The organism is Streptomyces sp. NBC_01669, from assembly GCF_026339735.1.
Lineage (GTDB): Bacteria > Actinomycetota > Actinomycetes > Streptomycetales > Streptomycetaceae > Streptomyces > Streptomyces yanii.
Window position 1 is genome coordinate 3,681,028 of sequence record NZ_JAPEQG010000001.1, and the last position, 114,021, is coordinate 3,795,048.

Here is a 114,021-nt window from a genome sequence, read left to right on the forward strand (position 1 = left end):
GCCGGGACCGGTGTGTTCACCGGCTGGACCGCTCTTCCCCGTCGTCGTGTTCCTCCCCATTGTGCGGGACGTCGTCGTCGTCCTCGTCGCCGTATCCCTCGCCCTCGTCCTCGTGGTCCAGGTCCCAGGCGTCCGGCTCCTCGGGGTCGTAGTCGACGATCTCGCTGGTCCAGGAGGCCTGGGCCAGCTCGACCCCCGGCACCTCGGCAACCAGATCGAACGGGTCGATGAGGGAGGCGAGGGCCTCCGCACCGTCTTCCCGTACCGCGGACTCGGCATGCATGCGTTCCTCGGCCGACTCGCCGCCGGGCTCGCCGTACTCGGCGGCGATGCTCTCCAGCGCCGTACCGCTGAGGGCGTCCGCGTCGGTGATCTCCAACACCATCTCCACGCGAAGACGAACAAACCGTGATGTCTCTGAAGTGCTCATACGGCGGAGCGTAGGGCCAAGGGCTCTCCCGGCTTTCCCGCGACCCGCTGCTTTCATTAGCATCGGCGCAGCCGGCTAACTCACTGCTGTCACAAGGGGGATCGATTCCGTGGCCATGGCCCACCGTCCGCTCCTGACCGCCACCGCGGCGGCCACGCTGCTGTGCGCCCTGTGGTTCGTCCCGTCGGCCAACGCGACGGACGATGCCGACGGTGTGGCCGGTGCGCCGAGCAGACCGGCGGTCACGAGCACCGGGGACGAGGGGTCCGGGCCGGCGCTCGCCGAGACCGGGGCCGGGGTCGACACCACTCCGTATCTGATCGGTGGCACAGCGTTCCTGGTCGTCGGCGCAGCGTTCGTCGCCCACTCGGGGCGCCGCGCAGGCGCGTTGTCCTCGATCGCCGGACGGGTTTGAGGGACGGGTCCGGCCGGCAGATACGCCGGAGGCCCCGGGAGGCGTCCGCGAAATATCGCCGTCCGCCCGAAGGCAGGGGCCCGCGGCGTCCGGTGCATGGGATCGCAAGGCGCCCTGATGCCCAAGTAGCGGAGCCACTTGGGCATCAGGGCAACGCCGCGGGCCGGGCGAGACCTTGTGTACGCACACCAGCCGCTCCACGGCGGGCCGTTCCCTGATCCGGCCTGATCCGAACGAGAGGCCCTAGAAGACTGCTGAAAATCTTTTGCGTTCTGGCCCCGGACCGGCAGGTCCGGGGCCAGTCTTGTGAGCATGCAGGGGGAATGGGCCGGGGAGATGGTCGGGCCGGATGTGTGGGAGACCTGCCGGGAGTTGATCCCGGCAGGGAGTGTGTTCGCTTTCCTGGCCGAGCATCGTGAGGTGCTGTTCCCGCCGGAGTTCTTCGCGGACATGTATCCGTCGGCCAACGGACGGCCGTCGTTGCCGCCGCAGGTGCTGGCCGCGACGGTGGTACTGCAGAGCCTGCAGGGGCTGTCGGACTTCGAGACAGTCCAGGAACTGCGATGTGACCTGCGCTGGAAGGCCGCCTGCGGGCTGGGCCTGTACGACACCGCCTTCGATCCCTCGCTGCTGACCTATTTCCGGCGCCGGCTCGCCCGCTCGGCCGACCCGACGCGGATTTTCACCAAGGTCAAAGAGGTGGTGACTGCCACCGGTGTCCTCAGAGGAAAGCAGCGCCGGGCGCTGGACTCCACCGTCCTGGACGATGCGGTGGCCACTCAGGACACCGTCACCCAGATCGTGGCCGCGATCCGCCGCGTGATCCGTGAGGTCCCCGGCGCCGGCGAGGTCGCCGGCCGGTGGTGTACTGCTCACGACTACACCGACCCCGGCAAACCCAGGATCGCCTGGAATGACGAAGCCGCCCGCGAGGCGCTGGTCGACGCCCTGGTGACCGACGCGCTCAACATGCTCGGCCGTCTGCCCGAGCGTGAGCTGGGCGAGCGGGCCGCGAACGCGGTGGGCCTTCTCGCTCTCGTCGCAGGCCAGGACGTGGAGCCGGCCGAGGACTCCGACGGCCGCGACGGACGCTGGCGTATCGCCAGGCGCACCGTGCCCGACCGGACGGTGTCCACCGTCGACCCCGATGCCCGGCACATCCACAAGAACCGAACCCGCCACCAGGAGGGCTTCAAAGGACACGTGTCCTTCGAGCCAGAGGCCGGACTGTTCACTGCCGTCGCGTTAACCAGCGGCTACGGGCCGGACAACCACGAGGCCGCCGTCGCGCTGGACCTGCTGGCCGACAAAGACCACAGCGAGGGCGAGACGCTGACCGTGCTCGGCGATTCCGCCTACGGCACCGGCGACCTGCGTGAACAACTGACCGCCCAGGGCCACGTCCTGGTGGTCAAGCCGCCGCCGTTGCGGCAGGCCGTCCCAGGAGGCTTCACCATCGACGACTTCCACGTCGACACCGACGCCGCCACCGTGACCTGCCCGGCCGGACAGACCGCGAACCTGGGCTGCACCAAGGCCGACGGGGGCCGCACCGCCCAGTTCAAACGGCTGTGCACCGGCTGCCCACTGCGGGAACGCTGCACAACCTCCAAGACCGGACGGGTTATCAACGTCCACCCTCAGCACGAACTGCTGACCGCAGCCCGCGTCCAGGCCGCCACCGACACCGCCTGGCAGGACGAATACCGCCGATGGCGGCCCCCGGTCGAACGCGCCATCGCCTGGCTCGTCGCCCACGGCAACCGCAGAGTCCGCTACCGAGGCGTCATCGCCAACAACATCGCACTCCACCACCGCGCCGCCGCCCTCAACCTCCGCCGACTGATCAACCTCGGACTCACCCGCACCAACACCACCTGGCACCTCGCCCCGGCCACCCCATGACGAAGAAGGGGCCGCCCGGCCTACGGCCGAACAGCCCCTCAACAAGATTTTCAGCAGTCTTCTAGGCCAGTGCGCCGGTGACGGGCTCCACCGCAGCCACCAGCTTCCCGCTCCGCACGAACGCGTCCGCGGCAGCCAGATCCGGCGACAGGAACCGGTCCGGGCCGGGCCCCTCGACGCCGGCCGCCCGCAGCGCCTCGATCGCGGCGAGGGACGCGGGCGCCGGGGCGAGGCCCTGGGCGGAGCGCAGTTCGATGGCGCGAGTCGCCGCGTACAGCTCGACGGCGACGATCCGGCCGAGGTTCTCCACCGCGGTACGGAGCTTGCGCGCCGCCGACCAGCCCATGGAGACGTGGTCCTCCTGCATCGCGGAGGACGGGATCGAGTCCGCCGACGCCGGGACCGCGAGCCGCTTCATCTCACTGACCAGGGCGGCCTGCGTGTACTGGGCGATCATCAGACCCGAGTCGACACCGGCGTCGTCGGCGAGGAACGGCGGGAGCCCGTGCGAACGGTTCTTGTCCAGCAGCCGGTCCGTGCGGCGCTCGGTGATCGAGCCGAGGTCTGCGGCGACGATCGCCAGGAAGTCCAGCACGTACGCCACCGGGGCGCCGTGGAAGTTGCCGTTGGACTCGACGCGGCCGTCCGGCAGGACGACGGGGTTGTCGACGGCGGAGGCCAGCTCGCGGTCGGCGACGATCCCGGCGTACGCAAGGGTGTCCCGCCCGGCGCCGTTGACCTGGGGCGCGCACCGCACGGAGTAGGCGTCCTGGACACGCGGGGCGTCGTCCTGGTGGTGGCCGGTGAGGCCGGACCCGGCGAGCACCCGCAGCATGTTGTCGGCGCTGACGCCCTGGCCGGGGTGCGGGCGGATGGCGTGCAGCTCCGGGGCGAGGACCTTCTCCGTGCCGAGCAGCGCCTCCAGGCTGAGCGCGGCGGTGATGTCGGCGGAGGTGTAGAGGTTCTTCAGGTCGGCGAGGGCCATCACCAGCATCCCGAGCATGCCGTCGGTGCCGTTGAGGAGGGCGAGGCCCTCCTTCTCGCGCAGTTCGACAGGGGCGATGCCGTGCGCGGCGAGGAGCTCACCGGCCGGGCGCACGACACCGTCGGGGCCCTCCGCGTCACCCTCGCCCATCAGCGTCAGGGCGCAGTGCGAGAGCGGTGCCAGGTCGCCGGAGCAGCCGAGCGAGCCGTACTCGTGCACGACGGGGGTGATGCCCGCGTTCAGTACGTCGGCCATGGTCTGGGCGACCTCGGGGCGGACGCCGGTGTGGCCGGAGCAGACCGTCTTCAGGCGCAGGAACATCAGCGCCCGCACGACCTCGCGCTCGACGCGCGGGCCCATCCCGGCCGCGTGCGAGCGGACGATGTTGCGCTGGAGCTGGGCCCGCAGGTCGGGGCTGATGTGCCGGCTGGCGAGCGCGCCGAAGCCGGTGGAGACGCCGTAGACCGGCTCGGGCTTGGCGGCCAGCGCGTCCACGATCTCGCGGGCGGCGGCGAGCGCGCTGACTGCGGCTGCGGAGAGCTCGACGCGGGCTCCCGCGCGAGCCACGGCGATGACGTCCTCTGCGGTGGTACCGGACGTCCCCACCACGACTGTGTGCATATCCATATTCAGAAGCGTACGGACTGAAACTCTCCATGTCACTAGTGGTCGTGCGGTTGACCCCTTACCGATCCCGATCGCGGTTGCGCACGAGCGCTACGGACGGCTGCCGCGCAGCCGGCGGCGATCATGGGCGGACTTCGGCGGCGAGTCGGCCAGCCGGATGACCTCGCCGTCCCGCCCCGCCACCACCGGTTTCGTCGAGCGGGCCGCCTTCGCCCGGTACTGGGCGGCGTCCGCCAGCCGGAAGAGCCGCCGGGCCGAGACCACCGGACCGATCGGGTCACCGGTCGATGCGATCCCGCAGGCGACCCCGTCACCATGCTCCAACTCCGATGCGCGGTCGCAGAGTTCGGTGGCCACCCGGATCACCTCGTCCGCCTCGGGGCCCACGGCGAGCAGACAGAACTCGTCACCGCCGAGCCGGGCCGCGAGCGCGCCCGGCAGCATCGCGCCACACCGTGACAGCACCGAGCCGAAACGTTCCAGCAGTCGGTCGCCGACCGCGTGGCCGAGCGTGTCGTTGACCCCCTTCAGGCCGTTCAGGTCGCAGACGACCAGGCTGACCACCGAGCCGTCGGCATGGTGCCGTTCCACCGCCTCGTCGAGCCGCGTATCGACGAGGCGGCGGTTGGCCAGCCCCGTCAGCGGGTCGGTGAAGGCGAGTTTGCGGACCTCTTCGAGGCGCTCGGTCTGGGAGATCCCGGCGGCGACGACGGCGGCCAGCACGGTCGCGAAGTCCGCGTCCTCCCGCCCGAACATCGGCTCCCCCACCGGTCGCGCCACATAGAGCTCACCCCAGGCCCGCCCGTGCAGCACGATCGGCGCGACCACACAGCAGCCGCGCCGGCGGCGCCGCAGAGCCGCCACGCGCTGATGGTAGTAACCGCTCCCGTGTCCGCCCGCACCCGCCGACTTCGCGTCGGACGCGGCACCGTCCTCGCCGACCGGCCCGTCGGCCGTCTCCACCCAGGCGTCCGGTTCACCACCCCCCGCCCACCGCTCGTGCAGGAACTCGGTGATCTCCGGGAACTCGTGCACCGGGTACGTCTCCTCGTCGGGGAACTCCTCCTCCCCCTCGGCCCGTTCACCCGCGTTCACCAGTACCCGGAGCCGACCCGGCCCGCGCTCCCACACGGAGAGCGCGGCGAAACTGCCGCCCAACGCCTCGCACGCCCCCAGCGCGGCCGCCCGCCAGGACTCGCGCGGGGTATGCGCCGCAGCCATCGACTGCGCAAGCGATACGACGGCCCGCAGCCGCACATCCTCACCACCCATCGTTACATCGTATGTAGATCTGTGGTGATTTGATCAACTTGGAGCCGTGAATCGCCTGCTCTGCGCGTCGGAACCATGACGTACCGTTACTCGCCGGGCCAGTTCGGCTTCCGCTTCTCGTTGAACGCGGCCACGCCCTCGGCCCGGTCCCCGGAGAAGGCCACCGAGCGCCAGGCCGCGTCCTCCACTTCCAGTCCGGCCCGCAGATCGAGCCCGTGGCCGAGCCGCAGCGCACGCTTCGCAGCGCGCAGACCCACCGGCGAGTTGGCCGCGATCCGCCCGGCGAGCGCGAGCGCCCGCGTCCGGTCCTCCCCGGCCTCCACCAGCTCGTCGACGAGCCCCAACTCCCTTGCCTCAGCGGCCTCCACCCGCCGGGCGGTGAAGACCAGCTCGGCGGCGCGCGCCGCCCCGACCCGGCGCGGCAGCAACTGGGTACCGCCGCCCCCCGGGATGACACCGACCGACACCTCCGGCAGCCCCACCACGGCGGTCCGGTCGGCGACGATCAGATCGCAGGAGAGAGCCAGCTCGAATCCGCCGCCGAGGGCGAACCCGTGCACGGCGGCCACCGTCGGCATCGGCAGGTCGAGGACGCCGGTGTAGGCGGCGCGGGCGGTGGGCCGCTGCCGCACCAGCTCGGCGTCGGTGAAGGAGTTCCGCTCCTTGAGGTCCGCGCCCACGCAGAAGGCGCGCTCGTGGCTGGAGGTGAGGACGGTGACCCGCACGGCGGGGTCGGCGGCGAGCGCCGCACAGGCGGCACCGATCGAGCGGGCCATGTCCGTGGACACGGCATTCATGGCCTTGGGCCGGTCAAGAACCAGTTCGGCGACATGGTCCTGGCCCTCATGGACCCGTACGACGACGAACTCCCCGAACCGCTGCTCGGACGTGACGGTCATGACTGCACCCCTCCGGTTAACGAGCGTTACCGGAGGGATCCTAGGGGGTGTACGCGATCGCGCCCCGGGGCGCGGTCAGGACATACCGCGCCGGGCCAGCAGCCACGGCTCCACCACGCCGAGCCCACGCACCGGCCGCTGCCACATCGGCTGCAGCCCGTACCGGTACTTCGGCACGGCCAGCGGCTCCACGCCGTTCTCGCGCTCCTTCTCGGCCGCCGCGGCCTCCTCCGCCGCCTGCGCCTCGGAGGCCGGGGCGTCGCCCGTACGCGTCAGCTCCTCCGCGAACGCGCCGTCCACCAGCACGGCGTCCTTGGGCGCTATCGAGGTGAGCCGGCTGGCGAGGTTCACCGTCGTGCCGAAGACATCGCCCATCCGGGTCGTGACGGTGCCGAAGGCGATGCCGACGCGGAGCGCGGGCATCGTCTCGTCCTGGGCCATCGCCTCTATCAGGCGCAGCGCGATCTCGGCCGCCGTGCCCGCGTCGTCGGCGGCGAAGAGGACCTCGTCACCGAGAGTCTTGATGAGCCGGCCGCCGTGCGCGGCGACCAGGTCGGCGCAGGTCGTCTCGAACGACTCGACGAGCTCGCCGAGCTCCTCCTCCTCCAGCCGCCGGGTCAGCCGGGTGAAGCCGACCAGGTCCGCGAAGCCGACGGCGAGCCTGCGGTCCACCATCTCGTCGTCGTCGGCCGCCTGCACCACCCGGCCGGTCGCGGCGGCGAGCTGGCGCCGCCAGACATAGATGAGGAACTCCTCCAGCTCCGGCAGGAGCAGCTCCACCAGGGGATACGTGACCTCGGTGCGGGTCATGCCGGGCTCGGGCGGCTCGGTCAGCCCCTCCAGGAAGGAATCGATCTGCCATTCCGCCAGCCGGGCGGTGGTCTGCCCGGTGGACCGGGCGACCTGCACCGCCATGGGCTCGCTGAGCAGTCCCGCCTCCACGAGTCCCGCGAGCCGCCGCAGCGCGAGCACGTCCGCCTCGGTCAGCGCCTTCGCCTGCCCGATGTCGGCGAACCCCATGGCACGCCAGAACCGCGACGCCAGGTCCATCGAGACACCGGCGGTACGGGCCGCCTGGAACGGGGTGTAGCGGCGGTCCGCCCCCAGGATCAGCTGTTCCAGCCGGATCGCGAGGGGATCGTCGGTCGGTTCCGCCGTGTGGTCGACTTCGTGATGCGGCGTCGCGTGGACCGAGGGTTCCGATGGGGGCTCCGCGCCCGCGCCGGAGCTCGTGTCGTCGACGGTCACCAGCCGCCTCCTGCCCGTTCCCTGCGCACTGCCCTGCCGATCTGTCGGTGGATCGCCTCAACGATACGGCAGGTGTGCGCTACCTCACTAAGTGAGGGCGCCCTGGTACGGGACCGGCCCGGGGCCGGGGGCGTGGGGGTTCGCTCCCCGGCGGGTGGTTCCCACCGGGACGGCCGGACCGGGCACCCCCGTACGGGGCCGGGCCGGAAGCTCGTGGTGGCTGCGGGTGGTGGGCCACGGCGCCCCCCGTACGTGGCGGGGGCGCCATGGGACCGGGCCGTCCACGCGGCGCGCGGGTGCCGCCGGTGGGCGCTCCGGCAAGGTCCAGTGCCGTGACCGGCCATGTTTGCCCCATGAGGAGCGTCGTCCGGTGCGTGCGGTCGCAAGGCGGCCGGAAGTCCTCGAGCTTGCCGGGAGGGGCACTAGGTGAGACCGCCCTCCGCGCCCCTCAGGTGGACGATGTCGCCCGCCGACACCGGTTCCTGGAGGCCTTCGTCGGTGGACAGGATCAGGCGGCCGTCGCCGTCGATCGCCACCGCCTCACCGGTGAGGGAACGGTCGCCGGGGAGCTGGGCGCGTACCGTCCGCCCCAGCGTCGCGCAGCCCGCCGCGTACGCCGCCTGGAGGCCGCTCTCCGCCGCGTCGCCGTCGGCCGCGCGCCATTCCTCGTACCAGTGCTCCAGCGAGCGCAGCACGCCCCGCAGCAGCGTCTCCCGGTCGGTGGAGACCGCTCCGGCCAGGGCGAGGGAGGCGGCGTTGGGGGCGGGGAGCTCGTCCGCGTGCAGGGAGACGTTGACGCCGATACCGACCACGACGCCGTTCGCGGCGCGCTCGGCCAGGATGCCGCCCGCCTTCCGCTCCTCGCCCGCCACCGTGACCAGCAGGTCGTTCGGCCATTTCAGCGCCATGTCGACGCCCGCCGCCTTGGCCAGGCCGGTCGCCGCCGCGACACCGGCGAGCAACGGCAGCCAGCCCCAGCGATGGACCGGTACGCCGTCGCCGGGCGTCAGGTAGACGGAGAAGAACAGGCCGGAGCGGGCGGGCGCCGTCCAGGTCCGGTCGAGGCGGCCTCGGCCCGCGGTCTGTTCCTCGGCGATCAGGACCGTGCCCTCGGTGAGTTCCGCGGCCCGTCCCGCGAGGTCGGAGTTGGTGGAACCGGTCGTGTCCACGACGTCGAGTGAGGTCCACAGTCCGCCGGGCCGCAGCAGTCCGCGGCGCAGCGCGGGGACGTTCAGGGGCGGCCGGTCCAGGTCCGACCAGCGGTTCTGTGACGCATCCGGAGGTGTCATGCAAGCCACCCTAGGTGTGGCAAACGACGCACTGCCGAACGGTATCCGCGCCGATACGCTACGGATCAGTAGCCATTCAGTACCTTCGGCAGCTGCCCGGCCGGCCGTCCCCACGCACACATCGCGCACCCGGCCGCGCACGCAGCCGTAGAACCCACCAGTCAGTCGTCCCCGTGACCAGGCAGGGAGCCGCCACCCGATGTCCGAGCCGGAAGAGATCGACATCCACACCACCGCGGGCAAGATCGCGGACCTGCAGCGCCGTATCGACGAGGCGACACACGCCGGTTCCGCACGCGCGGTCGAAAAGCAGCACGCCAAGGGCAAGTTGACCGCCCGCGAGCGGGTCGATCTCCTGCTCGACGAGGGCTCCTTCGTGGAGCTCGACGAATTCGCCCGGCACCGCTCCACCAACTTCGGCATCGAGAAGAACCGCCCGTACGGAGACGGTGTCGTCACCGGCTACGGCACGGTCGACGGCCGCCCCGTCTGCGTGTATTCGCAGGACTTCACCATCTTCGGCGGCTCGCTCGGCGAGGTCTACGGTGAGAAAATCGTCAAGGTGATGGACTTCGCGCTGAAGACCGGCTGCCCGGTCATCGGCATCAACGACGGCGGCGGCGCACGGATCCAGGAGGGTGTGGCCGCGCTCGGTCTGTTCGCCGAGATCTTCCGCCGCAATGTGCTCGCCTCGGGTGTCGTCCCGCAGATCTCGCTGATCGTCGGACCGTGCGCCGGTGGCGCGGTCTACTCCCCCGCGATCACCGACTTCACCGTCATGGTCGACCAGACCTCGCACATGTTCATCACGGGTCCCGACGTCATCAAGACGGTGACCGGTGAGGACGTCGGCTTCGAGGAGCTGGGCGGCGCCCGTACGCACAACACCACCTCGGGTGTGGCGCATCACATGGCGGGGGACGAGAAGGACGCCATCGAGTACGTCAAGTCGCTGCTGTCCTACCTCCCGTCGAACAACCTCTCCGAGGCGCCCGCCTTCCCGGAGGAGGCGGATCTCACGGTGACCGACGAGGACCGTGAGCTCGACACCCTCATCCCGGACTCGGCGAACCAGCCGTACGACATGCACACCGCCATCGAGCATGTGCTGGACGACGGCGAGTTCCTGGAGACGCAGGCCCTGTTCGCGCCGAACATCATCACCGGTTTCGGGCGTGTCGAGGGCTACCCCGTCGGCATCGTCGCCAACCAGCCGATGCAGTTCGCGGGCTGTCTGGACATCAACGCGAGCGAGAAGGCCGCACGCTTCGTCCGTACCTGCGACGCGTTCAACGTGCCCGTGCTGACCTTCGTCGACGTCCCCGGCTTCCTGCCCGGCGTCGACCAGGAGTACGGCGGCATCATCCGGCGCGGCGCCAAGCTGATCTACGCGTACGCGGAGGCGACCGTCCCGCTGATCACGGTGATCACCCGCAAGGCGTTCGGCGGCGCGTACGACGTCATGGGCTCCAAGCACCTGGGCGCCGACATCAACCTCGCCTGGCCGACCGCACAGATCGCGGTGATGGGCGCGCAGGGTGCTGTGAACATCCTGCACCGCCGCACGATCGCGGCCGCCGAGGATCAGGAGGCGACCCGCGCCGAGCTGATCGCCGACTACGAGGACGCGCTGCTCAACCCGTACGTGGCGGCCGAACGCGGCTACGTGGACGCGGTGATCATGCCGTCCGACACCCGGGCACACGTGGTGAAGGGGCTGCGCCAGCTGCGCACGAAGCGGGAATCCCTGCCCCCGAAGAAGCACGGCAACATCCCCCTCTAGAAAGGGTCCTGACCATGATCAAGGTCGTACGGGGCAACCCGACCCCGGAGGAGCTGGCCGCCGCACTGGCAGTGGTCCAGGCGCGCGCCGCGGCGACGGCCGCTGTGTCGTCCGGCGCGCCCGCGCTGCCCGAACAGTGGTCCGACCCGGGCCGCATCGCCCGCCGGGAGCGCCACCGGCCCGGCCCGCGGGCCTGGGCGCGCACGTACTGGCCGGGGTAGCCGTCCGGCCGCACGGTGTCCTCGGAGGCCCGAAACCCGCCACGGGGGTTCGGGCCTCCGCCGTGCGGCCGCGGAACGATCTGGTCCGTACGCACCAGGGCGGCTGAGTACCCGTACTCAGGCGCCGCGGGGGCGGCCGCAGCAGGATCGGGACCATGCTGTGGTCCGACCCCGAGAACAAGCCCCCGAAAGAGCTGCGCGACGCCCAGGACATGATGCGGCGCGTCTGGCTGGTGCTTGCGCTCGCCATGGTCGTCGCGATGCTGGCGCTCGGCACGCGCTGACGCCGTGGGCGCTCGGTGCCGCGGCGCGCTTCATGGCGACGGATGCCCGGTGGTGCGGCGCGTGCCGCAGTCGTGGGCGCTCGGCGCCGTGGCGTGCGCCGAGGCCGTGGATGCGTGGTACTGCGCCGCGCCGGGCCCTTCTACGATGGCCGGTATGACTGATCAGCGCCGTCTCGTGCTCGCCTCCGCCTCCCCCGCCCGTCTCGGCCTGCTGCGCCAGGCCGGCTTCGCACCCGAGGTGATCGTCAGCGGTGTGGACGAGGACGCGCTGACCGCCCCGACGCCGGGCGAGCTGGCGCTCGTCCTCGCCGAGGCGAAGGCCGCCGCCGTGGCCGGCCGTCCGGAGGCCGCGGGGGCCCTGGTCGTCGGGTGCGACTCGGTCCTCGAACTCGACGGCGAGGCGCTCGGGAAGCCGGTCGACAGCGAGGACGCCACCGCCCGCTGGAAGTCCATGCGCGGCCGGTCCGGGATCCTGCAGACGGGCCACAGCGTGATCGACACGGCGACCGGGCGTACGGCGTCCGCGACGGCGTCCACCGTCGTCCGGTTCGGTGAGCCCACGGATGCCGAGATCGCCGCCTACGTCGCCTCGGGCGAGCCGCTCCATGTCGCGGGCGCCTTCACACTGGACGGGCGCTCGGCACCGTTCGTCGACTCCATCGAGGGCGACCACGGCAATGTCATCGGGCTCTCGCTGCCGCTGCTGCGCCGGCTCCTGGGCGAACTGGGTTTCTCCGTCACCGACTTGTGGGTCTGACGCGCGCGGGCGGGTCACGCGGGCGCCGGAGCGCCCTCTTCGGCGTCGCCGCCGTTCCCGTCCGCCTCGCCGTCACGCTTCTCGCGCACGGTCCCGTACGCCACCAGAGTCAGCACGATCAGTCCGAGCACGACCATCATGAAGGCGAACGCGGCCCAGCCGACCAGCCCCACGGTCAGCGCGCCCAGCACCCCGTGCACCACGGCGCAGCTGATCAGGGCGAACCGGCCGACCCGGCCGAGGGCCCGGTCACGGATGCCGGTCAGCAGCAGGACGAGACCGCACAGCAGCAGATAGAGGCCGGCGACGCCGCCCATCGCCCATGCTCCGGCGGACATGGCGGCGGGATCGAGTCCGGCCAGCGACATCTCCTGGTTGTCGACGACCGTCGCCAGGATGCCGTTGACGAGCACCATGCCCGCGGCTTCCACGAACAGCACGATCGCGGCCACGAAAGCCACCGGTCTGCGCACCACGGCGCTCACCCCCTGTTACCTGCAGTACGTGCGATAGCGCGGACCCTACTAACGGGTAATCCTTCGGACAAGAGTTCAGACCGCCCTGCCTGCCTCTTTCCGCACCCGGACATGGATCACACTCGGCACACGGACTCCGCGTTGTCGCGCCCCTCGTGCGTCGCGCAAAGAAAACCCCGCCCGTTAGTAGGTATTCCACAAAGAAACGCCAGGAGCTGTCGTTCCTGCGAACAGAGACCTGGACCACACCTCGTGGCTACTGTGCGGTCATGAAACCCGGCGTACCGTGGTGCCACAAGGGATTTCGCGCTTCGAGCAGGCCTCGAATCACGCTCCGTGTGGGCAAGCTCACCAATGGGGACGGGTCGTAAGGCCGTGTCGGTAGTCCCTAAACTCAGCTTGTTTCAAGGAGGGAGCCATCGTGCGCAAGGTGCTCATCGCCAATCGTGGCGAAATTGCTGTCCGTGTTGCTCGGGCATGCCGGGATGCCGGGATCGGGAGCGTGGCCGTCTACGCCGACCCGGACCGGGACGCTCTGCATGTGCGTGCGGCCGACGAGGCATTCGCTCTGGGCGGTGACACCCCGGCCGCCAGCTATCTGGACATGGCCAAGGTGCTGCAGGCTGCCAAGGACTCGGGGGCGGACGCGATCCACCCGGGCTACGGCTTCCTGTCGGAGAACGCCGAGTTCGCCCAGGCCGTGCTGGACGCCGGGCTGACCTGGATCGGTCCGCCGCCGCAGGCGATCCGCGACCTGGGCGACAAGGTCGCCGCCCGGCACATCGCGCAGCGTGCCGGTGCGCCGCTGGTCGCCGGCACCCCGGACCCGGTGTCGGGTTCCGCGGAGGTTGTGGAGTTCGCCGAGCAGCACGGGCTGCCGATCGCGATCAAGGCGGCGTTCGGCGGTGGCGGTCGCGGGCTGAAGGTGGCCCGGACGTTGGAGGAGATCCCGGAGCTGTACGACTCCGCGGTCCGTGAGGCGGTCGCGGCGTTCGGGCGCGGGGAGTGCTTCGTGGAGCGCTACCTCGACAAGCCGCGGCATGTGGAGACGCAGTGCCTGGCCGACTCCCACGGCAACGTCGTCGTCGTGTCGACGCGTGACTGCTCGCTGCAGCGCCGTCACCAGAAGCTGGTGGAGGAGGCTCCCGCGCCGTTCCTGTCCCAGGCGCAGAACGCGGAGCTGTACGCGGCGTCGAAGGCGATCCTGAAGGAGGCCGGGTACGTCGGTGCGGGGACCGTGGAGTTCCTGGTCGGTGTGGACGGCACGATCTCGTTCCTGGAGGTCAACACCCGTCTGCAGGTCGAGCACCCGGTGACCGAGGAGGTCAGCGGTATCGACCTGGTCCGGGAGATGTTCCGGATCGCGGACGGCGAGAAGCTCGGTTACGACGACCCGGCGGTGCGCGGGCACTCGTTCGAGTTCCGGATCAACGGTGAGGACCCGGGCCGCGGCTTCCTGCCCGCCCCGGGCACGGTGACGGTGTTCGCCCCGCCGACCGGTCCGGGTGTCCGCCTGGACGCGGGCGTCGAGTCCGGCTCGGTGATCGGTCCGGCGTGGGACTCGCTGCTGGCCAAACTCATCGTGACCGGTGCCACGCGTGAGCAGGCGCTGCAGCGGGCGGCGCGCGCGCTGGCCGAGTTCAACGTCGAGGGCATGGCCACCGCGATCCCGTTCCACCGCGCGGTCGTCACCGACCCGGCGTTCACCAGCGACCCGTTCCGCGTCCACACCCGCTGGATCGAGACCGAGTTCGTCAACGAGATCAAGCCCTTCGCCGCTCCCGCCGACGCGGAGGCGGAGGAGGACACGGGCCGCGAGACGGTCGTCGTCGAGGTCGGCGGCAAGCGTCTCGAGGTCTCCCTGCCCTCCTCGCTGGGCATGAGCCTGGCCCGCACCGGACTCGCCGCGGGCGCCAAGCCCAAGCGCCGCGCGGCGAAGAAGACCGGCTCCGCGGTCTCCGGCGACACCCTCGCCTCACCCATGCAGGGCACCATCGTCAAGATCGCCGTCGAGGAGGGCCAGCAGGTCCAGGAAGGCGACCTGATCGTCGTCCTCGAAGCCATGAAGATGGAACAGCCCCTCAACGCCCACCGCGCCGGAACGATCAAGGGTCTGACCGCCGAGGTCGGCGGCTCGGTCTCGTCCGGCGCCGTGATCTGCGAGATCAAGGACTGATCCGCCGATCCGTGCCGGGGCCCCTGCGGAGTCGTACGAACGACTCCGCAGGGGCCCTTGTCGTCTGCCGGCTCCGTCCCGGTGTCGCGGCGGGTTCCGGTCCGGCCCCGACCATGGGAGGAGGCCTACGTCTACGCAATGGCATCCTGGACCCCGGGGGCGGAAGAAGGGAGGACTGCGCAATGGCGATGAGCACGGCACAGACGCCGGGCCGGCCCATGCGCGCCGACGCGCGGCGCAACTACGACCGGTTGCTGTGCGAGGCCCGTACGGCGTTCGCGGAGCACGGCACCGATGCCTCGCTGGAGGACATCGCGCGCCGGGCGGGCGTGGGGATCGGCACGCTGTACCGGCACTTCCCGAACCGGCACGCGCTGATGAGCGCAGTGTTCCAGGAAGCAGTCGCCTCACTGCTCGCCCGCTCCCACGACCTGGCGAAGGCCGATCCGTGCGGGGGCCTGGTGGACTGGCTCGGCGCGATCATCACCCATGCGGGTGAGTACCGCGGGCTCGCGCAGGCACTCATGTCGACGTCGCGGGACGAGACTTCGGCCCTGTCCGACTGCAACGTGCCGCTGCGCGAGGCGGGGGCACGGCTGCTCGCACGGGCGCAGGCGACTGGGACGGTACGGGCGGACGTGTCGATCGGCGACCTGATGCAGCTGACGAATGCGATCGCGCTGGCGGCGGAGCAGGCGCCGGAGGATCCGGCGCTGGCCGGGCGACTGCTGACGCTGACGTTGCAGGGGCTGAAGGGGCCGCGGGCGGCGACGGGCTGAGACTGCTCCTCAATCGCCTGAGGGGCCGGGTTCCGTCGGCCCCATCAAGCCCGTCCGGCACTTGAGCGCTGGGGTTCGGGGCAGCGCCCCGACAGGCTCTCAGAGTGCCCGGCAGTAGGCAGCGCGGGCGACGCCGCGAAGCCTACTGCCGGGCACTCTCAGCGGCGCCGGAGGTCCGCCACGCGAGCCCGGTCGCCCGGGGACTGGTCCGTCAGGGCCGAAGCCGCGCTGCGCAGTTGTGGCCCCGGACCGCCATGCGTGCGCCGCTGACCGGGCAGGGGCATGTCGCGGCGCGCCTGGCGCCCCGACGAGTGGGAGTCGGCCCCGACCGGCCCCATCCCCGCCCCGGCCACCACGATCTGTACGCCCTGGTCGGCCAGCGCCTGCAACTCGGTGGCGGACCGCTCGTCGTGGGCCTGAGGTTCGTCCGTCACCAGACGGGTGATCAGGTCCGTGGGCACCGTCTGGAACATCGTGTCGGAGCCGAGCTTGGTGTGGTCCGCCAGGACCACCACCTCCGCGGCGGCCTGCACCAACGCCCGGTCGACGCTCGCCGAGAGCATGTTGGACGTGGACAGCCCCCGTTCCGCGGTGAGTCCGCTCCCGGACAGGAACGCGCGCGACACCCGCAGCCCCTGGAGCGACTGCTCCGCACCGCTGCCCACCAGGGCGTAGTTGGAACCGCGCAGGGTGCCTCCGGTCATCACCACCTCCACCCGGTTGGCGTGGGCCAACGCCTGGGCGACCAGCAGTGAGTTGGTGACGACGGTCAGGCCGGGGATCCGCGCGAGCCGGCGGGCCAGCTCCTGCGTGGTCGTGCCTGCTCCGACCACAATGGCCTCGCCCTCTTCGACGAGACCGGCGGCCAGGTCGGCGATGGCCGTCTTCTCCGCGGTGGCGAGATGGGATTTCTGCGGAAAGCCGGACTCCCGCGTAAAACCGCCCGGCAAAACCGCACCGCCGTGCCGGCGGTCGAGGAGTCCTTCTGCCTCCAGTGCCCGCACGTCCCGCCGTACGGTCACTTCGGAGGTCTGGACGACGCGGGCGAGCTCACGGAGCGATACCGCCCCGTTGGCGCGCACCATTTCGAGGATCAACTGACGACGTTCTGCAGCGAACACGAAACTGACAGTAACGTGACCACCCGAGAGTTTTCAGCAGTTTGCGCCGAATAACAGAAGTTGTACACACAAGGGGCCGCCAAGTGATATAGGCGGCCCCGATGTTGTTCCCTGCTGATCGTCCGACGGCCTCCCGCTCGCCTGAGTTGCCAGGGGTTGCCGGGGAATGCCGGGTTCCTACGCCTCGCCGGCCCGCTTCCGGGTGTGCAACTGCCGTGCCACTTCTGCGATCGATCCCGACAGGGACGGGTACACAGTGAAAGCGTTTGCGATCTGTTCCACCGTCAGATTGTTGTCCACCGCGATCGAGATGGGGTGGATCAGCTCGCTGGCCCGCGGCGCGACGACACAGCCGCCGACCACGATGCCGGTGCCGGGCCGGCAGAGGATCTTGACGAAGCCGTCCCGGATGCCCTGCATCTTGGCGCGCGGGTTGCGCAGCAGCGGCAGCTTCACCACACGTGCGTCGATCGCGCCGGAGTCGACGTCCGCCTGCGTGTAGCCGACGGTGGCGATCTCCGGGTCGGTGAAGACGTTCGAGGAGACGGTCTTCAGATTCAGCGGGGCCACCGCGTCACCGAGGAAGTGGTACATCGCGATCCGGCCCTGCATCGCGGCGACCGAGGCCAGGGCGAAGATGCCGGTGACGTCGCCGGCCGCGTACACGCCGGGGGCGCTGGTGCGGGAGACCTTGTCGGTCCAGATGTGGCCGGAATCCTTGAGCCGGACCCCGGCCTCCTCCAGTCCCATGCCCGCGCTGTTCGGGATCGCGCCGACCGCCATCAGACAGTGCGAACCGGTGATCACGCGGCCGTCGGCGAGGGTGACCTCGACCCGGTCGCCGACCCGCTTCGCCGCCTGGGCGCGCGAGCGCGCCATGACGTTCATGCCGCGGCGCCGGAAGACGTCCTCCAGCACGGCGGCTGCGTCCGGGTCCTCGCCCGGCAGCACCCGGTCGCGGGACGAGACGAGCGTGACGCGGGAGCCGAGTGCCTGGTAGGCGCCGGCGAACTCGGCACCGGTGACACCGGAGCCGACCACGATGAGCTCCTCGGGGAGCTCGTCGAGGTCGTAGACCTGGGTCCAGTTCAGAATGCGCTCGCCGTCGGGGAGCGCGTCCGGGATCTCCCGGGGGTGGCCGCCGGTCGCGATCAGCACGGCGTCGGCGGTGAGCCTCTCCTCCGTACCGTCGGCCGCGGTCACGACGACCGTGCGGGAGCCGTCGGCGGCCTGGAGGCCCTCCAGACGCCCGCGGCCACGCATCACCCGGGCCCCCGCACGGGTGACGGAGGCGGTGATGTCGTGGGACTGGGCGAGCGCCAGGCGCTTCACCCGTCGGTTGACCTTGCCGAGGTCGACGCCGACCACTCGCGCCGCCTGCTCGATGTGCGGCGTGTCGTCGGCGACGATGATGCCCAACTCCTCGTACGAAGAGTCGAAGGTGGTCATCACCTCTGCCGTCGCGATCAGGGTCTTGGAGGGCACGCAGTCGGTGAGTACCGACGCGCCGCCGAGGCCGTCGCAGTCGACGACGGTCACCTCCGCGCCGAGCTGGGCGCCCACCAGTGCCGCCTCGTAGCCGCCGGGTCCGCCGCCGATGATCACGATCCGGGTCACAAAAAGTCCGCCTCGCGTATGTCATCCCGCGGCCGTCTGCCGCCCCGGCCGGGGGTCCGGGGGATCACCCCGGGGGTATGCAGTACGTACTCCATTGTCCCGCACGCGCCAACATGCTTCGCCCCGGGGCCCTCCATACGGGAGCCAGGACGGCGAAAGGGGCGCGGCGAGGACCCCTCACCGAGGCCTCCACGGGTTCTCCTCGGAGGCGCCGCCGGGGTCTTCCTCACAGGAATCGCCGCTCCTGGGGTCACCTCCCGTACCCTCGACCCCATGTCGCTCTACGCCGCGTACGCCGGCAACCTCGACGCGCGGCTGATGACGCGCCGCGCACCGCATTCCCCGCTGCGCGGCACGGGCTGGCTCAACGGCTGGCGGCTGACCTTCGGCGGGGAGCAGATGGGCTGGGAAGGCGCGCTGGCCACAGTGGTGGAGGCGCCGCGCTCGCAGGTCTTCGTGGCGCTGTACGACATCGCACCGATGGACGAGGACTCCATGGACCGCTGGGAGGGTGTCGGCCTCGACATCTACCGGCGGATGCGGGTCCGGGTGCACACCCTGGACGGCGAGGAGCCGGCCTGGATGTACGTGCTGAACGGGTACGAGGGCGGGCTGCCGTCCGCCCGCTACCTGGGCGAGATCGCGGACGCCGCCGAGTCGGCGGGCGCACCGCACGACTATGTGATGGAGCTGCGCAAACACCCCTGCTGAGGCCGCGCCGCTGCCCGGTTCTGTGTGAAAGTACAAAGAGTCGCGTGGAGACTCTACGCAGGGGCATCTACGCGCGTAGGGAATCACCGGCTACCCTCATCCGCGTGAACGCATCTGTTATTCCGGACAACATCCAGGGCGACCCGCACGCCGCCGCTGCCGACGCCGCTGCCCGCCTGCGCGAGCTGACCGGTGCCGAGACCCACGACGTCGCCCTCGTGATGGGTTCCGGCTGGGCACCTGCGGGCGACGCGCTCGGCACTCCGGAGGCCGAGTTCCCGGTGACCGAACTTCCCGGCTTCCCGGCACCCGCCGTCCAGGGCCACGGCGGCACGATCCGCTCGTACCGGCTCGGCGAGAAGCGCGCCCTGGTCTTCCTCGGCCGCACGCACTTCTACGAGGGCCGCGGCGTCGCCGCCGTCGCGCACGGGGTCCGTACCGCTGTCGCCGCGGGCTGCAAGACCGTCGTCCTGACGAACGGCTGCGGCGGTCTGCGCGAGGGCATGCGCCCCGGGCAGCCGGTCCTGATCAGCGACCACATCAACCTGACCGCGGCGTCCCCGATCGTCGGCGCCAACTTCGTCGACCTGACCGACCTGTACTCGCCGCGGCTGCGCGCGCTGTGCAAGGAGGTCGACGACACCCTCGAAGAGGGCGTGTACGTGCAGTTCCCCGGCCCGCACTACGAGACCCCGGCCGAGATCAACATGGTCCGGGTGATGGGCGGCGACCTGGTCGGCATGTCCACGGTGCTCGAAGCCATTGCCGCGCGGGAGGCGGGGGCGGAGGTGCTGGGCATCTCGCTCGTCACGAATCTGGCTGCCGGGCTGAGCGGGGAGCCGCTGAACCACGAAGAGGTACTGCAGGCAGGACGGGACTCGGCGACCCGGATGGGGTCGTTGCTCGCGCGGGTGCTCGAGCGCATCTGACCGGGCGTCGCCCTGCGGCGGGCGGTTTCTGCCGCCCGGGACGGCCCCGCGCGGCGTGCCACCCACCCGCACCCGGAAAACACCTCACCCCGCAGAAAGGCGGACACCGTGCAGCAGGACCTCATCACGCAGGCCAGGACCTGGCTCGCCGAGGACCCCGACCCCGAGACCCGCGACGAGCTCGCCAAGCTCATCGACGCCGAGGACCTCGACGCGCTCGCCGCACGGTTCGCCGGCACGCTGCAGTTCGGTACCGCCGGGCTCCGCGGTGAGCTGGGGGCCGGTCCGATGCGGATGAACCGGTCCGTCGTCATCCGCGCCGCCGCCGGGCTCGCCGCCTATCTGAAGGCGAAGGGGCAGACCGACGGCACGGTCGTCATCGGGTACGACGCCCGGTACAAGTCCGCCGACTTCGCCCGCGACACCGCGGCCGTGATGACGGGTGCGGGTCTGCGCGCGGCGGTCCTCCCCCGCCCGCTCCCGACCCCCGTCCTGGCGTATGCGATACGTCACCTGGGCGCCGTCGCGGGCGTCGAGGTGACCGCGAGCCACAATCCGCCGCGCGACAACGGCTACAAGGTCTATCTGGGCGACGGCTCGCAGATCGTGCCCCCGGCGGACGGGGAGATCGCCGACGCGATCGCCGCGGTCGGCCCGCTGGCCGGCGTGGACCGGCCGGAGAGCGGCTGGGAGATCCTCGGCGACGAGGTCCTGGACGCCTATCTGGCCCGCACGGACGCGGTGCTCGACGCCGGGTCCCCGCGTACCGCCCAGGTCGTGTACACCGCCATGCACGGTGTCGGCACGTCCGTCCTGACCGCAGCCTTCGCCCGCGCCGGGTTCCCGGAGCCGGTACTCGTCGCCGAGCAGGCCGAGCCCGACCCGGCGTTCCCCACCGTCGCGTTCCCGAACCCGGAGGAGCCGGGGGCGATGGATCTCGCGTTCGCCACCGCCCGGCGCGCGCACCCGGACATCGTCATCGCCAATGACCCGGACGCGGACCGCTGCGCCGTCGCCGTCCCGGACCCGTCCGCGGACGGCGGCTGGCGGATGCTGCGCGGCGACGAGGTCGGCGCGCTGCTCGCCGCCCATCTGGTCGCCCGCGGTGCCACCGGTGTCTTCGCCGAGTCGATCGTGTCGTCGTCGCTGCTCGGCCGGATCGCCGAGAAGGCGGGGAACGGGTACGAGGAGACGCTGACCGGCTTCAAGTGGATCGCCCGCGTCGACGGCCTGCGGTACGGGTACGAGGAGGCGCTCGGCTACTGCGTCGACCCCGACGGCGTACGTGACAAGGACGGCATCACGGCCGCACTGCTCGTCGCCGAGCTGGCCTCCGTGCTCAAGGAGCAGGGGCGCACGCTCCTCGATCTCCTCGACGACATCGCGGTCGAGCACGGGCTGCACGCCACCGACCAGCTCTCGGTCCGGGTGGAGGACCTGTCGGTCATCGCGGACGCCATGCGGCGGCTGCGCGAGGCCCCGCCGACCGCGCTCGCGGGGCTCGCCGTCACCTCGGCCGAGGATCTGTCGGAGGGCACGGAACAGTTGCCGCCCACCGACGGACTCCGCTACCACCTGGAGGGTGCCCGGGTGATCGTCCGGCCGAGCGGCACCGAGCCGAAGCTCAAGTGCTACCTGGAGGTCGTGGTGCCGGTCGGTTCGGCGGACGACCTGCCCACCGCGCGGGCCAAGGGCGCCGAACTCCTCGCGGGGATCACGAGGGATCTGTCGGCGGCCGCCGGCATCTGAGCACAAGCGCCCCTTCGTACGTGCGGAGGAATCGGGTACGTCAGTTGCCGCAGCCTTCCGCCGCCTTCCCGGTCATCGGCTCTGGCCGGGAAAGGGTTGGCCCGGTGTCCCCGCACCGAGCCGTCCCCGCTGTCCCGATTGTCCCCACCTCCCGTGCCGCGCAGCCGCCGGCCACGGGAGGCGGTGGCGCAGAGGGCCGGGCCCTGCGGTCCCGGACGCCGCGCCCGCCCTGGCCGACTGCGCCGCCGTACGCCTGCTCGGGCGGCTGGTGCTCACCCGGTGGTCCGTCTCAAGGGCAACTGTCGTCGTGCGCCCGCCGGCGATGAGCAGGACAGCCCTCAGAGCCTGTCGGGTGACCTTCGATCGGATAGCGGACGCGGTCTGGTGCGTGCGATTCCAAGGCGGCGGGATGTCCTCGGATGGGGTCTCCCCTGCTCGAACGAAGCTGAGAGCTCGGGGAAGGAGCTACGAGGATATTTCGGCAACGCGGGAAGCGCGCGTGCCAGGGCGTGGCCGCCCGATCAGAGGTCACCCGACAGGCTCTCAGCCCAGCGCCAGCAGTACCACCAGCAGCACAGCCCCTGCGACCGACGGCGCAATCACCTCGTACGCCCACCGCACGACGACCGCCTCGGCGCCACCGGCGCCACCCGCGCCGCCCCCACCCTGCTCAGCCATCTCGCGCAGATCCGCCACTGCCTGGTCCGCCCCAGCAATCCGCGCCTTCGTGTCCCGCACATCCGCATGCACCGACGTGCGCCGGTACGGATCGTCCTGCGACTGGCGCGACTGCTGCCGTGCCGCCTTCTTGCGCTGCCGCAGCGACACCGGCACCGCCCACAGCTGGTACTTCGCGCCGTCCTGGGTGAACAGCTCGGTGGAGTACCCGGCCCGCACGTCCGCGACCGCCGGCCACGGCGCCGTGATCGTCCGGAACGGGTTACGGATCCGGATCCGCTCCTTGTTCACCGACACGACCGGTCGCAGCGTGAACGCGACGATCAGTGGCACGGCCGTCAGCAGTCCGGCCAGGGCGAGCCACGGCGTCCGCCCGTCACCCCTGATCAGGGCATCCACGCCGAGCCAGCCGACCAGCAGGATCAGCAGGGCGCCGCCCACCATCCCGGCGGGCGACCGGAAGGTCCGGTCGGCGTAGGTCGGCTCGGTGGGAGGTGTGGGACTCGTCATGAGGCCGATTCTGCCTGACGTGCGGGAGCCCTGCCGGAGCGGCCACCCCGCACCCGCACGGGCACTGCGCTCCACGCCGGTAACCCCTCCCCCCTGTACAGGCCGCTACGCGCGTAGATATGCTCATCTGGTGACCATGCCCACCACTGCACCCGCATTCTCCGACGCCACCGCGTCCGACGGTGCGCTGCGCCGCTTCCTGCACGGGCTGCCCGGCGTCGACGCCGTCGGCCTCGAAGCGCGCGCCGCGTCCCTCGGAACCCGTTCGATCAAGACGACGGCCAAGGCGTACGCCATCGACCTCGCCATCTCGATGATCGACCTGACGACGCTGGAAGGCGCGGACACCCCGGGCAAGGTCCGGGCTCTCGCCGCCAAGGCCGTCAATCCCGACCCGACCGACCGCACGACCCCGCACACCGCCGCGGTCTGCGTCTATCCCGACATGGCGGCGACGGCCGCTGCCGCGCTGGCCGGTTCCGGCGTGAAGGTGGCGTCCGTCGCGACGGCCTTCCCCGCCGGGCGCGCCGCGCTCGACGTGAAGCTCGCGGACGTCCGCGACGCCGTGGCCGCCGGGGCCGACGAGATCGACATGGTGATCGACCGGGGCGCCTTCCTCTCCGGCCACTACCTCAAGGTGTACGAGGAGATCCTCGCCGTAAAGGCCGAGTGCGCCCGTGCCGACGGCACCGACGCCCGCCTCAAGGTCATCTTCGAGACCGGCGAGCTGTCCACCTACGACAACATCCGCCGCGCCTCCTGGCTCGGCATGCTGGCGGGCGCGGACTTCATCAAGACGTCGACCGGCAAGGTCGGGACCAACGCCACGCCCGCGAACACCCTGCTGATGCTGGAGGCCGTGCGCGACTTCCGGGAGCAGACCGGGGTGCAGATCGGCGTGAAGCCCGCCGGCGGCATCCGCACTTCCAAGGACGCGATCAAGTTCCTCGTCCTGGTCAACGAGACCGTCGGCGAGGACTGGCTGGACAACCACTGGTTCCGCTTCGGCGCCTCCAGCCTGCTGAACGACCTGCTGATGCAGCGTCAGAAGCTCAGCACCGGCCGTTACTCCGGCCCCGATTACGTGACGGTGGACTGATCCCCATGGCATCTGCATTCGAGTACGCACCCGCCCCCGAGTCGCGGTCGGTCGTCGACATCGCACCGTCGTACGGCCTGTTCATCGACGGCGAGTTCACCGACGCGGCCGACGGCAAGGTCTTCAAGACGGTCTCCCCGTCGTCCGAGGAGGTCCTCTCCGAGGTCGCGCAGGCCGGCGCCGCGGACGTCGACCGGGCCGTGAAGGCGGCCCGCAAGGCGTTCGAGAAGTGGTCGGCGCTGCCGGGCTCCGAGCGTGCCAAGTACCTGTTCCGGATCGCCCGGATCATTCAGGAGCGCTCCCGCGAGCTCGCCGTCCTCGAAACCCTCGACAACGGCAAGCCGATCAAGGAGACCCGCGACGCGGACCTCCCGCTGGTCGCGGCGCACTTCTTCTACTACGCGGGCTGGGCCGACAAGCTCGACCACGCGGGCTACGGCGCGAACCCCCGCCCGCTCGGCGTCGCGGGCCAGGTCATCCCGTGGAACTTCCCGCTGCTGATGCTGGCCTGGAAGATCGCCCCGGCGCTCGCCACCGGCAACACCGTGGTCCTGAAGCCCGCCGAGACGACCCCGCTCTCCGCGCTCTTCTTCGCGGACATCTGCCGCCAGGCGGGCCTGCCGAAGGGTGTCGTGAACATCCTCACCGGGTACGGGGACGCGGGCGCGGCCCTCGTCCAGCACCCGGACGTCGACAAGGTCGCCTTCACCGGCTCGACGGCGGTCGGCAAGGCGATCGCCCGCCAGGTCGCCGGTACGGACAAGAAGGTCACCCTGGAGCTGGGCGGCAAGGGCGCGAACATCGTCTTCGACGACGCCCCGATCGACCAGGCCGTCGAAGGCATCGTCACCGGCATCTTCTTCAACCAGGGCCAGGTCTGCTGCGCGGGCTCGCGCCTCCTCGTCCAGGAGTCGATCCAGGACGAGTTGCTGGACTCCTTGAAGCGCCGGCTGTCCACGCTGCGCCTCGGCGACCCGCTGGACAAGAACACCGACATCGGCGCGATCAACTCCCAGGAGCAGCTCTCCCGGATCACGGCGCTGGTCGAGACGGGCGAGGCGGAGGGCGCCGAACGCTGGTCGGCCCCCTGCGATCTCCCGTCGTCCGGCTACTGGTTCGCCCCGACGCTGTTCACGAACGTCACCCAGGCGCACACCATCGCCCGCGACGAGATCTTCGGCCCGGTGCTGTCCGTCCTGTCGTTCCGTACACCGGACGAGGCGGTCGCCAAGGCCAACAACAGCCAGTACGGCCTGTCGGCCGGCATCTGGACGGAGAAGGGCTCCCGCATCCTCGCGGTGGCGAACAAGCTCCGGGCGGGCGTCGTCTGGGCCAACACGTTCAACAAGTTCGACCCGACCTCGCCGTTCGGCGGTTACAAGGAGTCGGGCTTCGGCCGCGAAGGCGGCCGTCACGGCCTGGAGGCGTACCTCGATGTCCGATAACCGTCTGAGTGTCTTCAAGACCTACAAGCTGTACGTCGGGGGCAAGTTCCCCCGCTCCGAGAGCGGCCGGGTGTACGAGGTGACGGCGAAGACATCTGCCGCTGACGCGGCGGGCAAGGGCACGTGGCTGGCGAACGCCCCGCAGGCCTCCCGCAAGGACGCACGGGACGCGGTCGTGGCTGCCCGCAAGGCGTTCGGCGGCTGGTCGGGCGCGACGGCGTACAACCGCGGCCAGATCCTCTACCGCATCGCGGAGATGCTGGAGGGCCGCAAGCACCAGTTCGTACGGGAAGTGGCGGACGCGGAAGGGCTGTCGAAGTCCAAGGCGGCGGCCGTCGTGGACGCGGCGATCGACCGCTGGGTCTGGTACGCGGGCTGGACCGACAAGATCGGCCAGATCGTGGGCGGGGCGAACCCGGTCGCGGGCCCGTTCTTCAACCTGTCCACGCCCGAGCCGACGGGCGTGGTCGCGGTCGTCGCGCCGCAGAAGTCGTCGTTCCTGGGCCTGGTCTCCGTCGTCGCGCCGGTGATCGCGACCGGCAACACGGCGGTCGTCATCGCGTCCGCCGACGCCCCGCTCCCGGCGCTGTCCCTGGGCGAGGTGCTGGCCACCTCCGACCTGCCGGGCGGTGTGGTGAACATCCTGTCCGGGAAGACGGCGGAGCTCGCGGCCCCGCTCGCGTCCCACCAGGACGTGAACGCGATCGATCTCACGGGCGCCGACGCCGATCTGGCGAAGGAGCTGGAGATCGCGGCAGCGGACAACCTGAAGCGAGTTCTCCGCCCACCCGTCTCCCGCCACCACCCCGAGAAGGAAGCGCAGAGCTCCGATCGTCCACAGGCTGTGGACGGAGACGACTGGTCGGCCGACCCGGGCACGCACCGCCTGACGGCCTTCCTGGAGACCAAGACGGTCTGGCACCCCACGGGCGCGCTCGGCGTCTCGGGTTCCTCCTACTGACCGACGCGACTGCGGCCCGCCCCTCCGGCAACACTGCGGAGGGGCGGGCCGCAGCCCTGTGTGCGGGGATCAGCCGTGCGCCGGCCCCGTCACCTGCCCCACCAACGGCAGGTCGTTCAGCGCACCACCGCCGCTCAGCGGTTCGGTGACGATGCCCGTGGTGACCGGCTTGAAGTCGCCGATCTGTGTCCCCACCCCGTTGGCCAGCGGGTCCACACCCGTCTTGGCCAGCGGGTCGAGCTGAAGGTTCGTGACCGGAGAGACCCCGTGCCCGAGCGCCCCGGTCACCGCGCCCCCAGTCGCCTCACCGACCGCGTCGAGACTGCTGTCGGCGCCCGAGGCCGGAGCGATGGGCAGCGGCGCCGCGTGGGCCGCCGCACCCCCCGCACCGAGCGCGGCGCCCATCGCGGTGACGGTCAGACCTGCGCGCAGCAGCGCGCGGCGCCGGGACCTGGAAAGTGCATGACGTGCCATGGAATTCCCACCTGATCGATACCGATCGAGTAATCATCTGTACGCGTAGAGTAGTTGAGGTGTGATGCTGGATACCAACACGGGCACCGGGGGATCCCCTGCGCGGGACGATGCCTCACACTCGTGTCCTGTGAGTTCCCAACCGATCCCGACCCGCGTCGTGCTGCTCGCGGGCCCCTCCGGCTCCGGCAAGTCCTCCCTGGCCGCCCGCACCGACCTCCCGGTGCTGCGCCTGGACGACTTCTACAAGGAGGGCGACGACCCCACACTGCCGCTGGTCCCGGGCAGTTCGGACATCGACTGGGACTCCGCACAGTCCTGGGACGCGGACGCGGCGGTCGCCGCCATCACGGAGCTGTGCCGCACGGGGCGTACGAACGTCCCGGTGTACGACATCGCCACCAGCTCCCGGATCGACCGCGAGGCGCTCCACATCGAGCGGACGCCGCTTTTCGTGGCCGAGGGCGTCTTCGCGGCGGACATAGTCGAGCGATGCCAGGAACTGGGTGTCCTGGCGGACGCGCTGTGCCTGCGCGGCCGCCCGACGACGACGTTCCGGCGCCGGCTGCTGCGGGATCTGCGCGAGGGCCGCAAGTCCGTGCCGTTCCTGCTGCGACGGGGGTGGCGGCTGATGCGCGCGGAGCGGCGGATCGTGGCACGGCAGACGGCGCTGGGCGCTCACCCCTGCGGGAAGCAGGAGGCGCTCGGGCGCCTGGCGGCGGCTGCGGCAGGGCGGTGCCGCCGGGCACCGGTGGCGCGCGAGGTGGCGTAGCCGGTCCGGCGCCGGGGGCTCACACGTCCCGAAGCCTCAGGACCAGTCCCCCTCCCAGGAGCGCGGCCACGGCCCATCCCGCGAGCACTCCCAGCCCTGCCCACGGCCCGATGGGCAGGCTGTCGGCACCGGTCGTCGACTGAATGGCGAGCCCCGCCGTCATCGGGGCGATCTGCTGCAGGTGACGGTGCCAGTCCGGGTCGGTGACCAGCTGCGTGAGGATCGGGAGGACGAAGAGCAGGCCGAGTACGACGCCGACCGCCGCCGCCGGGTCCCGGACCGCGGTGGCGGTGCCGAGGGCCAGCAGGGCGATCAGCACCAGGTACAGCACCGACCCGGCCGCCGCGCGCAGCGTCGGACCGTCGGCCGGGGCCGGCATCGCCTGGCCCTGCGCCGTCGTGAAACCGTTGCCCGGCAGGATCAGCCCCGCCGCCAGCAGGCATCCGAACACCGCGACCGCCCCGGCGACCAGCACCACCCCTGTGAGGACGACCGACTTCGCGGCCAGGACCGTGGACCGGCGCGGTGTCGCCATCAGCGTCGTGCGCATCATCCCCGTGCTGTACTCGCCGCTGATCACCAGCACGGCCAGGACGGCGACGACCGTCTGCCCCACATGGATCCCGGCCAGACTGAGCCTGGCGACGTCCTGGTGACAGCCCGTCGACGGGCACTCGGCGGCGGCAGCCGTCGCGGCACTGACCGCCACCGTGAGCACGACAAGGGCAAGGAGCAGCCACCCCGGGGCCGTCACGGTGCGCAGCTTCGTCCACTCCGCGTGCAGGGTCTGCTTCATGCGTCCCTCCGGCGCATCATGAACACCGCCGCGCCCAGCGCGACAGCCGTCCACCCGCACAGCACCGCGAATCCGCCCCAGGGCGGCAGCGGGAAGTAGCCGAAGGCCGGTGTGTAGTCGCTGTCCACCTGCGCGTACTGCGGCATGTTCTGCTGAATGGCGAAGCCCGCTGCCGGGGTGACACGCAGGAGCCACTGCGAGGGCCCCGCGGGCAGGATCGAGGCGGTCGCGAGGATGTACGGCAGGACGATCGCCGCGAACACCAGGGTGACCGCCCCGGCGCTGCGCCGCAGTACGGTGCCGACGGCCATGGCGAGCACCGCGGTGACCGCGAGCAGGGCCGCCGTACCGGCGACCACCCGCAGCTCCGTGAGCGAGCCGACCGGGAAGTCGAAGCCGCCGGGGCGCACCAGCCATTCACCGAGCAGCACCGCCGCCGCCGCGGCGGGCAGCCCGGCCGCAAAGGTCACGGCGGCGAGGACGACGGCTTTCGCGGCCGGCGCCCTGCCCCGCCGCGGGCTCGCCATGAGGGTGGTGCGGATCAGTCCGCGCCGGTACTCCGCGGTGATGAACGTCACCCCGACGACGATCACCAGGATCAGCCCGACGAACGTGCCGGCCAGGCTGCGCTCGATGGTCTGACCGCCCGCGGTCATGGGGCCGCCCACGGCCGGTGCGATGTCGCCGGACCCGGTGACGGTGAACGTGTCGTCCGCCCGGCGGAACGTGCCGTCCGACGCGAAGTCATCGGCGGGTCCGCCCATCTGCTCGCCGTGCCACGCCGCGTCCCCGGACTCCGTGCCGCTGAGAGCGACGTGGTCGAAGACCCCGGTGGCCCGGGTGGGCGCCCCGCGGTTGCTCAGCCCGCCGAACTTCTGGCTCGTCGACTCCGTGGCGGGTGGCGAGGCGGCGAACATCCCGGCCTGCACCTGCGACGGCAGTCCGGTCAGGCGTGCGGTGCCGACCGCGGTCCAGCGCGCCCCGTCGGCCGACCGGTAGCCGGTCACCGTGTCCCCGGTCCGGGTCAGCCGCAGCCAGTGCGGGGACGCGGCGGAGACGGTGCCGGGCGCACCGGCTGTGTCGTGCGTGTAGTTGTGCTGCATCCGCACGCCGTGCCCCGCGGTGGCCATGACGGCCGCGTATGCCGACCCCGCCCGGTCGCCCGCCTTCAGGACGATCCCCGCCTTCGCCCACGGCGGCAGCCCGCCCTTCGCACCCTCCGGGGCCAGCGACGTGATCCGTACGGTGATGCTGCCGTCCCCGGTCAGCGGCTGGTGCACGAAGTAGAACCGGTCCGTCACGGCCTCGCCGCCCGGACCCCTGGCACCGGTGCAGGGCTGGTTCGGATCCTCGCAGGTGGGCCGCTCGGTGTGGGCGCCGATCAGCCCGATCAGTACGATCACCAGCGCCGCGGCCGCGAGTCCGGCGACCCAGCCCCGTACCGTACGGAACTTGGTCCACTCGGCCCGCAGTTGCTGAGCGAACCCGGCGTGCACAGCCGGCGTCCCGGAGCGGTACGACGTCGTGGTCAGGGTCATCGGGCCGGCTCCTCGGCCGCCGCGGCGCGGAACTCGACCGCGTCCCGGGTGAGTTCCATGTACGCCTCCTCCAGTGTCGCGCGGTGCGCGGACACTTCGGAGAACGGCACCCCGCTCTCACCGAGCAGCGTCACGACGTGCTCCGCCGCCAGCCCGGAGACGGTGAGGGTGTCGCGGTCGGTGGCCGCCACGGTGGCTCCGGCGTACGCAAGCGCCGTCATCGCCTCCGACCGTGCCGAGGTCCGCAGCGTGACCCGGTCGCCGGACGCGGTCCCGATCAGCTCGCGCACGCTGGTGTCGGCGATGACCCTGCCGCGTCCGACCACCACCAGATGGTCGGCGGTGTCCTGCAGTTCGCTCATCAGGTGGCTGGACAGCAGCACCGCCCGGCCCTGTGCGGCCAGCGCACGCTGGAAGTCGCGCATCCACACGATGCCTTCCGGGTCCAGGCCGTTGAACGGCTCGTCCAGCATGATCACCGGCGGGTCGCCGAGCAGTGCGGCGGCGATCCCGAGGCGCTGCCGCATGCCGAGCGAGAAGCCCGCCGTCCGGCGCCCGGCGACCGGCCCCAGACCGGCCTGCTCGATGACGTCGTCGACCCGCCGCGCGCCGAGGCCCTGCGAGTGGGCCAGCCACAGCAGATGGTTGCGGGCGGTCCGGCCCGGCTGCAGTGCGGCGGCGTCCAGCAGCGCCCCGATGTGGTTCAGCGGGTTCCGCAGGTTCCGGTACGGCTGACCTCCGATCAGCGCTGTGCCCTCGTCGGCCGTGTCCAGACCGAGGATGACCCGCATCGTGGTGGACTTGCCGGCGCCGTTGGGGCCGACGAAACCGGTGACCTGTCCGGGCCTGACGGTGAACGTCATCCCGTCCAGTGCGGTGGTCGGCCCGTAGCGCTTGCGCAGGCCGGTGACTTCCACGGTTGCTTCCATGTCCGGCAGGCTAGGCAGCCCGGTGCCCCGCGGTCGTCACGCCGGACAGCGACTTCTGCCCTCCCTGACACGAGGGATGTCCGGTGCCACGGGTCCCTCATGAGAGGGATGCCGGGGTGCGTCACCTGCGGCAAGAATGACGGACGTGGACGAGCACCGGTGGAACGGACGGGCCGAGCGGGGGCGGCGCATCGGCGCCGGCCCCCGTACGCCTGCCGTGGCCGGGGCGGTCCTGGCGCTGCTCGCGGTGACCCAGTCGTTCGCGCGGACGGCGGACAGCGGCGTGACGGTCCGGTTCGGCCTGCTCATCGGCCTGCTCGCGCTGGCCACCACGCTGCCCTCGGCGTTTTTGAGTCCTGCCGCGGCCGCCGCGTCGGTCACTGCGGCAACCGTGCTGTCGCTGGCCCCGTTCCGCTCGCTGACCGTCGCGGGGCTCTGCGCCCAGCTGATCGTCCTGCACCGGCTGGGCCGTGCGGGCTCACCGCGGTCGGCGGCGCTCCTCGCCATGCCGTTCCTGCCGCTCGCCCTCGCCCGGATCGCCCCGGCGCACTCCGAAACCGGCGTCCTCACCGTGCTGCTGGCCTCGCTCGCCCCGGTCGCGGCGTGGGCGGGCATCGCCCGCCGGGCTCGCGACGAGGCACTCACCCACAGCGCCGCGCACCGGGCGATGACCAGCACCCTGCTCGAACACACGGCACGCGGCGAACGCGCCCGGATCGCCCGCGAGTTGCACGACGTCGTCGCCCATCACATATCCATGATCGCCGTCCAGGCGGAGACGGCCCGGCTGACCACCCCCGGGATGCCCGCCGCCGGTGCGCAGCGGCTGTCGTCGATCGGCGACACCGCGCGGGCGGCGCTGACCGAGATGCGCCGGCTGCTCGGCGTCCTGCGCGAGGACACCGGGTCCGATACGGCCGACCGGCAGCCGCAGCCGGGCCTGCGACAACTGGTCGACCTGCTCGACGAGGCCCGGGACGCGTCCGGGACGGGCACCCGCCTCATCGTCCGCGGCCGGCAGGCGGCGCTCGACCCGGGCGTCGAGCTCGCCGCATACCGCATCGTCCAGGAAGCCCTCACCAACGCCCGGCGGCACGCACCGGGCGCCGCCGTCGACGTGGAACTGCACTACACCGCCGGCACCCTCGCCCTGCGCATCCGCGACAACGGCCCGGGCCCGCCGCCCGCGCCGCCCGCGGGCGGCCACGGACTGTCCGGCATGCGCGAGCGTGCCGCCGCGGTCGGCGGCGAACTGCGCACCGGCCCCGCGCCCGGCGGCGGCTTCCTCGTCGAGACCGTACTGCCGACCCACGCGGAGACCACCGGATGAGCACCGAGCCACAGCCCGCCGTACGGATCGTCGTCGCCGACGACCACCAGGTCGTCCGCACGGGCTTCGCCGCCCTGCTGGACACGCAGCCGGACTTCACCGTCGTCGGCACGGCGTGCGACGGCGCCGAGGCGGTACGGACGTGCGCCGGTCTCCGGCCCGACGTGGTCCTCATGGACGTACGGATGCCGGGCACGAACGGCATCGAAGCGACGAGACAACTGGCCGCGTCGGGCCCGGACGGCCCCCGCATCCTCATCCTGACCACGTTCGACCTGGACGAGTACGTGTACGACGCGCTGCGCGCCGGAGCCAGCGGCTTCCTGCTCAAGGACGTCACCGCGGAGCGGCTCTTCGACGCGGTGCGCGTCATCGCGGCCGGCCAGGCCCTGCTGGCTCCGACGGTCACCCGCCGCCTGATCAGCGAATTCGCCACCCAGCACCGCACGCCGGACCCCGTACCCGCGGCGGTGCTCGCAGCACTCACCCGCCGGGAGACCGAGGTCCTGCGCCTGGTGGCGGAGGGCCTGTCCAACCCGGAGGTCGCGACGCGCCTGCTGATCACGGAGGAGACGGTGAAAACACACGTCAGCCGAATCCTGGCCAAACTGGCCCTGCGCGACCGCACCCAGGCGGTGGTGACGGCCTACGAATCGGGCCTGGTCGTCCCGGGCTCCCGGGGCAGAACCCCGGATCCGAGGCCGTCGCGCGATTGAGGAGCGGGGTCCGGGGCAGAGCCCCGCGAGACCCCCTGCCTCCCCGCACCCGCACTGTCCCGGACGCACCGCAGGGCCGGACAGGACCCCCCGGCCCATCCGACCCCGCTGCGTGCCCCCGTAAGCCCGCCGCTTCCCCCGAAGCAGCAGCCCCCGGATCCCCCGCTGCCTTCAGGCCACCAGCTCGCCGAAGGACTCCTCCTCGTCACGGCCGAAGCTCAGCACCTCGTCCTCGCGCAGCCGCCGCAGCGACCGCCAGATGCTCGACTTCACCGTGCCGACACTGATGTCGAGTATCGACGCGATCTCCGGGTCCGTGCGCCCCTCGTAGTACCGCAGGACCAGCATCGTGCGCTGGAGTTCCGGCAGCCGCGCCAGCGCCTGCCAGAGCACGGCACGCAGTTCCGTACCGCGCATCGCGTCCGTGTCGCCCACCGTCTCCGGCAGTTCCTCGGTCGGGTATTCGTTCAACTTGCGTCGGCGCCACGCACTGATGTGCAGATTGGTCATGGTGCGGCGCAAGTATCCGCCGACCGCCGCCTTGTCACTGATCCGGTCCCACGCCCGGTAGGTGGAGAAGAGGGCGCTCTGCAGCAGGTCCTCGGCCTCGAACCGGTCACCGGTCAGGTGGTAGGCGGTTGCGTACAGGGAGGCGCGGCGCTCCTGGACGTAGGCCGTGAACGCCGCTTCGGCGTCCGAGCTCTCCGTCCGGGACGTCCGCTCCCCCGTGACCTCCCCGTACGCGGCTCCCCCGCCGGCTCCCCCGGTTGCGTCGACCACCGTCATACAGGACGTGTGCTGACGCCCGACGCCACGAACGCACCCCCGCCCTGCCCCGAGCTCTCGGCTCCGCTCGAGCAGGGAGGCGCCCCCTCCTGCGCCGGACTTCTCGGTGCCCCTGCCGACGTCGTGGAGACGCGTGACAACTGCGCTTGTGGTCGCGCTGTGCAGTGCGTTCATCTCGCGCCCCCCCGTCGGTGGAATCCGTCCGTTCCTTGTGCCAATGAGCTTGCCCGGGCTGTTTCATGACGCTGTCCGCCGACTGTCACAGACCTGTCACAGGGCCCTCCCATCGGTGCGCCGGATGTATGAGAGCGCTTCAAGTGTCGAACTGAAGCTCCACCATGGGCCAGAATGACCTCCGTGCCTTTCCTGTTGCTGATCGAGGACGACGACGCCATCCGCACGGCCCTCGAACTCTCGCTGTCGCGCCAGGGCCACCGTGTGGCCACCGCGGCGACGGGAGAGGACGGCCTGAAACTGCTGCGCGAGCAGCGGCCGGACCTGATCGTGCTGGATGTGATGCTGCCCGGCATCGACGGTTTCGAGGTGTGCCGCCGTATCCGGCGCACCGACCAGCTGCCGATCATTCTGCTGACCGCGCGCAGCGACGACATCGACGTCGTGGTCGGACTGGAGTCCGGCGCCGACGACTATGTGGTGAAACCCGTGCAGGGCCGGGTGCTCGACGCCCGGATCCGCGCGGTGCTGCGCCGCGGCGAGCGCGAGTCCACGGACTCGGCGACGTTCGGGAGCGTCGTCATCGACCGTTCCGCGATGACTGTGACGAAGAACGGGGAGGACCTGCAGCTCACGCCGACCGAGCTGCGGCTCCTGCTCGAACTGAGCCGTCGTCCCGGGCAGGCCCTGTCGCGCCAGCAGTTGCTGCGGCTGGTCTGGGAGCACGACTATCTCGGTGATTCCCGGCTGGTCGACGCCTGTGTGCAGCGGTTGCGGGCCAAGGTCGAGGACGTGCCGTCCTCGCCGACCCTGATCCGTACCGTGCGCGGCGTGGGCTACCGGCTGGACTCGCCTCAGTGAGTGCTGCCGCCAAACGCAGTCTGCTCGCCGGACTTCGCTGGACCAGTCTGCGGCTGCGGCTCGTCGTCGTGTTCGCACTGGTGGCGCTGACCGCCGCGGTGTCGGCCTCGGGAATCGCGTACTGGCTCAACCGCGAGGCCGTCCTGACGCGGACGCAGGATGCGGCGCTCGGGGACTTCCGGCAGGAGATGCAGAACCGGGCGGCTTCGCTGCCGCTGCGGCCGACCAAGGACGACCTGCAGAACACCGCCGTGCAGATGGCGAGCAGCAGCCCCGGCTACAGCGTGCTGCTCGTCGACAAGCGTGACGGCGGCAAGCCGATCGTGGGCAACTCCGATCTGGACACGTTCACGCTCGACAACGTACCGCTCTCGCTGCAGCGGCAGGTCAACCGGAAGCAGCCGGTGGAGGCGGGCAACAAGTACGCGTACCACCTGTTCTGGCAGCGGACCTCGATCCGCGGTACGCCGTACCTGGTGGCCGGCACGAAGATCATCGGTGGTGGTCCGACCGGCTACATGCTGAAGTCGCTCGACCAGGAACGGCAGGACCTCAACTCCCTTGCGTGGTCGCTGGGGATCGCCACGGCTCTCGCCCTGGTCGGCTCCGCGCTGCTGGCGCAGGCCGCCGCGACGACGGTGCTGCGGCCGGTGCAGCGGCTCGGTGACGCGGCGCGCAAGCTGGGCGAGGGGAAACTCGACACCCGCCTGGTGGTGTCCGGCACCGATGAACTCGCCGATCTCTCCCGCACGTTCAACAAGGCCGCGAGTTCGCTGGAGAAGAAGGTCGCGGACATGAGCGCGCGGGAGGAGTCCAGCCGCCGGTTCGTCGCCGACATGTCGCACGAACTGCGGACCCCGCTCACCGCGATCACCGCGGTCGCCGAGGTGCTGGAGGACGAGGCCGACAGCCTCGACCCGATGATCGCGCCCGCCGTGCACCTGGTGGTCAGCGAGACCCGGCGGCTCAACGACCTGGTGGAGAACCTGATGGAGGTCACCCGCTTCGACGCGGGTACCGCCCGGCTCGTCCTCGACACGGTCGATGTCGCCGACCAGGTCACCGCCTGTATCGACGCCCGGGCCTGGCTGGACGCGGTGGATCTGGACGCCGAGCGCGGCATGATGGTCCGCCTCGATCCGCGCCGGCTCGATGTGATCCTGGCCAATCTGATCGGCAACGCGCTGAAGCACGGCGGTTCGCCGGTACGGGTCGCGGTACGGACCGATGGCGACGAACTCGTCATCGAGGTGCGCGACCACGGCCCCGGCATTCCCGAGGACGTCCTGCCCCACGTGTTCGACCGTTTCTACAAGGCCAGTGCGTCCAGGCCGCGTTCGGAGGGCAGCGGGCTGGGTCTGTCGATCGCCATGGAGAACGCGCACATCCACGGCGGTGACATCACCGCGGCGAACTCGCCGGACGGCGACGGCGCGGTGTTCGTCCTGCGGCTGCCACGCGATGCCGAACAGCTCACCCGCACCGCGCAGGATCACGACGCGGAGGTCCAGGACGAGGAGGGCGGCGCGACGTGATGCGCAGCAACCGTGGTACGCACCGGGCGCGTCGCTCGGCCGGGGCGCTGGCCGGCGCCGTCGTCTGTGCCGTGCTGGCCGCCGGGTGCGGGATCAGGACCACCTCGGTGCCGGTCGACGCCGGGGCCGCGCCGTCGCGGGTGCCGTGTTCGATGTCCGCGGAGGACGTCAGCACAGAGGCGTTGAAGGGCATCCCGGTCCAGGTCTATTTGGTCTGCGCCTCGCAACTGGTCACGGTGGACCGCGCGGTGCAGGTCCACGACGCGAAGTCGGACCGGGTCCGGGTGGCGCAGGCGCTCCTCGACGAGCTGCAGCGGGAACCGGCCGACGACGAGCGCCAGGCCGGCTTCTCCACAACCGTGCCGACGACGCTCCGGATCAGCGAGGCGCGTCGGGGCGATCCGGCGACCGCGCTGCGGCTCAGCGAGCAGCCGGAGGACCTGCCGTCGCAGGCGCTGGCGCAGATCGTGTGCACCTACGCGGAGAGCGAGTCGCTCGCCACGGACGGCACGGTGATGCTCGGCGGCCCCGGGAACTACGCACCGCGCGGCTATCTGTGCACCTCGGAGACGAAGGCCCGGCCGGAGTCCGTGCCGACGCTCGGCGCGCTCGAGCTGCCCTGACGGCCTCCCCCGCCTGTCGCGCCACCCCCGCCCGGGTTTCCGGGGCGGGGGCGGAACCGATCCCGCCGGTGGGGGCGTCCTGGGAGGCGTGGGTCAAGGTTCGGACGGCCAGGCCGTCATCCGCTTCCGCGCGGCCGGGGGGTTCCTCCTCCTCGCGCATCTGCTGCTGGTCGGGTGGCTGACTCTGCGCCCGCTGGACGTCCCGTGGGTGACAGCGGCGAATCTTCAACCGCTCGCCGGCATCAGGGCGGACCTGTCCCTCGGCCCGGCCGCGGCGGCGCACCGGATCGGTGGGGGACTGTTGTTGCTGGCACCGCTGGGGGTGCTGCTGCCGATGGCCGGGGGCCGGCTCTTCGTCTCCCCGTGGGCCTCGCTGGCGCGTACGGTCGCCGCCGGGTCGCTGATCTCGCTGACCATCGAGCTGGCGCAGACCGGGGTGCCGGGGCAGGTCGTCGATGTCGACTCGCTGCTGCTGAACACGGTCGGGGTGGCGCTGGCCCATCTGCTGGTGGTGCCGGTGTTCCGGAAGCGGCTGCGCCGCCGGAAGCAGGAGCAGCGGGTGCGGGGGGCGATTCCCCGCCCCAGGGAGGAGACCTCTCAGGGGTCGACCCCGACGATTTCCAGGGTCGGTATCGCACCGTAGAGCGACGCTTTGCCCCCGTTCGCGGAGCCACTATGGAGACATCGGGAGCACGACGGAGCTGCTCCCCAGCAGACGGTTCGCGAAGGAGCCCACCATGGCCGCACTTGCCCGCCCCCGTGACGGACGCATGATCGGCGGAGTGTGCGCAGCGCTGGCACGGCGCTTCGGCACGTCCGCCGGGACCATGCGCGTGATCTTCCTGGTCTCTTGCCTGCTGCCCGGCCCGCAGTTCCTGCTCTACCTGGCGCTGTGGCTGCTGCTGCCGGCCGAGAAGTCGTCGGCGGCGACCGCCTGGTAGGGGGGCCGTCCGGCGGATCATGGCCGGACATCCCCCTGGACGCGCACGTGGGGCGGACACCCGGACCGGGTGTCCGCCCCACGTGCGTGGGTGCGGGGGGTCAGCCGCCGAGCGGGAGACCGTTGGTCGACAGACCGTTGGCCTTCACGCCGCCGGCGGGCAGTCCGCCGAGCAGGCCCCCCAGCGGTGAGGTGGCGTCGTGGACGACTTTCGTCTGACCGCTGCCGAGGAGCTTGGTGGCCGTGTCCTGGACCGGCAGGCTCTGGGTCGCGGTACCCAGCGCGGAGCCGGCGACGGGCAGGGCGGACGCGGCGTCGACGGGCAGCGCGGACGCCGAGGCGGTACCGGCGGCGGCAGCGGCGAAAGCGGCGCCGAGAGCGGCGACACCGAGAGTCCTGGCAGCAGACTGCTTCATGTGGAATTCATCCTTGGGGAAGGGGATGTGAGCGGCTCTGCAAACTAGTCAGCCCACGACCGGTCCCGCAAACATGCCGGACACGCCGAACGGCCGGGATTTGATCGTCCCGGCCACTCGGCACAGAGCGTGAATCAGCCCGCGGGGGACGAAGAGCCGCTGGTCGCAGCGGTCTGCTCGAAGAGCCACTCGGACTTCAGCTCGGCATATCCGGGCTTGATCACGTCATTGATCATCGCAAGACGTTCATCGAAAGGAATGAACGCTGATTTCATCGCATTGACTGTGAACCACTGCATGTCGTCGAGCGTGTATCCGAAGGTCTCGGTCAGCCGCTCGAATTCCCGGCTCATGCTCGTACCGCTCATCAGCCGGTTGTCCGTATTCACGGTGAGGCGGAAATGGAGCCTCCGCAGCAGCCCGATGGGGTGGTCGGCGTATGAGGCGGCGGCACCGGTCTGAAGGTTGGATGTCGGGCACATCTCCAGGGGGATGCGCTTGTCCCGTACGTACGAGGCGAGTCGGCCGAGCGTCACGCTGCCGTCCTCGGCGACCTCGATGTCGTCGATGATGCGGACGCCGTGGCCGAGGCGGTCGGCGCCGCACCACTGGAGCGCCTGCCAGATCGACGGCAGACCGAAGGCCTCGCCCGCGTGGATGGTGAAGTGGTTGTTCTCGCGCTTGAGGTACTCGAAGGCGTCGAGGTGGCGGGTGGGCGGGTAGCCCGCCTCGGCGCCCGCGATGTCGAAGCCGACGACACCCAGGTCCCGGTAGCGGTTGGCGAGTTCGGCGATCTCCAGGGCGCGGGCGGCGTGCCGCATCGCGGTGAGCAGGGCGCCCACCCTGATCCGGTTGCCGTCCTGACGGGCCCGGCGCTCACCCTCGCGGAAGCCCTCGTTGACCGCCTCGACGACCTCTTCGAGGGTCAGCCCGGATTCCAGGTGCTGCTCGGGGGCGTACCGCACCTCCGCGTACACGACACCGTCCGCGGCCAGGTCCTCGGCGCACTCGGCGGCCACCCGGAACAGGGCGTCCCGGGTCTGCATGACGGCACAGGTGTGGGCGAACGTCTCCAGGTAACGCTCCAGCGAGCCGGAGTCGGCCGCCTCGCGGAACCAGATGCCGAGCTTGTCCGGCTCGGTCTCGGGAAGGGCTTCGTAGCCCGCGTCACGGGCCAGGTCGACGATCGTGCCGGGGCGCAGACCGCCGTCGAGGTGGTCGTGGAGCAGCACCTTGGGGGCGCGTCGGATCTGGTCGGTGCCGGGCACGTGCAGGGTCGGGCTCATCATCTGGGCACTCTAGCGCCTACGCGCGTAGAGCGCCGCGCGCCGATGCGTAACAGTGACCGCGAATACGGGTGGAGTACACCTCTCCTTCTGACACTGTTCTGTCATGGGACAGCGCGCACTTCCCCTGCCTGCTCCGAGGCTGGGACGGGCCGTGAAGACGGCCGGAGCACAACCTGCGGTCAGCGGAGTGGTCCTGCTGCTCCCGGACGGCGAGGCCCACTCGCACCGCCGCCCTTCCTCCCTGTCGTACGCACTGCAGCTGCCGCTCGCACGGACCCTGGCCCGTGCCGGCCAGGACGACGGGCTGGCCGCGCATGTCGTGCACTACCGCTGCCGGGGCTGGAACGCCACGGACGCGCAGCTCGCGGCGGACGCGGAGTGGGCGGTGGGAGAGGTCGTACGACGCTACGGCGACATCCCCGTCTGTCTGGCCGGGCACGGCATGGGCGGCCGGGCGGCGCTGCGCGCGGGTGGCCACGCGGCGGTCAACTCCGTTCTGGCGATGGCTCCTTGGCTGCCCGGGGAGGCCTCGGCTGAACCGGAACCGGTGAAGCACCTGCTGGGCCGCCAGGTGTTGCTCGTCCACGGCACGAACGACGCCCGGTCCGACCCGGAGTTGTCGTTCCGGCTGGCCGAGCGGGCCAAGAAGGCCAACCGGGACACCTGCCGCTTCGAGGTCCACTCGGACGGTCACGCGCTGCGCCAGCACCGGTCCGAAGTGGTGGCGCTGGCCACGGACTTCGTACGGGGTTCGCTGTTCGGCCGGGCCTACGCACGACCGGTCGCCGACGCGCTGGCGGCGCCGCCGCCACTGGGGCTGCGGATGCCGCTGGCTGCGGGGTTCGGGCGGTCGCTGGGGTCTTAGAGTGCCCGGCAGATGGAGGGCGGCTCGCGATGTGTGCGGACACGCCTCGGCCTCGCATCCCCGTCCGCGGGTCAGTCGGGCAGCAGGTGCCCTCTGCGCGACAGCAGGAACTGCTTGAACGCCGCCACCGGGGGTGTGTCCGGGTGGCCGTCCAGCCAGGCCACGCCGATCTCGCGGGCCGCGCGGGGGGCCGTGACCGTCAGTTCGACCACGCCCGGGCGGGCCACCGCCGGGGGCGGCAGCAGGGCGACACCCAGGCCCGCCGCGACCAGGCCGCGCAGGGTCTCCGCCTCCTCTCCCTCGAACGCCACGCGCGGGGTGAAGCCCGCCTCGGCGCACAGGTCGTCGGTGATCCGCCGCAGGCCGTAACCGGGCTCCAGGGTCACGAACGCCTCGTCCGCCGCCTCCGCCAGGCGGATCCGCCTGCGGGAGGCGAGGCGGTGGTCCTCCGGGACGACCAGACGCAGCCGCTGCTCGTCGAGGCGGCGGGCAACCAGGTCGGGGGCGTCCGGGACGGGGGAGGTGAGGCAGAGGTCGAGGCCGCCGGCCCGGAGGCGTTCGATCATCGCCTCGCCGTAGTTCTGCACCAGCTGGAAGCGGACCCGGGGATGGTCGGCACGGAAGGCGCGGAGCAGGGCGGGGACGGTCTCGGAGCCCATGGTGTGCAGGAAGCCGAAGGCGACCTTGCCCGCCGTCGGATCGGCATCCGCCCGTACCGAGTCCGCGGCCCGCTCCACCTCGGTGAGGGCCCGCTCGGCGGAGCCCAGGAAGGTGCGACCCGCGGGGGTGAGCGAGACGGTACGGCCCTTACGGGCGAACAGGGCGACGCCCAGGTCCTGTTCCAGCCTGACCATGGCCCGCGACAGTGTGGACTGCGGGACGCCGAGCTCGTGCGCGGCGCGCGTCACATGCTCGTGGCGGGCCACCGCCTCGAAGTACGCGAGCCGCGGCGCGAGCACTGCGCGAATGTCTTCTTCGTAACTACTCGGTGACAGTCGAGGCTGTGAGCTGTGTTCATGCACCATAGGATTAATTATCGCAAGTTCGTGCATTGGACGCATGAATCAGAGAGATCTACTTTCGATGTATGTCTCCTGCCAGTACCAAGGCGTCCACCCTCACGCTGGACGCCGCAGCCCCGTCATCGCCCGTCGCGCCCGTTTCCTCCCCTGACCGGCTGGAGCCCGGCCGGCCCGGCTACCGCCGGATGAGCTTCGCGCTCTTCGCCGCCGGTGTCGCGACGTTCGCACTCCTCTACTCCACCCAGGCACTGCTGCCCGCCGTCTCCGCGGGATTCGGCGCCACGGCCGGACAGGCCAGCTGGACGGTCTCGGCGGCGACGGGTGCGCTGGCGCTGTGTGTGCTGCCGATGAGCGCGCTCTCCGAGCGGTTCGGGCGGCGGCAGATGATGACCGCCTCGCTGACGGTCGCGGTACTGGTCGGGCTTCTCGTCCCCTTCGCCCCCTCGCTGGGCTGGCTGATCGCCCTGCGCGCCGTCCAGGGCGCGGCCCTCGCCGGCCTTCCCGCCTCCGCGATGGCGTACCTCGCCGAGGAGGTGCGGCCGAAGGCGTTGGTCGCCGCGATCGGACTGTTCGTGGCGGGCAACAGCATCGGCGGCATGAGCGGGCGCATCCTCACCGGCTGGATCGCCCAGCTGTGGGGCTGGCGGGCGGCGCTCGGCGCGGTCGGGCTGCTGGCCGTGGCCTGCGCGGTCGTCTTCCACTTCATGATCCCGAGGGCCCGTCACTTCACGCCCGGTTCGCTGAACCCGAAGGCCCTGGCGAAGACGGTGGGCGGACACCTCGCCGACCCGTTGCTGCGCAGGCTGTACGCGATCGGCGCCCTGTTCATGACGGTGTTCGGGGCGGTCTACACGGTGATCGGCTACCGGCTGGTCGGGGAGCCGTTCCACCTCCCGCAGGGTGTCATCGGCTCGATCTTCCTCGTCTACCTCGTCGGTACGGTGTCGTCGGCCGCGGCCGGCAGGCTCGTCGCCCGGCTCGGCCGCCGGGGCGCGCTCTACCTGGCCGTCTCCACCACCGCCGCCGGTCTGCTGCTCTCCCTCGCCGACCAGCTGATCGCCGTACTTCTCGGTCTGGTCCTGATCACGGCGGGCTTCTTCGCCGGGCACGCGGTCGCCTCGTCGTCCGTGAGCCGGACCGCGACGACCGGCCGGGCACAGGCATCGGCGCTCTACCAGTCCGCGTACTACCTGGGCTCCAGCGCGGGCGGCACGCTCGGCGCGATCGCCTTCCACGCCGGCGGCTGGGCAGGCACGGTGACGCTGGGTCTGCTCGCGGTCCTCGGAGTCGTCTCGATCACGCTGTACGGGTCGCGGGTCGCCCGCGCCGAGCGGCGGTACCTCGCCCCGGTGGCGTCAGTACAGAACTGAGACATACATACGCACAACCACCGACTCCCCTTCGCGCGTCTATGAGGCGTAATCAACGCACTGCGACGCGAAGGGGAGTTGGCGTACATGGCAGTCGTAGGGAACATGCGGGGAGTCCGGACGCGGCGCGCGGTCGCGCTGTCCGTCGCCGGGCTGATGGCGGCGCCGGCGCTCGTCCTGGGCGGTGGCACGGCGGCGCAGGCGGCGTCCTGCACCACATCCACCGGGCCGTACCAGAAGCAGGTCGAGAATTATCTGAACCGGCCGGTCGACGGCAAGCAGTCGGCCGCCGACTGCAAGGCGATCCAGTCCTTCCAGCGCGCCTACGGGGTCACCCCTGACATCGGGTACGCGGGACCGGTCACCTGGCGGACGATGAAGACGCTCACGGCCCAGAAGGCGGCCGGCAAGAACCCCAACAAGGACAGGAAGTGCCCCACGAACAAGGGGCGCATCGCGTGTGTGGACCTGACCCGGCAGCTGAGCTGGATCCAGGACGGATCGAAGCTGAAGTTCGGTCCGGTGCCGATCCGCAGCGGGCGGAACGGCTACGAGACGCGCACCGGTTCGAAGAAGATCTACCTGCGGCACATCAAGCACTGGTCGTCGCTGTACCACGTGTGGATGCCGTACTCCCAGTTCTTCGACGGCGGGCAGGCGTTCCACTCGGTGAATCTGAAGATGTGGAACCCGCCCGGCTCGCACGGCTGCGTCAACATGCGGGACGCGGACGCGAGGACATACTGGAACCTGCTGAAGAACGGCGACGACGTGTACGTGTACGGGCGCAAGCCCGGAACGTGACCGGAATCGGGAACGTGACCGGAGACCGGGCGGCTTCGGCACTTCCCACCCCCGTTGTCAGTGGCCTGCGGTAGCTTCCGAAGTGCCGAAGTGAGCGGCGTCACAGCACAACAAGGGTGGAGCGATGAGTGATCTGACGGCACCAGCGGATATCGACAGCCGTCTGGAGGGACACCGGGTCGAACTCACCGGTTACTGCTATCGCATGCTCGGCTCGGCCTTCGAGGCGGAGGACGCGGTACAGGACACGCTGGTGCGCGCCTGGCGGAACTTCGACAAGTTCGAGGGCCGCTCCTCACTGCGCTCCTGGCTCTACCGGATCGCCACCAACGTCTGCCTGGACATGCTGAACGCGGGGAAGAAGCGGGCCCGCCCGGTCGACCTGACGGGCCCGACACCGCTCGCCCAGGCCGCGCTCAACCCGCTCCCGGAGAACACCTGGCTGGAGCCGATGCCGGACGGGCGGATCCTGCCGTCGGTGGCCGACCCGGCGGAGGCCGCGGTGGCCCGGGAGTCGGTGCGTCTGGCGTTCGTCGCCGCGCTGCAGCATCTTCCGCCCAAGCAGCGTGCCGTGCTGATCCTGCGCGAGGTGCTGGCGTGGAAGGCGAGCGAGGTCGCCGAACTGCTCGACACGTCGGTCGCCTCGGTCAACAGCGCCCTGCAGCGGGCGCGGGCCACGCTCACGGACAGTCGGAGCGCGGCCGCCGACACCGCTGATCCGCTCGACGAGAAGCAGCGCAAGCTCCTTGAGCGGTACGTCGCGGCGTTCGAGGGCTACGACATGGCGGCGCTGACCGCGCTGCTCCACGAGGACGCCGTGATGACCATGCCGCCGTTCGACCTCTGGCTCCAGGGGCACGACGACATCACGGGCTTCATGGTCTCCATAGGTGCGGGCTGCGAGGGTTCCCGCCTGGTGGCGACCGTGGCCAACGGCACCCCGGCATTCGCACAGTACAAGCCGAATCCGGACGGTCCGGGATTCGTGCCGTGGGCGGTGCAGGTCATCGACATCTCGGACGGTGCGATCACCGGCATGCACTGCTTCCTGGACACGCCCCGCTGGTTCCCGCTCTTCGGCCTGCCCGACCACCTCGAGGCCGGGGCGGCGTGACGCGGCGGCCGCGGCAGCGGCACGTGTGGGTGGCCGGCTGGGTGGTGCTGGCGCTCGGCGGCTGGGGGGTCACGCAGTGGCTGGGCGAGCCCGTCGCCACCGAGGGGCCCCGCCCGACCCGTCCCCCTGCCTCCGGCGCCGAACCGGGACCGCAGCCGGAGCACTCACACGACGCCTGCGACGGCCACGTGGTAGCGAGAGCGATGCCGACACCGCACTCCACGGCCTCCGCAGCCCCGCTGCTGGCGGTGGACTGCGCGCGGGCCGACTGACGCCGGGGAGCGGGGCCGGGCACCTCAGAGCCTGTCGGGTGACCTCTGATCGGGCGGCCACGCCCGATCAGAGGTCACCCGACAGGCTCTCAGCCCTGCTCCCCCAGGTCCACCACATCGGCCAGCCCCACCAGGTCCAGCAGATGCTGCAGGTCGGGCGGCACATTGCGCAGCCGGAGCCGTCTGCCGCCCGCCCGGCGCGCGATGAGCCCCAACCGCGCTATCGCCTCGACCAGGGCCAGATCCGCCTGGACGACCCCGCCCACATCGCAGTCCACACCCGCGTCCGCGTCGCGGACGGCGCCCTCGGGTTCGAAGAGCAGCGCCTCCAGCTCGGCGCAGAGTCCCGGCACGGCCGCACGGGTGACGCGGCCGGTGACGACGAGAACGATCGGGGTCTTGGATTCCACATCAGACAGACCGGTCCGGCGGCCGAAACTCATCGCTGCGCCGCCGGGCTCCTCCTCTCCGGCGCCGACCTGCTGTCCGCCACATCCGTACGTCGGGACCAAGGGCTGTCCCGTCATCCCTGGCGGGGCACCCACCCCGAATCGATGCATTTCCGTCAACTGTGTTCAGCAGCAGCACGCGTGTGAACCCGCGCGGTCAATTCCCCCTCTAGGTACGTGAACCGGCGAGCACCGGTGCCACACCGGGGCGCGCGGACCAACGGTTCCGAGAGACCACCTCATTCTCCAGGGGGAGAGTTGCGCAGACACGTGAGAAACGCGTGGGTTTCGACCATCGCCACGGCAGCCGCCGTGGCGCTCGCAGCCGGGATGACCACCCCGGCCATGGCGCAGCCGGAGCCGGCCCGTCCGGCCGCCGGAACCAAGTCCGTGCCCCGGCATCAGTTGACGCTGATCACCGGCGACCGGGTCTCGGTGGACGCGAAGGGCCGGGTCGTGGGCTTCCGGCCCGCCGAGGGACGCGGGCGGATACCCGTGCAGCGGCAGATACGTGACGGGCACACCCTGCTCATACCGGCCGACGCCCACCGGCTGATCAGCTCCGGAAAGCTGGACCGCCGGCTGTTCGACGTCACCGAGCTGAACCGACCGGAGAACCGCAGGGCCCAGCGCGAGGGCCTGAAGCTGATCGTCGGCTACCGGGGCGCACAGGCCGCCGCCGCGAAGGCGGACGTCCGGGACGCAGGCTCCACCCGGGTCGTCCGGACTCTGAAGTCGCTGAACGCCCAGTCGGTGACCACTCCGAAGAGCGATGCCACGGACATCTGGCAGGCGCTCACCAGCAAGACCTCCCAGGGCGCCCAGCGCATCACCGCGGCCGGCATCGACCGGGTCTGGCTGGACGGGGTGCGCCGGGCGAGCCTCGACAGGAGCGTGCCGCAGATCGGTGCGCCGACCGCCTGGAAGGCCGGTTACACCGGCAAGGGCGTCAAGATCGCCGTACTGGACACCGGCGTGGACGCCACCCACCCCGACCTCCAGGGCCAGATCCTCGAGTCGAAGAACTTCTCCCCGTCGCCCGACACCAAGGACCGGGTCGGGCACGGCACCCATGTGTCCTCGATCGCGGCCGGTACGGGCGCCAAGTCGGGCGGCAGGTTCAAGGGGGTCGCACCGGACGCCAAGCTGCTCGAGGGCAAGGTCCTCGACGACGAGGGCTTCGGAGACGACTCCGGCATCCTGGCCGGCATGGAGTGGGCGGTCGCGCAGGGCGCCGACATCGTCAACCTGAGCCTCGGCGGTCTCGACACCCCCGACATCGACCCGCTCGAAGCAGCGGTCAACAAGCTGTCGGCCGACAAGGGAGTCCTGTTCGCCATCGCGGCAGGCAACGAGGGCGACGGCCCGGGCACGGTCGGTTCCCCGGGCAGCGCGGACGCCGCACTGACCGTCGGCGCCGTCGACGACAACGACAAGCTGGCGGACTTCTCCAGTCGCGGACCGCGCATCGGCGACGGCGGCATCAAGCCCGATGTCACCGCACCCGGCGTGGACATCACGGCGGCCGCCGCACCCGGTTCGGAGATCGACCAGGAGGTCGGCCAGAACCCGCCCGGCTATCTGACGATCTCCGGCACGTCGATGGCGACCCCGCATGTCGCGGGCGCCGCGGCACTGCTCAAGCAGGAGCACCCGGAGTGGAAGTACGCCGAGCTGAAGGGCGCGCTGACGGCCTCCACCAAGCCGGGCGCGTACACGCCGTTCGAGCAGGGCACGGGCAGGATCGCCGTCGACAGGGCGATCACCCAGACCGTCATCGCCGACCCGGCCTCGGTCGGCTTCGGGGTGCAGCAGTGGCCGCACACCGATGACGCGCCGGTCACCAGGAAGGTGACGTACCGCAACCTCGGGACGACCGACGTCACCCTCGGCCTCGCGGTGACGGCCACCGGCCCGAAGGGCAAGCCGGCCCCGGCCGGCTTCTTCACCCTCGGCGCCGAGCAGGTCACCGTCCCCGCGGGCGGCACGGCCGACGTACCGCTCACCGTGAACACGAAGCTCGGCGGCACGGCGGACGGCACCTACTCCGCGTATGTCGTCGCCACCGGCGGCGGCCAGAGCGTCCGCACCGCGGCCGCGGTCGAGCGCGAGATCGAGTCGTACGACCTCACGATCAAGACCATCGGGCGTGACGGCAAGCCCGCCACGTACTACGACAACAACCTCTACGGCGTCTCCGGCACCGCGGCCGGCGTCTGGCTGAACCCGGCGGGCACCGACGGGACGGCCAAGGTCCGTGTCCCCAAGGGCGGCTACGTGCTGAACTCGGCCGTCTACGTCGACCCGGAGAATGCCGCCAAGGGCATCGACTGGATCACTCAGCCGAAGCTGGACGCCACCAAGAACCTCACCGTGACGCTCGACGCCCGCAAGGCGAAGCCGGTGACCTTCACGCTTCCCGCCACCGGCACAAAGTCCCTGCTGGCCGCCCCCGACCTCCAGTTCGACGGCAAGGACGGCGGCTTCAGCTACGGCTGGTGGCTGGATTCCTACAAGGGCTTCCGCAGCGCGCACGTCGGCCCGAAGGTCACCGACGGCTCGCTCTCCCAGCACTGGCTGGGCACCTGGACCAAGGGATCCTCGACCCGCTACGACGTGGCGGTCGGCGGTCCGGTGACGCAGGCGGCGACCGGCTACACCCGGAAGTTCACCAGCGGTCAGCTGGCGAAGGTCACGATCGGTCTCGGCGCGCCCGCCAGGGGCAAGACCGGATCGATCGCCGCCTGGGGCACGTTGCCCGGCATGTACGACGGCATCACCGCGTGGACGAACCAGCCGGCCCCCGGGACCCACACCGTCTATGTCTCCACCGCCGACAAGGTGAAGTGGAACTTCGACTTCGAACAGGAGGGCGGCCTCGACCAGGACGGCTTCCCGCTGTCCGAGGCGGATTACTCGCTCGGTGACCCGCAGACCCTCAAGGCGGGCAAGACATACCCGAAGCGGGTCAACACCGCGGTGTTCGGCCCCGCGCTCACCGAGGGGTACGGGTTCTTCCGCAACGGCAACGAGATCCTCGGCGCCCTGCCGCTCGTGGCCGACGGCAACGGGAACATCGGCCGGTCCGCGTACAGCTCGGTGAAGACCGTCCTGTACCGCAACGGCACCAAGCTCGCCGAGAACAAGGACCCGCTGGGGGGCGAGGTCCCCTTCACCGTGCCGTCCGGCGCCGCCGACTACAAGGTGACGACCTCGGTGCAGCGCAACGTCAGGCTCTCCGCCGTCTCCACCCGGATCGACGCGAGCTGGACGTTCCGGTCGAAGAAGACCAGCGACTTCACCGAACTTCCCGCCTCCACGGTGCGGTTCACGCCCCATGTCACCCTGGACAGCAGGGTCACGGCCGGCCGGACCGCTTCGGTGCCGGTGAAGGTGCAGGGTGCGGCCGCGGGCAAGAACCTCAAGTCTCTTGTGGTGTACGTCAGTTATGACGCCGGCAAGAACTGGAAGAAGGTCACGGTCACGTCCGGCAAGATCTCCGTGAAGAACCCGGCCAAGGGGAAGTCGATCTCCTTCAAGGCCAAGGTCACGGACAAGAAGGGCAACACGTCGTCGGTGTCGATCTACCACGCCTACTTCGGCAAGTAAGCGCCCCGATCGCATGGCGGCGGCCCGCCGGGACGGATCTCTCCGTTCCGGCGGGCCGTTCGCGTGCTCGGGCGGTGTTACGCGATGCGCTCGCGCACCACCGGCGTCGGCGTGAACTCCGTGCCGGCCGGGGCGATGTCGAACGAACCGGGCAGGGCCTTCAGCGCGTACTCGAACTTCTCCGGGGTGTCCGTGTGCAGCGTCAGCAGTCGCTGGCCCTCGGTCACCGTGTCGCCCGGCTTGGCGTGCATCTCGATGCCCGCGCCCGCCTGCACCGGGTCCTCCTTGCGGGCCCGGCCCGCGCCGAGACGCCAGGCGGCGACGCCGATGTCGTATGCGTCGAGGCGGGTCAGCACGCCGGAGGCCTGGGCCGTCACCACGTGCTGCTCGCGGGCGACCGGGAGCGCGGCGTCCGGGTCGCCGCCCTGGGCGGAGATCATCCGGCGCCAGACGTCCATCGCGGAGCCGTCCGCCAGGGCCTTCTCCGGGTCCGCGTCCTTGAGCCCGGCCGCGTCCAGCATCTCGCGGGCCAGGGCGAGGGTGAGGTCGATGACGTCCTTCGGGCCGCCGCCGGCCAGGACCTCGACCGACTCGCGCACCTCCAGGGCGTTGCCCGCGGTCAGGCCGAGCGGGGTGGCCATGTCGGTGAGGAGTGCGACCGTCCGCACACCGCTGTCGCTGCCCAGCGCGACCATGGTGGAGGCCAGTTCGCGGGCGTCCTCGATGGTCTTCATGAAGGCGCCGGAGCCGACCTTGACGTCCAGGACGAGCGCCCCGGTGCCCTCAGCGATCTTCTTGGACATGATCGAGCTGGCGATCAGCGGGATGGCCTCGACGGTGCCGGTGACGTCGCGGAGCGCGTACAGCTTCTTGTCGGCGGGGGCCAGCCCGTCACCGGCGGCGCAGATCACGGCTCCGGTGGTGTCCAGGACGTTCAGCATCTCGGCACCTGAGAGGTGGGCGCGCCAGCCGGGGATGGACTCCAGCTTGTCGAGCGTGCCTCCGGTGTGGCCGAGACCGCGGCCGCTGAGCTGCGGCACGGCGGCGCCGCAGGCGGCGACCAGCGGGGCGAGCGGCAGGGTGATCTTGTCGCCGACGCCGCCGGTGGAGTGCTTGTCGGTGGTGGGGCGGGAGAGCGCGTCGAAGTTCATCCGCTCGCCGGAGGCGATCATGGCGGCGGTCCAGCGGGCGATCTCCGTACGGTTCATGCCGTTCAGCAGGATCGCCATGGCCAGCGCGGACATCTGCTCGTCGGCGACCTCACCTCGGGTGTATGCGTCGATGACCCAGTCGATCTGCTCGGGGCTCAGCTCGCCGCGGTCCCGCTTGGTGCGGATGACGGAGATGGCGTCCATGTCCTGGGTGTCCTTCCGGCCGGTACGTACGCAAGAGTCCCGAATGACTCTACGCGCATAGAGGGTGGAGACGGGTGTGGCCCTCCCGAAGTTTCAGGAGGGCCACGGGAGTTCTGGGCCTGTCTTTCGGATCAGGCCGGGCTCGCGGGCCCTGGCACGCAGCCCGATCCGGCCTGATCCGAAAGAGAAGCTCTACCTGAGATGGTCCGGCCCGAATGCCTGCGGCAGCATCTCGTCGAGCGTACGGAGGCCGTCCGGGGTCTCCAGGACGAGCTCCGGGCCGCCGAACTCGTACAGCAGCTGACGGCACCTGCCGCAGGGGACCAGGATCTCGCCCGCCCCGTCCACACAGGTGAAGTGGGTCAGCCGGCCGCCGCCGGTGGCGTTCAGCTGCGAGACCAGGCCGCACTCGGCGCACAGGCCGAGTCCGTACGAGGCGTTCTCGACGTTGCAGCCGACCACCGTGCGGCCGTCGTCGACGCGCGCCGCGACGCCGACCGGGTAACCCGAGTAGGGGGCGTACGCCCGGGACATGGCGTCCCGGGCGGCGACGCGCAGTGCGTCCCAGTCGACGTCGGCAGCCGCGGTCACTTGCCCTGGCCCTTCCGGTACCGCATGCCGTCCGCCTTCGGCATCCGCAGCCGCTGCGCGGAGAGCGAGAGGACGAGCAGCGTGACGATGTACGGGGTGGCGCTCACGAACTCGGTGGGCACCGTGTCCGTGGCGAGGTACCAGACCAGTACGGCGGCAGCGATGACGGCACTGACCGCACCCTGGACGAAGCTCTTGCGGTAGAGCTTCCAGGCGGCGAGCACGGCCAGCACGACCACCAGCAGGAGCAGCAGCGCGTGGACGGACTCGCCGCCGTTGCGCAGCTGGAGCGCGTCGGCGAAGCCGAACAGGCCCGCGCCCATGGCGAGACCGCCGGGCCGCCAGTTACCGAAGATCATCGCGGCGAGACCGATGTAACCGCGGCCGCCGGTCTGGCCCTCGTTGTAGATGTGCGAGGTGACCAGGGAGAGGAAGGCACCGCCGAGTCCGGCCATGCCACCGGAGATGATCACCGCGATGTACTTGTAGCGGTAGACGTTCACCCCGAGCGACTCGGCGGCGATCGGGTTCTCGCCGCAGGAACGCAGCCGCAGCCCGAACGAGGTCTTCCACAGGACGAAGAACGTCACGACGAACAGGATCACGGCCAGGACCGTCAGCAGCGACACGTTGGTGACCAGACCACCGATGACACCGGCCACGTCGGAGACGAAGAACCAGTGGTGCTTCTCGATCGAGTGCAGCCAGTCCGACAGGCCGGGGATCGTCACCGAGGTGATGTCGTCCGCCGGAGGCGACTGCTTGGGGCTGCCGCCCTTGGCCGCCGCCTCGCCCGTGTTGAACCAGAGCTTGGCGAAGTAGGTGGTGAACCCAACCGCCAGGATGTTGATGGCGATACCGGAGATGATGTGGTCGACGCCGAAGGTGACGGTCGCGACGGCGTGCAGCAGCCCGCCGAGCATGCCACCGATGATCCCGGCCAGCACACCGAGCCACGGGCTGGTCTGCCAGCCGGCCCAGGCGCCGAAGAACGTACCGAGAATCATCATCCCTTCGAGGCCGATGTTGACCACACCGGCACGCTCGGCCCACAGGCCGCCGAGACCGGCGAGCCCGATCGGCACGGCCATCGCGAGCGCCGCGCTGATCTGCCCGGCCGAGGTGACGTCCTGGGCGCCGGTGATGGCGCGTACCGCGGACAGCGCGAGCAGCGCGCCCGCGACGATCAGCAGAACGACGGGGAAGGAGAGGCGGGTGCGGCCGCCCTTGCCACCGGAGACCTTGGGGGCCGCGGGCGGCGGGGTGGAAGTCGCCGTGGCGGTCACGCCGACACCTCCTGCTGGTCGGAGTTACGGGCGGCCTGTGCGGCGAGTTCCGCGCCGACCTTGCTCTGCTGGCGCTTGAGTCCGTAGCGACGGACGACTTCGTAGGCGATGACGACGCACAGGACGATGACGCCCTGGATGACGCCGACGATCTCCTTGTCGTACCCCTCGAACTCGAGCTTTCCGGTACCGCGCTCCAGGAAGCCCCAGAGCAGCGCGCCGAGCGCGATGCCGATGGGGTGGTTGCGGCCGAGGAGGGCGATGGCGATACCGGTGAAGCCGATACCGATGGGGAAGTCGCCGCTGTACTCGTAGCTGTCGTTGAGCAGCGTCGGCATACCGACCAGGCCCGCCACCGCGCCGGAGATCAGCATCGACGTGACGACCATCTTCTTGACGTTGACACCGCTGGCCTCTGCCGCGGAGCCGGACTGGCCGACCGTACGCAGATCGAAGCCGAACCGGGTGCGCGAGAGCGTGAACCAGTAGGCGATGCCCGCGACGACCGCGACCACGATGAAGCCCCAGACGGGCGTCGGGGTGGTCGGGAACTCGAAGAAGTGCGAGGACTCCGGGAGCGGGGTGGTGGAGATCTTCGTGCCGGCCTCGTCAAGGTGACCGAGGCGGCCCTGTTGGAGCAGATAGCCGATGATGGCGGTCGCGATGGCGTTCAGCATGATCGTCGAGACGACCTCGCTGACGCCGCGGGTGACCTTGAGGACACCGGCGATCCCGGCCCACATCGCGCCGACGATCATCGCGGTGAGGATGATCAGCGGGATCTGGAGGGCGCCCGGCAGGGTCAGCGCGCCACCGACGGCGGCGGCGAAGAAGGCGGCGAGGCGGTACTGGCCGTCGACGCCGATGTTGAACAGGTTCATCCGGAAGCCGACGGCCACCGCGAGACCCGCGAGGTAGTACGTCGTCGCCTTGTTGAGGATGTAGACCTGGCTGTCCGACTTCACCCCGTAGTCGAACATGATACCGAACGCGCTGAACGGTTCCTTGCCGGTGGCGGCCAGCACGAGGGCGGTCACCAGGAAGGCGACCACGATCGCGAGTACGGGGGCCGCGATCCCCAGGAGCAGCCGCTCCTTGTCGAACTTCTTCATCGGTCCTCTCCCCCGTCCCGGGGGTCGGTGTCGGCGGTGTCCGGACCGGACTCCGCATCCGTCCCGGACTCGGCGGGCGCTTCGAGATGGCCGGAGGCCGCTCCCGTCATCGCCGAGCCGAGCTCCTCCGGGGTGATGGTCGCCGGGTCGGCGTCCGCGACCAGGCGGCCGCGGTACATGACCCGCAGGGTGTCGGAGAGTCCGATCAGCTCGTCCAGGTCGGCGGAGATCAGCAGCACCGCCAGGCCCTCGCGGCGCGCCTCGCGGATCTGGTCCCAGATCTGCGCCTGCGCGCCGACGTCCACGCCCCGGGTGGGGTGCGCGGCGATCAGCAGCTTCGGGGCGTGGCTCATCTCGCGGCCGACGATCAGCTTCTGCTGGTTGCCGCCGGAGAGCGAGGCGGCGGTGACCTCGATGCCGGGGGTGCGGACGTCGTACTCGCGCACGATCCGCTCGGTGTCCGCGCGGGCAGCCTTGAGGTCGAGGAACGCGCCCTTGCTGTTGGGGCGCTCGGTGACATGGCCGAGGATGCGGTTCTCCCAGAGCGGGGCCTCCAGCAGCAGTCCGTGCCGGTGGCGGTCCTCGGGGATGACGGCCATGCCGTCCTCGCGGCGCTTGCGGGTCGGCGTACGGGAGATGTCGGCGCCGTCCAGGGTGAGTACGCCGGTGTCGAGGTGGCGCATGCCCATGATCGCGTCGACCAGTTCGGACTGGCCGTTGCCCTCGACGCCCGCGATGCCGAGGACCTCACCCTTGTGGATGGTGAAGGTGATGCCGTCGAGCACGGCACGCACCACCCCGTCCGGGTCGGTGGCGGTCAGCCGCAGGTCGTCGACGGTGAGCATCGGCGTGTCGGTGACGGTCGACTCGCGGGTCTCCGGCGACGGCAGCTCGCTGCCGACCATCAGCTCGGCGAGCTGCTTGGGCGTGGTGTTCGCCGGGTCGGCGGTGCCCACCGTCGTACCGCGCCGGATGACGGTGATCTCGTCGGCGACCGACAGCACCTCGCCCAGCTTGTGCGAGATGAAGATGACCGTCAGGCCCTCGGCCTTGAGCTCGCGCAGGTTGTCGAAGAGTGCGTCGACCTCCTGCGGCACGAGGACGGCGGTCGGCTCGTCGAGGATCAGGGTGCGGGCGCCGCGGTAGAGGACCTTGAGGATCTCCACGCGCTGCCGGTCGGCGACCCCGAGGTCCTCGACCATGACGTCCGGACGGACACCGAGGCCGTAGGCGTCGGAGATCTCCTTGATCCTGGCGCGGGCCCGGTCGCCGATCCCGTACAGCTTCTCGGAGCCGAGGACGACGTTCTCCAGGACGGTGAGGTAGTCGGCGAGCATGAAGTGCTGGTGCACCATACCGATGCCGCGCGCGATGGCGTCACCCGGGTTGTGGAACGAGACCTGCTCGCCGTCCACCGCGATGGTGCCCTCGTCCGGCTTCTGCATGCCGTACAGGATCTTCATCAGAGTGGACTTGCCGGCGCCGTTCTCGCCGACGAGAGCGTGGACGGTGCCGCGACGCACGGTGATGTCGATGTCGTGGTTGGCCACGACTCCGGGGAACCGCTTGGTGATGCCGCGGAGCTCCACGGCATGGGGACTGCTGGACGCGTTGATGGCGCACTCTCCTTGGCAGGAGCGGAGGGCGGAGGCGATGGGGTGGGAGGCGGGGGAGCGAAAAAAGGTACCGCGCCCGGAACACGCTACGCGCGTAGCGTCCCCGAATCGTTGGCCACCCGGTAGAAGGTGGCCGACCGTGCGTGTACGGCTACGTTCCGGTCCGGGCCGGAAGCCGTACGCGAATCGGGGCCCGGCCGAGCAGCCGAAGCAGCTCCCCCGGGCCCCGATCGACGGGTCGGATCAGGTCGTGGTCTTGACCGTGATCGTGCCGTCGACAATCTTCTTCTTCGCCTCGTCGAGCTTGGCCTGGATGTCCGCGAGGTGGTCACCCGTGGTGGTCAGCGAGACGCCGCCCTTGGCCAGGGAGTACGTCTGAACGCCGGTCAGCGCCTTGCCGTCCTTGACGGACTTGACCAGGTCGTAGACACCGGCGTCGACGTTCTTGACGACCGAGGTCAGGATCGTGTCCTTGTACTTCGCCAGCGCCGGGTCCAGGGCCTGGTCGGAGTCGACACCGATGGACCAGGCGCCCTTCTTGCCCGCGACGGCCTCGATCGAACCGGCACCCGAGCCGCCCGCGGCGGCGAAGATGACGTCCGCACCCTTGTCGAGCATGCCCTTGGCGGCTTCCTTGCCCTTGTCGGGGCTGCCGAAGCCGGACAGGTCCGAACCGGTGGACAGGTACTGGATCTGCACCTTGGCCTTCGGGTTCGTGTCCAGGACACCCTGCTGGAAGCCCGCGGCGAACTTCTTGATCAGCGGAAGGTCCACACCGCCGATGAAGCCGACCTGGCCGTCCTTCGACTTCAGCGCCGCCGCGACACCGGCGAGGTACGAGCCCTGCTCCTCGGTGAAGACGATGGAGGCGACGTTCTTCGCGTCGGAGACCGAGTCGACCAGGCCGAAGTTGACCTTCGGGTACTTCGGGGCGATCTTGTCGACCGCGTCCTTGTACGCGAAGCCGATCGCTATGACCGGGTTGTAGCCGCCCTCGGCGAGCGACTGCAGACGCTGCTCGCGGTCGGCCGGGGTCTCACCGTTCTTGGCGGTGAGCTCCTTCGTCTGGGCCTTGAACTCGGCCTTGGCCTTGTCCAGACCACGCGCGGCGGAGTCGTTGAACGAGTTGTCGCCCCGGCCGCCCACGTCGTAGGCCATGCCGATCTTCATCTGGCCCTTGTCGGAGCTGGTGCTCTCCTCGGACGAGCTGCCGCACGCGGTGGCGGTGAGCGCGAATGCTGCAGTGATGGCGCACGCAGCGGTGATCTTGGATACCCGGCGCAAGGGAAGGCTCCTTCAAACCTGACCGAAGCGCCTCTTCCGGCGCTGGTTTCGCCGCGATCGTAACGCGCGTAGATGTCAGATAAAGCCCTGTACGGAAGCCGTTATCGGATCGTCGCGAACCGGGGGTGACCTGTCCGGTTACAAACGGTTGCCGTCGAGCAAAGCCGCGGCGGTGAAAAGCTCCACGCCAACGGTGATCGCCTCCTCGTCCGCGTCGAAATCGCCCCGGTGCAGATCAAGGCGCCGGGTGTCACCGGGCGTGCGCACCCCGAGCCGCGCCATGGCCCCCGGGACGTGCTCCAGATACCAGGAGAAGTCCTCCCCGCCGAGGCTCTGCTCGGTGTCCTCGATTGCATACGATCCGCGGCGCCCGGTCATCGCGGCGGCCAGCAGATCGGTCACGGCCGGATCGTTCACGACGGGCGGGACCCCGCGGATGTAGTCGATCACCGACTTGGCCCGGTGCATTCCGGCCACCTCGTCGATCGCGGCATGGACCAGGTCCGGCGCATCCCGCCAGGCCGCCAGATCCAGGCAGCGGACCGTTCCCGACAGCTCGGCATGCTGCGGGATCACATTGCACGCGTGCCCGGCCTCCAGCCGCCCCCAGGTCACGGCGAGCCCGGCCCGCGCGTCGACCCGCCGCGCCAGCAGCGCGGGCACCTCGGTGGCCACCTTGGCGGCGGCGGTGACCAGGTCGGTGGTCAGATGCGGCCGGGCGGTGTGCCCGCCGGGCCCGTCGAGCGTGACCTCCAGCCGGTCGCAGGCGGAGGTGATCGCCCCGACCCGCAGCCCGATCCTCCCCACGTCGACCTTCGGGTCGCAGTGCACCCCGATGATCCGCCCGACGCCTTCCAGCACCCCGTCCTCGATCGCATCGGGCGCGCCGCCGGGCAGCACCTCCTCGGCGGGCTGGAAGATCAGCCGTACGGGGTGCGGCAGCAGCCCCTGCCGGTCGAGCTCGGCGAGCACGAGCCCGGCGCCGAGGACGGTGGTCGTGTGAATGTCGTGCCCGCAGGCGTGCGCCCGGTCGGGAACGGTGGACCGGTACGGGACGCCGGCCTTGGTGTCCGGAATGGGCAGAGCGTCGATGTCCGCGCGCAGGGCGAGCATGGGCCGCGTGTCACTGCCCGCCCGTCGCCCACCACCACCCTTGTCCGAGCTTCGCGCCCCTCCCGATGTACCCACGTCGCACAGGAGTCCGGTTCCGGTGGCGAGCACCCGGGGCCGGAGCCCGGCCTTCTCCAGCCGGGCCTTGAGGGCAGCGGTGGTACGGAACTCCTGGTTGCCGAGCTCGGGGTGCATGTGCAGATCGCGCCGGAACGCGATCAGCTCGGCCCGCAGGGGTGCGGACAGCGTGCCGGGCAGGGCGGCGTCCTCGGGCAGGCCGGCATCGAAATCGCGGGACATCAACTGGTTCACCTGGTGAAGAGTAGGCCCCTTCACCCCTCAACTGGCCACAGATCAACAAAAGTTCAGCCGCATAGAGGAACAAAATACGGCGTCGGAGCGTGTGCCGTGAGAGGGAGGTGGGTAAACTCGCCCATTTTCCTCCGATGCCCCGCTGTCCCGGTCCAGGGTGCGCGCGGTCTACGCTGCGTCGCCGACGCGCTCGATCGACTGCGTCGTGGACGGCGTCGGTCCCGGTCGGGGCCGTGGACGGGGGGGCCCGATGGTGCTCGACACCCTGGAACAAAGCGTTCGCCCATGCCCGGAGTGCGGAGCGGAGATCCGGACGGACCGCAGGTTCGTGTCGTGGTGCGCCGCGTGCGACTGGAATGTGGATCCGGGAGAACCCGAGGAGCCCTTGGGGCGGCTGGAGAAGCTGCGGCGCGAGCTGGCCCGCCGGTACGGGGAGAAGCTGCTCGCCGAGGTGACGGCCGGTGAGGCGTTGCGGCCCCGGCGCGACCTTGCCGGTGTCCTGGCCTTCGTCATCGCCCTGGCCGTCCACGGCGTCACGGTCGCCCTGGCCGTCGCCGGACTCCTGCTGGTGCTGCTCGGCTGGGGCAGCGCGCTTCCCGCGGTGGGCGCACTCTTCCTGGTCCTCGCCGGGGTCCTGCGCCCGCGCTTCGGACGGCTCCCCGACGAGCCGGTCCTGCACAGGGCCGATGCGCCCGAGCTGTTCGCTCTGATCGACGAGGTCGCGGAGATCGCCGCCACGACCGGGGTGCACGCCGTCGTGGTCACGGACGACGTGAACGCGGCCGTGACCACCTACGGGGTGCGTCAGCGTCGGCTGCTGGTCCTCGGGCTCGGGCTTTGGGAGATCACGACCCCCCAGCAGCGGATCGCGCTGCTGGGGCACGAGCTCGGTCACTACGCCAACGGGGACATGCGCCACGGGCTGATCACCGGAAACGCGCTCCGTTCACTGACCACCTGGTGGTACCTGCTGGACCGGATCCCCCACCCCACCCTCGGCGAGGCGGCGCTCAACGCGCTCTACCTGCTGCCTCGATGGGCGGTCCAGGGTGTGCTGATGCTGCTCGACCACCTGACGCTGCGCAACACGCAGCGTGGCGAGTACCTGGCCGACTCCTTCGCGGCCCGGGCCGGGTCCACCGAGGCCGCCGTGGGCCTCATGGACCGGCTCCTCGTCGGCGGCTCCGCCCGGTCCGCATTGCTGCGCGAGGCCAATTCCACGCAGGTGGGACGGCCCGGGGACCCGGCGCGCAAGGAAGGCTGGCGCGGCCTGTGGGAGCGGCTGGCCGCCCACATGGACTCGATACCGGAGAGCGAGTACGAGCGTCAGCGGCGCCTCGGTACGCAGCGGGGCCACAGCGTCGACTCGACCCACCCGCCGACGCATCTGCGCCGCGCCCGCCTGCTCGCGGCGGCTCCCGCGTCCGCCGCGGTGGTCGCGGACGCCGGGAGGCAGGCCGGCCTCGACGCCGAGCTGGCCGGGGCCCGGGAGAGGCTGGCCCGCCGGATCCTCAACGGCAGGTAGACGGGCGGGCGGCAGCGGGCAGGCAGGAGGGCTGGTCCCGGTGCCCCCGTCGACTACTGCGCCGTCTCGGAGAAGGGCTGCTCCGCGCTGCGCGCCGCGCCCGGTCGTCCCTGAGGCCGGCCCAGCCGCTCGCCGACCTCGGGCAGCCCCCGGCGCATCGGCAGCAGCGCCGTCCCGAGGCACACCGCACCGACCGCCAGCAGATCCAGGCTCATGGCCGCCAGCACGATCCCGGCCAGCACCAGCACCGGGGCCCAGCCCTTGACGACGTCCCGTCGGAGGAACGCCAGCAGCGTGACGAGGGCCAGCAGCCCGAGCCAGAACAGCATCGGGACCACGGTGTAGACGAGCGGCATCACGCCGGACACGTCCTGCACCCTCCCGAACATGTCGTTCATGGCCGGCTTGTCCACGGTGAGAAACCCGACCGCCAGGTCGATCACCGCCTGGACCACCAGCGCCGCCGCCCCGAGCAGCCCGGCCCAGGTCGCCGCCTCGACCGCGACCCGCTTGCCGCCCCGCACCCCTGCCGTCCTCCGCAGCCCCAGCAACACCGGTACGAACGCGAGCAGTCCGGCCAGGGACAGCACATGCGCCACCGTCCACCACGCACCGGGCCCGTAGTCGCTCACCGCCCGACCGGCCAGCCGCACCATTCCGTACCCGGCCATCAGGGCCGGGCCCGCAATGAATGCCCCGCCGACCGTTTCGTTCTGACGCACCGTCATCGTCTGCATCCTCATGCTGCGATGCTCGCGCCCGACCGCCCCTGTCCACCATCAGGGCTTTCCCCCAACAAACCCTGGCCGTAGGCCACTTCTGAGTCAGGGTGGCGTCAGGTGGTTCGGCGCGCGGCTCGTCCGGACGCGGACTCCCCGGCGACCGGCAGCCGCGCACCAGGGCTCGCGGCCGAGGCGGCTTCCAGGGCGTGGAGTTCTCACGGCGGTACGCGAAGCAACGGGTCGCGCCATGGGTACGGACCGGGGCGGCAACCACCTCCGGGTACTGGGCCCGGTCGATCACGCCGGTCCTGACCGGGAGCGATCCGCACCAGGTCCGCGCCCCTGGTGCGGATCGCTCGCACATACCCCCGTCGCACGGGTGACTGCGCTGTTCAGCGCCTGGCCGACGACAGCATCACCGGTTGCCTCGGTGCGCTGTGACTCACCTGGTCAGTTCGCCCCCGATACCGACTCCGGCTCCGCTCGCGGCGCCGAGTGCGGTGGGCCCGTAGGCGGCGCCCGCGCCGGGGCCGACCGTTACGACGGTCCCGTCGCCCGCGTTCTCGCCCTCCACGCCGAACGCGAGGTCCGCCCGGCCGTCGCCGGTGTAGTCGGCGACGGTGACGGCAGACCCGAACCGGTCCCCGGCCTCGGCGGCGCCCGGCAGTCCGGCCGCCCCCTCCACGTACGCGACAGCACCGGTCGCACTCAGCCCGTCCGCACCGCCGCGCAGCACGAACGCCCTCCCGGCGCCCGAGTCGTCACCGGGCGCACCGGCGAGTACATCCGCGTACCCGTCGCCGTCGGTGTCCCCGACCGCCACGGAGGCACCGAGCTCCCCGCCCGTGCCGGCCGCTTCGAGGACGTCGCGGCCGACGACCCCGGCTCCCGTCGTCGCGAGCCCGTCCGCCGAACCGTGGTACGTGGCGATCTCGCCGCCGTCCGCTGCGTCGGGGCGGCCCACGGCCAGGTCGGCGAAGCCGTCGCCGTCGATGTCCCCGGCGGCCAGCGCACGGCCGCCCGCCCCGTCGAGCACGGCAGGTTCGCCGGTCCGCAGCCCGGTCGCCGAACCGCGCAGCACCACGAGGGGCGTCGCGCCGGCAGCCGTGCGGAAGGCGAGCGCCGCGTCCTCGAACCCGTCATGGTCGAAGTCCCCGGTCGCCACGGAGGCGTCCTGCACGGGGCCGTCCGCGAGGGCGGCCGGCGCGGAGAACGCGCGGTCGGACCCGTCGACGGTCCAGGCACGGCCCGCGCCCGGCGCGACGGCGAGGATGTCGTCGCCGCCGTCCCCGTCGAAGTCACCGGTGGCGAGCTCGGCGCCGAACCGGGCGCCGCTCGCGCGCACCGCGGTGGGCTCGTTGATCATTCCGGCCTGCCCCGTGAGCCCGTTGGGGCCGCCGCGCAGGATGCTCACGCCGCCCTCGTCGGTGGCACCGGAGGTGACCTCCTCGCCGGGTGAGGCGACCACGAGATCGGTGTACCCGTCGTGGTCGAGGTCCCCGTACGCCGTCGCGGAGCCGAAGCCGTCCCCGGCCTCGGACCCGCCGGGAACCCCCTCGGACTCCTGCGTGACGACAACCTTGTTCCTGCTGTACGGGTTGCCGGGCGCGCCCGGTACGACGCTGACCTGGCCGGCCCCGGCGAGGCTGTTCGCGGTCGCCTTCGGGAGGCCGGCGGAGAGGTCGGCGTGGCCGTCCCCGTTCACGTCGGTGTCCTTGGCGGGCGAGTTCTCCGACGCGGCGAGCGTGCGGATCGCGGGCAGGTCGCCGTACAGATTGTTGCCGGGGCACTCGGTCGGGTAGCCGTCGCGGTGGCCGGAGATCCGGTTCATCGTCACCAGCTGGCCCGCGGTGAACTTGCCGTTGGCGGCGCCGGCCGCCATCACGATCGTGCCGGCCGGGTTGACGCCGTACAACCCGAGCTTCCAGGCGGCGAGTTGGGCGATCGAGTCCCGCACGGCGGGCGTGGAGGTCGCGGTGTTGTAGTCGCCGAGCACGGCGACACCGCTCGTGTCGGTGTTGAAGCCGTAGGTGTGGGCGCCGTACACGGGCTTGTCGAGACCGCCCGCACGTCCCTCGAAGATCGTGCCGCACTTGTCGACGAGGAAGTTGTAGCCGATGTCGTTCCAGCCGTTGCTCTTCACGTGGTACGTGAGGATGCCGCGGATGATCGACGCGGACTCGGCGCAGGTGTAGTCGTTCGTCCCGGCCGTGTGGTGCACGAACACGGCCTTCGTGTCGGTCGTGTACGTGGGCGGGTCGGCGACCAGCGACTCGTCGGCGCCCCATCCGGCGCGCGACGTGACGGGGGGCTGGACGGCGGCCTGCTGCGCAGCCGTCTTCTCCATCCCGTCGGTCCCCGTACCGGAGCTGGTTCCGGCGTCCGGGTCGACGAGGTCGACCCGGAGCCCGGCCGGCAGCTTCGCCCCTCGGATCCTCGCCTGCACTCCGTCGGACGCGCCCACCCACAGGGGCTGGGTCGCGCCGCGCACGCCCTCCTTGGTGCGCTCGGACCCCGACTCCGGTACATGGAGGTCGAGTTCAAGGGAACGCCATGCGGACCACTTTCCGCTCCCCGCATCCCGGGTACGTATCTCCGCCGTGCCGTCGAGCGCGGCCTCGGGGTCGGACCAGGTGACACCGAGCATGCTGAACGGCTCGGTCGAGCGAGCAGCCAGGGCCCGCTGCTTCGGATCGGTGTCGGCCGGCACGGCGACCGTGTGGACGGCGCCCTTGTGCACGGTGGACTCCGCCGCGGCCTGCACGGACGGTTCGGCCGGTCCGTGCCGGCCCGACAGGGAGATCACGCTGAGCACGACGGCCGCCGCGAGTGCGCTACGGACGGCCTGGCGGCCGGAGTTGGTGGAAGTCACTGCTCCCCCTGGGCGTTCGCCGGGACCGCGGCGTCCTCGGTGGCCTCGGGCGCGGCCAGCTCGCCCTGGCAGGTGGCGCGGCCGAACTTGCCGTATGCGGTGGCGGTCTGCACGTGCTTGCCGTGGATGGCGAGCCGGCAACTGGCCCGGCCGCCCTTCTCGCCGAGTGTGATGGTCACGATGGGCGGCTTGCCCAGCGGCACGCGAACCGTCTTCTTCCATGGCAGGTCGACCTGGTTGACCTCGACGGCCGTACCGGAGTCGCTGCGCGCCTGGTAGGTCAGATCGGCGGTGCCTTCACCGTCCACCTCGTAGGTCACGGAGGCGGTGGGAACCTGGCGTTCGGGCTTTTCCTCGGTGTCGAGCACGCCGTAAAGGACCAGACCGGCACAGGCGGCGACAAGAGCGGCGCAGGCGGCGAGGCCGCGACGGTCGACGCCCCTGCTTTCCTTCTTCGCGGGCCCGTCGCCACTCTCGGCGTCTTCTGCTCCTCCGGCTCCTCGCGGTTCACCGCCGTCGGCAGCGGTACCGGTGGCCTCCTCGGCCTCCGCAGTCGATGCGGCCGCCGACGACTCCGCCGCCTGCTGCGGCTCGTCGGTCGACTCCGACTCGTCGGTCTTCTTCGGCTCTTCGGACGGTGGCATGGGCGGGTCCTGGCTTTCGTGAGGGGTGCATTCCTCGCGCGAAATCCGTCGCGCGCTCGGCGGAGAACCGGCCACTTATACCGCATGGCGAGGACTCTGCTCCAACAGGCGGAAAAATCGGGTGAATTGGAATGCCGGCAATTCAAGCGCCTGAATTATGCACTTCGTTGACACGGGTGGCCCTGGAGGAGTAAGCAGCGCACGGTCGGCGTTCCGGCACCCCGCCGATCATCAGTCGTCAATTCAAGGGCGGTTGTGCGGATATCCGTCCCGGGCGCGGGCTGCGTGTCCACGTGCCGAGGTCGGCCGCGCGCCCGGACGGGCCACCGGTGAGCCGGAACGAGAACGGCTACGATTCGACGAAGAAGATCAACGCCTGTCATCTGTTCGCGGCCACGCTCGGCAGCGACGGAAAGCGGCCGGAGAGTGTGTCGACCTGCTCCCGGGCGCCAATACGTTCACCAAGAAGGGCCGTTCGGACCGTATCGATTTCAACCTCCGGTATTACGAGCGGAGTGTGAAAATGTGGACGTCGAACAAGTACACCGTCCTGTGCAAGGTGACGCCCATCTACGTCGGCAGTCGCACCGTTCCCACGCGGTACGAGGTCTACGGCGAGGGCCGGCGTGGGTCCTCAACGACCTTGATGTCGGACAGGGCGGCTCGATGAACTTGGGGATTCAGTACAACGACGACGGTACGGAAGTCCCGACGGGAGCCACGCCCTGATGGCAGAAAGAAGAAGAGAGATGGATTCGGACCCGGAAGCGGTGGTGCGGCTCATGCCGCCGCACGAGGGCGCCGGACAGGTGGCCGATTGACCGCGGGCCGAGCAGGCCTGGGGCGTCGTGTTCCCCGCCGACTACAAGGAATTTCCGCGGAGGTGGGCGACCAGCTCGGCGCCGCTGTGGGCCTCGCCGACTTAACCGGCGACGGCACGGTCCTCACCCTCAACAACAGCGCCAGGGGCATCGTCACGACGTCCGGCCTGTACTACGGCCCGGTCACGCTTGGCCTGAGCGGCACGGGCTTCGGTATCGGGCAGTGCCGGCGCCGTAGCGCAGGCGCGGACGCGCCCGAGGCCACCGCTCCAGCGAGTGGCCGACGGCGTCGCCGGACCTGCTGGTTCCCTCACTGAGCCCGTCGGCAGTGGGGAACGCCGGTCATGGTTCGCGTGTGGATCGAGGCCGCTCAGGCAGTCCGCCCGGGCGGCCTCAGCCGTTCGCAGGGACAGGCTCTCAGGCCTCGGTCACCGCGGTGGCCCGCCACGGGGCGAGGCGCTGCACGTCGCGGGCCGTCTCCGTGACACCGCTCAGGAAACCCTGCGCGCGTGGCGACGCCGTGTCGCGCAGCCACTCCGGGGCGATGTCGCAGACCGCGACCTTGACCTCCGTGCCCGCCAGTGCCAGCGGCAGCGTGTGGACCACCGTGGAGGGGAAGCTCAGGACCGTGCGGCCGATCGGGCCGCGGCGGGCGATGAGTTCCAGGGGGAGGTCCGGGCGGACGATCTCCAGGCCGGTGGCGGCTTCCAGGGCATGGAGTTTGTCGGCGGACTCACGGCGGTGCGCGAAGTAGCGGGTCGCGCCATGGGTACGGGCCAGGGCGGCGACCGCCTCCAGGTACTGGGCCTGGTCGATCACGCCCGTCTCGGCCAGGGACGTGCCGACCAGGTCCGCGCCCTTGGTGAGGAGCGGCGGGCCGAAGCGGGCGCGGGTCCAGGCGAAGGTGTTGGGAGTGACCGTGACGCCGGCCGGAGCCTCGACCGGCATGGCGGTGAACACCTCGACCTCGCGGGTCGAGGACGGAGTGAAGCGACGGCGGGCGGTGGCCGTGACCGGGGCAAGGATCAGGTCGCGCGGGCCCGAACTGCCCCGCCGGTGCCAGCGCACCAGCCTTTCGCCACGGGCGAGTTGGGCGACGAACTCCATCGTGGCCGTGCCGTCGTCGACCACCGTGAGCCGACGGGTGCGGACCATGGACAGGAGGAGCTGCACGTAGCGGGAGAACGGGTCGCCGATCACGATCCGGTCCGCCCTGCGCAGCAGTCCCGTCAGGGCCCGGAGGGTTTTGAGCGGCGCGCCCGCCCCGCCGCGCGCCTCCTGCCAGCGGACGTTGACGCCCTCGTCGCGAGCCAGCTCCGCCATCCGGCGCAGCTGGCCGCGCGACATCGGGTCGACCGGGGGGAGGACGACGACCGTTATGTCCGCCAGGACATGGTCGTCGCCTCCCTCTGTGAAGGCCCACTCCAGGACGTTCAGGAGCTGGACCGGGCTCTCGACGAAGGCGAGGTTCACCGGTCGGCCCGTCAGACCGCGACCGGCTCGGCGGCCGGGGCCGCCTCGGCGTTCTCGGCGACGACGCCCGCGACGCGGCGGAGCTTCTTCATCGGGCCGAGCTCGGACTCGTACACCTTCTTGACGCCGTCACCGAGGGAGGCCTCGATGGTGCGGATGTCGCGGACCAGACGGGTCAGGCCCTGCGGCTCGACGGAGGCGGCCTGGTCGGAGCCCCACATGGCCCGGTCGAGAGTGATGTGGCGCTCGACGAACGCGGCGCCGAGGGCGACGGCGGCGAGGGTGGTCTGCAGGCCGGTCTCGTGGCCGCTGTAGCCGATCGGGACGTTCGGGTACTCCTGCTGGAGGGTGTTGATGACGCGGAGGTTCAGCTCCTCGGCCTTCGCGGGGTACGTCGACGTGGCGTGGCAGAGAAGGATGTTGTCCGAGCCGAGGACCTCGACCGCGTGGCGGATCTGGCGCGGGGTCGACATGCCGGTGGAGAGGATGATCGTGCGGCCCGTGGCGCGCAGCGAGCGGAGCAGCTCGTCGTCGGTGAGGGAGGCGGAGGCGACCTTGTGGGCGGGGACGTCGAACTTCTCCAGGAAGGCGACGGCCTCGGTGTCCCACGGGGAGGCGAACCAGTCGATGCCCCGCTCGGCGCAGTGGTCGGAGATGGCGCGGTACTCGGCCTCGCCGAACTCGACGCGGTGGCGGTAGTCGATGTACGTCATCCGGCCCCAGGGGGTGTCGCGCTCGATGTCCCACTGGTCGCGCGGGGTGCAGATCTCCGGGGTGCGCTTCTGGAACTTGACGGCGTCGCAGCCGGCTTCGGCGGCCACGTCGATCAGCGCGAGGGCGTTGTCGAGGTCGCCGTTGTGGTTGATGCCGATCTCGCCGGTGATGTAGACGGGGCGGCCGGGACCGGCGGTGCGGGTGCCGAGGGTGCGCAGACGGGAGGTGCTCATGGGGGTGTTTCCTTACTTGGTGGTGGAGTTGGTGGGGGTGGAAAGGTGGCCGGTGAGGGTGGGCCCGAGCAGCCACGCCGCGATTTCGCGGATGGCGCCGAAGCCGCCGGGGGTGGTCGTGACGGCGCGCGCCGCGGCGCGTACCGAGTCATGGGCGCTCGCTACGGCGACGGGCCAGCCGGCGAGGGCGAAGCAGGGCAGGTCATTGACGTCGTTGCCGACGTAGAGCACCCGCTCGGGCGCGATGCCGTGCTCGTCGCACCACTGCTTGAGGGCGAGGTCCTTGCGGTCGATGCCGTGCAGGACGGGGATCTTGAGCTTGTTGGCGCGGGCGGCGACGACCGGGTTCTGCTCGGTGGAGAGGATCAGGAGGTCCAGGCCCGCCCTGCGCAGGGCGGCGATGCCCAGACCGTCTCCGCGGTGGACGGCGACGATCTCGCGTCCGTCGGAGTCGATCAGGACCCGGTCGTCGGTCTGCGTGCCGTCGAAGTCGAGGACGACCGCGTCGATGTCCTCGCGGGTCGGCAGCGGTGACGGGTCCAGGAGCGGTGCGAGGGCGCGGGCGCGGGCCAGGTCGTGCGGGTCGTCGATCTCCAGGACCCGGGCGGGGTCGGTGGTGACCAGCGCGGTGTGGCCGAAGAAGCGGTGCTGGTGGGTACGGAAGCCCTCGACGTCCATCGCGTAGGCGGCGCCGGTCTCCAGCAGGTCCTGGGGCCGGTCCTGGCGGCGCGGGCGGACGGCCTTGTCGTGGTTGACGCCGTAGGTGTCGTCCTCGACCGCGCTGCCGTCGCGCCAGATGAAGCCGTGGAACGGGGCGACGGTGACGGCCGTGTCGGCGCCGTCGCGGGCGACGGCGGCGGCCACGCCGTCGATGTCCTCGCGGGTGACGAACGGGCTGGTGCACTGGACGAGCAGCACCACGTCGGCGGTGCGCTCGTGCATCGCCTCGTACGCGTCGAGTGCGTGCAGGACCGCGGCCTCGCTGGTCGCGGTGTCGCCCGCGATGGCCGGCGGGCGCTGGACGCAGTGCACGCGCTCGGTGGCGCCGAGCGCGTCGCCCGCCGCCCGGGCCGCGTCCGCGATCGCCGCGTCGTCCGTGGTGACGACGACGTCCGTGACCTCACGGGCGGACAGGCAGGCGCGGACCGCACGGGCGACCAGCGGTATGCCGCCGACCTGGGCGAGGTTCTTGGCCGGGACGCCCTTGGATCCGCCGCGGGCGGGGATCACCGCGAGCACGGTCGGGTTCGGCTTCGGTGTCGAGGTCGGCGTCATGTCTGCTCCTGGATTCGTTGTCACAGCTCGCCCATCCGTCGGATCACGGGGGCGACCCGCTGGACGCCCTGCCGGTACGCACCGCGCGCCGCTTCCCGTACCGCGTCGCGGACCGCGCCCCGCACCCCGCCCGTCTCGCGCGGCGCGGCGGCACCGGGCAGCGGGTGGCCGTCGGGGGCCAGGTGGTGGCGGGCGAGGATGCCGGGCAGGTAGCCGGAGGCGGTGGCGGGTGTGTAGTACGGGGCGAGGTCGGGCAGGCGGGACGCGGCCAGCAGCACGTCGACGCGGGCCCGTGCGGTTTCGTAAGCCGTGTCGTAGGTGCCGTCGGCGGCGACGCCCTGGCCGGCCAGCCACGTCTCGTCGGGCTCCGGGTGGGAGCCGCCGTCGAGCCGGTCCCACGAGGTGAGCAGGCCCGAGCCGATGAAGTGGTGGTTGCCGAGGGCCTCGCGCACGCCGAGGTCGCTGAGGATCGCGGTGGGAATGCGCCGGTGCAGGGACTCCAGCGCGGCGGTCGAGGAGACCGTGACCAGCAGGTCGGTGCGGTCGAGGACCTCGCCCATGTGCCCGTACACGAGGCGGAAGTTGGGCGGCAGTCCGCCGGGCAGCTTCTCCGCGAGCCGCTGGTAAGGGAGTTCTTCGATGTGTGTGGTGTGCTCGCCGGGCTTGGAGCGCAGCTTCAGCAGCACCTCGCGGTTCGGGTGCAGCCTGGCGTGCTCGACGAGCCTGCGCAGCAGGTACGTACGGTCGGCGCGGGACGCCGGTACGGAGGGCTGGGCGGCGAACACCACGGTGTCGCGGCCCTCCTGCGGCCGATGCGGGGCGCCACCGAGGAACGGCAGTGCGGCCTCCGTGACGGCCGAGGCATCGGCGCCCACTCCCTCGTACACGGCGCGGAAACGCTCCGCGTCGTGGCGGGAGTTGGCGAGGACGACGTCCGCCCCGTGCCGCAGCAGCAGACCGTCGGCGAGCTTCTCGTAGACGACACCGACATAGCCGGTGACGACGACGGGCCTGGCGGGCAGCCGCAGGGCGGCGAGGCCGTGCAGCATCGCCTGGACCGCGCCGCCGACGAGGGCGAGGACCACGACGTCGTACCCCTCGTCCCGCACGGTGTGCAGGAACTCGACGGCCGTCACTTCGCGCACCCGCCCGGTATCGACCCCTACGTCACCGACTTCGGCGAGCTGGCGTGCGGTCGGCGTGGCCCGGCCGCGCAGGAGCAGTCCGCTGATCTCGACCGGCCGTTCCGCTGCGCGGGGCGCGTCCGGGGACCCGGTGGTCAGGCGGCGCGCGGTGAGCGCGCCCCATTTCCACCGGGTGTCCGAGTCGGCGAGTACGGCTACCCGGAGCGCCGTGGTCTTGCTGGTACGTGGGGGCACGTCCTAGAAGTTAGGAAGGCATTTCGATTCGTGGCCCAACGTGACGGCAACAGATGGTTAACAGCCCGCCGACGCTTGGCGAATCAGCTCCACAAAAGGCCCTCAATCGCTATGAATTCAGTTCGGTTCATCGTTCCGACATTCGTCGTTCACCTGCCGTCCCTCCTGGGGCCAGGGCAAATGACGAGCGCCCGCCTAGCGTGAGACGGGTGGTTAAGCTCTCCGTCATCGTGCCGTTCTACAACGTGCAGACATACGCCCCCGACACCCTGAGAAGCCTGCGGGCCAACGCCCGCGAGGACTTCGAATTCATCCTCGTCGACGACTGTTCGACCGACGGGACCGCGGACATACTGCGCCGCGCGGAGGACGAGATTCCGGGGGTGGTCGTCAGCAGACACAAGCAGAACGGCGGGCTGGCCACCGCCCGGAACACCGGCCTGGACGCGGCCCGCGGCGAGTACCTCGCCTTCCTGGACGGCGACGACTGGGTGGCCCCCGGGTACTTCGCCGGACTGCTGGCCCGGGCCGAGGCGCTGGGCTGCGACTTCGTCCGTACCGACCATGTGCAGGTCGACGGCAGGACCCGTACGGTGCACCGCGTACCGCACGGCCGGCGCGACGAGGTCATGGACCCGCGGGACGCGATCCTGCCCGCCGCGCGGACCACCTCCGTCGACTACCCGTACGCCTGGGCGGGCCTCTACCACCGCCGGCTCCTGGACCGCGGACTGCTGCACTTCACGGACGGTCTGCGCACCGCCGAGGACCGGCCGTGGATCTGGCGGCTGCACCGCGAGGCGGATTCCTTCGCGGTACTCGGATTTCTCGGCATTTTCTACCGGCGCGGCGTCGCCTCGTCACTGACCCAGATCGGTGACGTACGCCAGCTCGATTTCATTCGTTCATTTGATCAAGTGGTACGAGAAACGGCGGAGGACCGCGATGCGCGGGCCCTTCTGCCGAAAGCGGTCCGCACCTATTGCGCAATCATTTCTCACCACATGAGCTCGATGGAGAGATTCGAACCCGCCGTGGCCCGGGCCCTGAAATCGATGAGCGCGGCCGCACTCAAGCGGATGCCGCAGGACGTGCTGGACGAGGCCCTGGACTCGATGGACGTACAGCGCGCGACCCTGCTGCGCCGACTGCGTCGCCGCCCGGTCGCCGCGAAGGAGGTGGCGGCCGCATGAGCAGCAGCCGGACCCGTACGACGCAGATCTTCCTCGCCTCCACCCTCTACGGCGCCGCCACCCTCGCGGCCGCGCTGGACGCGGGCGCCTTCGCGGACGCCGACCGCCGCATCCTGCTCGTCTCGAACAATGCGGCGATTCCGGAGACGACACCCGCCGTCGACGCGATGCCCGGGTTCGACGCGCTGCGCGGCCGGTTCGACGACGTGGTGTCGTGGAACGAGACCATCGCCCCGTTCCACCCGAGCGGCTGGGCCCCGCGCCCGGACGACGTACCGCTGTGGGAGCGTCATCTGCGCCTCGCATGGGGACTCGGGGACGACGCCGTCGAGCTCGCGATCGAGTCGATCCAGGTCAACCCGGCGATGGCGATCGCCCAGATGTTCACCGGCGCACCGATCGATGTGTACGCGGACGGGCTGATGAGCTACGGCCCGACCAGGAACAAGATCGACCCGCTGACCGGCACCCGGGTGCGGCGGCTGCTCCACCTCGACCTCGTGCCGGGACTGAAGCCGCTGCTGCTCACGGAGTTCGGGGTCGCGCCGGAGGTCGTGCCGACCGAGGCGTTCCTCACGGTGCTCGGTGAACTGGCCGACGCCCACGATGTGGTGGGGAGCGTGCCGTCCGTGGAGGCGCCCGCTCTGCTGCTCGGCCAGTACCTCTCGGCGCTGGGGCTGATCAGCGCGGCGGAGGAGGAGAAACTGCATCTGCGCATGATGCGCGGGGCGGTCGAACTCGGCCACACGCGGCTGGTGTTCAAGCCGCACCCGACGGCGCCGGCACAGTGGTCGCGGGCGATGGAGGCGGAGGCGGAGAAGCTCGGCGCGGAGCTGACCGTGCTGGACTCGGGGGTGCTGACCGCGCCGGTGCTGGCCGAGGTGCTGTACCAGCGGATGCGGCCGGCGCTGGTCGTCGGCTGCTTCTCGACCGCGCTGCTCACGGCGTCCGCGTTCTACGGTGTGCCGGTCGCCCGGGTCGGTACGGAGATGCTGCTGGACCGGCTTTCGCCGTTCGAGAACAGCAACCGGGTTCCGGTGACGCTGGTGGACGCCCTGGTGCCGGACCTCGGCGACCGGCAGGCGGTCACAGAGGCGGAGGCGGAGGCGGTGGCACCGGCCGAGCTGAACGAGCTGGTCACCGCGGTCGGCTTCACGATGCAGCCGAAGATCTATCCGGAGCTGCGGCCGGCCGCTGAGCGGTATCTCTCCACCCATCTCACGGCGACGACCTGGCGCTACTTCAAGCGCAAGCGGCTCACCTCGCTGGGGCTGCCGGGTGGAGTGCCCGCCCAATTCGCGTTCCTGCCGCGGAACGCAGCGGTGCGCAAGGTGGCGCGGCGGGCGAAGTCGTTGCGGCGGGTTGTGCTCCGATAAGCCGGGGCGGCCGGGTACTGCGTTTCGGGCCGCCCGGCAATCGAGGACCAAGAAGGGGGCGGGGCGCCTGGTCGGCGCCCCGCCCCCCTTCGTCGTGCCGTCAGATACGCACGCCGCCCTGGATCACCCGGAGGTCCGCGGCGTTCGCCTCGGTGACCTTCCAGAGTTCCTGCTGCCTGCCGTGCACATCGGCGACCGTCGCCGCGTGGTCGTCCAGCAGCCCCGCCGCCCGCTCCACGAGCCGCGCCCCGAGGTGCCGGTCGTGGACGGAGATACCCCACTCCGGGCGGTCGATGTCGGACAGGAAGTACGCCATCTTCGGGTGCGAGATCAGGCTGATGATCGGCGTACCGCAGCCGAACGGGATCATCCCCGCGTGCCCGCGCATCCCGATGACCAGCTTGGTCCGGGCGTACGTGGACCGGATCTCGTCGCATCCGAAGTCGTACATCGGGATCACCGGCAGCGAGATGCCGTGCTCGCGCCGCAGGTCGAACGCGATCCGCTCGTCGTCCAGCGAGTGCGCCACGCACTTCACCTCGGAGCGCTTGCCGAGTTCCTTCACCGCGGTGGCCATCTCGGCGAGGAAGTGCCTGTAGTCGTGGCCGAAGCGGAGCCCGGACCGGTCGTACGCGGCGTTGATCAGCACGGTGTTCTCGCGCTGTGCGGGGTCGGTCCAGCCGCGGACCAGCTGCCGGGTGACCGTGGTCGGGCAGGGCTGGAAGCGGACCTTGTCGTGCAGCGACGGCGGCAGGAGCTCGCGGACCTTCTCGATGGAGCCGTGGTTGCGCAGCCCGAAGAACGAGGCGCGCTCCACCAGCTTCCGCAGGGAGGAGAGGAACCGGTCCCGGCCGTGGCCGTACGCCTGGCCGTCGAAGGCGTTGAACCCGACGGCGTACACCATGACGGGTACGTCGATCCGCTCCAGCAGCTCGTCGGGGACGTTCCACTGCCAGCCGCTGTTACCGTTCGGCGCGGTGTCCGGGATGAACAGGCCGCCGCCGCCGATGACCAGTCCGCGCCGGGCGTTGACCCGCTCCAGCGCGGCCTCGTCGAAGAGCCGGTGGGCGTGGACCGAGTGCCAGCGGGCCGGGCCGGTGTCCTGTCCGAACGCCAGCCGGACGCTCTCCGGGAGGAGCTTGTCCCCGGCGTTGCCCTGCCGATCCATGTAGAAGGCGACATGCGCGAGCTGCTCGGCGGCCGGTCCCTCCACGGGGGTGGACACGTCCTTGGTGCGCTTGTACATCAGCCGGTTCGCCCGGTGGGTCGGGTCGACGCCGAGCCCTTCGATCGCGTACGCCGCCGCCGTGGCGTCGTCGCCGTGGATCCAGGCGATCTGGGCGAGCCGCGCGAAGGAGGTCGCGGCCCGGTTGGGGGCGGCGGTCGCGAGGAGGAGCTGGGCGCGGGCCTCCTCGTAACGTGAGACGCTCATCAGCGCGTGGCCGAGCACCTCGTGCGGCCAGGCGTCGTCGACGGGTATCCGGACGGCGCCGAGGAGGTCGGCCGCCTCCTGGTACTCACCGGCGGAGATGTGCGCGGCGGCGACCCGGCGCGCGCTCTCCGGGTCGGCGGTGCGGCGGACGTGCGGGGTCCCGTAGTGCACCAGCAGGTCGTGGTGCTTGGTGCCGGGCAGCGCGAGGTACGCGGCGTGGAACTCGGCGTCGGGCAGCTCGAACTCACGCCAGCGGTCCTCGGCCTGGCCGTAGCCGGCCTCGCCGCCCTGCCAGGGCTTGTGCCGCCCGGTGAAGTGCAGGATCGCGGTGGTGTCGGGCACCGGGAGGTCGCCGGAGAGCCGCCGTTTGACGAAGTTGTAGCGGGCGTCGAGCTGCACGAAGTCGCCGTCGAGGACAGCGTTCAGGATGCCCTGGTCGTGCTTGTCGAGCTCGTACGTGCCCGCGCGGCCGACCTCGTCGATCTTCGCGCAGAACTCATCGCTCAGGTACTCGCGCTGGATGACCAGCAGCCCGCTGTTGAGCTTGTGCTGCCCGTAGAAGAACTGCGGAACGGCGGCCAGGCCGTCGCGCAGCTCCAGCAGTTCGCCGAGATCGCCGAGCACCACCATGTCGGTGTCCAGAGTGATCACGGTGTCGTAGTCGCGCACCCGGAACACGTCGAGGATGAAGTACGCCTTGCGGACCAGGTAGTTGTCCTGGTCGCCCTTGGCGTACGAGTCGTAGTGCTCGGCGTCCACCCGGCGGAAGTCGATGCGCGGGTGCAGCGCCCGGATCTGAGCGACGGAGGCGGGGCGCAGTCCGTCGTGCAGGACGAGGAAGTCCTCGCAGACGCCGGGGTTGGACAGGGCGAGACTGCGCAGCAGGGCCAGGAAGCCGGGCAGATAGTTCTCGTCCACGAAGCTCGCGAAAGCGACGCGGCGCTTGCCGGTGAGCGCGTTCGCGGGGGCGGGGGTCCGGGGCGCGGGCACGGGTGCCTGTGCGGTGGTCGCGGTGGGCGTCGTCATCGCAGTCTGATCCTCATATCGGTGACGCTCTGGGCGCGTTCCATGACCCACGCCTTTTCGCTGGTGTACTCATGCACGGAGGTGATGGGCATCTTCATCGCGGCGGGCAGGCGGTAGGCGCCGCTCTCGTAGAAGTCGAAGCCGATCAGGTCGAGCTGCGAGCTGACGTCCAGGTAGTCCAGCAGCCACAGCATGTTGAAGCCGCTGGTGGGGATCGCCGGCCAGACGTCGGTGCCGACCTTGCCGATGTCGCGCAGCGGCCAGCGCAGCGATTCGTCGCCGAGGTACTGCTGGGCGCCGGGTACGAGCCGGTTGCGCAGCGAGTACTTCCAGTCGCCGGAGAGCCCCCCGAAAACCAGCCGGGTGTGGACCTTCCGGTCCCAGTTGAAGCCGTGCTTGTGGATGGTGGCGTGGATGTCGGTGCGCTTGCCGGTCGCCGACGGGTCGATCCTGTACGAGTTGAAGCGGACGACCAGGTCGTACCCGTCGATCTCGGCTCCCATCGAACTGCTGCCGACGCGCTGCGAGTTGGCGATCAGACAGATCGACTTGCCCGCTATCCGGTTACGGAACTCGCCGAGCGTGGTCCATTCGACGTCGCCGAAGGTGGGGTCGCCGATCGGGCCGCGCATCCGGGTCCGGCGCTGCTCGGCGTAGAGCGCGATCAGGTCGGTGAGGAGCGCGAGATCGGTGGGGCCGGTGGGACTGCCGGCGCCGCTGCCCGCCAGCCCGCCGGCCTCCATCGCGAGGCCCAGGTACTGGGACGCGGCCTCCTGGATCTCCGGCACCGGGGCTCCGGCCCGGTCCTGGGTGAGCAGCGCGCCGATCAGCCGGGGCCGGGCCGCACGCCAGTCGCCGCGCGCCTGCAGCTCCAGGCCTTCGGCCCAGGACTCGGTGACGGACCGGCCGGTGAACTCGCCCGCTTCCGGACAGTCGCGCTCCAGCTTCCGCAGGAGCTCGTCCTGGCGCTCGGCGCCGGCCCGCAGGCCGGCGATCTTCGCCGCCACACCGAAGCCGTCCTCGTCGGTGAGCCCGAGGTAGCGCTCGTACGCCTCGACCGCGGCGTCCTCCGCCCCCATCGCCTCCAGCGTCCGGGCCCGCAGCCGCCAGCCGGCGCGGGAGCGCCTGCGCTGGGTGAGCACGGTGTCCGTGATGAGGATCGCGAGCTTCAGCTCGTCCTCGTAACCACAGTCCAGCGCCTTGTTGCCGACCGCGAGCAGCGGGTCGAGCAGTGCGTCGCCGAGCACGAGCGAGGATCCTGTACCGCTCCTGCCCGGGCGCCGCAGCAGCGGGAGCGGGGAGGCCGCGACGGCCGTCTGCTCCATGGTGGCGTGGGTGGCCAGCAGGTTCCGCAGCGCCTCCGCAAGCGCCGTACGCCGCCGGTCGAGCCCGGCGACCAGCTTCCCGCTGTGCGCGGCACAGGCACGCAGGCAGGTCTCCAGTTCCGTCGGGAGGACGATGGCGAGGTGGGACGTCCCGCCTTCGGGCGGGGCCGAGTCCTCCGCGTCACGTTGCCGTGGCCAGCGGGTGCGGGCTTTCGTCATGGCGCTCCAAGCGTCTGGTGCCCGTGGGGGGAAGGGGGCGTGAGAAGGGGTACGGATGTTCGGCGACCGTGTGAGGTTCCGTAGCACGCTAAGAAACCTGAACGGCCGCGAGATGAACTCGCCCTGTCAGCACGGAAAACTGCTCCCTTCCCGCCCGTTCCGGGGCCATCGGCGCCCTAGCCTGACCCTTCGCCGCTGTTGGAAGGGACGTCAGTGACCATCACTCCGGAGATGCCGGGCAGGACGATCGAGCGGGTTTCCACCGCCCGCGCGCAGGTGGGGCCCCGGTCACCACAGGCGCGCCCCGCACCCCGGCTGCGGGCCCTCGACGGGCTGCGGCTCGTCGCCGCGCTGATGGTCGCGGCGTACCACTACGGGGGCCGGGGCGGTGAGATCACCACGGCGTGGGGAGTCTCCGCCGCTTCCCTGTTCCCGTCCGCCCACACGTGGTTCGCCTACGGCTGTCTCGGTGTGCAGATCTTCTTCGTCATCAGCGGCTTCGTGATCTGCATGAGTGGCTGGGGCCGTTCGCTCGCGTCGTTCTTCGCCTCGCGGGCGGCCAGGCTGCTGCCCGCGTACTGGGCGTCGGTCGTCCTCGTGACCCTGGTCTTCGCACTGCCGACGGTGGCGTACGAGGCGGTCTCGCCCAGCGACGCGCTGGTCAACCTGACGCTGCTGCAGCAGCCGCTGGGCGTGGACCGGGTGCTGGGCGTGTGCTGGACGCTGTGGGCGGAGATCCGGTTCTACGCCCTGTTCGCCGTGTGCGTCGTCCTGCCGGGGGCCAACCGGCGACGGATCGTCCTGTTCTGCGCCGCGTGGACCCTGGCAGCGGCGCTCGGCAAGGCATCCGGCGAGCCGCTGCTCGACGTGGTCCTGATGCCGGCGTACGCCCCGTTCTTCATAGGCGGCATCGGGCTCTACCTGGTCCACCGCAACCGGCGGGACGCCACGGCCTGGGGCATCGTCGGCGTCAGTTGGCTGCTCGGCCAGCACTCCGCGGTGGCCGATCTGTGGCATCCGGCGGGCCCGCACGCCTTCTCGTACCGCTCGTCACTGGTCATCATCGCGATCGTGACCGCCGGTTTCGCCGCGGTCGCCGCCATCGCGCTGGGCGCCCTGGCCCGCTTCGACCACCGGTGGCTGACCGTCGCGGGAGCGCTGACGTACCCCTTCTACCTGGTCCATGAGCATCTGGGCTGGGTGGCGGTGAACATGCTCCATCAGCGCCTCGGGATCCCCGCGTGGGCGACGGCGGTTCTCACGGTGGTCCTGATGCTGGCGCTGGCCTGGCTGCTGCACCGGTACGTGGAGCGGTGGCTCACACCACGGCTGCGCAGATCACTGACGGGCGGCGCGGGCCGCCCCACCCGACCACAGTGAACCGGCCGCCCGACAGGCTCTCACACGCTGCTGAGTGAGAGCTTCGCCGCGAACCCGAGGAACAGCACACCCGCCGCCGAAGTGGCCCCGGCCGACAGCCGCTTGCGGCGGCGGAACGCGGCGGACAGCCGGGTGCCGCCGAATATCAGCGCCGACAGGTAGAGGAAGCTCGCGATCTGCAGCAGCGTCCCCAGCAGCAGGAACGACAGCGCCGGATAGGCGTACCCGGGGTCGACGAACTGTACGAAGAAGGAGATCAGGAACAGGATCGCCTTCGGGTTGAAGAGGCTCACCACCAGCGCCCGCCGGTACGGCCGCTCCACCGCCCCGGCCGCCGTCCTCGTTTCGCCCGGTCCGGCGGCCTCGTCCGTCAGCTCGGCGATCTGCCGGTGCCGCTCGCGCCACAGGGACGCCGCGGCCCGCAGCATGCCGATCGCCAGCCAGGTCAGATAGCCCGCGCCCGCGTACTTGACGACGGCGAAGAGCACCGGCGTCGTCTGCAGCAGGGAGGCTGCGCCGAGCGCGGACAGCGTCATCAGCACGGTGTCACCGGTCCACACACCGGCGGCCGCCACATACCCGGTCCGCACACCGCGGCGGGCGGCGACGGAGAGCACGTACAACGAATTCGGCCCCGGCAGCAGAACAATCAACACAAGGCCGACAAGATAGGTCGGAAGATCAGTGACACCCAGCATGAACAGGAGTGTCGCACGGGGGTACGACACTCCGTCCAGGTGTCTCGGCGGACGGTACGGGGCTCAGCCTTCGCCGTCGAGCAGGCGGGAGAACATCCGCGACGCAGGCGGACCCCCGCTCAGAAGGCGTCCGTCGGCACGTACGTCCCCCACACCTCCCGCAGCGCGTTGCAGACTTCGCCGACCGTCGCCCGCGCCGCCAGCGCGTCCTTCATCGGGTAGAGGACGTTGTCCGTCCCCTCGGCCGCCTTCTTCAGCCGCCCCAGCGCCTCGTCGACGGCGTCCTGGTCCCGTTCGGCGCGGAGCTTCGTCAGCCGGGCCGCCTGCTGGGCCTCGATCGCCGGGTCGACGCGGAGCGGCTCGTACGGCTCCTCCTCGTCGAGCTGGAAGCGGTTGACGCCGACGACGACGCGTTCCCCGCTGTCCGTCTCCAGGGCGATGCGGTAGGCGCTGCGTTCGATCTCGTTCTTCTGGAAGCCCCGCTCGATGGCGTTGACCGCGCCGCCCATGTCCTCGACCTTGCCCATCAACTCCAGGGCAGCGGCTTCGACGTCGTCCGTCATCTTCTCGACGACGTACGAACCCGCGAACGGGTCGACCGTGGCGGTGACGTCCGTTTCGTACGCCAGGACCTGCTGGGTACGGAGCGCGAGGCGGGCGGACTTGTCGGTCGGCAGGGCGATCGCCTCGTCGAACGAGTTGGTGTGCAGCGACTGCGTGCCGCCGAGGACCGCGCCGAGCCCCTGGACCGCGACGCGCACCAGATTGACCTCGGGCTGCTGGGCGGTCAGCTGGACGCCCGCGGTCTGGGTGTGGAAGCGCAGCATCAGCGACTTGGGGCTCGATGCGCCGAACTCCTCCTTCATCACCCGGGCCCAGATCCGGCGGGCGGCGCGGAACTTGGCGACCTCTTCGAGGATCGTCGTACGGGCGACGAAGAAGAAGGAGAGACGCGGGGCGAAGTCGTCGACGTCCATGCCCGCCGCGACGGCGGTACGGACGTACTCGATGCCGTCCGCGAGGGTGAACGCGATCTCCTGCGCGGGCGAGGCTCCGGCCTCCGCCATGTGGTAGCCGGAGATCGAGATGGTGTTCCACTTCGGGATCTCGGCCTTGCAGTACTTGAAGATGTCGGCGATCAGCCGCAGCGAGGGCTTGGGCGGGAAGATGTACGTGCCGCGGGCGATGTACTCCTTCAGGACGTCGTTCTGGATGGTGCCGGTCAGCCTGTCCGCCGGGACGCCCTGCTCCTCGCCGACCAGCTGGTACATGAGGAGCAGCAGCGCGGCGGGCGCGTTGATCGTCATGGACGTGGAGACCTTGTCCAGCGGGATCCCGCCGAACAGCACCCGCATGTCGTCGATCGAGTCGATCGCCACCCCGACCTTGCCGACCTCGCCGGACGCGATCGGCGCATCGGAGTCGTGACCCATCTGGGTGGGCAGGTCGAAGGCGACGGAGAGACCCATCGTGCCGTTGGCGATCAGCTGCTTGTAGCGGGCGTTGGACTCGGAGGCCGTGCCGAAGCCGGCGTACTGCCGCATCGTCCACGGCCGGCCGGTGTACATCGTGGGGTACACGCCGCGCGTGAAGGGGTAGGCACCGGGCTCTCCCAGTTTGTCGTCGGCATTCCACCCGTCGAGTGCGTCCGGCCCGTACACCGGCTCGATGGGCAGTCCCGACTCCGACTCGCGCGTCATCTGCTGTGCCTCCCACTGAAGCTACTAACTGGTAACCAACGATCCTCGCGACGGACTGTAGCGGCGGCCGCGCGACCGGTGGAGGGGCACCGGCTGGGACCTTGCTCACAGGGTGCGTCCTACGGCCTTCGCCACCGCACTCACCATCATGCGCGGGCTTTGGCAACCGGGCAGAGCGGGAATCCGTCCCAAGAGAGAACGAAGGAATCAGGGGGCCGAGGATGATGCGGATACACAGAACCCGGCACGGCGGAGGAACGGCACACCGGGCAGGCGCCACGGCGGTGACCACCGTCGCCGTCCTGACGCTGGCCGCCACGACCGCGGGCTGCCAGGCGCATGCCTCCGGCGGTTCCGCGGCGAAGCCCTCGCCCCCGCCGAAGACCTCCGCCCCGGCGACCGATGACGCCAAGCCCGCCGCGACCCCCTCGCCGTCGGCTGCCGCGCCCTCGCCGTCGGTGTCCGCCGCACCGAAGCCCGCTCCGCAGGGCAGGACGCTGATGGCGACCGGCTCCGAGGGCAAGCAAGTACGGGAGCTGCAGGCCCGGCTCCGTCAGATCGGCCACTTCGACCGCAGCCCGACGGGCTACTACGGGACACTCACCGTCGCCGCCGTGCAGTCCTTCCAGGGCAAGCGCGGTCTGTCCCGCACGGGCCGAACGGACACCCTCACCTGGCAGAAGCTGGTCGCCATGACGCGGAAGCCGACGGCGGCCGAGCTGAACCCGCCGACCGCCCGGCCCGCCGCCAGGCCCGACAGGCGCTGCATGACCGGGCGGGTGCTCTGCATCAGCAAGAACAGCCGGACCCTGTCGTGGATGATCGACGGCCGGGTCGTCTCCTCGATGGATGTGCGGTTCGGCTCGCAGTACACGCCGACCCGCGAAGGCACCTTCTCCATCTACTGGAAGTCCCGGCATCACGTGTCGACGATCTACCACACGGCCATGCCGTACGCGATGTTCTTCAGCGGCGGTCAGGCGGTGCACTACTCGGCGGACTTCGCGGCCCGCGGCTACACCGGCGCTTCGCACGGCTGCGTGAACGTCCGGGACGAGGGGAAGATCGCCGCCCTCTTCGACCAGGTGCGCAACGGCGACAAGGTCGTCATCTACTGGTGAGCGGAGGCGGGGAAGGGGGCGCGGGCGGGACCGGGGGAACGTGTCCCGCCCGCGCCAGGTGCGCTGAGCCGAAGGTACGGGGGGAACCCCGGCTCTGTGCGCTGCCGATGACCAGTCGGCTCACTCTGTACTGCGTCGACGGGTCGAAAAGTGTCACACCCGGTGTCGGCGGAGCGGCCGGAACGGCTCAGCCGTTGGCCGGGACGGCCGGAGCCGTGGCCGTCGGGGAGGCGACACCGGTCGGGGACGCCGGGGCCGACGGGGCCGGGGTACCGGGTGCGAACCAGAGCGACTGGAGGGCGTTCGCACTGCCGTCGGCCCGGGGCGCCGCGTCTGCGTCGGCGCCGTTCTGCTCGTCGGCGTCGTTCCCCTGATCCTGGTCGCCCTCGTCACCGGCCTTGTCGAATATCTGCTGACAGAACCGGTCCAGGTTGGCGGCGCCGTCGGCCAACTTTTCGAGACGGCGTCTGCGGGCGCCGTCGAGCTTGCCGTCGCGGTAGTCGCGGCATGCCTTGAGGGTCCGTGCGAACCAGACACCCGACGTGTCGTCCTGGCCGCCGCCGGGCGTGCCCTTGCTGTCGGTCGCGTCCGGGGAACGGGGGCCGACGCTCCCGCCGTTCCGGGCGCCGCTCCCGTCCGGCGTTCCGGCCTTGCCGGACGTGCCGTCACGGTCGTCCTTGCCCTGGTGGGTTCCACCGGAAGAATCCGGGGACGTGTTCACGTCCGGCGATCCCGACGGCGGGGCGGTCGTCCTGCCGGACGCGTCCCCGGAGCCCAGTTCCTCCGGAAACGCGGACGCCGATACCGAGGAGGCCGGCAGCGGGTTGGCGTGTTTGCCGAACGGACCGGGAAGCACGCCCGCGCCTGCCGCGACCGCCACCCCACCGAGCGCGCAGCCGGCGAGGGAGGCGGCAAGACCGAAACGGACGGGACGGCTCCAGCGCGGCGCACGCGTGCGGCCGCCCTGGGAGGCCGCAGGACCGATGCGTACCGGTCCCAGCGTCTTTGGCCCGCTGTCCTTCGTGGCGTGTCCCGCCGACCGGACGTCCGCCGGCGCCATCGCCCGTGTCCCTGCGCGCCGGGCCGTCCGGAACGCAGCCAGCGCGGCGGCCTCGCCCGGCAGTTCACCGGCGGCCGGGCGGGCACTGCGGGCAGCCGCGCCCAGCGCGGCCGCGAGCCGTTCGGCGTCGGCGCGCGCATGACCCTCGCCGGGATCGACCGGTTCGCCGCGGAGCAGTCGCTCCGCCGCGTCCCTGTCAAGCCATGCGTCCTGCTCGTCGGCCATCACATGTCCCTCTGCGTCCACGGACGCGAATCCGTCACACCGGCGGACGTTGCCAGACCGGTCCGGGAAAGGCGCTGCGCGGGTACGGCGCCGAGTTCCGCCGCATGACCTGCCGCGCTCCCGTGCGGCGGAAATCCCCGCGACGCGTCCTCTTCGCCACCGTCGTCGTCGCTGTCCGCGCGGAGCAGCTCCGCCAGCCGTTTCAGTCCGCGGTGTGCGGCGGTGCGTACCGCTCCCGGCCGCTTGCCCAGCGTCTGCGCCGCGCTCTTGGCATCCAGGCCGACCACCACGCGCAGCACGACGGCCTCGGCCTGATCCTGCGGCAGTTGGGCGATGAGGGACATGGTACGGCCGGTGGCCAGGGCCTCGATCGCCTCGTCGGCGGTGTCGGACTCGGCCGGTTTCTCCGACAGTTCGGTCTCGTCGCCGCCGATCGCGGGGCGCCTGCCGCGCATTCGCACATGGTCGAGAGCCCGGTTGCGGGCAATCCGCGCCGCCCAGCCGCGGAACCGGTCGGCGTCTCCGCTGAACCGGTCGAGGTCGCGCGCTATCTGCAGCCAGGACTCGGACGCCACGTCCTCGGCGTCCGGCTCCCCCACCAGCGTTCGTATGTAGCCCAGCAGCCGCGGCTGCACAGCGCGGTACACAGAACGGAAGGCGTCCTCGTCCCCGTCCTGTGCCGCGAGCACCGCGGCGGTCAGCTCCGCGTCGTCCCCCAGCACTCCCTCAACCCGCCCTGCTGTCCTGAATCGCGGCTGGTCACCACTACCGCGCCACCCTGCGCGACTCAGCACGCTACGTCCTGCGCAGGGGCCGCGTCCATGACTTGTACAACCCGCAACGTTCCCGGACACAGTGAGGTGTGACAGAAAACGCACTCACGGCGCTGAGAGGAGTACGGGGTCGTCCTGCGGCCCCGCGGAAGACGACCGGGGCCTCTCCTGTGGGGGGTGGCGGCCCCGGTCGTCCTCGTTCTTCCGGGGAATCCCCCGGGGCCGCCTGGTGTGCGCCGCCCGCTCGGTGTCCGAAGAGCGCCCGGCAGCCGGGGACTTCGTCCGGCCGGTGAGGGGCGGCTCCTCCGCCGGTACGCCGGGCCGCCGGTGTCCTTCGCCCGGGCTTCCGGGTGACTGCACCATTCCCCTCCGGGGTGGGGCGCACGGGTGGAGGCCTCGCGAATCCGAGTCGCCGCACACAGTCCAGGCAGTCGTGAACCGTCGCGCACCGGACGGGCCTGCCGTTCCTCGATCGCCGGGCGGGCTCGCGATCAGGCCCGTCCGGCGATCGAGTTCAACTTCAACGCCCCGCGACGGAGGACAGATCGGTCACCGGACGGACCCGGTCACTCCCCGCCCGGTCCGCGTCCCCGCGCCCTGCGCGCCGTCGCCGCGCGCAGTACTCGTTGCCCCTCCGTCGACACGTCCCGCACCTGGCGCAGGCCCGCAGCCCCCGTACCGGAATCCGCAAGCATCTCCAGGATGCGGATCTGGCGGCGTACTTCCCCGGCCACCAGCGGTCCCGCTCCCTCCGGATCGCCCTCGCGGCAGCGCCTCAGCAGGTCCACCCCGGCACCGGGCGTCGCGTCCTGTCCGAGGTGGATCTCCAGGGCCAGCAGCGAGCACGCGTCCGCCCACTCCCGGAGCCCCGGAGCCACCCGGTCCGCGGGCGCGTGCGCGAGCAGCTGCCGTATCTGCGTCTGCGTCTCCGCCTCCTTCGCACCGTCCAGCGCCTGGCGCGCCTCCGCCAGGCGGTCCGGCCACGCCTCACCGTCCGCGCAACCGGCCCAGAGCGGACGCAGCGGATCCGGGTCGGCGCCCTCCGCCGGCTGAGGCAGGCACCGGTCGAGGCAGGCGATCCCGCTCGCGACCAGCCCCCGCTCGTCGGCGGCAGCGATCAGTTCCAGCAGGCTCATCGGCTTCTCCCCGTCGGCCTGTCCCCGTACGGGTCCGCACGGGGACGCGGCGCTTCCCGCTGCCGCATACCGCTTTCAGCGCCGAATGGCTCAAAATCGTCACTGCTGGAGTCTGAAATCGCACCCGTCAGCGGGTCCGTCCCTCGTCGAGTCCTCGACGGGTTCGTCCTCAGCTGAGCGGATACACGCCCAGCGCCGCCCTCTCCCCCTGCATACGGGTCAGCTTGCGCACGAAGAGGATCGCGAGCACCGCGGCCACGATGGAGAAGGCATCCGCTGCCAGCATCCGGCCGGCCGCGTCCATGATCTCCTGCACCTCCTCGGCCTTCATGTACTGCTGGGAGGCGTACCGGGAGAAGATCGACGAGCAGACCCACGCCCCCCACCACAGATTGACCGGGGCCGCGGAGACCGTCCGCCAGCTGCCGTCGGTGTTGGTCTGGGCGCTCGCGGTCCAGATGCCCCCCGCGATCCGACGCGGCAGAACCAGGTTGGCGAACGGGACGAACCAGGCGCCGACCGCCCACCCGGGCTTCATCTGCTGCATGCTCGCATCGAACACCTCGGCGTTCAGCCGCACCCGGCGGAACCAGAGGATGAAGACGACGCCGGTGGCCAGCAGCACCAGGAGCTGGAGGACCCCGGAGGCCGCGTACAGGTTGTCGGCGCGATCCGCCTCGGCGTCGTCGATCGTCGCGAGGCCGTTGCCGATCAGGCTGCGGATGTTCAGCCCCGCAAGCACGGCGAGCAGGTCGGACACGGCGGCGACCACGAGCAGGATGACGACGGCCTTCGCAAGCCCGTCGGGTGAGCGCAGCTGCTGCTGCGGCGACACGAAGGGCGGGGCCGCAGGCATCGGCGCCGATGCCCCGTCCGGCCCGGCGCACAGGATGCAGCGCCCGTCCGCGGTGACCGGCGGTCTGACTCGGCAGGTTGAGCACAGCATGAAGTGGCCCCCAGGGTTCTGGAACTCTCCGCACGAACGCGCGACTCCCTCCCCGGAGCGCGCGGCAAGCGGAATGTAGCCCCGGCCCACCGGGCTGTCCATCGAGATCCGGTGCGGCCGCCCGCTCAGCCCGTCTTGTCGATCGTCGCGGCCAGCGCCTGGAACTGACCCCAGCTCAGCGTCGGCCTCCTCGGGTCCCACAGCTTCTGGGCCGTGGCCCGCAGCGGCATCCGGATCCCTGCCGCCACCTGCGCCGGGGTCTGCGCCTGCGGCAGGTCGCCCCAGACCGCGAACCGGCCGCCCAGGATCTGCTTCGAGTAGCGGGCCGGTACCGGCTGCGTGCCGCGCAGGACGAGCGGGGTCCACTGTTCGTAGATCCGCTTCCCGGTCGGGTAGACGAACGCGTTGGGCTGGCCGAGCACGTAGTAGAGGAACTCGTCGTTGAGGTTCACCAGGCGCCGGCCCTCGCTCAGATACTCCTCCGGCGGCCGGGCGCCGTACTCCTTGCCCGTCCAGTACTCGACCTCGATGTTCTTGTCGGCCTGGACGACTCCGCCGCGGAAGAAGCCGTCGTTCCAGGCCTTCGGCTGCTGCCCGTGCGGGCGCACCACCGCCGCGCGGTCGTTGAGCCAGCCGGTGGCGAGGTCCTTGATCCCGGCCGCCGGTCCGTACTTCTGCTGGGCGGCGCGCTGGAGCTGCGGGTACGAGGCGGCCGGGTCCTTGACCGTCAGCGCGCGGTACTCGTCCCCGCCCAGGTGCCAGTACGCACCGCCGAAGAGCTCGGCGAACTCACCGATCAGCTGGTCGATGAGTTTCGCCGCGCCCGGGTTGGAGATGTCGATCGATCCGATCGAGCGCACGCCCGCCGTGTTGCGCAGCTGGAGCTCCGGGTGGGCGCGCAGGACGGCGCCCAGATGGCCCGGGGAGTCGATCTCGGGGACCACGTCGATGTGCAGCCGGCCCGCGAGGGCGAGGATCTGACGGACCTCCGCCTTGGTGAGGTGCTGGGGCGACACCACCTCGGGGTGGGTGTCGGACTGGATCCGGAACGCCTGGTCGTCGGAGAAGTGCAGGCCGAGCTGGTTGAGCTTGAGGTCGGCCATGTCGCGCAGCCGGTCCTCGATCCAGCCGACGGTGTAGTACTTGCGCGCGATGTCGAGGTTGAGTCCGCGCTGCGGCCGGTCGGGGCGGTCGCGCACCTCGCCCTCGGGCATCGTGCCGTCGGCGCGCAGCGACTGCTTCAGGGTGCGGGTTCCGTAGAAGACACCCGCCTGGTCGGGGCCGGTGATGACGACCCGCCGGTCCTGGGTCTTCAGGGTGTACGACTCGGGGGCCCCGTCACCCGGGGCGCCGAGGGCCAGCTCGACATCGCCCGCACGGGCCGGGACGGCGCCCCGGTAACGGATCTTCAGCTCCTTGGCGAGCAGCTGCGCCTCGTCCGCGAGCGGTCCGCTGCCGTTGGCGATCACGACGGTGCTGGTCGGGCCCGGCCGCCAGCCGGGGCCGCGTGCGGCGATGTGCTCGCGCACGGCGGGGATGGTCCGGGGCGCCGTGGAGAGCGGGTAACTGCGGGTCGGCGAGGGGGTGAGGGAGGCGTGCGACGGGGCGCTGGCCACGGACGTCTCCCCCGGGCGCCCGGTGTCCGCACCCTCCGGCCAGACGACGACGGTGATCGTCACGGCGGCTGCCGCGACCAGGGCCGCACCGGCCGCGAGGGCTCCGCGTGAGGGCGACATCAGTCAGAAACCTCCGGTTCTGGCGGGTAAAAAAGAAGAAGTAAGGAGATAGCCGGGCATTCTCCTCGAAGAATCGTCCACCAGACGTGCCGAAACTCTCCCTTCCGGGTGAAATTCGTGCATCCGTCGCACGGCCGTTGCCTGGCCCCGATACCGTTGGGCACATTCGTCTCTCCCTTCACCCTGCATCTCCCTGGTTTCCGGTCCCCCTCACTCCACCAGGCTCACAGAGATGCCGATGTTTCGAGGAGTTCCACGCTGTCCAGGCCCAGCGAGTCCCACGCCGGCCTCCCGGAACCACCGCAGCGGCAGGTCGGCCCGCCCGCGCTCCCCGCCCAGAACTGCGGCCCGGCCCCGGCATGCGTCAGTGCCCGCCCCTTCGGCCTCGACCGGTTCAACACCGCACCCACCGCCGACGCCGAAGCCGCCCTGCTCGGCTGCTGCGGCAGTCCCCGCTGGGCGCTGCGGCTGGCCGCTCACCGCCCGTACCCCGATCTGGACGCCCTCCTCGCCGCCGCGGACGAGGCGGGGTACGACATGGCGCCCGCGGATCTCGCCGAGGCGCTCGCCGCCGAGGTCTCCCCGGGACTGCACCACGCCGCACCGCACTCCGCGCATCTCGCGCTGAGCGCCGCGCACGCCGCGTACGAGAGCCGCTTCGGCCATGTCTTCGTGATCTGCCTCGACGCCTTCCGCCCCGCCGAGCACCCGGACCAGGTGCTGGCCGGCATCCGGGCCAGGCTGGGCCACGACCCCGACGAGGAGCGGGTGGTCACGGCGGACGAGATGCGCCGGCTCGCCCGGGGCCGCATCATCGAGCTGGTGACGGGCGCCGGGCCGGCATGATCCGAACGAAAGGGCCTAGCCCGTCCGTGCCTGTTTCATTGCCACTTTGATCACACCAGAGGCCCCGGCGCGAGCGAACCGACAAACCGTCGCTACGATGGCCGGGGCCGGTGGACCGTACCCGGCCGGGTCAGACCGACAGTCAAGCCGGCCGACCCCAATCCCCGCTCCCGGAGGGTTCTTCCGTGCCGGCTGGAACGCTGTACCGCGGCCGGGAAGGCATGTGGTCGTGGGTGGCTCATCGAGTCACCGGTGTCCTCATTTTCTTCTTCCTGTTCGTACACGTCCTGGACACCGCTCTCGTCCGCGTCTCCCCCGAGGCCTACGACAACGTCGTGGCCACGTACAAGACCTGGCCTGTCGCGCTCCTCGAATACGGCCTGGTGGCCGCCATTCTCTTCCACGCGCTGAACGGTCTCCGTATCGTCGCCGTGGACTTCTGGGCCAAGGGCCCGCGCTACCAGAAGCAGATGCTCTGGTCCGCCGTGGGCATCTGGATCGTGCTGATGGTCGGGGCCCTGTACCCCGTCCTCGGTCACGCCGTACGCGCAGTCTTCGGGAGCTGAGGCCAATGTCCACCGAGTCCTCCGCGATCGGCGCCGTCGAAGGCGTCAGCCTCTACGACGTCGAGCACCCGGCCCCGGTCATCGAGCCCCCGCGCAAGCGGACGGGCAAGACCCCCAAGGGTTCGCGCACCAACTTCGAGATGTACGCCTGGCTCTTCATGCGCCTGTCGGGCATCGTGCTCGTCGTCCTGGTCATCGGCCACCTGCTGATCCAGCTCGTGCTGGACGGCGGTGTCTCCAAGATCGGCTTCGCCTTCGTGGCGGGCCGCTGGGCCTCGCCGTTCTGGCAGGTCTGGGACCTGGCGATGCTGTGGCTGGCCATGCTGCACGGCGCCAACGGCCTCCGTACGGTCATCAACGACTACGCCGAACGGGACAACTCCCGCTTCTGGCTGAAGATGCTGCTGTACACCGCCACGGTGTTCACCGTCCTGCTGGGCACGCTGGTGATCTTCACCTTCGACCCGAACATCCGCTAGGCGCCGGGCCAGAGGGACCAGAGGAAATCATGCAGATCCACAAGTACGACACCGTCATCGTCGGCGCAGGCGGCGCCGGCATGCGCGCGGCCATCGAGTCGACGAAGCGCAGCCGTACCGCCGTGCTCACGAAGCTGTACCCGACCCGCTCCCACACGGGCGCCGCGCAGGGCGGCATGGCCGCCGCGCTCGCCAACGTGGAGGAGGACAACTGGGAGTGGCACACCTTCGACACGATCAAGGGCGGCGACTACCTGGTCGACCAGGACGCCGCCGAGATCCTGGCGAAGGAGGCCATCGACTCCGTTCTCGACCTGGAGAAGATGGGCCTGCCGTTCAACCGCACGCCCGAGGGCAAGATCGACCAGCGTCGCTTCGGCGGCCACAGCCGTAACCACGGCGAGGCCCCGGTCCGCCGGTCCTGCTACGCCTCGGACCGCACCGGCCACATGATCCTCCAGACGCTGTACCAGAACTGCGTCAAGGAGGGTGTGGAGTTCTTCAACGAGTTCTACGTCCTGGACCTGCTGCTGCAGGAGGTTGACGGGGTCAAGAAGTCCGCGGGCGTCGTCGCGTACGAGCTGGCGACCGGCGAGATCCACGTCTTCCAGGCGAAGGCGATCATCTTCGCCTCCGGCGGCACCGGCAAGTTCTTCAAGGTGACGTCGAACGCCCACACCCTGACCGGTGACGGCCAGGCCGCCGCGTACCGCCGCGGGCTGCCGCTGGAGGACATGGAGTTCTTCCAGTTCCACCCGACGGGCATCTGGCGCATGGGCATCCTGCTGACGGAGGGCGCCCGTGGTGAGGGCGGCATCCTCCGCAACAAGGACGGCGAGCGCTTCATGGAGAAGTACGCGCCCGTCATGAAGGACCTCGCGTCCCGTGACGTCGTGTCCCGCTCCATCTACACGGAGATCCGTGAGGGCCGCGGCTGCGGTCCCGAGGGCGACCACGTCTACCTCGACCTCACGCACCTGCCGCCGGAGCAGCTGGACGCGAAGCTCCCGGACATCACCGAGTTCGCGCGTACGTACCTCGGCATCGAGCCCTACACGGACCCGATCCCGATCCAGCCGACCGCGCACTACGCCATGGGCGGCATCCCGACCAACGTCGAGGGCGAGGTGCTGGCCGACAACACCACCGTCGTCCCGGGCCTGTACGCCGCCGGCGAGGTCGCGTGTGTCTCCGTGCACGGCGCCAACCGTCTGGGCACCAACTCGCTGCTCGACATCAACGTCTTCGGACGCCGGTCGGGCATCGCCGCCGCCGAGTACTCGGCGAAGAACGACTACGTCGAGCTTCCCGAGAACCCGGCACAGCTGGTCATCGACCAGGTCGAGCGGCTGCGCAACTCGACGGGCACCGAGCGTGTCGCGACGCTCCGTCTGGAGCTGCAGGAGTGCATGGACGCCAATGTGATGGTGTTCCGTACCGAGCAGACCATCAAGACGGCCGTCGACAAGATCGCCGAGCTGCGCAAGCGCTACCTGAACGTGTCCATTCAGGACAAGGGCAAGCGGTTCAACACGGACCTCCTGGAGGCCATCGAGCTGGGCAACCTGCTCGACCTGGCCGAGGTCATGGCGACCTCCGCGCTGGCCCGTAAGGAGTCCCGCGGCGGTCACTACCGCGAGGACTACCCGAACCGCGACGACGTCAACTTCATGCGCCACACCATGGCGTACCGCGAGGTCGCCGACGACGGCACCGAGTCGATCCGGCTCGACTACAAGCCGGTCGTCCAGACCCGCTACCAGCCGATGGAGCGTAAGTACTGATGGCTACCCCGACTCTGGACAAGGTGGAGGCGGAGTCCGCCGCCTCCCCGTACATCACGGTCACTTTCCGGATCCGCCGCTTCAACCCCGAGGTCTCCGACGAGGCCCAGTGGCAGGACTTCCAGATCGAGATCGATCCGAAGGAGCGTGTCCTCGACGCCCTTCACAAGATCAAGTGGGAGACCGACGGCACGCTGACGTTCCGCCGTTCCTGCGCCCACGGCATCTGCGGCTCCGACGCGATGCGGATCAACGGCAAGAACAGGCTCGCCTGCAAGACGCTGATCAAGGACATCAACCCGGAGAAGCCGATCACGGTCGAGGCCATAAAGGGCCTCACGGTCCTCAAGGACCTCGTGGTCGACATGGACCCGTTCTTCCAGGCATACCGCGACGTCATGCCGTTCCTCATCACCAAGGGGAATGAGCCGACGCGTGAGCGTCTGCAGTCCGCCGAGGACCGCGAGCGGTTCGACGACACCACCAAGTGCATCCTGTGCGCCGCGTGCACCTCGTCGTGCCCGGTGTTCTGGAACGACGGCCAGTACTTCGGCCCGGCGGCGATCGTCAACGCGCACCGCTTCATCTTCGACTCGCGTGACGAGGGCGGCGAGCAGCGCCTGGAGATCCTCAACGACCGTGACGGTGTGTGGCGTTGCCGCACCACCTTCAACTGCACGGACGCGTGCCCGCGTGGCATCGAGGTCACCAAGGCGATCCAGGAAGTGAAGCGCGCGCTGATCACGCGTCGCTTCTGACCCTTCCGGTACGCCAGTTGCACAGGAGGCCCCGTTTTCCGTAGCAATGCTGCGGGAGGCGGGGCCTCCTGCTGCGCTGCGCAGATCTGTTCGGTACGGTCGTGCGGAGCCGGAGTCCGGTTCACCGCCCGGGGCAGCAAGGCGCGGGGCGCACAGGCTTGATCGAGAGCGGGGAACGTTGAGCGATCCGAATCCGTACGCGGACGACTCATACAAGTGGGGACCGCCCCAGCAGCCGGGCAATCCGCCCACCGTCGCGGATGGTCAGGGATACGGCTACCCGCAGCAGATGCCCGACGCCGCGGCCCAGCCGGGCCCGGCCTACGGCTATCCGGCCGTGAATCCGCCGGCTCAGCCGACCCTGCCCGGTTACGGGTTCCCGCCGCAGCAGGGCCCGGGGCCCGGCGGCGGGGCGCCGATGCTGTCGCTCGGGGACATCACCGTCATGAACGATTCGATCGTGACGCCGTCCGGCACGCTGCCGCTCAAGGGCGCGGTGTGGACGGCCACCGACATGTCGCGCACCGAGGAGAAGATCCCGACGGTCGCGATCGTGCTGGCGATCATCTTCGCCCTGCTCTGCCTGATCGGTCTGCTCTTCCTCTTGATGAAGGAGAAGAAGACAACCGGGTTCATCCAGGTCTCGGTGACCAGCGGCGGCCGCCATCACTCGACGATGATCCAGGCGACCGGCCCGGAGACGTTCCAGATGGTGATGGCCCAGGTCAACACCGCGCGCTCCATGAGCATCTGACGCACCTAAGAGCCGAACGGGCGGACGGGGGCGGTGCCGGGGCGCTGGCAACGCCCTTCCCCGCGGGGCAGTGCGCTTCTGACCCTCACGCCACGGGCGGCCGAAGAGGGCGGGTCACGGATCGATGTGGCGCTGACGGTGCGCGGCCGCGGGCCGCTGCGGCCGCTCGCCGCGATCGCGCTGCCGTTCGTGTCGGCGCCGCTGCCGCGCGGGTTCGTGTCATCGGTGGAGCAGGCGGCCGCCCGGTGGGACGAGGCGGTCGCCTGTCTGCACGGTCGGAGCCGGGACGAACTCCGGGCGACACTGGCCGAGTACGCGGTCAGGGGGTCAAAAACGAAGCGGCGCAGGCCTGTTCTCTCCTCAGTCTCCGGACGGCCCCGGTGGCTCCTCTTAGTCCCAGTCGGCTCCGCCGCGGTCTTCCGCGACGACCATGATGCGGCGCAGCATGTCGTTGAGCAGGACCCGTTCGTCCTTGTCGAGTACGCCGAGGAGCCGGTCCTCCTCGTGGCCGAGGAAGTCCATCGCGCCGAGCCAGGTCGAGCGGCCCTCCTCGGTGAGTTCCACGTCGACCCGTCGCCGGTCCGTGGTGGAGGGCGTACGGCAAATGAAGCCGCGTCGTTCGAGCGCGTCCAGCCTGCCGGTGACAGAGGCGGGGGCGAGGTCGAGGTCGGCGGCGAGTTCGGAGGGGGCCGCCTTCCCGCCGCGTCCGGCGAGCTTGTGGAGCGTCTCGAACTCCTGGCGGTCCAGATCGAAGTCGACCAGGGACTGTTCACGCACCCGCCGCAGGTGGACGGAGAGCCTCTTCATGCGCATCACCGCGCCCTCGACATCGGGATCGAGGTCGGGAAGCACGGGCTTCCACCGCTCGACATGTCCGTCGGTCCAGTCGCGTGGCTCCATGAGGAAAGGGTACGCCCGGCGCGCATATGTGCTTCGGCGTCAGATATTTCGTTGACGAATAATTCGGTATCGAAATAGATTGCCACGCATGCCGCATCCCTTGCGCACGCGCGCCTTCCGCCTGCTCTTCATCGGACGCACCCTCTCCCTCCTCGGCGACGCCGTCATCCCCGCCGCCCTTTCCGTCGCCGTCTACCTGGCCACCGGCTCGACCGCCGCCCTCGCCCTGGTGCTGGCGTGCGCGATGGTGCCCAAACTGCTCCTGCTGCCGCTCGGCGGCATCGTGGGCGACCGCTTCAACGCCCGCACGGTGGCGCTCACCACCGATCTCGTACGGTGCGCCACCCAGCTCTTCGTCGGCGTGGAGCTGCTCGGCGGCGAACCGCGGCTCTGGCAGATCGCGGTCGCCGAGGTGATCGGCGGCGCGGCCGGCGCCTTCGCCATGCCGACCATGTCGCCGCTGATCCGCGGCACGGTGGAGGCCGCGGGCCTGCTGCGCGCCAACTCCCTGATGGCGGTCGCCACCAGCGCGACCCGGCTCGGCGGCCCGGCCGTCGCCGGAACGCTGATCCTCACCGCAGGCCCCGGCTGGGCGTTCGTGCTGGACGGTGCGAGCTTCGCGGCGAGCGCCGCACTCCTGTCCGCCATCAAGGTCCGGCACGTGCCGATACCGCGCCGCTCGATGCTCGCCGACCTCAAGGAGGGCTGGGGCGAGGTCCGCGGCCGCGACTGGTACTGGACGAGCCTGATCGCCCACTCCGTGTGGAACGGTGCGGCGGCTGTCCTGATGACCCTGGGGCCGGCACTCGCCATCGAGGACATGGGCGGCAAGAGCACCTGGATCGCCCTGCTCCAGACCGGCGCGGTCGGCCTCCTCCTCGGCTCGCTGCTGGCCGGGCGCGCCCGCCCGCGCCGCCCGGTCCTGGCCGCCAACCTGGGCCTCGCCACGTACGCACTCCCCCTCGGCCTCCTCGCGGCCGGCGCCCCCGCCCCGCTGACCATCGCCGGGTACGGCATCGCGCTGGCGGGACTCGGCTTCCTCGGCCCGGTCTGGAACACCTCGGTCCAGTCCGCGGTACCCGCCCACGCGCTGGCCCGCGTGACGTCGTACGACTGGCTGCTCTCCCTCGGCGCGATGCCCCTGGGCTACGCCCTGGCCCCGGTCGCCGCCGCGGCCTGGGGTCCCGAAGTCCCGCTCGCCGTCGCCGCCGTGACGGTCGGTGCGGCCTGCCTGGCGACGGCGGCGGTACCGGGCGTACGACGGTTCAGGGCGCCTGCGCCCCAGGCCGGGACAGCCGGGGACAAGCGCCCCGGAGTACCCGCTTGAACATGTTCAAATACAGGTCTAGAGTCCATGACAACGACTTTTGAACGCGTTCAAGGGAGGGTGGGGCATGGACCTCACTGTTGTGGCGTACGTCGTCTACCTGCTGATCAGCGTGGGGCTCACCGTGTGGGTCGCCCGCACGCTGAGCAGTAACGGAAAGGTCTTCCTCGCCGACGTCCTGCACGGGAACGAGAAGCTCGCCGATGCCGTCAACCACCTGCTGGTGGTCGGCTTCTACCTGGTCAACCTGGGGTTCGTCGCCCTCTACCTGAAGAGCGCCGACGGGGTCGCCGACGCCCGTGGACTCTTCGAGGCGCTCTCCGTGAAGGTCGGCGTCGTCCTGCTCGTCCTCGGAGTGATGCACCTCGGGAACGTCTACGTACTCAATAAGATCCGCCGCCGCGGGCTGATGGAGCGTGAGCAGACCCCGCCGGTACCGCCGCAGGGCTGGACGGGCCCCGCCGGCCAGGGCCCGTGGGCCGCACCCGCCACAGGTCGGTGACCGGGCCGGTGGCGGTCACGGCCGACCGGGGGCGGACGCCCGTCGAGAGGCTCACCGTGCTCTACGACGCGCGGTGCCCGCTCTGCATCCACCTGCGCCACTGGCTGATGAAGCAGCGTCAGCTCGTCCCGCTCGATCTCGTCCCGGCGGCCTCCGAGGAGGCACGGCGCCTCTTCCCCGGGCTCGACCACTCCGGGACGCTCTCCGAGATCACCGTGATCGGCGACCGGGGGCAGATCTACCGGGGGACCTCCGCCTGGATCGTCTGCCTCTGGGCCCTGGCCGAACACCGGCCCAGGGCGCACTGGCTGGCCACCCCCGCAGGGCTGCCGTTCGCCCGGGCGTCCGTGCTCGCCGCCGCGAAGTACCGGTCGCTGACGGCGGCGCCCTGCGGCCCCGGGGACGGAGCGTGCCAGGTCCCCGGCACGGAGGACCAGGTCCCCGGCACGGAGGGCCAGGGCGGACGGCTACCCTCGGGGCTGTGGTGAAGGAAGCGAAGGACGCGAAGGAAGCCAAGGCTCCCAAGAGCGAGCAGACCCGCACACTCATTCTCGAAACGGCGCTCCGGCTCTTCGAGGAACGCGGCTACGACAAGACGACGATGCGGGCCATCGCGCAGGAGGCCGGGGTCTCCGTCGGCAACGCCTACTACTACTTCACGGGGAAGGACGCTCTCGTCCAGAGCTTCTACGACCGGCTCGCCGCAGAGCACGAGGCGGCGGTGAAGCCGGTCCTTGAAGGCGACAAGGACCTGGCCGTGCGCATCCGCGGGGTACTGCTCAGCTGGCTCGACGTGGCCGAGCCGTACCACCGCTTCGCCGCCCAGTTCTTCAAGAACGCCGCCGATCCGGAAAGCCCGCTCTCCCCGTTCTCCGAGGAGTCGGTCGCGGCCCGGGAGGCGGCGATCTCCATTCATGAACGGTGCCTGCGCGGCTCCAGCACCAGGACCGACCCCGACATGACCGACGTACTGCCGCAGTTGATGTGGCTGATACAGATGGGTCTGGTGCTGTTCTGGGTGTACGACCGGACGGAGGGCGCCGAGCGCAGCCGCCGCCTCGTCGAGCGCACCGCACCGATCGGTGCTCGGGCGATCGCGCTCTCCCGGTTCCGGGTGCTGCGACCGCTCGTACGGCAGATCCACGACGTGCTGGCGGACTTCCTGCCCGGGTCGGTGAAACAGCCGACCACCGAGCAGCCGGGCCGGGAGAAGGCGTAGGAGGAACTCGCCAGATGGGAGCAGGGCGCCCATTTCGGGAGCTCCTCCAACGACCTGATCCACTCTCTATCGTGCACCAGGTCGTAAAGGGCCGGGGCCGACCGTCCACTCCAGCAAGTGCTGGGCGAGCAGGGCCAGTTGCTCCGCTGCGAGCTTGGCGCGCCGCGACTTGGTGTCAGACATCCAGCCCCGAGCGTCACCGGGTGCGCCCGCCCGTGGGCGCCACGGTGGCGCCCACGGCTACGGCTTCAGCACAAGCCGGCGCTCGGAGCCGGAGCAGGCAGACGTCTTCCACGTCATGGCCACCGCCCGGCACGACACCGTCGTCACCCGCTGGGCCATCGGCCACCGCGAGGACCGCCGGCACCGGGTCATCGCCCGTCGCGGCGTGAGCCGCCCTCAGGGGATCTCCTACTGCAACGCCTACTGCCCGGCCGGCACCACGCTGGACGAACTCATCCGCATCGGTGGTCAAGAGCCCTGGTAGCTCCTTCCCCGGGCTCTCAACTCCGTTCGAGCAGGGGAGACCCCATCCAAGGACGTCCGGCCGCCTCGCGATCGCACGCACCGGACGACACTTCCCATGGGGCAGACATTGCCGGTCACGGCACTAGATCCAGTTGAGTTCCCACAGCCGCCAGATGCCCGTGCCGTCCGACAGGTACTGCGAACCGGAGACATCGGTCTTGCTGACGACGTAGTCCTTCTTCTGCCACAGCGGCACGAGCGGCACGTCCTCGCCGACCAGCGCCTGGAGCTCCTTGAAGTCCGCCGAGGTACGGCTGCGGTCGCTGTACTGCAGCGTGGCCGTGATCAGTTCGTCCATCTTCTTGCTGGTGTAGCCGTTGTGAAGGCTGCTGTCGCGGCCGACGAGCGGCTGGCTGAAGGTGTCGGGGTCCGGGTAGTCGGGCAGCCATCCGACGGTGTACGCGTCGTACTTGCCGGCCGCGTAACCCTTCTGGAAGTCCTGCCAGTCCACAGCCTTGACCGAGACCTTGAACAGCCCGTCCGCCTCCAGCTGGCGGCGGAGCTCGGCGGTCTCCTTCGTGTACGCGTCGTCGGCGCGGTAGGCGAAGGTGATGTGCAGCGGGGTCTGCACGCCCGCCTCCTGCATCAGCCGCTTGGCGCGCGCCGGGTCGGGCGCCGGGTAGGCGTCGAAGAACGGCGTGCTGTGCCCGATGTAACCCTGCGGGATCAGCGAGTAGAGCGGTTCGACGGTGCTCTTGTAGACATCCGCCACCAGCGGCCCGCGGTCGATGATGGACGCGATGGCCTGCCGGACCTTCTTGTCGGCGAGGGGTGACCCGGCGCGCACGTTGAAGACCAGGTTGCGGATCTCGGCGCTGTCCGCCTCGGTGATGCGCATGTCGGGGTCGCCGGGGTTCAGCTCGGCGAGCGTGGACGGCGGCAGCTGCCGGTGCGTCACATCGACCTGTCCGGACTTCCAGGCCGCCAGGAGCTCGTCCGACTGCTTGTAGTAGCGGACGGTGACGGGGACGCCGGTCTTCTTCAGCGCGCCCTTGTACCGGGTGTTCGGGACCAGCTCCGCCTCGACGCCCGGTTCGTACGACTTCAGGACGTACGGCCCCGAGCCGTCGACCGTGGTTCCGGTGCGGAGCTTGTCCGCCGGATACTCGTTGCGGTCGACGATCGAACCGGCTCCGGTGGCGAGCTTCTGCGGGAAGGTCGCGTCACGCGAGGAGAGGTTGAAGGTGATCGTGCGGCCTTCGGACACCACGTTCTTGAGGCTGGGGAACAGGACCGACGGACCGACGTCCGTCTTGATCTTGATCATGCGCTCGATGGAGTACTCGACATCGGCGGCGGTCATCTTCCGGCCGCTGGCGAAGGTCAGGTCGTCGCGCAGTTTGCACTGGTACGTCTGGAGCTTCTGGCCGATGAACCCACAGCTCTCGGCGGCGTCCGGCTCCGGGACGATCGCCCCGGACTTGAACGTCATGAGGGACTGGTAGAGGTTGCTGTACATCGCCCAGGAACCGGCGTCGTACGCACCGGCCGGATCGAGGGACGTCACCTCGTCCGTCGTCCCGACCATGATCGGATCGGACTTCGCCTCGTTCGAGGGAAGCAACTGCCAGGCGACGACGCCTGCGATGACCAAAACCGCGAGAATCGCGAGAATCCGTAGCCGGATCGACCGCATTGCCGTGCTCTCCCTTAACAGCCCCACCTGGGCAGATGTGCTCAGAAACGCACATCACCGTGCTCACGGTCAGCCAATCACACGATTTTCACATCTGGAAGAGGAAATCTGTATCTCATAGCCTTTTGTTCGACAGTTGAAACCTCAGTCAGGCCGAACGGCTGAAAACTGTGGAGAGACCGTGCAGTTGAGTCGTCCCTTTTATGCCGTTACGCCTGACGGGACGCCAGGTGGACGACGGTGATGTCGGAAGGGGCGCCGACCCGCACGGGCGGACCCCAGGCACCCGCACCCCGGGAGACGTACAACTGGGTGTCGCCGTAGCGCTCCAGGCCGGCGACCGTGGGGTTGGCGAGTTCGGCGACGTAGTTGCCCGGCCAGAGCTGGCCGCCGTGGGTGTGGCCCGAAAGCTGGAGATCCACGCCGTACGCGACCGCGTCGTCGATGACGACGGGCTGATGGGCGAGGAGGACGGAGGCGCGGGTCAGGTCCCGGTCGCCCAGGGCGCGCTCGAAATCCGGACCCTGCCCCTCGCTCTCACCGGCGACGTCATTGACCCCGGCGAGATCGAAACCGTCGATCTCGACCCGGGCGTTCTCCAGTGGGTGCAGCCCCAATTCCCTTACGTGATGGACCCATTGCGCCGCACCGGAGAAATACTCATGGTTGCCGGTGACGAAGAACGCGCCATGGCTGGCCTCAAGCCGGGCGAGCGGCTCGGCGGCCGGGCCGAGGTCGGCGACGGAGCCGTCGACGAGGTCCCCGACGACGGCGATCAGGTCGGGCTGGGTCCGGTTGATCGTGTCGACGATCCGCTGGGTGTGGGCGCGGCCCAGGATCGGGCCGAGGTGGATGTCGCTGACGACAGCGATCCGGAAGCCGTGTGCGGCGCGGGGCAGTTTGGCGAGCGGGACGGTGACCTGCTTGACGCGCGGACCGCGCAGCACGCCGTAGGTGCCGTACCCGACGGTGCCGAGCCCGGCGACGGCGGCCGCGCCCCCGACGGCGCGTGCGACGAACAGGCGGCGGGAGGGGTCGGCGGGGGCAGTGACGGGGGCGTCGGCGACGAGGGTGGCAGGGGTTCCGCTCACGGGCGCAGGGGCCGGGGAGATCCCTGCCGCGGGTGCTTCGACCGGAGATGAAAGGGGTTCGGCCGAATCGTTCCCGGCAGCAGTACCGCCGCCCGCCCGGCGCGTGAGGACCCGCCGCAGAACAGGCCGTACCGCCTCGCCCACCAGCAGAGCCAGCGTCAGGTACAGCAGCGCCGCCAGCCACAGATAGCCCGGCCAGGCCAGCACCTGCTGCAGCCAGAACGGGGCGCCCGCCCGCCCGGAGACCAGGGCGCCGACGCTCAGCAGCGGCAACAGCCAGACCGCCGCCGTGCCCACCCGGCGCAGCGTGCCGTCCGGGGCCGTCGTGTCGGCGACGAAGCGGCGCCACACATAGCGGTGCACACCGACGAGCAGCGCGAGGACCGCCAGCGCCACCAGAACGAAGACCACTGCCACGTGCACTCCCCCACCCATGTGCGGCTCTCCGTACGCCTGCGCCTTGTGCGCCGACGCTTCGTACGCCTATGTCCGGCCGCCGCCCGGCCGGTTATGAACGTTCGCGGTGCAGCGCCCTGAGTCCGCGGAACCCGATCAGACCGACCGCCGTCCCCAGGAGAAAGGACGTGATGGCGAGCAGCAGATGCACCCAGAAGTACGCAGTCGGGTCACCCGCGTCGTCGAAGGCAAGTCCACTGCCGTCTTTCCATAGATTCTTGGCGAAAGTGACCCAAATGACCCAGCTCCACACCCCGAAGGCGAGCAGGAACCAGGAAACGGGGCGGCTGAGCTTCATGGATCCAGTATCGCCACCACGCTCCGGCCGGAGCGCCCGGGGTGGGCTGTCCCAGCGTCGCGGACGGCCGGTCAGCAGGTCCACAACACTCGTCACATCATCAGCCTGTACGTTTTCGACCGTGCCCGCTCTGAAAAAGACCGCGCTGACGGTCATCTCCGCCGCCCTGTTGTCCACTTTTGTCATCAGTCCCGCGTCAGCGGTCGACAAGGACACCGCCGACGACCCGAAGCCGACCGCCCCGATGTCGAAGGTCGGCGGCGCGCAGCTCGGCCGGGTCGGCACCCAGGTCGAACTGGGTCCCGGCGCCCCGGTGCTGCCGAAGGACCTCACCGGGCGGTCCTGGATCGTCGCGGACGCGGAGAGCGGTGAGGTGCTCGCCTCGCACAACTCGCACTGGCGGCTGCCCCCCGCGTCCACCCTGAAGATGCTGTTCGCCGACACGGTCATGGACTCGCCCGAACTGCTGCCGAAGACCCGGCAGCACAAGGTGACGGACGAGGACCTCGCCGATGTCGGCGAGGGCAGCAGTCTGGTCGGCGTCAAGGAACATCTGACCTACACGGTCCACGACCTGTGGCTCGGTGTCTTCCTGCGCTCCGGCAACGACGCGGTACATGTGCTGTCCGCGATGTACGGAGGCGTGCCCCGGACCGTCGCCGCCATGCAGGCACACGCCGAGGAGCTGCAGGCCCTCGACACGAACGTCGTGTCTCCCGACGGTTACGACGCACCCGAACAGGTCTCCAGCGCGTACGACCTCACCCTGTTCGCCCGCAGCGGGCTGCAGAAGGAGGACTTCCGCGAGTACTGCTCGACGGCCACGGCCGACTTCCCCGGGGAGAAGAAGAAGGGGAAGAAGCGCGGGACCTTCGAGATCCAGAACACCGACCGGCTGCTCACCGGCGCCGACGGCGTCGAGCCGTACAAGGGCATCGCAGGCGTCAAGAACGGCTACACCACGCATGCGGGCAACACCTTCACGGGCGTCGCCGAGCGCAACGGCAAGGTGCTGCTCGTCACCGTCATGAACCCGTCGTCGAAGGAGCCCCACGCCGTCTACAAGGAAGCCGCGAGCCTGCTCGACTGGGGCTTCGACGCGGCCGGCAAGGTGACCCCGGTCGGCGAACTGGTCCCCCCGAAGTCCGCACAGACGGGCACCGGGAAGGGCACGGAATCGGCCAACGGCAACAGCGCCTCGGGCGCCTCCGGCTCGGGAAGCGAGGATGCGGGCAAGCACGGTCCGGCCGCCACCGGGGCGGCGGCCACCAAGGGCTCCAGCGGGGTCGGGATCGCACTGGGGATCGTCGGCGGAGTGCTGGTGCTGCTGGCCGGCGGCGTGTTCCTGGTCAACCGGCGCTGGCCGTTGCCGGACCTGGTGCGCCGCCTCCCTCGCCGCTGACGTCCGCGACGCCCGCCCTGATGTCCTTGCTGCTCGGCGTCGCCGTCCAGGCGGCGCAGAACAGCAGCAGCCTCGCCGTGAAGTTGATCCACAGCAGGAGGGCGATCGGCACACCGAAGGCGCCGTACATGCTCTTCGACGCGACACCCTTCATATAGCTGCCGAGCAGCAGCTTGAGGAGTTCGAAGCCGATCGCGCCGATCACCGCCGCTGTGAGCAGCCTGCGCCGCGGTGGCTTCACGCCCGGCAGCAGTGTCAGCAGATAGAGCAGCAGCAGGAAATCGGCCACAGCCGCCACGAGCAGGGCCACGGTCTGCAGCAGCGCTCCGCCCGCGCCATGGTCGGGGATGCCCAGGAGGCCGGCGGTCCAGCCGACCGCGGTGGAGCCCGCCGTGGAAGCGGCAAGGGTGACAAGCGCGGCTCCGCCGAGGCCGATCAGCAGTCCGGCGTCCTTGAGCTTACGGACGACCGGATTGCCCTCGTCCACATCGTCCTTCTCCCAGACCGCGCGCAGACAGCCCCGCATCGCGCCGATCCAGCCGACGCCGGTGAAGAGCAGCAGCGCACCGGCGACCAGCCCGACCGTGCCCGCATTGGCCACCAGATTGCTGATGCCCAGCTGGTCGGAGATGCCCGGCACCTGGTCGGCGATCGACCTCTCGATCTTGTGCAGCTGCTCGTCGGAGAGCAGCGCGGCGCCGATCGCCGCGCCGACCGCGATCAGCGGGAAGAGCGCCAGGAAGCTGATGAAGGTGATCGCGGCGGCGAGCCTGGTCCAGTGGACCAGGTCCAGCCGTTCGTACGAGCGCCAGGCGTGCGTCAACATCAGCCGGGCGACGAGTGGCCCGATGACGGGAAGATTCTTCAGCCAGTCCATGACGTGCGCGTACCCTCCTGGGCGCGGAAAACCGGTGTACGGGCCCGGGCGCGCTGGCGCCGGGGTGGTGTCGGGCCGAGCCCGTGGGCGACACGGCCGGACGGACCAACTGCACCACAGAGCCGCGGGCGTCGACGGCGACCAACACCCGGTACGGCCGAGGCGGAACCCGGCAGGCGGGACCCTCACAGGTCGGCGACCGCCAGTCCGTACGGGGCCATCCGCACCAGCCCGATGACGGCGAACGCCCGGTCTCCCGGCACCACGTCCTCGGGGGTGCCGGGCGTGCCGTGGCCGGCGAACACCGCGTACCGCAGCACCGCCAGGACGGGCGGCGTCATCGGCGGCGGACGCCGGGGCAGCGGGCTCCCGTCGGCCGTGCCGCCGCTCTCCGGCGGCACACCCGGAGGCAAGGGCCACGGCCCCGGCTGCCGGTCGGTCCTAAGCCCCGCGGCCGGCCGGAGGGCGCTGTGCGCCGGCCGGGGAGAGCGCGCGGGCGGCGGTGACCACGCGGGGATCCGTACCGCAGTCGCACAGCGGGGCGAGTACCCATCGGTCGGCGAAGAGCCTCGCATCGCGCATCCGGCACCCCCCTTCCGGGTCTTCCCGAAGCGAACTCTTCTGGTCAGCAAAGGAAGTTGCGCGTCATTGACGAGCGAAACTCCTTCAATCACCCGTTTCGGTGAGCTATGTAACAAATCCCTCAAAGGTGTTTTCTCGGGCGATACGGTCACCACCATGTCTGTCGACACCGTCTCCCTGACCGGCTGGGGCCGTACCGCTCCGACGACCGCCCTGCGGTTCCGTCCCCGTACGTACGAGGAGGCGGCGGTCGCGGTGCGCGGCTGCGGACCCCGCGGTTCCATCGCACGCGGTCTGGGCCGGGCCTACGGCGACGCGGCACAGAACGCGGGCGGCTCCGTCCTCGACATGACCGCGCTGAACCGGATCCGCACCATCGACGCCGCCACCGGTCTGGTGGTGTGCGACGCGGGCGTGAGCCTGCACCGGCTGATGGAGGTACTGCTGCCGCTCGGCTGGTTCGTGCCGGTGACTCCCGGGACCCGTTACGTCACCGTGGGCGGAGCGATCGGCGCCGACATCCACGGCAGGAACCATCACATCTCCGGCTCCTTCTCCCGCCACGTGCAGGACATGGAGCTGCTGACCGCCGACGGCGGGATCCGTACGGTCCGGCCCGGCACCGCTCTCTTCGACGCGACCGCGGGCGGCATGGGACTGACCGGGGTGATCCTCTCGGCCACGCTCCGGTTCCAGCCCGTCGCGACATCACTGATGTCGGTCACCACCGAACGGGCTGTCGATCTGGACGACTTGATGGCCCGGCTCACCGCCTCCGACCACCGCTACCACTACTCAGCCGCCTGGATCGACCTCCTCGCACGGGGCAGGGCGACCGGGCGGTCCGTACTCACCCGAGGGGAGCACGCGCCCCTGCATGTGCTCCCGGCGCGCGCCCGGCGCACACCGCTCGCGTTCCGCCCGGGACAGCTGCCCGTCGCGCCCGCGCTCGTACCGCACGGACTGCTCGGCCGTACCTCTGTCGCCCTGTTCAACGAGCTCTGGTACCGCAGGGCCCCCACGTACCGCATCGGCGAACTCCAGAAGCTGTCCACGTTCTTCCACCCGCTGGACGGCGTGCCGCACTGGAACCGGGTGTACGGCCGCCGCGGCTTCGTGCCGTACCAGTTCGTCGTCGGATTCGGGCAGGAGGAGGCACTGCGCCGGATCGTGCGCCGGATCTCGCGACGGCGCTGCCCGTCGTTCCTGGCCGTACTCAAACGGTTCGGGAACGGCGATCCGGGCTGGCTTTCGTTCCCGATGCCCGGCTGGACGCTCGCCCTCGATCTGCCCGCCACGCTGCCGGACCTGGCCCGCTTCCTCGACGAGCTGGACGAGGAGGTCGCGACGGCCGGCGGCCGCGTCTACCTGGCGAAGGATTCCCGGCTGCGGCCCGAGACGCTGGCCGCGATGTATCCGCGGCTGCCCGAATTCCGGGCGCTGCGCGCCGAACTGGACCCGGACGGGGCGTTCCGTTCGGACCTCTCCCGCCGCCTCGGCCTCTGAGCCCACGCACTGCCCGCTCCCTCCTCCCCCGCCGCCCCCCGCTAGGAGTGTTTTCGTGAAGGACGCCTTCGGTGCCCCGCAGTCCCTGCTCGTCCTCGGTGGGACGTCGGCGATCGGGCTCGCCACCGCGCGCCGGCTGATCGCCCGCCGCACCCGCACGGTCTGGCTGGCCGGACGCCCCTCCCCCGCCCTGGAATCGGCCGCGGCCGAACTGCGGGAACTGGGTGCGTACGTCCGTACCGTCGCCTTCGACGCTCTCGACTCCGAGTCCCACGAGACCGCTCTCGGCAAGATCTTCACCGAGGGCGACATCGACATGGTGCTGCTCGCGTTCGGCATCCTCGGGGACCAGGGACGCGACGAGGAGGAACCGCTCTCAGCGGTCCGGGTCGCCCAGACCAACTACACCGGCGCCGTCTCCGCCGGACTGGTGTGCGCCGGCGCACTCCAGGCGCAGGGGCACGGATCGCTGGTGGTGCTGTCCTCGGTGGCGGGTGAGCGTGCCCGGCGCGCCAACTTCATCTACGGGTCGAGCAAGGCGGGCCTGGACGCGTTCGCCCAGGGGCTGGGAGACGCGCTGCACGGCACGGGGGTGCATGTGATGGTCGTACGCCCCGGCTTCGTACGGTCGAAGATGACGGCGGGGATGCCGGAGGCACCGCTCGCGACAACCCCGGACGCGGTCGCGGAGGCGATCGTGACGGGACTGCGGCGGCACTCGGAGACGGTGTGGGTGCCGGGGGCACTGCGGGTGGTGATGTCGGCGCTGCGGCACGTGCCGCGGCCGCTCTTCCGGCGTCTGCCGGTCTGAGCGCACCGCTTACGGAAGCCTCAGGGCCGCAGGGACGGCTCGTCCACGGAGCTGCCGCCCTGCGCGGGCACGGCGGGCGCGCCGCCCTCGGCCCCGAACGGGAACTCGTTGATCTTGCGCCAGACGGCGTCCGGGCCCTGTTCGTACAGCGCAAAGGAACCGCAGGTCCAGGACGCCTCGTAGTCGGCGAGCTCCTCGTACGCCCGGTCCATCGCCTGCTCCGGGATGTCGTGCGCCACGGTCACATGCGGGTGGTACGGGAACTGCAGCTCGCGGTTGAGCGGGCCGGACGCGTCCCGCACCCGCTTCTGCAGCCAGGAGCAGGCAGACGCGCCCTCGACGACCTGGACGAAGACGACCGGCGACAGGGGGCGGAAGGTCCCCGTGCCGGACAGCCGCATCGGGAAGGGACGGCCGCCTGTCGCGATCCCCGCGAGATGCCGCTCGATCGCGGGCAGGTCGGCCGCCTCCGCCTCGGTCGGCGGGAGAAGCGTGACGTGGGTGGGAATGCCGAATGCGGCAGGATCCCCGAAGCTCGCGCGCCGCTCCTGGAGCAGGCTGCCGTAGGGCTCCGGGACCGCGATCGAAACGCCGAGCGTGACGGTCCCCACGTCGTTCTCCTCACTCTTCGAAGTCGGTGACCGGCGTGCCGTCGTCACCGCGGTCGATGGCTGGATTCAGACCATCACCGGGGTTGGTCTCCCACCGCCAGTGTGCAGCCTGGAGCGGTCATCTCGCCAGGGTCCTTGGACTCAGTGCTTCGCAGGCAGAAAGCCCATCCGGTCGTACGTCCGGGCCAGGGTCTCGGCGGCCACCGCCCGGGCCTTCTCCGCGCCCTTGGCCAGGATCGAGTCCAGTGTCTCCGGGTCGTCGAGATATTCCTCGGTACGGGTCCGGAACGGTGTGACGAACTCGACCATGACCTCTGCGAGGTCGGTCTTCAACGCACCGTAGCCCTTGCCCTCGTACTTCTGCTCCAGATCCGCGACACCCACGCCGGTGAGGGTGGAGTAGATGGTCAGGAGGTTGCTGACTCCTGGCTTGTTCTCGACGTCGTACCGGATGACCGTGTCGGTGTCGGTGACCGCACTCTTGACCTTCTTGGCCGTGGTCTTCGGCTCGTCGAGCAGGTTGATCAGGCCCTTCGGCGTGGACGCCGACTTGCTCATCTTGATCGACGGGTCCTGCAGGTCGTAGATCTTCGCCGTCTCCTTGAGGATGTACGGCGCCGGAATGGTGAACGTGTCACCGAACCGGCCGTTGAAACGCTCGGCGAGGTCGCGGGTGAGCTCGATGTGCTGGCGCTGGTCCTCGCCGACCGGCACCTGGTGGGCCTGGTAGAGCAGGATGTCCGCGACCTGGAGGACCGGGTACGTGAAGAGGCCGACGGTCGCCCGGTCGGCGCCCTGCTTGGCGGACTTGTCCTTGAACTGCGTCATCCGGGAGGCCTCGCCGAAACCGGTGAGGCAGTTCATCACCCAGCCGAGCTGGGCGTGCTCCGGGACATGGCTCTGGACGAAGAGCGTGCAGCGCTCGGGGTCGAGACCGGCGGCCAGCAGCTGGGCGGCGGCGAGCCGGGTGTTCGCACGCAGCTCCGCGGGATCCTGCGGAACGGTGATCGCATGCAGGTCCACAACCATGTAGAAGGCGTCGTGGGACTCCTGCAGCGCCACCCACTGGCGGACTGCGCCGAGGTAGTTGCCGAGGTGGAACGAGCCTGCGGTGGGCTGGATTCCGGAGAGCACGCGGGGGCGTTCAGAGGCCATAGAACTCATTGTCTCAGGTACGGAACCGATCTCCGGCAGCCGGTGTATGAAAGGTGTGAGGACGCAGGAGGGGGCCCTGCAGAGGGGCCGGGAGGGGGGCCGCGCCGTCGAGGACAGGGGTGCGGACCGCGCTCCCGGGCGTGCCGGAGGGCAGGCCGAGGGGCGGACCGAACAGCGGACCGGGACCCGTGCCGAGGCGCCGGAAGGGGCGCCGGCAGAGGGCGAGGCCGCGGTGATCGCTCGTGTGCGCGCCGGAGAGGCGGAGGCATACGCGCAGCTGGTGCGCGCCCACACGGGCGTCGCGCTGCGGGCCGCGGTCGCCTTCGGGGCGGGGGCCGAGGCGGAGGATGTGGTGCAGTCCGCGTTCTTCAAGGCGTATCAGTCGCTCGGGCGATTCCGGGAAGGCGCGGCGTTCCGTCCGTGGCTGCTGCGGATCGTCGTGAATGAGACGAGGAACTCACTCCGGTCGGCGGGCCGGGCGCGGGCCGTGGCCGGGCGCGAGGCGGTGCTGCGGGGAGCCGAGCCGGTGATACCGGAGTCGGCGGATCCGGCGGTGGCGGCGCTCGCGGAGGAGCGGCGGACGCTGCTGACAGCCGCGCTCGACGAGCTGAGCGAGGAGCATCGGCAGGTGGTCACCTACCGATACCTGCTGGAGATGGACGAGGCGGAGACGGCGCGGACGCTGGGCTGGCCGCGGGGGACGGTGAAGTCCCGGCTGAACCGTGCGCTGAAGAAGCTGGAGAAGAAGCTCGGGACCGGGGTGGGAGGGGGTGACATGGGATGACGGGTGTGAATGATCCGGACCGGGCGCGCCTGCGGGCGGAGCTGCTGGCGCTGGGGCGCGGGATGGAGGTCCCGGAGCCGGAGGACGGCGGGCTGACGATGGCCGAGCGGGTGCTGGCGCAGATCGTCGCCGAAGCGGTCCCGGTGCCCGTGCCGATACCCCCGGGACGGCTGGAGCGGGCCGGGGCGTGGGCCCGCCGACGGGGCCGTCTGATGGCCGCGGCTCTCTCGGGTCTCCTGATCGTGCTGGTGCTGACGCCTCCGGTGCGGGCGACGGTCGCCGACTGGTTCGACTTCGGCGGGGTGGACGTGCGGTACGACCCGTCCGCGCCGGTCCCCGCGCGGCCGGGAGCGCCGGTGCCGGGCTGTGGCACCCCGGTGACGACGGAGGAGGCGGCGCGGCGGTCGGGCTTCCGGCCGGTCGTGCCCGGGGCGCTCGGTGCGCCGGACGCGGTGTCCGTGTCGGGGCTGCCGGAGGGCCGGTGGATGGTCACGCTGTGCTGGCAGGAGGAGGGGCGGACGATTCGGCTCGACGAGTTCGCGGCGCCGCTGGATCCGTACTTCACCAAACAGGTGCGGGAACAGCCGGAGTGGCTGAAGGTGGCCGACGGCCGCGGCGGCGCGGTGGACGGCCTCTGGTTCGCGAGGCCGCATGTGCTGCGGTTCGGCATGGTCGACGGGGACGGCGTGCGGTGGTCACGGTCCCAACGGACTGCTGGACCCACCCTGTTGTGGGTGAAGGACGGGCGGATGACACTGCGGCTGGAGGGCGTGGCATCGCGGGAGCGGGCCCGTTCGGTCGCCGGTTCCGCGCTCTGACGGTCCGGAAAACCGGTCGGCCCGGGAGGGGAACCTACGGGGCCCGGGCGGTGTACCAGAGGTGACACGGTACGGGCGGTCCGTACCGGACAGCGCAAGGGGGACGTCATGCGAAAGCCAGGAGGCCGGCTCGCGGAAGAACAGCCAGGCGTTCGATCCACCCGGCGGCCGGTGGGCTGCTTCCGATTTCTGCGACGGCTGGCCGTGTCGGCGGCGGCGGTGTGCGGGCTGAGCCTCTGTCTCGCTCCGGGTGCGGTGGCGGGCGGGCCGACGACGGTGCTGGTCGCCTCACCGGACAGCGGGAAGGCGACCGCGCTCTCCGTCTCGGATCCGAGGTACACCAGGCTGGAGGCGCTGCTGGGCCCAGCGGGCGAAGGCGACAAGGAGCGGCCCCAGAGCCTGGACGGGGCGGTGGGGACGCGGCAGATCAATGTGACCTGGATGGTCCACGACCTGGAGCCGATGCGGACCGACCGGGTCTTCCCGGGAGACGATCCGGACACGGTCTGGATACACACGGCCTCCGAAGTTCCCTATACCTACCGCGGGTACTGGCACCGGGCGAAGAAGCCGGCGGAGCTGGTCGCGCTGTTCAAGCAGCTCGGGCTGCTGGGGAAGAAGAGCAGCGAGGAGGCGTACGCGGCGCTGTTCCCGCAGCCGTGGGAGGACAGCGGGCAGTCCGCTCCGCTGGGCCGCGCGGCGGGCCCCGCACCGGCACCGTGGCCCGCCGCCTCCGCGTCCGCTGCCCCGGCGGCGGCCCGGGCAGTCGGCTCGTCCGACCGCTTCAACGGTGTGTGGTGGGCCGTACCCGGGCTGGTGGCAGGGGCGGCGCTCGCCCTGGCCCTGCGGCCACTGGCGGCCCGTCGAGGCGGCGGCGGAGGCGGGGGCCGGTACGGCCGGGAGACCGGTCCACGTCAGGAGCTCCTCGACCTCTGACTGCGCAAACGCATGGGCGCGCCGTGGATTGAAGGTTTCCTCCCCGAGGATCCGACCGACGATACAAAGTGGGCGTTACCCCAGCCCACGCCGCACGACGAACGGAGATCCCGTGTCGACCACGGAAACTGCCATCGCCTCCGCCGAGGCGCACAGCGCGCACAACTACCATCCGCTTCCGGTCGTCGTCGCCTCGGCGGACGGCGCCTGGATGACCGACGTCGAGGGTCGGCGGTACCTCGACATGCTTGCGGGCTATTCGGCGCTCAACTTCGGCCATGGCAACCGGCGTCTGATCGAGGCCGCCAAGGCGCAGCTGGACCGGGTGACCCTGACCTCGCGCGCCTTCCACCACGACCGGTTCGCCGATTTCTGCACGCAGCTCGCCGAGTTGTGCGGCATGGAGATGGTGCTGCCGATGAACACGGGGGCGGAGGCCGTGGAGACGGCGGTGAAGACCGCTCGCAAGTGGGGCTACCAGGTCAAGGACATCCCGGACGGCATGGCGAAGATCATCGTCGCCGCGAACAACTTCCATGGCCGGACGACGACCATCATCAGCTTCTCCACGGACCAGGAAGCTCGGGCGGACTTCGGCCCGTACACGCCGGGGTTCGAGATCGTGCCGTACGGGGACCTCACCGCGCTCCGTGCGGCGATGACCGAGAACACCGTGGCGGTCCTGATGGAGCCGATCCAGGGCGAGGCCGGGGTGCTGGTGCCGCCGCCCGGCTATCTCCCCGGGGTCCGCGAGCTGACCCGAGAGCGGAATGTGCTGTTCATCGCGGACGAGATCCAGTCGGGTCTGGGCCGGACGGGCAAGACCTTCGCCTGTGAGCACGAGGGCGTCGTGCCGGACATGTACGTGCTCGGCAAGGCGCTGGGCGGCGGCGTGGTCCCGGTGTCGGCCGTCGTCTCGTCGGCCGAGGTGCTGGGGGTCTACCGGCCCGGTGAGCACGGTTCGACGTTCGGTGGGAATCCGCTCGCCTGCGCGGTTGCACTGGAAGTCATCGCGATGCTGCGTACCGGTGAATTCCAGCAACGGGCGACGGAGTTGGGTGACCACCTCCATCAGGAGCTGGGGCTGCTGGTGGGCGGCGGCGCCGTGGAGGCGGTGCGGGGCCGTGGGCTGTGGGCGGGCGTGGACATCGTCCCGAGCCGTGGCACGGGCCGGGAGATCTCCGAGAAGCTGATGGACCGCCGGGTGCTGGTCAAGGACACCCACGGTTCGACGATCCGGATCGCCCCGCCCCTGGTGATCAGCAAGGAGGACCTGGACTGGGGCCTGGAGCAACTCCGGGAGGTGCTGCGCGGCTGACCGGACGCGCATGTCGCCCCCGGCCGGCACTCGGAGCAAACCCGGCCGGTGGGCGCACCGGAGTGGCGTCCGGCTGATTGAGGACGAGGCGGGCACTGGACGCCCCGGCCGACTCGTGACGAGCTCCCCGCCCCGTGCCCCCGCCCCGGCCCTCGGCCCCGGTCGGTGCCGCGCTAGAGGATGACGTGGGGCAGGAAGCGGGCGTACTCGTCCGTGACCAGCCCCGCCGATTCCCGGATGCCGAGCCCTGCCGCCTCGTCCTCGACGACCCAGGCACCGAGCACCACCCGATTGCCGTCGAAGTCCGGCAGAGGCGCCAACTCCTGGTAGCAGCACGGCTCGTCCCGTATCGCCGCGGGGCTTCCCGGTTCATGGATCGTGACACCGGCGCCCTCACGGCCGAGCAACGGCTTGGCGACATAGCCACGGCCGCCCTTCCCGTCCGCGGCCAGTTCGCGGGGGCCGTCCAGATAGGAGGGCAGCAGATTCGGGTGGCCCGGAAAGATCTCCCAGAGGATGGCCAGCAGCGCCTTGTTGGAGAGGAGCATCTTCCAGGCGGGCTCGATCCAGCAGGTGGTGCCGGTTCCGCCCCCGTTGTCGAGGGTGTCCAGGACATGCGGGCCGAAGCGGTCGGTCGCCAGCCACTCCCACGGGTACAGCTTGAAGCAGCTGCGGATGAAGCGGAGCCGCTCGTCGACGAACCGTCCGGTCAGCCGGTCCCAGCCGATCTGTTCGACGGAGAGTGCCTCGGTGTCGATCCCGGCCTGTTCGGCGGTCTCGCGCAGATACGCGACCGTCATCAGGTCCTCGCCGAGTTCGTCTCCTTCGGAGTGGGCGAAGTGCAGCGGCCCCGGTGGCAGCAGTGCGGCCTGCCGCTTCCATGCGGCGACGAGACGCTCGTGAAGGGAGTTCCACTGGTCGGCGTCCGGGAAGCGGTCCTCCATCCAGAACCACTGGGCGCTGGCTGCCTCCACGAGTGAGGTGGGGGTGTCGGCGTTGTACTCCAGCATCTTCGCCGGGCCGGTCCCGTCGTAACGCGGGTCGAACCGGCCGTACAGGGAAGGCAGTTCGGCGCGGCGCTGCCAGGATTCGGTGATCAGGGCGGCCAGTCGGCGGTCGGTGATGCCGAGCTCGGTGAAGCGGTCCTGGTCGACGATGTGCGAGGCGGCGGCCAGACACATGGTGTGCAGTTCCTCGACGACGTCCTCCAGTGCCTCGACCTCGGGCAGCGAGAAGACGTAGTAGGCGCTCTCGTCCCAGTACGGGCGCAGGGATCCGTCCGGGTAGCGGGTCAGCGGGTAGACGATCCCCTGCTCTTCGACCGTCTCCTGCCAGCCGGGGCGCGGTTGTGCGGTGCGGCGTTCCATGACCGGTCAGCCACCGCTCGTGCCGGAGCAGCCGAAGCCGCCGCGGTCGACGGCGGACTTGTTGAAACTGCCGCCCTGCACGGTGCCGCCCTTGGAGGTGCCGCCGTAGTAGTAGTCGCCCTTGCCGCTGCTGTTCTTGCACTCGTAGCTCGGCAGCTTGGAGTGGGTGACCGGGTCCACGCACCGTTTGTCCGGCTCCGAACCGCAGGAGGTGATCGCCGCCGCGAGAACGCCCATGGAACCGAGCACCACCGTGCTCGACCTCAACCTGCGCTTGGCCATTTTCCTGTCTCCCCGTTGTCCGGTTCACGCCATAGGAACGTTCGTCAGATTAGAGGGCTGCTGGATTCGGCCGGAACCCGGTGGGCCGGGACCCCCACGTAGAGTCCCCATGTGCTCTTCGGGATGATCTGCGCGCTCGGATCCGCGGTCTGCTTCGGTACGGCCTCCGTCCTCCAGGCCGTAGCCGCGCGGGCCGCCGCCGGGCCGGGGTCCGGTGCGGGGGTCGATCCGGCGCTGTTGCTGCGTGCCGTGCGGCAGTGGCGCTACATGGCCGGACTCGCTCTCGACAGCTGCGGTTTCGTCCTCCAGATCATCGCCCTGCGCTCCCTGCCGATCTATGCGGTGGGCGCCGCCCTCGCCGCAAGTCTCGCGGTGACAGCCGTGGTCGCCGCGCGCCTGCTGCACGTGCGGCTGAGCCGTACCGAGTGGGCCGCCGTCGGCGTGGTCTGCGCGGGTCTCGCCATGCTGGGGCTCGCCTCCGGCGGCGAGGGCGACCGGACCGGCTCGACCGCCCTGCGCTGGTGGATGCTCGGTATCGCACTGGGTGTCCTGCTGATCGGCGCGGCGGCCGGGCGGCTGCCGGAGAAGCCGCGCGCACTGGTGCTGGGGCTGGGGGCAGGGTGCGGTTTCGGGGTGGTCGAGGTCGCTGTGCGGCTGATCGACGACATCTCGCCGTCCGCGCTGGTCGCCAACCCGGCGACGTATGCGCTGCTGTTGGGCGGAGGTGCGGCGTTCCTGCTGCTCACGTCCGCGCTGCAGCGGGGCTCGGTGACGACGGCGACGGCCGGCATGGTGATCGGCGAGACGATCGGCCCGGCGCTGGTGGGCGTCGTCTGGCTCGGGGACCGTACGCGGGAGGGTCTCGGCTGGCTGGCGGTCACCGGATTCGCGGTGGCGGTCGCGGGCGCGCTGGCGCTGACCCGGTTCGGCGAGGCCCCGGCGGACACCCCCGGGCCGGCCGTCCCGGGCGCACGGTAGGGCGTACTGCGCCGGTGCGCTCTCCCCGTCCCTACGGGAGCACCCGGCAGAGCGCCTCCAGCGTTCCTGCCCAGGCGCTGTCGGTCGGCGCCCCGTAGCTGATGACCAGGGCGTCGCTGCCCGCCTCCGCGTCCGTGTGCCGGAAGCGCGCCAGGCCCTCCAGTGCCAGGCCCTGCCAGGCGGCGGCCTGGATCACCGCCCGCTCGGTGCCCTCCGGAAGTTCGACCACGGCGTGCAGACCCGCGGCGATCCCGCTGACGCGGAGCGCGGGGGCATGTTCGGCGAGCGCCGCGACGAGCTGGTCGCGGCGGCGCCGGTAGCGCAGCCGCATGGAGCGCACGTGGCGGTCGTAGGCACCGGACTCGATGAACTCCGCGAGCGTCAGCTGGTCCAGCGTGCTCGACACCCAGTCGACCTGCCCCTTGGCCTCGGTCACCTCCCCCACCAGCCCCGGCGGCAGCACCATCCAGGCCAGCCGCAACCCCGGCGCCAGGGACTTGCTGGACGTCCCCAGGTAGACGACCCGTTCCGGGTCGAGGCCCTGGAGGGCGCCGACCGGCTGCCGGTCGTAGCGGAACTCCCCGTCGTAGTCGTCCTCCAGGATCAGCCCGCCCGTGCCCCGCGCCCAGTCGACCGCCGCGGCCCGCCGGTCCGGATGGAGCGGGACCCCCGTGGGGAACTGGTGCGCGGGCGTCATCAGGACCGCGCCCACCCCGCGCATCCCGGCCAG

The 114,021-nt window shown here is 70.7% G+C and carries 105 protein-coding genes and 2 pseudogenes (1 of these 107 only partly in view); 53 read left to right on the forward strand and 54 right to left on the reverse strand.

The features are described 5' to 3' along the window. Nucleotides 1-16: 16 nt before the first annotated feature. The gene (locus OG972_RS16185) at nucleotides 17-430 is read right to left on the reverse strand and encodes a hypothetical protein (RefSeq protein WP_266982215.1); all 414 of its coding nucleotides are present in this window, start codon (nucleotides 428-430) and stop codon (nucleotides 17-19) included. A 109-nt stretch (nucleotides 431-539) separates the two neighbouring features. Between OG972_RS16185 and OG972_RS16190 the strand changes: the two genes are divergently transcribed. Beyond that, nucleotides 540-845, forward strand: a complete 306-nt coding sequence (locus OG972_RS16190; protein WP_266982216.1) for a hypothetical protein — start codon at nucleotides 540-542, stop codon at nucleotides 843-845. Between the two features lie 312 nt (nucleotides 846-1,157). Further along, entirely contained in the window at nucleotides 1,158-2,750 is a 1,593-nt protein-coding gene (locus OG972_RS16195) for an IS1182 family transposase (protein ID WP_266982217.1), read from the forward strand. A gap of 61 nt (nucleotides 2,751-2,811) precedes the next feature. On the opposite strand, the gene hutH is transcribed toward OG972_RS16195, so the two are convergent. The 5 genes from hutH to OG972_RS16220 form a co-directional block, all read right to left on the reverse strand. After that, nucleotides 2,812-4,362 (reverse strand): histidine ammonia-lyase, encoded by a 1,551-nt coding sequence (hutH, locus tag OG972_RS16200; protein ID WP_266982219.1) that lies wholly within the window; start codon nucleotides 4,360-4,362, stop codon nucleotides 2,812-2,814. A gap of 90 nt (nucleotides 4,363-4,452) precedes the next feature. Further along, the gene (locus OG972_RS16205; protein WP_266982221.1) at nucleotides 4,453-5,634 is read right to left on the reverse strand and encodes a GGDEF domain-containing protein; all 1,182 of its coding nucleotides are present in this window, start codon (nucleotides 5,632-5,634) and stop codon (nucleotides 4,453-4,455) included. A gap of 86 nt (nucleotides 5,635-5,720) precedes the next feature. Next, a complete protein-coding gene (locus OG972_RS16210) occupies nucleotides 5,721-6,533 on the reverse strand; it encodes an enoyl-CoA hydratase/isomerase family protein (protein ID WP_266982223.1) in 813 nt (270 codons plus the stop codon). A gap of 75 nt (nucleotides 6,534-6,608) precedes the next feature. Next, a complete protein-coding gene (locus OG972_RS16215) occupies nucleotides 6,609-7,781 on the reverse strand; it encodes an adenylate/guanylate cyclase domain-containing protein (RefSeq protein ID WP_266982224.1) in 1,173 nt (390 codons plus the stop codon). Nucleotides 7,782-8,203: 422 nt separating this feature from the next. Beyond that, on the reverse strand, nucleotides 8,204-9,070 hold the full coding sequence (locus OG972_RS16220; protein ID WP_266982226.1) for a biotin--[acetyl-CoA-carboxylase] ligase: 867 nt from the start codon (nucleotides 9,068-9,070) through the stop codon (nucleotides 8,204-8,206). A 199-nt stretch (nucleotides 9,071-9,269) separates the two neighbouring features. Between OG972_RS16220 and OG972_RS16225 the strand changes: the two genes are divergently transcribed. From OG972_RS16225 to OG972_RS16240, 4 genes are all read left to right on the forward strand, one after another. Continuing rightward, nucleotides 9,270-10,853: an acyl-CoA carboxylase subunit beta gene (locus OG972_RS16225; RefSeq protein WP_266982227.1), complete on the forward strand. Its 1,584-nt coding sequence runs from the start codon at nucleotides 9,270-9,272 to the stop codon at nucleotides 10,851-10,853. Between the two features lie 14 nt (nucleotides 10,854-10,867). After that, nucleotides 10,868-11,074 carry an acyl-CoA carboxylase subunit epsilon gene (locus OG972_RS16230; protein WP_266982229.1) on the forward strand — a complete coding sequence of 69 codons (207 nt, stop codon included), beginning with the start codon at nucleotides 10,868-10,870 and terminating at the stop codon, nucleotides 11,072-11,074. 155 nt (nucleotides 11,075-11,229) lie between these two features. Then, the gene (gene mmpB / locus OG972_RS16235; RefSeq protein ID WP_266982230.1) at nucleotides 11,230-11,358 is read left to right on the forward strand and encodes a morphogenic membrane protein MmpB; all 129 of its coding nucleotides are present in this window, start codon (nucleotides 11,230-11,232) and stop codon (nucleotides 11,356-11,358) included. Between the two features lie 145 nt (nucleotides 11,359-11,503). Next, a complete protein-coding gene (locus OG972_RS16240) occupies nucleotides 11,504-12,115 on the forward strand; it encodes a nucleoside triphosphate pyrophosphatase (protein ID WP_266990520.1) in 612 nt (203 codons plus the stop codon). A 14-nt stretch (nucleotides 12,116-12,129) separates the two neighbouring features. Here the strand turns inward: OG972_RS16240 and OG972_RS16245 are convergent, their stop codons facing one another. Continuing rightward, entirely contained in the window at nucleotides 12,130-12,600 is a 471-nt protein-coding gene (locus OG972_RS16245; protein WP_266982231.1) for a hypothetical protein, read from the reverse strand. A 412-nt stretch (nucleotides 12,601-13,012) separates the two neighbouring features. On the opposite strand from OG972_RS16245, the gene OG972_RS16250 reads away from it, so the two are divergent. Further along, entirely contained in the window at nucleotides 13,013-14,767 is a 1,755-nt protein-coding gene (locus tag OG972_RS16250) for a biotin carboxylase N-terminal domain-containing protein (protein ID WP_266982233.1), read from the forward strand. Nucleotides 14,768-14,949: 182 nt separating this feature from the next. Further along, the gene (locus tag OG972_RS16255) at nucleotides 14,950-15,546 is read left to right on the forward strand and encodes a TetR/AcrR family transcriptional regulator (protein ID WP_266982235.1); all 597 of its coding nucleotides are present in this window, start codon (nucleotides 14,950-14,952) and stop codon (nucleotides 15,544-15,546) included. Nucleotides 15,547-15,704: 158 nt separating this feature from the next. Here OG972_RS16255 and OG972_RS16260 read toward each other — a convergent pair whose 3' ends face one another. Both OG972_RS16260 and OG972_RS16265 read right to left on the reverse strand, forming a co-directional pair. Further along, nucleotides 15,705-16,667: a DeoR/GlpR family DNA-binding transcription regulator gene (locus OG972_RS16260; RefSeq protein WP_266982237.1), complete on the reverse strand. Its 963-nt coding sequence runs from the start codon at nucleotides 16,665-16,667 to the stop codon at nucleotides 15,705-15,707. A 177-nt stretch (nucleotides 16,668-16,844) separates the two neighbouring features. Continuing rightward, a complete protein-coding gene (locus OG972_RS16265) occupies nucleotides 16,845-18,284 on the reverse strand; it encodes an NAD(P)H-quinone dehydrogenase (protein WP_266982239.1) in 1,440 nt (479 codons plus the stop codon). Nucleotides 18,285-18,557: 273 nt separating this feature from the next. Here OG972_RS16265 and OG972_RS16270 point away from each other — a divergent pair, with 273 nt between their 5' ends. The 3 genes from OG972_RS16270 (at nucleotide 18,558) to OG972_RS16280 (ending at nucleotide 21,673) form a co-directional block, all read left to right on the forward strand. Further along, on the forward strand, nucleotides 18,558-18,995 hold the full coding sequence (locus OG972_RS16270; RefSeq protein WP_266982241.1) for a gamma-glutamylcyclotransferase: 438 nt from the start codon (nucleotides 18,558-18,560) through the stop codon (nucleotides 18,993-18,995). A 104-nt stretch (nucleotides 18,996-19,099) separates the two neighbouring features. Then, nucleotides 19,100-19,924 carry a purine-nucleoside phosphorylase gene (locus OG972_RS16275; protein ID WP_266982243.1) on the forward strand — a complete coding sequence of 275 codons (825 nt, stop codon included), beginning with the start codon at nucleotides 19,100-19,102 and terminating at the stop codon, nucleotides 19,922-19,924. A gap of 108 nt (nucleotides 19,925-20,032) precedes the next feature. Then, a complete protein-coding gene (locus tag OG972_RS16280; protein ID WP_266982245.1) occupies nucleotides 20,033-21,673 on the forward strand; it encodes a phospho-sugar mutase in 1,641 nt (546 codons plus the stop codon). A gap of 543 nt (nucleotides 21,674-22,216) precedes the next feature. On the opposite strand, the gene OG972_RS16285 is transcribed toward OG972_RS16280, so the two are convergent. Then, nucleotides 22,217-22,861 (reverse strand): PH domain-containing protein, encoded by a 645-nt coding sequence (locus OG972_RS16285; protein WP_266982247.1) that lies wholly within the window; start codon nucleotides 22,859-22,861, stop codon nucleotides 22,217-22,219. Nucleotides 22,862-22,997: 136 nt separating this feature from the next. Between OG972_RS16285 and deoC the strand changes: the two genes are divergently transcribed. From deoC to OG972_RS16300, 3 genes are read left to right on the forward strand one after another with little or no spacing between them, the layout of a single operon-like run. Next, on the forward strand, nucleotides 22,998-23,960 hold the full coding sequence (gene deoC, locus OG972_RS16290) for a deoxyribose-phosphate aldolase (protein WP_266990522.1): 963 nt from the start codon (nucleotides 22,998-23,000) through the stop codon (nucleotides 23,958-23,960). Nucleotides 23,961-23,965: 5 nt separating this feature from the next. Beyond that, on the forward strand, nucleotides 23,966-25,405 hold the full coding sequence (locus OG972_RS16295; protein WP_266982249.1) for an aldehyde dehydrogenase family protein: 1,440 nt from the start codon (nucleotides 23,966-23,968) through the stop codon (nucleotides 25,403-25,405). Then, nucleotides 25,395-26,366, forward strand: a complete 972-nt coding sequence (locus tag OG972_RS16300) for an aldehyde dehydrogenase family protein (RefSeq protein WP_266982250.1) — start codon at nucleotides 25,395-25,397, stop codon at nucleotides 26,364-26,366. The genes OG972_RS16295 and OG972_RS16300 overlap by 11 nt, the downstream gene beginning before the upstream one ends. Before the next feature lie 69 nt (nucleotides 26,367-26,435). Here OG972_RS16300 and OG972_RS16305 read toward each other — a convergent pair whose 3' ends face one another. Further along, complete coding sequence (locus OG972_RS16305) at nucleotides 26,436-26,840, reverse strand: hypothetical protein (protein ID WP_266982252.1); 405 nt, start codon at nucleotides 26,838-26,840, stop codon at nucleotides 26,436-26,438. Between the two features lie 64 nt (nucleotides 26,841-26,904). On the opposite strand from OG972_RS16305, the gene OG972_RS16310 reads away from it, so the two are divergent. Next, nucleotides 26,905-27,612: a uridine kinase gene (locus OG972_RS16310; RefSeq protein ID WP_266982253.1), complete on the forward strand. Its 708-nt coding sequence runs from the start codon at nucleotides 26,905-26,907 to the stop codon at nucleotides 27,610-27,612. Nucleotides 27,613-27,631: 19 nt separating this feature from the next. Here the strand turns inward: OG972_RS16310 and OG972_RS16315 are convergent, their stop codons facing one another. From OG972_RS16315 to OG972_RS16325, 3 genes are read right to left on the reverse strand one after another with little or no spacing between them, the layout of a single operon-like run. Next, nucleotides 27,632-28,408, reverse strand: a complete 777-nt coding sequence (locus OG972_RS16315; protein ID WP_266982255.1) for an ABC transporter permease subunit — start codon at nucleotides 28,406-28,408, stop codon at nucleotides 27,632-27,634. Further along, nucleotides 28,405-29,946, reverse strand: coding sequence for an ABC transporter permease subunit (locus OG972_RS16320; protein WP_266982257.1), 1,542 nt, complete (start codon nucleotides 29,944-29,946; stop codon nucleotides 28,405-28,407). Before OG972_RS16320 ends, OG972_RS16315 begins: the two co-directional genes overlap by 4 nt. Then, entirely contained in the window at nucleotides 29,943-30,875 is a 933-nt protein-coding gene (locus OG972_RS16325; RefSeq protein ID WP_266982259.1) for an ABC transporter ATP-binding protein, read from the reverse strand. The genes OG972_RS16320 and OG972_RS16325 overlap by 4 nt, the downstream gene beginning before the upstream one ends. 145 nt (nucleotides 30,876-31,020) lie before the next feature. On the opposite strand from OG972_RS16325, the gene OG972_RS16330 reads away from it, so the two are divergent. After that, on the forward strand, nucleotides 31,021-32,205 hold the full coding sequence (locus OG972_RS16330) for a sensor histidine kinase (protein WP_266982261.1): 1,185 nt from the start codon (nucleotides 31,021-31,023) through the stop codon (nucleotides 32,203-32,205). Then, complete coding sequence (locus tag OG972_RS16335) at nucleotides 32,202-32,921, forward strand: response regulator transcription factor (RefSeq protein WP_266982263.1); 720 nt, start codon at nucleotides 32,202-32,204, stop codon at nucleotides 32,919-32,921. The genes OG972_RS16330 and OG972_RS16335 overlap by 4 nt, the downstream gene beginning before the upstream one ends. A 171-nt stretch (nucleotides 32,922-33,092) precedes the next feature. Here the strand turns inward: OG972_RS16335 and OG972_RS16340 are convergent, their stop codons facing one another. After that, nucleotides 33,093-33,881, reverse strand: a complete 789-nt coding sequence (locus OG972_RS16340; protein WP_266982265.1) for a SigE family RNA polymerase sigma factor — start codon at nucleotides 33,879-33,881, stop codon at nucleotides 33,093-33,095. Nucleotides 33,882-34,064: 183 nt separating this feature from the next. Between OG972_RS16340 and afsQ1 the strand changes: the two genes are divergently transcribed. The 5 genes from afsQ1 (at nucleotide 34,065) to OG972_RS16365 (ending at nucleotide 37,841) form a co-directional block, all read left to right on the forward strand. Next, entirely contained in the window at nucleotides 34,065-34,742 is a 678-nt protein-coding gene (afsQ1, locus tag OG972_RS16345) for a two-component system response regulator AfsQ1 (RefSeq protein ID WP_208857454.1), read from the forward strand. Next, nucleotides 34,739-36,277 (forward strand): HAMP domain-containing sensor histidine kinase, encoded by a 1,539-nt coding sequence (locus tag OG972_RS16350; RefSeq protein ID WP_266982267.1) that lies wholly within the window; start codon nucleotides 34,739-34,741, stop codon nucleotides 36,275-36,277. The genes afsQ1 and OG972_RS16350 overlap by 4 nt, the downstream gene beginning before the upstream one ends. Next, nucleotides 36,277-36,900 (forward strand): hypothetical protein, encoded by a 624-nt coding sequence (locus tag OG972_RS16355; protein ID WP_266982269.1) that lies wholly within the window; start codon nucleotides 36,277-36,279, stop codon nucleotides 36,898-36,900. Before OG972_RS16350 ends, OG972_RS16355 begins: the two co-directional genes overlap by 1 nt. Before the next feature lie 88 nt (nucleotides 36,901-36,988). After that, nucleotides 36,989-37,543 (forward strand): VanZ family protein, encoded by a 555-nt coding sequence (locus tag OG972_RS16360; RefSeq protein ID WP_266982271.1) that lies wholly within the window; start codon nucleotides 36,989-36,991, stop codon nucleotides 37,541-37,543. Nucleotides 37,544-37,637: 94 nt separating this feature from the next. Beyond that, nucleotides 37,638-37,841, forward strand: coding sequence for a PspC domain-containing protein (locus tag OG972_RS16365; RefSeq protein WP_037688377.1), 204 nt, complete (start codon nucleotides 37,638-37,640; stop codon nucleotides 37,839-37,841). 100 nt (nucleotides 37,842-37,941) lie between these two features. On the opposite strand, the gene OG972_RS16370 is transcribed toward OG972_RS16365, so the two are convergent. Next, nucleotides 37,942-38,256, reverse strand: coding sequence for a hypothetical protein (locus OG972_RS16370; protein ID WP_266982274.1), 315 nt, complete (start codon nucleotides 38,254-38,256; stop codon nucleotides 37,942-37,944). Between the two features lie 134 nt (nucleotides 38,257-38,390). Then, entirely contained in the window at nucleotides 38,391-39,545 is a 1,155-nt protein-coding gene (locus OG972_RS16375) for an adenosine deaminase (RefSeq protein ID WP_266982276.1), read from the reverse strand. A gap of 187 nt (nucleotides 39,546-39,732) precedes the next feature. Between OG972_RS16375 and OG972_RS16380 the strand changes: the two genes are divergently transcribed. Beyond that, nucleotides 39,733-40,410 (forward strand): alpha/beta hydrolase, encoded by a 678-nt coding sequence (locus OG972_RS16380; protein WP_266990529.1) that lies wholly within the window; start codon nucleotides 39,733-39,735, stop codon nucleotides 40,408-40,410. A 71-nt stretch (nucleotides 40,411-40,481) separates the two neighbouring features. Here OG972_RS16380 and OG972_RS16385 read toward each other — a convergent pair whose 3' ends face one another. Continuing rightward, nucleotides 40,482-41,435, reverse strand: a complete 954-nt coding sequence (locus OG972_RS16385; RefSeq protein WP_266982278.1) for a LysR family transcriptional regulator — start codon at nucleotides 41,433-41,435, stop codon at nucleotides 40,482-40,484. 62 nt (nucleotides 41,436-41,497) lie between these two features. Here OG972_RS16385 and OG972_RS16390 point away from each other — a divergent pair, with 62 nt between their 5' ends. From OG972_RS16390 to OG972_RS16405, 4 genes are all read left to right on the forward strand, one after another. After that, a complete protein-coding gene (locus tag OG972_RS16390) occupies nucleotides 41,498-42,802 on the forward strand; it encodes an MFS transporter (RefSeq protein WP_266982280.1) in 1,305 nt (434 codons plus the stop codon). An 87-nt stretch (nucleotides 42,803-42,889) separates the two neighbouring features. Continuing rightward, nucleotides 42,890-43,606 carry a L,D-transpeptidase gene (locus OG972_RS16395; RefSeq protein WP_266982282.1) on the forward strand — a complete coding sequence of 239 codons (717 nt, stop codon included), beginning with the start codon at nucleotides 42,890-42,892 and terminating at the stop codon, nucleotides 43,604-43,606. Between the two features lie 124 nt (nucleotides 43,607-43,730). Then, a complete protein-coding gene (locus tag OG972_RS16400) occupies nucleotides 43,731-44,720 on the forward strand; it encodes a sigma-70 family RNA polymerase sigma factor (RefSeq protein WP_266982284.1) in 990 nt (329 codons plus the stop codon). Then, nucleotides 44,717-44,992, forward strand: a complete 276-nt coding sequence (locus OG972_RS16405; RefSeq protein WP_266982286.1) for a hypothetical protein — start codon at nucleotides 44,717-44,719, stop codon at nucleotides 44,990-44,992. Before OG972_RS16400 ends, OG972_RS16405 begins: the two co-directional genes overlap by 4 nt. 89 nt (nucleotides 44,993-45,081) lie before the next feature. Here the strand turns inward: OG972_RS16405 and OG972_RS16410 are convergent, their stop codons facing one another. Next, on the reverse strand, nucleotides 45,082-45,435 hold the full coding sequence (locus OG972_RS16410) for an STAS domain-containing protein (protein WP_266990531.1): 354 nt from the start codon (nucleotides 45,433-45,435) through the stop codon (nucleotides 45,082-45,084). A gap of 336 nt (nucleotides 45,436-45,771) precedes the next feature. Between OG972_RS16410 and OG972_RS16415 the strand changes: the two genes are divergently transcribed. Further along, the gene (locus tag OG972_RS16415; protein WP_266990532.1) at nucleotides 45,772-49,050 is read left to right on the forward strand and encodes a S8 family peptidase; all 3,279 of its coding nucleotides are present in this window, start codon (nucleotides 45,772-45,774) and stop codon (nucleotides 49,048-49,050) included. Nucleotides 49,051-49,127: 77 nt separating this feature from the next. Here the strand turns inward: OG972_RS16415 and OG972_RS16420 are convergent, their stop codons facing one another. The 7 genes from OG972_RS16420 to OG972_RS16450 all read right to left on the reverse strand — a co-directional run bounded on the left by OG972_RS16420 (nucleotide 49,128) and on the right by OG972_RS16450 (nucleotide 57,704). Then, nucleotides 49,128-50,405, reverse strand: coding sequence for a thymidine phosphorylase (locus tag OG972_RS16420; protein ID WP_266982287.1), 1,278 nt, complete (start codon nucleotides 50,403-50,405; stop codon nucleotides 49,128-49,130). Nucleotides 50,406-50,597: 192 nt separating this feature from the next. Continuing rightward, complete coding sequence (locus OG972_RS16425; protein ID WP_266982288.1) at nucleotides 50,598-50,996, reverse strand: cytidine deaminase; 399 nt, start codon at nucleotides 50,994-50,996, stop codon at nucleotides 50,598-50,600. Next, nucleotides 50,993-52,282: an ABC transporter permease gene (locus OG972_RS16430; RefSeq protein ID WP_266982290.1), complete on the reverse strand. Its 1,290-nt coding sequence runs from the start codon at nucleotides 52,280-52,282 to the stop codon at nucleotides 50,993-50,995. The genes OG972_RS16425 and OG972_RS16430 overlap by 4 nt, the downstream gene beginning before the upstream one ends. Beyond that, the gene (locus OG972_RS16435; protein ID WP_037688347.1) at nucleotides 52,279-53,394 is read right to left on the reverse strand and encodes an ABC transporter permease; all 1,116 of its coding nucleotides are present in this window, start codon (nucleotides 53,392-53,394) and stop codon (nucleotides 52,279-52,281) included. Before OG972_RS16435 ends, OG972_RS16430 begins: the two co-directional genes overlap by 4 nt. Then, nucleotides 53,391-54,983: an ABC transporter ATP-binding protein gene (locus tag OG972_RS16440; RefSeq protein WP_266982293.1), complete on the reverse strand. Its 1,593-nt coding sequence runs from the start codon at nucleotides 54,981-54,983 to the stop codon at nucleotides 53,391-53,393. The genes OG972_RS16435 and OG972_RS16440 overlap by 4 nt, the downstream gene beginning before the upstream one ends. Nucleotides 54,984-55,253: 270 nt before the next feature. Then, entirely contained in the window at nucleotides 55,254-56,294 is a 1,041-nt protein-coding gene (locus OG972_RS16445; protein ID WP_266982295.1) for a BMP family protein, read from the reverse strand. A 138-nt stretch (nucleotides 56,295-56,432) separates the two neighbouring features. Continuing rightward, nucleotides 56,433-57,704 carry an amidohydrolase gene (locus OG972_RS16450; RefSeq protein ID WP_266990533.1) on the reverse strand — a complete coding sequence of 424 codons (1,272 nt, stop codon included), beginning with the start codon at nucleotides 57,702-57,704 and terminating at the stop codon, nucleotides 56,433-56,435. 262 nt (nucleotides 57,705-57,966) lie between these two features. On the opposite strand from OG972_RS16450, the gene OG972_RS16455 reads away from it, so the two are divergent. Next, on the forward strand, nucleotides 57,967-59,241 hold the full coding sequence (locus OG972_RS16455; RefSeq protein ID WP_266982297.1) for a M48 family metallopeptidase: 1,275 nt from the start codon (nucleotides 57,967-57,969) through the stop codon (nucleotides 59,239-59,241). 53 nt (nucleotides 59,242-59,294) lie between these two features. Here the strand turns inward: OG972_RS16455 and OG972_RS16460 are convergent, their stop codons facing one another. The 3 genes from OG972_RS16460 to OG972_RS16470 form a co-directional block, all read right to left on the reverse strand. Then, a complete protein-coding gene (locus tag OG972_RS16460) occupies nucleotides 59,295-59,969 on the reverse strand; it encodes a hypothetical protein (RefSeq protein ID WP_266982299.1) in 675 nt (224 codons plus the stop codon). 436 nt (nucleotides 59,970-60,405) lie between these two features. After that, complete coding sequence (locus OG972_RS16465) at nucleotides 60,406-62,835, reverse strand: N-acetylmuramoyl-L-alanine amidase (RefSeq protein WP_266982301.1); 2,430 nt, start codon at nucleotides 62,833-62,835, stop codon at nucleotides 60,406-60,408. Next, nucleotides 62,832-63,479, reverse strand: coding sequence for a hypothetical protein (locus OG972_RS16470; RefSeq protein ID WP_266982303.1), 648 nt, complete (start codon nucleotides 63,477-63,479; stop codon nucleotides 62,832-62,834). Before OG972_RS16470 ends, OG972_RS16465 begins: the two co-directional genes overlap by 4 nt. Nucleotides 63,480-64,362: 883 nt before the next feature. Here OG972_RS16470 and OG972_RS16475 point away from each other — a divergent pair. Beyond that, complete coding sequence (locus OG972_RS16475; protein WP_266982304.1) at nucleotides 64,363-64,617, forward strand: hypothetical protein; 255 nt, start codon at nucleotides 64,363-64,365, stop codon at nucleotides 64,615-64,617. 100 nt (nucleotides 64,618-64,717) lie between these two features. Here the strand turns inward: OG972_RS16475 and OG972_RS16480 are convergent, their stop codons facing one another. The 4 genes from OG972_RS16480 to OG972_RS16495 are packed head-to-tail and all read right to left on the reverse strand — an operon-like array spanning nucleotide 64,718 to nucleotide 69,374. Next, a complete protein-coding gene (locus OG972_RS16480; protein WP_266982306.1) occupies nucleotides 64,718-65,773 on the reverse strand; it encodes a hypothetical protein in 1,056 nt (351 codons plus the stop codon). A gap of 11 nt (nucleotides 65,774-65,784) precedes the next feature. Further along, the gene (locus OG972_RS16485; protein ID WP_266982308.1) at nucleotides 65,785-66,720 is read right to left on the reverse strand and encodes an N-acetylneuraminate synthase family protein; all 936 of its coding nucleotides are present in this window, start codon (nucleotides 66,718-66,720) and stop codon (nucleotides 65,785-65,787) included. Nucleotides 66,721-66,732: 12 nt separating this feature from the next. Beyond that, on the reverse strand, nucleotides 66,733-67,995 hold the full coding sequence (locus OG972_RS16490; protein ID WP_266982310.1) for an N-acylneuraminate cytidylyltransferase: 1,263 nt from the start codon (nucleotides 67,993-67,995) through the stop codon (nucleotides 66,733-66,735). 20 nt (nucleotides 67,996-68,015) lie between these two features. Next, a complete protein-coding gene (locus tag OG972_RS16495) occupies nucleotides 68,016-69,374 on the reverse strand; it encodes a DUF6716 putative glycosyltransferase (RefSeq protein ID WP_266982311.1) in 1,359 nt (452 codons plus the stop codon). Between the two features lie 209 nt (nucleotides 69,375-69,583). Here OG972_RS16495 and OG972_RS16500 point away from each other — a divergent pair, with 209 nt between their 5' ends. Together OG972_RS16500 and OG972_RS16505 are read left to right on the forward strand one after the other, a co-directional pair. Then, nucleotides 69,584-70,567 carry a glycosyltransferase family 2 protein gene (locus OG972_RS16500; protein WP_266982313.1) on the forward strand — a complete coding sequence of 328 codons (984 nt, stop codon included), beginning with the start codon at nucleotides 69,584-69,586 and terminating at the stop codon, nucleotides 70,565-70,567. Then, on the forward strand, nucleotides 70,564-71,943 hold the full coding sequence (locus OG972_RS16505; protein WP_266982315.1) for a polysialyltransferase family glycosyltransferase: 1,380 nt from the start codon (nucleotides 70,564-70,566) through the stop codon (nucleotides 71,941-71,943). Before OG972_RS16500 ends, OG972_RS16505 begins: the two co-directional genes overlap by 4 nt. A 100-nt stretch (nucleotides 71,944-72,043) precedes the next feature. Here OG972_RS16505 and OG972_RS16510 read toward each other — a convergent pair whose 3' ends face one another. Together OG972_RS16510 and OG972_RS16515 are read right to left on the reverse strand one after the other, a co-directional pair. Next, a complete protein-coding gene (locus OG972_RS16510; RefSeq protein WP_266982317.1) occupies nucleotides 72,044-74,401 on the reverse strand; it encodes a glycosyltransferase in 2,358 nt (785 codons plus the stop codon). Continuing rightward, a complete protein-coding gene (locus tag OG972_RS16515; protein WP_266982319.1) occupies nucleotides 74,398-75,945 on the reverse strand; it encodes a hypothetical protein in 1,548 nt (515 codons plus the stop codon). Before OG972_RS16515 ends, OG972_RS16510 begins: the two co-directional genes overlap by 4 nt. 213 nt (nucleotides 75,946-76,158) lie before the next feature. Between OG972_RS16515 and OG972_RS16520 the strand changes: the two genes are divergently transcribed. Continuing rightward, a complete protein-coding gene (locus tag OG972_RS16520; RefSeq protein ID WP_266982321.1) occupies nucleotides 76,159-77,325 on the forward strand; it encodes an acyltransferase in 1,167 nt (388 codons plus the stop codon). 20 nt (nucleotides 77,326-77,345) lie between these two features. On the opposite strand, the gene leuE is transcribed toward OG972_RS16520, so the two are convergent. After that, nucleotides 77,346-78,023: a leucine efflux protein LeuE gene (leuE, locus tag OG972_RS16525; RefSeq protein WP_266982323.1), complete on the reverse strand. Its 678-nt coding sequence runs from the start codon at nucleotides 78,021-78,023 to the stop codon at nucleotides 77,346-77,348. Between the two features lie 119 nt (nucleotides 78,024-78,142). Continuing rightward, nucleotides 78,143-79,723 (reverse strand): methylmalonyl-CoA mutase, encoded by a 1,581-nt coding sequence (locus tag OG972_RS16530; protein ID WP_266982325.1) that lies wholly within the window; start codon nucleotides 79,721-79,723, stop codon nucleotides 78,143-78,145. A 284-nt stretch (nucleotides 79,724-80,007) separates the two neighbouring features. Between OG972_RS16530 and OG972_RS16535 the strand changes: the two genes are divergently transcribed. After that, entirely contained in the window at nucleotides 80,008-80,844 is an 837-nt protein-coding gene (locus OG972_RS16535; RefSeq protein ID WP_266982327.1) for a L,D-transpeptidase family protein, read from the forward strand. Nucleotides 80,845-81,031: 187 nt separating this feature from the next. Here the strand turns inward: OG972_RS16535 and OG972_RS16540 are convergent, their stop codons facing one another. From OG972_RS16540 to OG972_RS16560, 5 genes are all read right to left on the reverse strand, one after another. Beyond that, nucleotides 81,032-82,150: a hypothetical protein gene (locus tag OG972_RS16540; RefSeq protein WP_266982329.1), complete on the reverse strand. Its 1,119-nt coding sequence runs from the start codon at nucleotides 82,148-82,150 to the stop codon at nucleotides 81,032-81,034. Then, nucleotides 82,129-82,851, reverse strand: coding sequence for an RNA polymerase sigma factor (locus OG972_RS16545; RefSeq protein ID WP_266982331.1), 723 nt, complete (start codon nucleotides 82,849-82,851; stop codon nucleotides 82,129-82,131). The genes OG972_RS16540 and OG972_RS16545 overlap by 22 nt, the downstream gene beginning before the upstream one ends. Before the next feature lie 617 nt (nucleotides 82,852-83,468). After that, entirely contained in the window at nucleotides 83,469-84,038 is a 570-nt protein-coding gene (locus OG972_RS16550) for a hypothetical protein (protein ID WP_266982333.1), read from the reverse strand. A 169-nt stretch (nucleotides 84,039-84,207) separates the two neighbouring features. Continuing rightward, on the reverse strand, nucleotides 84,208-84,894 hold the full coding sequence (locus OG972_RS16555; protein WP_266982335.1) for a DUF4328 domain-containing protein: 687 nt from the start codon (nucleotides 84,892-84,894) through the stop codon (nucleotides 84,208-84,210). A gap of 215 nt (nucleotides 84,895-85,109) precedes the next feature. After that, on the reverse strand, nucleotides 85,110-86,720 hold the full coding sequence (locus OG972_RS16560; RefSeq protein ID WP_266982337.1) for a family 20 glycosylhydrolase: 1,611 nt from the start codon (nucleotides 86,718-86,720) through the stop codon (nucleotides 85,110-85,112). Between the two features lie 429 nt (nucleotides 86,721-87,149). Here OG972_RS16560 and OG972_RS16565 point away from each other — a divergent pair, with 429 nt between their 5' ends. The 6 genes from OG972_RS16565 to OG972_RS16590 all read left to right on the forward strand — a co-directional run bounded on the left by OG972_RS16565 (nucleotide 87,150) and on the right by OG972_RS16590 (nucleotide 91,907). Further along, entirely contained in the window at nucleotides 87,150-87,566 is a 417-nt protein-coding gene (locus OG972_RS16565; protein ID WP_266990534.1) for a 2-oxo-4-hydroxy-4-carboxy-5-ureidoimidazoline decarboxylase, read from the forward strand. A 185-nt stretch (nucleotides 87,567-87,751) separates the two neighbouring features. After that, a complete protein-coding gene (gene sdhC / locus OG972_RS16570) occupies nucleotides 87,752-88,132 on the forward strand; it encodes a succinate dehydrogenase, cytochrome b556 subunit (protein ID WP_266982339.1) in 381 nt (126 codons plus the stop codon). 5 nt (nucleotides 88,133-88,137) lie between these two features. Continuing rightward, the gene (locus tag OG972_RS16575; RefSeq protein WP_266982341.1) at nucleotides 88,138-88,611 is read left to right on the forward strand and encodes a succinate dehydrogenase hydrophobic membrane anchor subunit; all 474 of its coding nucleotides are present in this window, start codon (nucleotides 88,138-88,140) and stop codon (nucleotides 88,609-88,611) included. A gap of 29 nt (nucleotides 88,612-88,640) precedes the next feature. After that, a complete protein-coding gene (sdhA, locus tag OG972_RS16580; RefSeq protein WP_266982343.1) occupies nucleotides 88,641-90,395 on the forward strand; it encodes a succinate dehydrogenase flavoprotein subunit in 1,755 nt (584 codons plus the stop codon). After that, nucleotides 90,395-91,153: a succinate dehydrogenase iron-sulfur subunit gene (locus OG972_RS16585; RefSeq protein WP_266982345.1), complete on the forward strand. Its 759-nt coding sequence runs from the start codon at nucleotides 90,395-90,397 to the stop codon at nucleotides 91,151-91,153. The genes sdhA and OG972_RS16585 overlap by 1 nt, the downstream gene beginning before the upstream one ends. A 178-nt stretch (nucleotides 91,154-91,331) precedes the next feature. Beyond that, nucleotides 91,332-91,907, forward strand: a complete 576-nt coding sequence (locus tag OG972_RS16590; RefSeq protein ID WP_266982347.1) for a hypothetical protein — start codon at nucleotides 91,332-91,334, stop codon at nucleotides 91,905-91,907. Nucleotides 91,908-92,297: 390 nt separating this feature from the next. Here OG972_RS16590 and OG972_RS16595 read toward each other — a convergent pair whose 3' ends face one another. Further along, the gene (locus OG972_RS16595) at nucleotides 92,298-92,807 is read right to left on the reverse strand and encodes a MarR family winged helix-turn-helix transcriptional regulator (protein ID WP_266982349.1); all 510 of its coding nucleotides are present in this window, start codon (nucleotides 92,805-92,807) and stop codon (nucleotides 92,298-92,300) included. A gap of 88 nt (nucleotides 92,808-92,895) precedes the next feature. Here OG972_RS16595 and OG972_RS16600 point away from each other — a divergent pair, with 88 nt between their 5' ends. The 5 genes and pseudogenes from OG972_RS16600 to OG972_RS16620 all read left to right on the forward strand — a co-directional run. Next, nucleotides 92,896-94,134: an MFS transporter gene (locus OG972_RS16600; protein WP_266982351.1), complete on the forward strand. Its 1,239-nt coding sequence runs from the start codon at nucleotides 92,896-92,898 to the stop codon at nucleotides 94,132-94,134. A gap of 67 nt (nucleotides 94,135-94,201) precedes the next feature. Then, nucleotides 94,202-94,636, forward strand: coding sequence for a hypothetical protein (locus OG972_RS16605; protein ID WP_266982353.1), 435 nt, complete (start codon nucleotides 94,202-94,204; stop codon nucleotides 94,634-94,636). 8 nt (nucleotides 94,637-94,644) lie between these two features. Then, nucleotides 94,645-95,124, forward strand: coding sequence for a thiol-disulfide oxidoreductase DCC family protein (locus OG972_RS16610; protein ID WP_266982355.1), 480 nt, complete (start codon nucleotides 94,645-94,647; stop codon nucleotides 95,122-95,124). After that, nucleotides 95,118-95,855, forward strand: a complete 738-nt coding sequence (locus tag OG972_RS16615) for a TetR/AcrR family transcriptional regulator (protein ID WP_266982357.1) — start codon at nucleotides 95,118-95,120, stop codon at nucleotides 95,853-95,855. Before OG972_RS16610 ends, OG972_RS16615 begins: the two co-directional genes overlap by 7 nt. A gap of 241 nt (nucleotides 95,856-96,096) precedes the next feature. Continuing rightward, nucleotides 96,097-96,327: pseudogene (locus OG972_RS16620) on the forward strand (IS701 family transposase); the annotation flags it as partial. Between the two features lie 138 nt (nucleotides 96,328-96,465). Here the strand turns inward: OG972_RS16620 and OG972_RS16625 are convergent. The 3 genes from OG972_RS16625 to OG972_RS16635 all read right to left on the reverse strand — a co-directional run bounded on the left by OG972_RS16625 (nucleotide 96,466) and on the right by OG972_RS16635 (nucleotide 99,864). Next, nucleotides 96,466-98,019, reverse strand: a complete 1,554-nt coding sequence (locus OG972_RS16625) for an ABC transporter substrate-binding protein (protein WP_266982359.1) — start codon at nucleotides 98,017-98,019, stop codon at nucleotides 96,466-96,468. Between the two features lie 209 nt (nucleotides 98,020-98,228). Next, entirely contained in the window at nucleotides 98,229-99,527 is a 1,299-nt protein-coding gene (locus tag OG972_RS16630) for a metallophosphoesterase (RefSeq protein ID WP_266982361.1), read from the reverse strand. A 91-nt stretch (nucleotides 99,528-99,618) separates the two neighbouring features. Beyond that, a complete protein-coding gene (locus tag OG972_RS16635) occupies nucleotides 99,619-99,864 on the reverse strand; it encodes an SCO4848 family membrane protein (protein WP_266982362.1) in 246 nt (81 codons plus the stop codon). 121 nt (nucleotides 99,865-99,985) lie between these two features. Here OG972_RS16635 and OG972_RS16640 point away from each other — a divergent pair, with 121 nt between their 5' ends. Then, entirely contained in the window at nucleotides 99,986-101,266 is a 1,281-nt protein-coding gene (locus tag OG972_RS16640; protein WP_323135874.1) for a D-alanyl-D-alanine carboxypeptidase, read from the forward strand. Here OG972_RS16640 and OG972_RS16645 read toward each other — a convergent pair. The 3 genes and pseudogenes from OG972_RS16645 to OG972_RS16655 all read right to left on the reverse strand — a co-directional run bounded on the left by OG972_RS16645 (nucleotide 101,214) and on the right by OG972_RS16655 (nucleotide 102,725). Next, entirely contained in the window at nucleotides 101,214-102,143 is a 930-nt protein-coding gene (locus OG972_RS16645) for a YihY/virulence factor BrkB family protein (RefSeq protein ID WP_266982364.1), read from the reverse strand. The two genes, OG972_RS16640 and OG972_RS16645, sit on opposite strands and share 53 nt — an antisense overlap. A gap of 185 nt (nucleotides 102,144-102,328) precedes the next feature. Beyond that, nucleotides 102,329-102,472, reverse strand: a pseudogene (locus OG972_RS16650) (decaprenyl-phosphate phosphoribosyltransferase); the annotation flags it as partial. A 112-nt stretch (nucleotides 102,473-102,584) separates the two neighbouring features. After that, nucleotides 102,585-102,725 carry a hypothetical protein gene (locus OG972_RS16655; protein WP_266982366.1) on the reverse strand — a complete coding sequence of 47 codons (141 nt, stop codon included), beginning with the start codon at nucleotides 102,723-102,725 and terminating at the stop codon, nucleotides 102,585-102,587. A 156-nt stretch (nucleotides 102,726-102,881) separates the two neighbouring features. Between OG972_RS16655 and OG972_RS16660 the strand changes: the two genes are divergently transcribed. Together OG972_RS16660 and OG972_RS16665 are read left to right on the forward strand one after the other, a co-directional pair. Then, nucleotides 102,882-104,231 (forward strand): FAD-binding oxidoreductase, encoded by a 1,350-nt coding sequence (locus OG972_RS16660; RefSeq protein WP_266982368.1) that lies wholly within the window; start codon nucleotides 102,882-102,884, stop codon nucleotides 104,229-104,231. A gap of 55 nt (nucleotides 104,232-104,286) precedes the next feature. After that, nucleotides 104,287-105,042 (forward strand): decaprenylphospho-beta-D-erythro-pentofuranosid-2-ulose 2-reductase, encoded by a 756-nt coding sequence (locus tag OG972_RS16665; protein WP_266982370.1) that lies wholly within the window; start codon nucleotides 104,287-104,289, stop codon nucleotides 105,040-105,042. Between the two features lie 20 nt (nucleotides 105,043-105,062). Here OG972_RS16665 and OG972_RS16670 read toward each other — a convergent pair whose 3' ends face one another. Then, nucleotides 105,063-105,653, reverse strand: a complete 591-nt coding sequence (locus OG972_RS16670) for a 2'-5' RNA ligase family protein (RefSeq protein ID WP_266982372.1) — start codon at nucleotides 105,651-105,653, stop codon at nucleotides 105,063-105,065. A gap of 141 nt (nucleotides 105,654-105,794) precedes the next feature. Continuing rightward, nucleotides 105,795-106,808, reverse strand: a complete 1,014-nt coding sequence (gene trpS / locus OG972_RS16675) for a tryptophan--tRNA ligase (protein WP_266982374.1) — start codon at nucleotides 106,806-106,808, stop codon at nucleotides 105,795-105,797. 232 nt (nucleotides 106,809-107,040) lie between these two features. Between trpS and OG972_RS16680 the strand changes: the two genes are divergently transcribed. The 4 genes from OG972_RS16680 to rocD all read left to right on the forward strand — a co-directional run bounded on the left by OG972_RS16680 (nucleotide 107,041) and on the right by rocD (nucleotide 110,664). Continuing rightward, nucleotides 107,041-107,592: an RNA polymerase sigma factor gene (locus tag OG972_RS16680; protein WP_266990535.1), complete on the forward strand. Its 552-nt coding sequence runs from the start codon at nucleotides 107,041-107,043 to the stop codon at nucleotides 107,590-107,592. Beyond that, nucleotides 107,589-108,410, forward strand: coding sequence for a hypothetical protein (locus OG972_RS16685; protein ID WP_266982376.1), 822 nt, complete (start codon nucleotides 107,589-107,591; stop codon nucleotides 108,408-108,410). Before OG972_RS16680 ends, OG972_RS16685 begins: the two co-directional genes overlap by 4 nt. 108 nt (nucleotides 108,411-108,518) lie before the next feature. Further along, nucleotides 108,519-109,346, forward strand: a complete 828-nt coding sequence (locus OG972_RS16690; RefSeq protein WP_266982378.1) for a hypothetical protein — start codon at nucleotides 108,519-108,521, stop codon at nucleotides 109,344-109,346. A 112-nt stretch (nucleotides 109,347-109,458) separates the two neighbouring features. Further along, nucleotides 109,459-110,664, forward strand: coding sequence for an ornithine--oxo-acid transaminase (gene rocD / locus OG972_RS16695; RefSeq protein WP_266982380.1), 1,206 nt, complete (start codon nucleotides 109,459-109,461; stop codon nucleotides 110,662-110,664). A 173-nt stretch (nucleotides 110,665-110,837) separates the two neighbouring features. Here the strand turns inward: rocD and OG972_RS16700 are convergent, their stop codons facing one another. Together OG972_RS16700 and OG972_RS16705 are read right to left on the reverse strand one after the other, a co-directional pair. Further along, complete coding sequence (locus tag OG972_RS16700) at nucleotides 110,838-112,031, reverse strand: glutathionylspermidine synthase family protein (RefSeq protein ID WP_266982382.1); 1,194 nt, start codon at nucleotides 112,029-112,031, stop codon at nucleotides 110,838-110,840. 6 nt (nucleotides 112,032-112,037) lie between these two features. Next, entirely contained in the window at nucleotides 112,038-112,313 is a 276-nt protein-coding gene (locus OG972_RS16705) for a hypothetical protein (protein ID WP_266982384.1), read from the reverse strand. Nucleotides 112,314-112,436: 123 nt separating this feature from the next. On the opposite strand from OG972_RS16705, the gene OG972_RS16710 reads away from it, so the two are divergent. Next, nucleotides 112,437-113,291, forward strand: coding sequence for a hypothetical protein (locus tag OG972_RS16710; protein WP_266990536.1), 855 nt, complete (start codon nucleotides 112,437-112,439; stop codon nucleotides 113,289-113,291). Between the two features lie 31 nt (nucleotides 113,292-113,322). On the opposite strand, the gene OG972_RS16715 is transcribed toward OG972_RS16710, so the two are convergent. Next, nucleotides 113,323-114,021, reverse strand: the end of a protein-coding gene (locus OG972_RS16715) for a PLP-dependent aminotransferase family protein (protein ID WP_266982386.1). 705 nt of this gene lie beyond the right edge of the window; only the last 699 of its 1,404 coding nucleotides appear in the window; its start codon lies beyond the right edge, outside the window — the gene reads right to left on this strand; its stop codon occupies nucleotides 113,323-113,325.

Coding starts and splice junctions, on each gene's coding strand:
- OG972_RS16555 (WP_266982335.1), bottom strand. CDS start 84,894: ATGCCTGCGGCCCCGCCCTTCGTGTCGCCGCAGCAGCAGCTGCGCTCA.
- OG972_RS16435 (WP_037688347.1), bottom strand. CDS start 53,394: ATGAAGAAGTTCGACAAGGAGCGGCTGCTCCTGGGGATCGCGGCCCCC.
- OG972_RS16255 (WP_266982235.1), top strand. CDS start 14,950: ATGGCGATGAGCACGGCACAGACGCCGGGCCGGCCCATGCGCGCCGAC.
- OG972_RS16710 (WP_266990536.1), top strand. CDS start 112,437: ATGATCTGCGCGCTCGGATCCGCGGTCTGCTTCGGTACGGCCTCCGTC.
- OG972_RS16705 (WP_266982384.1), bottom strand. CDS start 112,313: ATGGCCAAGCGCAGGTTGAGGTCGAGCACGGTGGTGCTCGGTTCCATG.
- OG972_RS16605 (WP_266982353.1), top strand. CDS start 94,202: ATGGACCTCACTGTTGTGGCGTACGTCGTCTACCTGCTGATCAGCGTG.
- OG972_RS16375 (WP_266982276.1), bottom strand. CDS start 39,545: ATGATGAGCCCGACCCTGCACGTGCCCGGCACCGACCAGATCCGACGC.
- OG972_RS16595 (WP_266982349.1), bottom strand. CDS start 92,807: ATGGAGCCACGCGACTGGACCGACGGACATGTCGAGCGGTGGAAGCCC.
- OG972_RS16225 (WP_266982227.1), top strand. CDS start 9,270: ATGTCCGAGCCGGAAGAGATCGACATCCACACCACCGCGGGCAAGATC.
- OG972_RS16655 (WP_266982366.1), bottom strand. CDS start 102,725: ATGCGCGATGCGAGGCTCTTCGCCGACCGATGGGTACTCGCCCCGCTG.
- OG972_RS16230 (WP_266982229.1), top strand. CDS start 10,868: ATGATCAAGGTCGTACGGGGCAACCCGACCCCGGAGGAGCTGGCCGCC.
- OG972_RS16185 (WP_266982215.1), bottom strand. CDS start 430: ATGAGCACTTCAGAGACATCACGGTTTGTTCGTCTTCGCGTGGAGATG.
- leuE (WP_266982323.1), bottom strand. CDS start 78,023: ATGCTGGGTGTCACTGATCTTCCGACCTATCTTGTCGGCCTTGTGTTG.
- OG972_RS16530 (WP_266982325.1), bottom strand. CDS start 79,723: ATGACGCGCGAGTCGGAGTCGGGACTGCCCATCGAGCCGGTGTACGGG.
- OG972_RS16690 (WP_266982378.1), top strand. CDS start 108,519: ATGCGAAAGCCAGGAGGCCGGCTCGCGGAAGAACAGCCAGGCGTTCGA.
- OG972_RS16450 (WP_266990533.1), bottom strand. CDS start 57,704: ATGTCCCGCGATTTCGATGCCGGCCTGCCCGAGGACGCCGCCCTGCCC.
- hutH (WP_266982219.1), bottom strand. CDS start 4,362: ATGGATATGCACACAGTCGTGGTGGGGACGTCCGGTACCACCGCAGAG.
- OG972_RS16485 (WP_266982308.1), bottom strand. CDS start 66,720: ATGAGCACCTCCCGTCTGCGCACCCTCGGCACCCGCACCGCCGGTCCC.
- OG972_RS16240 (WP_266990520.1), top strand. CDS start 11,504: ATGGCCGGTATGACTGATCAGCGCCGTCTCGTGCTCGCCTCCGCCTCC.
- OG972_RS16470 (WP_266982303.1), bottom strand. CDS start 63,479: ATGCCACCGTCCGAAGAGCCGAAGAAGACCGACGAGTCGGAGTCGACC.
- OG972_RS16575 (WP_266982341.1), top strand. CDS start 88,138: ATGTCCACCGAGTCCTCCGCGATCGGCGCCGTCGAAGGCGTCAGCCTC.
- OG972_RS16510 (WP_266982317.1), bottom strand. CDS start 74,401: ATGACGACGCCCACCGCGACCACCGCACAGGCACCCGTGCCCGCGCCC.
- OG972_RS16455 (WP_266982297.1), top strand. CDS start 57,967: ATGGTGCTCGACACCCTGGAACAAAGCGTTCGCCCATGCCCGGAGTGC.
- OG972_RS16645 (WP_266982364.1), bottom strand. CDS start 102,143: ATGGACTGGCTGAAGAATCTTCCCGTCATCGGGCCACTCGTCGCCCGG.
- OG972_RS16315 (WP_266982255.1), bottom strand. CDS start 28,408: ATGAAGCAGACCCTGCACGCGGAGTGGACGAAGCTGCGCACCGTGACG.
- sdhA (WP_266982343.1), top strand. CDS start 88,641: ATGCAGATCCACAAGTACGACACCGTCATCGTCGGCGCAGGCGGCGCC.
- OG972_RS16660 (WP_266982368.1), top strand. CDS start 102,882: ATGTCTGTCGACACCGTCTCCCTGACCGGCTGGGGCCGTACCGCTCCG.
- deoC (WP_266990522.1), top strand. CDS start 22,998: ATGCCCACCACTGCACCCGCATTCTCCGACGCCACCGCGTCCGACGGT.
- OG972_RS16415 (WP_266990532.1), top strand. CDS start 45,772: ATGACCACCCCGGCCATGGCGCAGCCGGAGCCGGCCCGTCCGGCCGCC.
- OG972_RS16420 (WP_266982287.1), bottom strand. CDS start 50,405: ATGGACGCCATCTCCGTCATCCGCACCAAGCGGGACCGCGGCGAGCTG.
- OG972_RS16560 (WP_266982337.1), bottom strand. CDS start 86,720: ATGTCGCCCTCACGCGGAGCCCTCGCGGCCGGTGCGGCCCTGGTCGCG.
- OG972_RS16305 (WP_266982252.1), bottom strand. CDS start 26,840: ATGGCACGTCATGCACTTTCCAGGTCCCGGCGCCGCGCGCTGCTGCGC.
- OG972_RS16635 (WP_266982362.1), bottom strand. CDS start 99,864: ATGAAGCTCAGCCGCCCCGTTTCCTGGTTCCTGCTCGCCTTCGGGGTG.
- OG972_RS16370 (WP_266982274.1), bottom strand. CDS start 38,256: ATGAAGCAGTCTGCTGCCAGGACTCTCGGTGTCGCCGCTCTCGGCGCC.
- OG972_RS16365 (WP_037688377.1), top strand. CDS start 37,638: ATGGCCGCACTTGCCCGCCCCCGTGACGGACGCATGATCGGCGGAGTG.
- OG972_RS16390 (WP_266982280.1), top strand. CDS start 41,498: ATGTCTCCTGCCAGTACCAAGGCGTCCACCCTCACGCTGGACGCCGCA.
- OG972_RS16585 (WP_266982345.1), top strand. CDS start 90,395: ATGGCTACCCCGACTCTGGACAAGGTGGAGGCGGAGTCCGCCGCCTCC.
- OG972_RS16325 (WP_266982259.1), bottom strand. CDS start 30,875: ATGGAAGCAACCGTGGAAGTCACCGGCCTGCGCAAGCGCTACGGGCCG.
- OG972_RS16335 (WP_266982263.1), top strand. CDS start 32,202: ATGAGCACCGAGCCACAGCCCGCCGTACGGATCGTCGTCGCCGACGAC.
- OG972_RS16550 (WP_266982333.1), bottom strand. CDS start 84,038: ATGAGCCTGCTGGAACTGATCGCTGCCGCCGACGAGCGGGGGCTGGTC.
- OG972_RS16310 (WP_266982253.1), top strand. CDS start 26,905: ATGCTGGATACCAACACGGGCACCGGGGGATCCCCTGCGCGGGACGAT.
- OG972_RS16515 (WP_266982319.1), bottom strand. CDS start 75,945: ATGACGAAAGCCCGCACCCGCTGGCCACGGCAACGTGACGCGGAGGAC.
- OG972_RS16625 (WP_266982359.1), bottom strand. CDS start 98,019: ATGCGGTCGATCCGGCTACGGATTCTCGCGATTCTCGCGGTTTTGGTC.
- OG972_RS16210 (WP_266982223.1), bottom strand. CDS start 6,533: ATGACCGTCACGTCCGAGCAGCGGTTCGGGGAGTTCGTCGTCGTACGG.
- OG972_RS16285 (WP_266982247.1), bottom strand. CDS start 22,861: ATGACGAGTCCCACACCTCCCACCGAGCCGACCTACGCCGACCGGACC.
- OG972_RS16460 (WP_266982299.1), bottom strand. CDS start 59,969: ATGACGGTGCGTCAGAACGAAACGGTCGGCGGGGCATTCATTGCGGGC.
- OG972_RS16700 (WP_266982382.1), bottom strand. CDS start 112,031: ATGGAACGCCGCACCGCACAACCGCGCCCCGGCTGGCAGGAGACGGTC.
- OG972_RS16195 (WP_266982217.1), top strand. CDS start 1,158: ATGCAGGGGGAATGGGCCGGGGAGATGGTCGGGCCGGATGTGTGGGAG.
- OG972_RS16410 (WP_266990531.1), bottom strand. CDS start 45,435: ATGAGTTTCGGCCGCCGGACCGGTCTGTCTGATGTGGAATCCAAGACC.
- OG972_RS16505 (WP_266982315.1), top strand. CDS start 70,564: ATGAGCAGCAGCCGGACCCGTACGACGCAGATCTTCCTCGCCTCCACC.
- OG972_RS16395 (WP_266982282.1), top strand. CDS start 42,890: ATGGCAGTCGTAGGGAACATGCGGGGAGTCCGGACGCGGCGCGCGGTC.
- OG972_RS16685 (WP_266982376.1), top strand. CDS start 107,589: ATGACGGGTGTGAATGATCCGGACCGGGCGCGCCTGCGGGCGGAGCTG.
- mmpB (WP_266982230.1), top strand. CDS start 11,230: ATGCTGTGGTCCGACCCCGAGAACAAGCCCCCGAAAGAGCTGCGCGAC.
- OG972_RS16205 (WP_266982221.1), bottom strand. CDS start 5,634: ATGGGTGGTGAGGATGTGCGGCTGCGGGCCGTCGTATCGCTTGCGCAG.
- trpS (WP_266982374.1), bottom strand. CDS start 106,808: ATGGCCTCTGAACGCCCCCGCGTGCTCTCCGGAATCCAGCCCACCGCA.
- OG972_RS16300 (WP_266982250.1), top strand. CDS start 25,395: ATGTCCGATAACCGTCTGAGTGTCTTCAAGACCTACAAGCTGTACGTC.
- OG972_RS16220 (WP_266982226.1), bottom strand. CDS start 9,070: ATGACACCTCCGGATGCGTCACAGAACCGCTGGTCGGACCTGGACCGG.
- OG972_RS16295 (WP_266982249.1), top strand. CDS start 23,966: ATGGCATCTGCATTCGAGTACGCACCCGCCCCCGAGTCGCGGTCGGTC.
- OG972_RS16385 (WP_266982278.1), bottom strand. CDS start 41,435: ATGGTGCATGAACACAGCTCACAGCCTCGACTGTCACCGAGTAGTTAC.
- OG972_RS16490 (WP_266982310.1), bottom strand. CDS start 67,995: ATGACGCCGACCTCGACACCGAAGCCGAACCCGACCGTGCTCGCGGTG.
- OG972_RS16355 (WP_266982269.1), top strand. CDS start 36,277: ATGCGCAGCAACCGTGGTACGCACCGGGCGCGTCGCTCGGCCGGGGCG.
- OG972_RS16400 (WP_266982284.1), top strand. CDS start 43,731: ATGAGTGATCTGACGGCACCAGCGGATATCGACAGCCGTCTGGAGGGA.
- OG972_RS16340 (WP_266982265.1), bottom strand. CDS start 33,881: ATGAACGCACTGCACAGCGCGACCACAAGCGCAGTTGTCACGCGTCTC.
- OG972_RS16270 (WP_266982241.1), top strand. CDS start 18,558: ATGTCGCTCTACGCCGCGTACGCCGGCAACCTCGACGCGCGGCTGATG.
- OG972_RS16600 (WP_266982351.1), top strand. CDS start 92,896: ATGCCGCATCCCTTGCGCACGCGCGCCTTCCGCCTGCTCTTCATCGGA.
- OG972_RS16320 (WP_266982257.1), bottom strand. CDS start 29,946: ATGACCCTGACCACGACGTCGTACCGCTCCGGGACGCCGGCTGTGCAC.